Raw genomic sequence first — 115,343 nt, forward strand, 5'->3', positions numbered from 1 at the left:
AAATTTATAAAGGTTTGAGGAGGTTATCACAAATAAAATAGTATTAGATTTTTATTTTAGCACAAATAGTGCAATTGTTAATAACTAATGTGTGGTTATTTGGTTTTTCTATCTATCTTTGTAAGAAAAATAATAGATACATGATAGCTGAGATTAAATTCAAGAATATGTTCTCATTCAGAGATGAGACGGTTCTTAGCTTTGAGGCAGATAAAAGCAAGGATTTGGAGTCATATCACGTTGTTGAGCTGGTTCCGGATGTAAGACTACTAAAATTGGCTGTCATTTATGGAGCCAATGCTTCAGGAAAAAGTAATATTATTAAGGTTTGCGATTTTATAAAGTCTTTCATAACCAATACTCCGCTTAATAAAGTGGAACTGCTTAAGATTGTTCCGTTTTTACTAAATAGAACAAGCCAAGAACAAGCATCTGAGTTTTCTGTTTCATTTTATATCATGAATGGTGATAAGGCTACTAGGTATGTATATTCCGTGTTGTTGGACAATGCACACGTTGTTCAAGAGACCTTGATTTATTATCCCAGTCAACAGCCGGCTACTATTTTCGAACGTGGTACGGAAAATAATGTTTCTTCTATCAAATTTGGCCAAAAAGTTAAAGTCAGTACTGCTGCAAAAGAGGAGATTACCTTGAAGTGTTTACCTAATATGTCTGTTTTTGCAGCTTATATGCAGGTAAATATCCATATTATAGAAATGGAAACAGTCCTTCAGTATTTGACTAAACAGATGATGCCTGCGATAGTACCTACATCATCGTTAAACCGCTATGCTGAAGAAGCAATTAGAGAAGCAGCAGCAAAAGAATACATCCTAAGATATTTGCAGGAAGCAGACTTCAATATTTCGAATATATCTTCAAAAGAGCGAGAGACCAAAAAAGGTATAGTAAATTATACTATGTATCAACACAAAGTTTCTTCTGAACATGGTGGAAATGATTACTATGAATTCCCTGAATTATTTGAATCAGATGGTACCATACGAACATTCGGTTTAGCATCGCAGATACAAAAAATTATTGAAAGTAATGCTTTTCTAGCTGTGGATGAAATAGAATCATCTCTTCATCCTAAGTTGATTGAATATATTATTGAACGTTTCTTGAAAGAATCAGAGCAGGCTCAGTTACTGCTTACCACCCATTATGATGGTCTGTTGGGAGAAGAGGATTTGCTTAGAAAAGATAATATCTGGTTCACCGAGAAGAACGCAGATGGAGGCAGTGTGTTATATCCTTTGACTGATTTCAAGGGTTTAAATAGAATAAGCTCTCTACAAAAGGGCTACAAGTTTGGTAAGTTTGGGGCAATCCCTAATCTATAAATATCGGCCTTATGAGAAAAGTTAGGAAGAATACCGCCACTAGACAGGTCATTCATATTGTAGGTGAAGGACTGACTGAACTGTTTTATTTCAGTCATCTGAAAAAGTTGCTAGGCTACAGATACTCGATATCTCCACGTCTGTTTGAGAACAATAGTATCGAGAAGATAGAGAAAAAGATAAAGGAACTTTTAAGTGAAGATGTATTTGCAATCTGTGTCTTCGATGCAGATGTTAGCAGACGTTCGGATGCTGAAAACAAGAAGATGGCAGCCTTGAAAAAGAAATATGAAAAGAATAGTAATGTTATTCTGTGCGACAGTTTGCAATCAATCGAATATTGGTTCCTTTTGCACTTTGAGGATACTTGCCGTCATTTTCAAGATTCAGCAGCTACGGAAAGAGCTTTGAAACGTTATCTTCCAACATACAACAAGACACGTAAATATCTGGAAAAAGATAGCTGGGTGAGGGATATGAATGCAGACGCGAGAATGAAGAGGGCTTGTGAACTTGCCGAGAAATATCAAGGTCGAGATTCATATAGTGAGATTTATAAGGCTATCAAGAAGGTTCGTGAATGATTGAAAATCATGGGAATTTCTTCTAGTTTAATGTATTTGGTGAAAAGTCTGCGTTGCAATGTATAAGTCATCTTTATCGGGTTTGCATAAACATTTGGTGGATATCGGCAAAAATTCAAAAAAAAAATTGATTGTTTTGAAATATAGTTTGTCTTTGCCCCAATTGCCACAGAGAAGTATATTATGGAGAATTGAGCGGTAAATTAGAGAAAATAAAGATAATGTTTAAACAACAGGAGGATAAACTTAGAGGCATCGGACTAATTATATCAGAAGACAACTTATTAAGCCTCTATCAAAATAGCAAATTAAATAGATAATAATAACTTCGCTCCACCATCATTCTAAGTGTTTTCACCGTGTTCTTCCTATGTCGGGAAACCCAGTGAAAATACTTTCAAATCCAAGAATAAAACAACAAAAAATTTTTGGAAGCTAATTTCTCTTTATTCGGAACTGGCAACTTGTGAAGTGATACATACCACTGAAGTGAGCGATAATCCCACCGGGAAACTCTATCCGGATCTTACTTGATCCCATGGTTATCCCATCATGAACTGGGTGGGGTTGCTGGTGAGGTGGTGAAGCTGATTGGGAAAACTCTTCTAAAGAGGAAAAGAGCCTATTCGCATGATAAGGTCTGGAAAGTCCAAACTTCCCTTTCCAATAGTGAAAGCTTGATTCTGTATAGGCTTCGTTAGAACAGAAGTCTTTTATTGTTAAGCTACTACACTGTTGACGAGATAGTATTTCCATAAATTCTTCTTTGCTCATTTCAAAATTAAAGAAGTAAAGTTTGAGGTAGAAGAAGACCACCAAACAAAAATCATTGCCTCTAAATTATCATTTATTGCTTAATTATACCAGATAGGGTATATTAAAAAAAAGATTTCAGTTCCTTTAGTATATATGAATACGGAGGTAAAGTAAAGGTGGAGATTATAAGTTATGGGACTGAAGATTTTGCCTTCTGGTCTAGCAATAGTATAGGACGAAATGAACTTATGTGTTGTATATAGTCGTGTTTTTGGATTGTTTTTTATTCTGTCTCTACCTAAAAGACGGAATAAGTCTAAACATATTTTATTTTCCTCAATTGTATGTTATATTTTCAACAAATTATTCTATTTGTGGATGAAAATGTAACAAACGCATTGCGAAGTTAGGGAAATATTTGTTCAAAAGAAATTTATTTATCTATAAATTTTTAAATTTAACAATCTAAATCTGCTTAATAATTGAAAGTGAGGATTATGCGTAATTTCGAATATTATGCTATATGGCTGAATTTAAGTTGATATTGTGATTTGAACAAGATGTTTAGCAATTGTTTTACTATTGTTCGTTTGAGGCATGTTTATTTAAACATTGAATTAATGTATTTATAATCAATTAAATAGTATGTTAAGATATATGCTTTGAATCAACATTAATATCCTATATCGAAACTGTTGTTTATCATTTGTTTGTCATTATTAAAATAAGGTATTTGTTGTTGCTTGTATTTTGCTTATAATCAGTTGTTTGTGATTTTTATTTAGACTTATTCTGTCTTTTAGGTAGAGACAGAATATTACTGAATATATACTAATTAAAATTTGTAGTTCATTAATTTAAGTAAATGACGGTTGTATGATTAAAAACAAGAGAAACCAAGAAGGTTATCGTAATCTACTAAAATTTCACGGGAACGTTTTCGTGAAATTGTGGGTATTGGTGCCAAGTCCGTACGCTTGAGTTTTTGGTGGCGGACTCTATAATTTTTAAAATAAAGTGAATAAAAGACCGAATGTGTCTCCAGTAAAAAAATAAAGGGATTTACAGGGCTTAATATTAAAATGATTTTATGAAAAAAGTATTGTTTGTCTTTTCCTGTTTGTGTTTGTTGACATCTGCTATACAAGCACAAACGAGAGTGATAAAAGGAGTGGTTACCGCTCAAAGTGATAAGGCTTCTCTTCCGGGAGCGACTGTGCTAAATAAAACCACGAGTAGTGGTGTCGCTACAGATTTAGATGGGAGATTTTCAATAAAAGTAGCGAAAGGGGATACTTTGGTTTTTTCTTTTATCGGTTATTTGACGCAAAAGATCGTGATTAGTAACCAAAAAGAACTGAATGTTATTCTGGTGGAAGAATCAAAGCAAATAGATGATGTTATTGTTACCGGGTATTTAACTCGTAGAAAAGGGACATTGACCGGACCGGTTTCCGTTGTAGATGCCAAACAGCTGGAATTGCTTCCTGTGCCTAATTTTGATCAGGCTTTGCAGGGACAAACTCCCGGTATGTTAGTCATGTCTTCTTCCGGAGCCCCGGGTTCTTCCGCGAGTGTGGCGATACGGGGTATAAATTCGATCAGTGCGGGTACGGCACCTCTTTATATAATGGATGGTGTTGTGGTCGGGGCTGGTGATTTTCAGGCTTTGAATACCGCTGATATTGAATCGGTAACGGTTTTGAAAGATGCTGCATCAACGGCTATTTACGGTGCACGTGCCGCGAATGGTGTTATCTTGATTACCACGAAACGGGGTAAGTATGGCACTGAAGCCCGGGTGAATTTCCGAATGCAAATGGGATGGTCGGCTATCGCTAGCGGAAAGAGCGATATGATGAACACGAAAGAGCGTTTGGATTACGAGGAACTGGTTGGTATGCATGCTAATGATCTGGCTTATGAACGTTCCGATTACGAGGGAATCGATGTCGATTGGAAAAAAGTGATTTACAATGACAACGCACCGACGAGTAGTTATGATTTATCCATTAGCGGAGGATCGCAAAATATTGCTTATTATTTGTCGGCTAATTATATGACACAAGAAGGTATTGCTCCTTTGGCCGATTTCACGCGTTATAATTTCCGTTTGAATTGGGAAGGGAGGGTAAAACCGTGGATGAAAGCCGGGGGAAACTTGACTTTGGGACACGAGAAAAATGCCCAGACGAGCACGTTACAAAATTCAATCTTTAATCCGGCCAACGCGGCTTTGTTCATGTTGCCTTACGTGAGTCCTTATAAAGAGGATGGCTCTATCGCCAGCGTGGGTGACGGTTCATGGAAAGGGGACGCGATAAACCCGCTGGAGGCTTATGAGGCATTTGTCATGGATTTGGAACGAACCAAAGCGGTAGGATCATTATTCTTGGAGTTAACCCCGTGGAAAGGCCTTACCGTGAAGACTATGCTAGGATTGGACGGGGGGGTGAATCATGATGTTTCCGTGAGCAAACCCTCGTATCCTTACAATAACGGGGAAGGTTCCGTGAGCGGACGTTATCAACGGAACTACACGTTGACGATGACGAACACGGTGAACTATATGTTCGACTTGAAGGAGGATCACCATTTCAATATATTGTTGGGACAGGAAGCGATACAGAGCCAGACGGAACAGATGATTGCCGGGGCAAACGGGTTAAGCGACGACCGCTTGACCATGTTGAGTTCCGCGATCACACCGGTACAGGCGGATGGTTCCAAGACGGAATACTCTTTCTTGTCTTTCTTTGGTCAGGTTTCCTATTCTTTGAAGAACAAGTATTTTTTGGATTTGAGTTTGCGAACGGACGGTTCTTCCCGTTTCGGTAAGGATAATCGTTACGCGACATTCTGTTCGGCAGGTTTGATGTGGCGTATTATCGACGAACCGTTCATGGAAAAGTTCGGGGCTCTTTCCAATTTGCAGTTGTTGGCAAGTATTGGAACCTCGGGAAACTCTTCTATCGGTAATTATGACCATATGGCTCTTATCGTTGGTGGTGCTTCTTATGTCGGGACTCCGGCATGGGTTCCTACCGGTTTGGGAAATGAATCGTTGACATGGGAGAAGTTACGGGATATGAATGTCGGTATAAAAATCGGTTTGTGGAACCGTCTTAACCTAGACGTGGATTATTACCATAAGATTACAACGGATATGTTGATGAGTGTACCGATTTCTATCACCAACGGATTTGCATCTTGGTTGGATAATATCGGGAAAATGCGCAATCAAGGTATTGATGTGCAGTTGGATGCCCAAGTGTTAAAATTACATGATTTCGCTTGGAATTTTTCCGGTAACGTGTCATATAACCAGAACAAGATTTTGGAATTGTACGGGGGACAGGATTCATACGTGGTCGGGAACTCCGGAACTATATTGAAAGTCGGTGAGGGGATGGGTACGCTTCAAGCCGTACGTTACGCCGGGGTAAACCCGTCGAACGGCGATGCGCTATGGTATGATAAGGACGGAAAGTTGACGAATAAATACAGCACGGAAGACGAGGTGCTTTTGGGAAAAACCTCCATGGCACCGTGGTACGGAGGTTTCACGAACAGTTTTTCTTACAAGGGGATACAGTTGTCGGTATTTTTCACGTGGATAGCGGGGCGGTATATGATGAATAATACCCGGTACTTTACCGAGTCAAACGGTCGTTATCCTACTTACAACCAGTCGACGAAAATGATGGATGTCTGGCAAAAGCCGGGTCAGATCACGGAAGTACCCCGGTATGGCGTGGTGACAGAGATGGACGACCATTTGGTGGAAGATGCTTCCTTCATGCGTTTGAAGAATTTGAGCCTGTCATACAATTTTTCTCCTTCCCTGTTAAAGCATACAAAAGTGATCCAGAGTTTGAGGGTATTCGCTCAAGCGCAGAATTTATTGACGTTCACGAAGTGGTCCGGTTTTGACCCGGAGTCCCCGGCGAACTTGTCGATAGGGGAGTATCCGATGACAAAGCAGTTTATGTTTGGTTTAGATGTAACATTTTAAGTAAAAGAAGGATATGAAAAAAGTTTTACTATATTTTATCGGGTGGTGTTTGTGCACGGGAATCGTTTCCTGTAAAGATTTTCTGGAGAAGTATCCTTACGATTCGCTCCCGCAGGAGGAATCCTTTAAGACTGCCGATGATTTTTCATTCCATTATCTTGGAGTGTATTCATCCATGAAGGCTCCCGGCGGATTTACCGAGGGAAGTCGTATTTACGGCGATATCCAGTGTGATTTGTTCCAGTCCGTGGTAGCCTCGGCGGGAATGTTGTCGGGGATTTATAACTGGCAATTTAATGCCAATGACCCGGACGCGAATTCGATTTATGATGCCATGTGGGTGACTATCGGGCGTTTGAACCGGATTTTTGATAATTATCCCGCGATCAAGAACAATTCCACGGAAGATGAGATTGCCTCGATGGAGATGATGTTGGGGGATTTGTTTTTTATTCGGGCGTTTTGTTATTCCGAACTGGTAAAATATTATTGCGAGGCGTACGATCCCGCTCGTGCCGACGAGCAGTTGGGGATGCCTATCGTGAAGACCTTGAACCACGAGCGGAACCTGCCGAGAAATACATTGAAGGAGACTTACGATTTCATGTATAGCGATCTGGATTCTGCCGCTAACCGGGTGGTGCGTACGGTAAATATTACGGATGTCCAGAATGTAAGGAATTTGTTGGTAGGGACACAGGCTATCCATGCATTGAGGGCTCGGTTGGCGTTGTACCAACAGAATTATGCATTGGCTTCAACCGAAGCGTACACCGCTTACGAGGCCTGCGAGCAGAACGGGTTAACACTGGCACAAAGCCGGGAAGAATACGAGTATATGACTATCGGAGACGGGCTGGGAGCAGAAGTCATCATGCTATTGGGTATGACTCCCGATGACCTGCAGGGGAGTGTCGGTGCTTATTTCAGAAAGAGTTTCGGTACTTCTTTGCAACCGGAATTTATTCCGTCAAGAGCTTTTCTGCAAATGTTTGATGATCCGACGAATGACTATCGGTACGGTATTTTCGAGCGTCAGCGTTTGGGATATACTCACGGGTTGGAATGGGAAGTTTGTTATAAAGACGGTCACAGTAGTTTACTGGATAAATCCTCTACTAATCCGGCTTACCAGTCTATGCCTAAATTGTTCCGGATGTCCGAATTGGTGTTGATTGTAGCGGAGGCTCAGGCTTCTATGCCCGACGGTGATTTAAATATGGCAAACAAGTTTTTGAATGCGTTGAAGATGTGTAGAATTGAGGGTTGGAACGAGAAGACTTATTCCAAAGCCCAGATTCTGGATGAGGTGAAAAAAGAACGGGCGAAAGAGTTGTGTCTGGAAGGTTTCCGTCTGGCGGATCTCAAACGTTGGAAGATGGGATTTTTGCGTAAACCTCAACCTTACACGAACGCTCCCTTTAACGCGATAGAAGTTAAGTCTGATGATCCGAGATTCACTTGGCCGATCCCGAAACACGAGATGGACGTGAACCCGTTGATGAAAGGAAACGAAAGTAATTATTAATAATTAAACATTTCAATATGTGCATAGTAAGAAAATTCGGATGGCTCTTGGCTTTACTGTTTACGGTAACGGCTTGTGAGGAAAAAGAGTACTTGTATAGTGATCCGACGGATTTCGTGGCGTTCAACGAAACGAATGCGCTTTTTTCTGTCGTGGATGATAAGGAAAAAAACGAGATCGAGATCACTGTTTCTTCTCCTATTGTGAGTTCTGTCGAGAGAGAATATATTATCGGGATTACTTTAACGGGAGCGGATGGGGAAGCCGTGGAAAACAAGCATTATAAACTTCCTTCCAATACGGTTGTTATTCCTGCCGGGGAACGGATAGGTTCGTTTAAAGTTATCGGTATCCCGGATTATTTGAGTTCCGAGGAAGATATGTTTGTCAATTTCGCCTTGGTTTCCGCATCTGTAGGAGAGATTGCCAATTTTAATAATGTGTTCACGTTGTATCTGGCACGTGTTTGTGAATTTAAGATGGATGAGATGCCGGGAACCTATGAAATCGAGAGTTCCTCGGTGGTTGCTTCCGGGGAGAAGATTACGTTTGAGGTCGTGCGGGGACAGGGTTCTAATGAATTGTTATTACTCCAGCCTTATGCACCGGGTGTCGATTTGACTATAAAAATTGTTCAGGATATTACCGGGGCATACACCGTGGTGATGGACGATCAATTATTGGCAATAGGCAAGAACGGTTCCTCTGAACTGATTCGTATGTGGGCGCGCGGAACCGGAACATGGAACACCTGTACGAAAATCATGAAACTGGTGCTTAGCCCTCATCAGGAAGGTGATGGGGTGGAATATATGCCGGTGACGGAGATAATTAAAAAGGTAGAATAAAATCGGGAGGTTTCATATGAAGAAGATTTTATATTTTTTATTGAGTTTAAGTTGTTTATGTGTTTTGCAGGCATGTTCGGATGATGATGATCCGAATGATGAACCGGAGCTGCTACCCGGGGGAGGGAAGAAAGGTGACTTTGCGCTTGTCTTGACGGAAAAAGTTGTTCAAGGGTATAGCGCGGAGGAAGATACCGGGAGCGGAACGTATGCCGGTGTGTACTGGAATTCATTGGATTCGCTGGATATCTATCTGGTATCCAGAGGTCAGGAAGTGGTAGAAAAGGGACATCGTTTGCGTTTGGCGGGTGATGGAACCCTAGTGTCCGATACGATGAGTTTGAACGAGGGAGCTTATACGCTGTCAAAATTGGTTTTATTTGATTATTGGGGTGGGAAAGCGATGGAGTTTGTTCCGGCTTCCGACAACAGTTTCGTCATCGAGGAGAACGGGTTCGTGGAGAAAAGCTATAAAGTCAAAAATCAGGGAATATATTCCGTGACTCGCGACAGTTTGGCTTTGGCCGCCTTGATGAAAGCCAACTTCGGGAATGATCCTTCCGCTTGGCCGATAGATTTGACCAAGGCTCCCAGCACGTGGAAATACGTGTATTATAAAGAAGCTTTGGGAAGAATCACCGAATTGAGATTAAGTACTTTTCAGGAAACGGATAGAAATGATGGGCTTGAAGTTATTCCCGGGTGGGGTAGTACCGGATTGCGTATAAAAGTGCTTCCGCAAGAGATGGAGTTGATGGATGCTTTGCAGGATATAGACCTGTCTGGGAATGATATAGAGGAAATTCCTGCTTTTTTCAAGGATTTGAGAACGGTTTACGGAGTAAAATTAGCGGGCAATAAATTGAAAAAAGTACCTGCGGAGTTGTTTGCTATGTTACGGTTGTCAACCTTGGATTTAAGTAACAATCCGATCGAGGCTTTGCCCGTGTTAACATCTGTTTCTAACCTGAGGGATTTGGAGCTGGTAAATTGCAAATTGACGTCTTTAGGGAGTGAATTGGCTAATTACAAGAATTTGGAAAGTTTGGACGTGCGGGATAATCAGATCACGACAGTCGGGAATCTGGCAAGCTTTTTACCCAATTTGGTACATTTGGATTTAAGTAATAACCGGTTGACGGCTATTACCGCTGAAATGCTCCCGGGTGGATTGCAAGCTCTGTACGCGACCGATAATCAAATCGGTTCGTTACCTTCCGGATGGAACGGGCAGTCAATGACGAATTTGAATGTATCGAGAAATAAATTGACTGTCATCCCGGATAATATGATGAATCTGCCTTTGTTGTCAGATTTGTTCCTGTCCGGTAATGAATTGCGGACGATTCCTTCCATGTCGGGATTGAAGAACTTGTTCTTCGCGGATTTCAGTGACAATAAATTGGAGTCTTTGCCTGAAACAATTACGGATTGCAAGATGCTGAGATGCCTTTACTTGATGAATAATGAATCACTCGATTGGACGTTGCCTCAAGTGATGATAGATCGTTATTGTACATGTCTTACGGAAGGAGTCGATGCGGAAGGTAATCTTACAGGGGAATTAGGTATGGGACCCGATGGGTTGTTCGTGAAATATGACGGGTGTCCCGGGGTGAAGAACGTGCCTTCTCCCCCGAAATGTGAACAAGAGGATGGTCCTGGGATTTATTGAATATTTCGATAAATAAGTTGCAAGAATAAACATATGTGATTATGAAAAAATGGATTGGAATATGGGTATTGCTCGTTTGTATCTTATCGTGTGACGATGATGACGAGAAAGTAGACTCGATTGAGCTTTCGGCTTCCATGTTGAATTACGAGAGCGAAGGAGGGGAACAAGGTATCTTGATTCAAAGCTCAACGGATTGGGCGGTTACTTCCGATGCCGCGTGGTGCTTTGTACAAGACCATAAGGAGACCGGACAATTTTCAGTAATTGTCTCGGAGAATGATGACTTTAACCCGCGTATGACCGTGTTGAAGCTAGTAGCCGGCAATTGTGTGAAAGAGGTTGATATTCTGCAAAAAGGGCAGACCGGGGACTTATCGTTGTCGGAATACAAAGTTTCGGTTTATGATTTGAACGATAATTATGCCGTGATTGTTCACGCGAAGAAGCCTTGGACGGCTAAGGTATCCGGGAATTGGTTATCTGTCGAGCCTTCCGGTGGAGAAGCGGGGACTCATTTGGTTCGTTTGCGTTTCTCGGAAAACAAAATACTTGCAGACCGGATGGGAACCATATCTTTTGAATCCGCAGGCAGTGAGAATTGTTTGTTTGAATTTACCCAAGAGGCCGCATTGCCGGATAGCCGGAAGCAGGATAGTCTGGCTTTGTTGAAGCTTTACGATGCTATCGGGGGTGACCAGATGAAAGCAGCCGGGTATTTGAAGAATTGGAAAGTGGGACCGCTCGAAAATTGGGATTCCGATATGATGCGGGACGGACGTGTGGTAAAAGTGGCGTTGAGAGGGAATATCGGTAAGGACGGTTATATCCCGGAAGACGTGAAGTACTTGTCCCACTTGGAAGAATTTACAGCTTCCGCGACATTTATCGGGGGAGTGTTACCCGAGGGATTCGCGCGTTGTAAATTGTTGAAAATACTAAGAATTTCTAATGGCTTCGAGAGTAGTAACGGGAATCTTACCGGAGAATTACCTAAAAAATGGTGCGTTTTGCGAAATTTGTATGAAGTTGATTTTGAAAGGAATAAGTTGATTGGTCCTTTACCGTTGGAATATGGAAATTTATCGGGATTACACTTTTTCGTTGTATCCAACAACGAGATGTCCGGTACTTTACCCGCGGTGTGGTCGAATATTCCGCAAATATCCCGTTTAGAATTGGCTTCGAATAATTTCACCGGCGAAGTTCCTGAAGAATGGGCGGTATGGACGAATATAACGATACTGGATTTAGCTAAAAACAGTGGTTTATCCGGGGTTTTACCTGTTGAATTATTGACGACAGCCCAGAATAACGGCGGGGCTGTCCGTCTTAACGGAACTAATATTATAACGAAATGATTATGAGAAAAATGAATTTTAAAGGATGGAGTATTTTATTAAGTGTCATTTTAATAACGATACTGCCGTTCGGTTGTTCTGATAGTGATAATAAGACTGATGAACCTGTAGGACCTGTGAATGAGGTTTTTGAGGTGAAGGACCTCACGGAATTTTTATTCACTCAAGAAACGGGGACTGTTACCATGAGTCTTTCTGCCAATCTGAGTTGGACAGCCGTAACCACGGCAAACTGGTGTACTTTGTCAAAGATTTCGGGAAATGAGAACGAAGATATCGTGGTGTCGGTGACTGCCAATACTTCGACGGAAGAAAGACGTTGCCAGGTGATACTGAAGGGGGGAACCCGTAAATTGACATTTGATGTCGTGCAATTGGGAGAAAGTATTCAGACGATTGTTTATGTGAACGGTGTCGAGATTCCGGACGGAGAAGATGCCAATCGGGTCGTTGTTGATTTCGAACAGAATCAATATAGACTGCATATTCTGTCGAACGTGGATTATAACGTGACTTTTATGTCCAAGAACTGGTTCCAGTACCGGGAAGCGGATGCCGGCGGGTATAGTTCCGTGGAAGATTACGAGAGACTGTATGATTTTTTGGTAGCGGATAACGAGGGTGCGAAACGGGAAACGTCGTTCACAATTGCCCAGAAAATGGGGGATTACACCCGAACGGTCACGATAGAACAATCCCCGTGCGTGGATTTTGTACGCTTGTTCTGCGATACGGTGTACTTGGGTTCGCATTATAACGTGATGGAGATTCAGGCACGTACCAACATCTCTTGGGAGTATGAAGTTGTTGGAAACCCCGATTGGGTGAGCGAGTGGCGCACGAGGAATATTCCCGGCAATACCGGAACGTATGCATTGGGGGTTCGCAGTCATTTGTTGGCTGACGTGCAAAAGAATGACAAACATACTTCCCGTCAATTTGATTTGAAAATCAAGTATGTTTCAGGGGGAGAAAACAAAGAGCAAATTGTAAAAGTGATCCAATTACCGAATAATCCGGTAGCTTCGGACAGTTTGGTGCTGATGGATCTGGTGCGCTATAATTCTAACGAAAAAGTGGGTTTGCAGGTCGGTTGGGCCATGGGACAACCGGTGACAAGTTGGAGTAATGTCCGATTCACGACCATGCCTAACGGGGAACAACGTATGACAGGTTTGATTATAGCAGCAGGATTGGTGACGCATGAGCTTACGGCATCTATCGGGAACTTGACGGAATTGAAAGAATTGAACCTTTCAAAAAATTACTTGTATGGTCCTTTACCGGAAGAGATGTCCCGATTGACGAATCTGGAAATATTGAACCTTTCAACGAATCTGGAGGAGGAAGCGGATAATTCTCCTTCTCTGACGAAGACGGGTATCGAAGAAATTCCTGCTGTTATTTTTGAAAAATGTATTCTGTTGAAAGAGTTGGATATTAGTGTGAATCGTCTTCGAACGATCCCGGAAAGCATTAAAAATCTAGCGATATTAGAGAAGTTTACTTGTGGTATTCAACCTGAAATGAATGAATTCCCGGTTGAGGCGTTCCGTAAATTGACGCATATGCGCGAGTTGGAAATCAGTGATATCCGTTTGTGGGAAGGAGATTTCTTCGATTTCATTTTTGATATGCCCTATCTGGAGAAAATTTCATTTTTCAGGATGAATTTTAACGATAACGCTATAACGGACCGGTTTGAAACTTTGTCTGAATTACGTGATTTCACGTGCCAGTCGTCAAAGATTGGCGGGACGTTTCCGAAGAGTTTGCTACAGTGCCAGAATCTGGAAACGCTGGTTATAGGTGATAACCATTTATCCGGAGAATTACCCGTGAACTTGCCGGATTTGAAGAAGTTATATTCAGTAGATTTCAGCGATAATAATTTCACGGGTACGATACCTGATAGTTACGCTGTATTCGGGAATGATGTGGGGGCTTCTTCTTCACGGGGAACTTACACGAATTTGTTCTTGATGGGGAATCGGTTGAGCGGGAAAATACCGGAAGCCGTGAAGTCGTCTAAGATGTGGAGTCCGAAACACTGGAACCCGGAGACATTTATCTGTCCCCAGCAGAATACTTATGGTTTTGAGAATTGTTCTTCGCAAGAATAATTTTACTTTCTGAAATATGAATGACTCAAAAGAATGAAATATGAGAAAGAATGTGATTGCGAAATATGCATTCCTTGCTTTAGCGAGTTTGCTGCTGGGATGCGACGATAGTGACAGTGTAGAGACGGTTTTGCCCGAATCGGAATTGAGCGTCAACCCGGAGGAGATTGTTTTTCAAAAAGAGGGGGGAGAGACAGCCATGACTATTTCCACGAACCGGGGATGGTGTATCGGGAAAGACGAAGGCGTGTGGTTTAAAGTTGACGGGGAGAGTACGGGTGTCGGGGGAGAACATTCGGTGAATTTTTCCGCGACGGAAAATTTCGGGACGGAAAAGAGAGTTTCGAAAATAACCGTACAAGCCGGGACAAAAAGTCAGGAATTGAACGTGACTCAATTCGGTTCCGAACCGGATATGGTGATACCGGAAAAGGAAATTACGGTGGATTATAATGTCGGTGAAAGAGCCGTGGTGATACATAGTAACGCGGAGGTCGAATTGACTTCCAAGACGGAATGGATTACGCTTTCCGCGGGCTATGCTTTGAATTCGACCCAATTTATGATAAATGTTGAAGATAATCCCGGCGAAGAACGCCGGGGGATGCTGACGGCGAAAGTGGGAACGAAGGAGGAAACGATTACCGTTATCCAGAAGGCATGGGAGGCGAAGATTAGCCTGAGTTCTGAAATATTGGCAGTCGGAAGCCAGAAAAGAACGAGTTCGGTGATGTTGAACACAAGCGGAGATTGGACCTTGGAATTTGAAGGCGAAAATCAACCGGATTGGATCGTGGATGTGCCTGTGTCCGGGGGGAAAGGTGAATCCGAATTACTGTTTACTTTTAAGCCGAATGAAACGGATGCTGTTCATCAATGTCGGGTGATTATACATTGCGGAGACAAAAAGGCGGTTCTCGAGGTGATACAGAATAAACCGACTCTTCGGGAACGGGATAGTCTGACTCTCATCAGTATTTATAATCATGTTGTTTCTCATGGTTCTACTAGTTGGGATTTTTCCAAGCCTTTGACAGAGTGGGAGGGCGTGAAGTTAAATTATGATCATCCCGAATTACCCGTTGGCGGTTTACATTTCGGAAATTGGACATTTGACCAAGTTCCGGCGGAAATAGGAGATCTCGACGAGTTGCAGACATTGACATTTGCTTCCTGTACATACTCGAATTTGATGTTGCCCGCGGAGATCGGGAAATTGGTTCATCTTGTCGAGTTTACTTGTATAGGGGATAAAGCTTTGAAGTTACCTTCTGAAATAGTCCAATGTGTGAATTTGGAAAAAGTGGTTTTCATGGGCACCTTCCAGAGTGTTGGAGGGAATACGATTATGCAGGGAGTGGAGATGTCGAAAGTGCTGTGTAAAATTAAAAGCTTGAATTGGGTTTCTTTTGAATCGACGGATATCAGCGAGTTGCCGGAAGAGTTAAGTGAGACGAACGTGAGTTATTTGCGTGTAGAGACGGGAAAACTGACTCAAATCCCCTCCTTCTTGGGTAAGATGCAGAAATTGACTTACCTGACTATTCGGAATTGTGATATAGAGGGAACTATTCCTCCCGAGATTTTTGATGCCCCGCTACTGAAAAGTTGTATTTTGAGCAAGAGCCGTATTAAGGATGTGTTCCCGAAGGCTGCCTTTAAAGCCCCGAAATTGTATGAATTAATTTTGGGTGACAACTTGCTGACCGGCGATCTCCCGAAAGAATTGGTTGATTCGAAGATTACTGTATTGGACGTGAGCCAGAACATGCTGGGGGGAGTGGATGCAAAATTGGATTACACTATTCTTGAAGATAAACGTTTCGGAAATGATTATGCTTGGGCTGGTAAAACGAATATTTGTATGCAAAAGGACGGCTACGGCTGGATTAATTGTAAATAACAAACTAAAAATGAATTTTATGAAAAAAGGATTATTATTTACTGGTTTGTGTATGCTTGTAAGTTCAATGTTCATTTTCACGGCATGTGACGATGATGATGATGAAATCAAAATTGAATCGGCATTGAGTTTGGCAGAGACTTCTCATGTATTTGCCAACGAGGAAGGTGATTATGCGTTGGCTATTTTTGCCAATGGTGCATGGACGTTAACCCAAGAGGGCGATTGGTTCAAGGTGGATAAAACTTCCGGAAACGGTAATGCCGCCGTGAAGGTAACGGCCTCGAAAAACACGACTGACGGGGAGCGTAGCGGAAAGATCACGGTGAAGTCGGAAGGCTTGGCGGATCAAGTATTGCAGGTTTCTCAAAAGAAAGAAGACGTGGTGCTGAAGGTGTTGGGTGAAGACTCTTACCTGATTAAACCGGAAGGAGGAGCGATGAAGATTACCGTGGAGGCAAACGTGAGTTACACGTATGAAATGACGGAGTGGGTGAAGGTATCTCAAGGGTATGATGCGAGTCGTTCGGATATCACGTTGAATATCGAACCGAATTTTTGGGGTATTACGCGTGAAGCAACGGTAGTTATTAAGAATGCCAAGGACCAGAAGGTCGTGAAAGAGATCAAGTTGACGCAGGAGTCTGTGGTTGCTGAAATTACCGAGCGGATTTCATTTGACGGAAAAGGAGGAAAAACAGTTACGATTGCCTTGGATGGGGATATGAGCTGGACATTGGATGAAGGCTATATGACAAGTGCTCCTTGGTTGACTTGTAGTCAATTAGAAAATGAAATTATTGTAGTTGCAGAGCAGAACGATGATCCGCAACGCTATGTTCTCTTGTTGTTGGTGAACGAGGAAACCGGATTCAGAAAAACGATTCTCGTGGAACAAGAACCATATTCAGCTATCACGATGGATTTGTCAACGGATCCCGGGACGTCAGGGGCTTCCAATGTAGATATAGAAGCTACATCCGAGGAATATAAATATTATCGTTACGTGAAAAATTTATCCTCGCATATCGTGAATGTAGTTGTATCTGCCGAAGATGCGGAATGGATTCATCCTTCTTTGGATAAGAATACGATGACGATCAGCTTGGATAAAAATGAGGGAGAGGCAAGAGAAGGCGATGTTATCGTGAAGGGAACGGATGCTGACGGGCGTGAGTTGATCGTGAAAGAAATTCATGTTAAACAAGCTAAAGAGGTCGTGGAGCCGTATATCAGGCTGAGTGAAACAGAGCATGTGTTCACGTTTGGAAATAGCGGGGAAACATTTGTGGTTACTGTGGATGCTAATGTAGAGTGGGAAATATCAAAAGATGGTGATAATGGTCAGCTTTCCTATATGGTTGATGGTGATGTAATTACAATTACATATACACAATTAGGAGGACCTATTATGTATCCTTTTGAGTATAATGTTCATCGTAAAGGTATGACAGCCACAAGCGATAATTTGAACCAAAAGATAAGTGTAATGACAACTCGTCCTTAATTAAGTTGTTCGGGGATATCCCGAAGGAAATCCCCGAACAACTTGTTTTGTTATGAAGTTAAAGTATTCCTCAATACTATTAATTAGTGTGGTGTCGTTATGGATGCCGGTATCATGCTCATTCCTCTCGAAAAAGGGAGGAGTGAGCACCTTCCCTCACGAGATTAGCGGGGTCAGGTTTGACAAAGACCACTTTTCTTTTGGGGAAATGATACTCGGAGAAGAGAAGACGGATACATTGATTTTGTATAATCCTACCACGAAAACCATGGAGCCGGAATTTCGTTTTTCGGAGGACTGGATTCGTGTCATTCAGACCAAAAGGTATATAGAGCCGGGAGACACGGTGAAAGTGTATGTACGTCTTGTATCCGGGAATTGTGAAAAGTACGGAAGCTGTGTACAACGGATGGTGTTTATTCCGGATCGGGCGAGAGGCGAGTGTCAACAGCCTTTTTTGATTACCGCCGAGATCATGGAGGATTTCACGAGAATGACACCGGAAGAGAAGAGCATGGCACCGAAAATTTCGTGGGATATGACGGAGTTTGATTTTGGAGATGTGCAACAGGAACAGAAGGCAGTTCATTTTTTTAAATTGAAAAACCGGGGGAAACGTGATTTGATTATACGTCGGGTAGAGACAACTTGCGGTTGTACTGCGGTAATGCCGGAATCCCGAGTAGTGAGAGCGGGCGATTCCACGAGATTGAGGGTCGTTTTTCACACGGCGGGACGTCAAGGCAAACAATTGAAAACTATACGGGTGACAAGTAACGACTTCAGTCAACCGAATACAATTTTGAAAATACGAGCAAATGTAGTGTGCAAACAATAATGAAATAAAAAGGATGAGAAAGAGAATAATATTTATATTATGGGGAATCGCTTGTATGGCGTTTACAGTGATCTCCGGAAAAGATTTACCCAAAGCCGAGGTGGAGACTTTAAAAGGCGAACGAATGGATATCCGGGAGGTGATGAACGATTCACTTCCGGTGGTGCTTACTTTTTGGTCAACGACATGTAAGCCCTGTATCCAGGAGTTGGATGCCTTGACCGAGACATACGAGAGTTGGAAAAAGGAATTTGATTTTAAGGTGGTTGCCGTGTCCACGGATGACAGCCGTGCCTCTGCACGGGCCAAGATGATGGCGGCAGGAAGAGGATGGCCTTTTATGGTAATTTTGGATAAAAACCAGAATTTGAAACGGGCGATGGATGTTAATTCAATACCCACTTTGTTTATCGTGAACCGGGAGGGAAAAATCATATACACGCATACCGGGTACACGCCGGGGAGCGAGTTGGAGGTGTATGAAAAATTGAAGGCGTTGAAGGTTGCCGACGAACAAAAGCAGAAGACCGTTGAATAAGCTAAAAAATAGACGAATGAAAAAATATTGTTATTTTGGTGTGCTTTTGTTTGTGTTGGGAATAAATACGGTTGTTGCCCAACAGGTTTCTCGTGAAGGTTCTCTGTCGGGGAGTTTCGAGACGAATACAATTTATTATCTCCCGGATAGTAAAATCAAGGCGGAAGCCCCGGATGACCGTTTCGGGTCGAACAATTATTTGAAATTTGATTATAGGCTCGGGAAGTTTGCCGCGGGATTGATGTACGAGGCGTACTTGCCGGTTTTGCAGGGAATGCCCGGAGAATTGAAAGACGGGAAAATCGTATTCAAGTACGCGATGTTTGAAGATCGGGGATTGAACGTCCGGGTGGGTGATTTTTACGAACAATTCGGCAGCGGATTGTTGTTCCGGGCTTACGAGGATCGTGCTTTGGGATTGAATACCTCGATTGAAGGAGTCCGGTTGGTGTATCATTATGGGGATCTTGTAACCTTGAAGGGAATATACGGGCATCCCCGCAAATATATGGATCGGGCGGAAAGTCAAGTCCGGGGAATGGATTTAAGTTTGAATCTTTCTTCTTTATTTGACTTGCAACAATCGTTTCTGACGTTGGAGGGAAGTTTCCTAAGCAGGTATGAACGTTATACGGGGACTTCGGAAGACGTGGATGCCAGCGTGGACGGTTATTCTTTTCGATTGGGATGGGAATATAACGGTTTCACGTTGAAAGGCGAGTTGGTGAAAAAGACGGGGGATGCCGCTTCTTACAATGATTGGAAAAACAGGAAAGGAAGTGCCGGATTGGTGGAGATCGGGTATTCTGGCAATAACCTGGGAGTACTTTTATCCGGGAGACGATTGGAATTCATGGAATTCCGTTCTTCCCGCGATGCGATTGGTATCGGCGAGGGGGTTAACTATCTGCCGTCGCTGACAAGACAATACACGTACTCCCTTGCCAATCTGAATCCCTATGCCACGCAAGGAAATGGTGAGATCGGGGGACAGGTGGATTTTTACTATAATTTTCCCCGGGATTCGAAATTGGGAGGAAGAAGAGGTATGAAAATAGCATTGAATTTCTCCACGTATTATGATTTGAAAGCCAAGAAAGACGGGGATGGATTTGAAGTGTTGGATTTCGGGGACGAATTGCTATTCCGGGATTTGAGCGTGGATATCACAAAAACTTTAAGCCCGAGTTTCAAGTGTATTCTGATGTACGCCATGCAATCTTTTAATCCTCTGATAACCGGACATAAGCCTGCAGAGTGGAAATCCAATCTTGTCGTGTTGGACGTGACTTATAAGTTGAATGTAAAGAACTCTTTCCGTTTGGAGTTACAACATTTGTGGACGGAACAGGATCAGAAAGAGTGGATGGCTGGATTGTTGGAATATAATATGGCTCCCCGGTGGAGTGTCTTTGCTTCGGATATGTATAACTACGGGGACACGGATTTGCATTATTATTCCGCGGGAGTCAGTTACGTGGTATCCCGTACGCGGGTAGCATTGAATTACGGGCGTAATCGTGCCGGCTACAATTGTTCCGGTGGAGTGTGCCGGTTTGTTCCTGCCTACACGGGCTTTAACTTGTCATTAACAACATCTTTTTAGTTATGAAAAAATGGTATAGTATTATTATTTCTTTGGGCGTGTGTATCCTGTCGGTCGCATGTAGCAGCAGCAATGATGAAAAGGAGATGGATGAGTTGGTTCTGAAAACCGATAAAGAGGTATTATTGGCGGACGGGAAAGATCACGCTACTTTTTCTGTGTTTTATAATGGCGAGGATGTCTCGGCATCCAGCGTTATCGCCGTGAACGCGGAAGCAGGCTCTTTGAAAGGGAATGTCTTCTCTACCACAAAAGTCGGTTCCTATCTTTTTCAAGCCAACTATGAAGGAAAGAAATCAAATAACGTGACCGTGCAAGTGGGCGGGGAAACGCTATTCCGGAAGAATATACTTTTCCAGATGTTCACGAGCGTGGATTGTCCTAATTGTCCTGCCAAAAAAACGTTATTGAACTCTGTTTATTCTTCATTCCCGGAAAAAACATTTATCGTTTGCTATCATGGAAACTTGGGTGTGACCAATCCGTTTGCCACGACAGAATCCCTGAATGCCTTGAATTTCTTGTGGGATGAATTGGGAAGTAAAGGACATTTTGCTCCTGCCTATTATGACTATATCGATCAGATTAATGCCCATAACATGAAAGACGTGGTGAAAGAGCGGTTGACCGTGAAAGGTGAGCAAGGAATTGCTTTGTTTACTTCTCTGGAAGAGAATAAGGTTAAAGTGGAGGTCAAGGTTAAAACTCTGGTTCCGTTGGAAGGTGATTATCGTTTGGTCGTGTTGGTGACCGAAGATAATTGTATGTACACGACTACACGGCATGATAATGTTTTCCGGTATTGCCTCTCGGATTTAAAAGGAGACAAGCTCGCGAGTCTTGCCGGGAACGAGGAATGGGAGAAAACTTATGAAAAGGAGATTTCTTCGGATTACAAGAAGGACGAGATGACGGTTATCGCTTACCTAGTGCGCTACCGGGGAAACGAAAAAGAGGCGGTGAATTGCCAAGGGGTGAAACTTGGAAATGAGCGGGATTATCTGATGCAGGCTTATGACGCGAATAGAAATCCATGGAATGAAGTAGAATAGTTTAATTTTAAAAGAAATAAAAATGAAAAAAAGTGTTTTATGTTTATTAGCGTTCGCTCTGATTGTGCTAGTGAATGCCTGTGGCGGAGGAAGTGAAAGTGATGGACCGGAACCGGGTGAAAAAGGATTGGTATTCAGCGTGGATAAGGATACGATTTATAAATCCGGGGACGACAAGGCGGTATTTACGGTGAAATACGACGGGAAGGATGTAACCGATAAAAGCCGGATATTTGAACGGACATCGGAAAAATTTCTTGACGGGAATGAATTCGGAACTACAAAATTGGGTGAATTCGTATTCACGGCAGAATATCAGGGAGAAGTTTCTCAAGAGATAAAAATAGCCTCGGTTGAGGAGGAATATTATCAGGCGAATTTGTTGCTTTTTCATTTTACAAGTACCTATTGTATGAATTGTCCCCGGATGATTTACAGTATCAACGCGGCACGGGAAAAAGCCCCGGGAAGATTGATTAAAATTTCCTTCCACGGTCCTATGGAAGGGGATGATCCGATGCAATTAAAGCCGTACGCGGAACCCTTGATGAAGAAATTTAATTGTTATTTGACTTATCCGGTTGTCGTGTTGAATGGCGTGAGATGGTGGAGTGAAGCCAAGGGGTTCGAGGATATGCAATCTTTCTTACCGGACAAAACGGATATCGGGGTGGCATTAGCGACTCGGATTGAAGGCGATAAAGCATATATTGATATGAATGTGAAGACGATGCGTATATATGACAAGTCTTGTCGGGTGGCTGTGGTGCTTGTTGAAAATAGTTTGAATTACGAGCAATTACAGGATGACCTTTCTTGGGATAAAACTTATATTCATGATGATGTGGTGCGGCGTTATTTGACGGACGTGATGGGAGATCCTTTGGAAGAAGGTGAATTGAAGGCGGCTAAATTGCTCACGAAATCCTACACGTATGATATCTCTCCGCTGTTGGTACGCGATGAGGTGGACGTGGTCGCTTATATCATGAAAAGTGACGGGACCGTGTTGAATTGTACGAGGGTGAAACTGGGAAAGAGTGTGGATTTTCAGGAAATAGAATAATACCGGAGCAACCGCACAAATGCCTTTGCGCTAGTAGGCAGAAGTTTATAAGGTTTATAAAGTTCATAAGGTCTATAAGGTTCTTTTGACCCTGCGGGCGCTTTGTTTGAGGCAGCTTTCGCTGCCGTTATACATGCTCCGAAGGACTCCTTTAGTTTGATAGACTAGGTGAAGGTATTTAATGTGGGTAGCTTTGGAATAAGATTAAAACTATGGTAAAGTTTATCATTCTTGTTTTATTTATAGTGTTGTCAAGTGTTGTTTTTGGTCAGGAACAAGTGGTCGTATCGACCGCCGTTCCTTTCCTAAATATCACTCCTGATGCCCGTGGCGGGGGAGTGGCGGAAACCGGAGTGGCAGGTCGACCGGACGTGTATTCCATGTATTATAACGCTTCCCGCTATGCTTTCGTGAAGGGGCGAGGGGGTGTGGCGTTTAGTTATTTACCTTGGATGAGGCATTTGATTAAAGGACAGAATTTGTTTGCGATAAACGGGTGTTATCGGTTGGATGATTTACAGACGGTAGCGGCAGGAATCCGGTATTTGAAAGGAGATGATTTTGCCGGGACAGGAGCGGCAGGTGAATCGGCAGGTGATTTTTCTCCCTCGGATTACGTGTTGGAAGCTGCATATAGCCGGAGATTCGGGCAATGCTTTTCAGCTGCATTGACGTTTAAATATATCCACACGGGGTTGGGAGAACTGAAAATGCCGGATGCGGACGGGTGCGATCCTTCCGGTGCTGTCGCTTTTGATATCTCGTGTTTTTATCAGAAAGAAACGGACGGTATATGTCCGTCGGCTTGGCGTGTAGGGGTGAATATCTCGAATATCGGCTCCAAAATAGCTTATATGACCGTGGGGAAGGAGGCTTATTTGCCTGCCAATCTACGTTTAGGCGGTGCTTACGAGATAAACGTGAACCGTCTGCACCGGGTATCTGTTTCATTGGATATTAACAAGTTAATGGTGAGAACGTATGATCCGGACAAAAAGGATGAAAGCGTATTGAAAAACATAGCGGGTTCTTTCGGGAACGAAAAATTCTTGAAAAGTATCGTGTGGCAATTGGGGGCGGAATATCAATGGCGGGAGTTATTGGCGGTGAGGGCAGGATATTTCCATGAAAGCGAGATGTACGGTTACCGGCAATACCTGACTTTAGGAGGCGGGATTGCCCGGAAAGGTTTTATGCTGGATGCTTCCTATCTGTTCCCGACCGGAGAGAAAGATGCGCCTTACAAGAATACATTTAGGTTGTCATTAGGCTATTGTTTCAAGTGACCCGAGGTTTTACAATTCAAAAATAACTACATGGAAACACACAGGTTAATGAATTTGGCATGCGGGGGAATGTTTGGCATTGCATTCCTGTTTTGTATCGCTTGTCAGGATAAAAATATAATATTGGGAACGGAACCGGATTCGTCCGCGGATGGACTTGCAACAGGGGTTGTTTACGTTCAGTTTCAACGGGAGCAGGTTGCCGCCTACGCGAGCGATAACGGTGGCAATCGGACAGTCGGCAAATGGGAAAACATGAATATCAAGCGTGTCTTTCCGCCTGCCGGTAAGTTCGAGGAACGTCATAAAGCGTTCGGTTTGGATTTATGGTACAAGATTGAAGTACCGGAAGGTACACGGGCTCAGGATGTGGTGGATTATTTTTCCGTGCAGGACGCTGTTTTGGAAGTGGCGGAGGAGCGGGTTATACCGGAGCCTATGCCTTTACCCGTGACTGTATCGGCACTCGGTCGGGGAGAGGGGGAGAGATTGCCGTTCAATGATCCCTACTTGGGGAAGCAATGGCATTATGACCGCACCGGGAGCGTGGAAACCACGGATAACGCACATATCGGTTTATTCAAGGGATGGGAAGTAACCGGAGGAAACCGGGATGTGATTGTTGCGGTTCTGGATGTCGGCGGGGATTATCTTCATGAAGACTTGAAAGATAATATATGGATTAATGAAAAGGAATTGAATGGAGTAGCTGGAACAGACGATGATAACAACGGGTACACGGATGATATTTACGGGTACAATTTTGTCGCGGGTTCGGGAACGATCAGCCGCGAGGATCACGGTACTCATGTCGCGGGAACAATTGCGGCTGTGAATAATAACGGGATTGGCGTTTGCGGTATTGCCGGAGGAACGGGTAAAGGAGACGGCGTGAGGATTATGCTGAATCAAGTGGGTACTTACACGGGGGGAGTGACTCAAAATTGGGAAGCTTTGGCTAACGCATTTGTGTATGCCGCGGATAATGGTGCTGTTATTTGCCAGTGTAGCTGGACTTTTCCTTATTCCAACAGTCTTTTGAAGCAAGGCATCGAGTATTTCGTGGAAAACGCGGGTTCCCGCGAGGGGAGTCCTATGCGGGGAGGAATGGTTGTCGTGGCGTCAGGCAATGACGGTCGGCACACGGATGCTTACCCGGCAAGTTACGAGGTTTGTATCAGCGTCGCTGCCGTGACGAACCAAGGAAAAAAAGCTACTTATTCGAATTACGACGAATCCGTTGATATATCCGCACCCGGCGGAGAGAAATCTCCCTCGGAATCTGGTATTTTCAGTACGTTGGCGAACAATAAATACGGGTATATGAATGGGACTTCTATGGCGTGCCCTCACGTGAGCGGTATTGCGGCGTTGATTGTTTCAGCCCATGCCGGTAAAGATTTTACCGCTGCCCGGTTAAAGGAAATTTTATTGGAATCCGTAATGAGTATTGAAGATACAGAACCGGAATATGCACCCTTGATGGGGAAAGGGGGTGCTCGTGCCGATCTGGCTTTATGGAAGAATGACGGGGTGGCACCGGAAAAGGTGAGAGATCTGCAATTCAAACAGGAAAATGAAGGGTATTATCTGGTGTGGAGTAATGCCTCGGATCAGAATGACGGTTCTCCCCGAAAATGTAATTTGTATAGAAGTGATCAACCTTTGAATGCTGCTGATTTAGATCGGGCAGAAATGGAAGAAATAGATTTACGGGGCAAGGAAGCGGGAGAGAGGATTACAGTAGAACTTCCTAAACCCGCAAATAGAAATACGATAGATTATTATGCTTTGACAAGTGCGGATCCGTGGGGGAACGTTTCCGGTTTGTCGAACGTGGTAGAAATTCGTTGGGTTCAGGTATTACCGGAGGAAGAACCCGAGCCGGAAAAGCCTGAGACACCGGAAAAGAGCATCGTTGTTTACCCGAATCCTACAACCGGCATATTAAATGTGAAATGGGGAAGCGCACAAGGTGCGAAGAGTGTGAACGTGTATGATTTAATGGCTCGGCGCGTATTCACGAAGATATTGAATAATAATAAAAATTCCGGTGAAGAAACGGTGGATATATCCCGTTTACCTGTCGGACGTTACGTGTTGAAATTCAGCAGTGATGAAGGGGTTCAGGCTGTGAATGTCATTAAGATATGAGCTTGATTTGACGAGCTGAATGAGTGTGCTTTTTTTTCATAATTTGTTTGCCGGGGGAGAATGATCCGTTGGGTTGTTCTCCCCCTTTTTTACAAGCTTATTTTAGGAGGAATAAAAATAACAAGGTGTAGTTGGAAAGTAGGGTGTTTAATTAATAATTTAAAAATTTACAGTATGAAAAGAGTGAATTATTTTATCATGATTGTTTTTTGTGGATTGTCACTTTGTGGATGCGAAAAAGTAGAAGAGCAAAAAACAGAAAATGCAGTTGTTACTTATGAAACTTTGGAAAAAGAGTATGGGATTCATTTTACTGAAGTTGAAAATGATGGTACAGATGCTGTACCGATGTCATTGAATGAATTAAAAATGTTTTTGGAAAGTTTAGAAAAATTGAATGGGAAAAAAATTGAAGCAAACGTAACTAGAGAACCTGCTTTATCCCGAGGTGAAGCTTCATTTGTAGGTTCAATAGTTCGAATAGAAGAAGGGAATATAAATCTTGGTAGATTAGTTAAAATTAGGGTAGATTATTATCAGGAGGGGAAGTATTTCTATACCTATGTTTATGATCAAAGTAGTGGTACTACATTATATCGCGGTACAAGAAACACAAAAGTTCATAATTTGATGTATGGAGGTGTAATATATAAATCTTTTGAAGAAAGTAATTGTACTGTTAATATAATAAATGGTTCACAAACGACAACTATAAATTTTAGATTACAAGTAGATTGGGATTTAGATACTGATCACGCAGAGTTTACTTTGTTTACTTTATTTATGTCGTAGATTATGAAAAAGTATATTTTTTTGATTTTTACTCTTGTGTTTTTGGGATGTCAGGATGATAATGAGCAAACTTTAGATTTAGATGCTACAAGTTATTCCGACACTCAACTGGAGCTATCCCTTAACGGAATACAGCTTGAGGGACGAACCGTAAAGATAAATCCTGAAAAAGGAACAAAAGCAGAACTTTATTTGATGTCGTTATTACCCGGAGAAAAAGAAACCAAAATCTTTGTGGTGGGAGAAAAAAATGAGATGGGAGTGAGTATTTACGGAAGTGATGAAAACAAGGATCGTACTCTTTCAGTTGTAGGAGAAATCAAAGATGAAAAACTCTCGTTACAGGCAGATGTAAAGATACATTCCGAAATTGTAGGTAAGTGGAAATTGCCTTCCGGAAATCAAGTGCTGACAGATAGATTGAATAACTCTGCTGTCTATGTTGATTTGGTTAATAAGGAGATGAAGTCTATTCAATTACCGGTTTTTCTTTATAACGGAAATGTGGATACCAATAATAAACCTATTTATGATTATCCTCAGACAGCTTTCATAGAAGATCCGGGTGATGGGAACGGGCGTTGGTTTGCAGAATGTGTAATGAACGGAGCTCTCTCTAATTTCTATTCATCTTTGCTTCCTGGAATCGAGTTTAGGGCTAACGGTCATGTTCAATTTACAATCGTACCATGGAAGGGAGAAGAGCCAATAATATTACCTGATGGGTTTATTCGTTATGGTATTTATGATGGGAAAATTTGGTTCATGGTTGAAAATGCAGAAAAAAATGCGAATGTCGGAATTGCTTTTCTTTTGAAACAAAAGGACGGGAAAGCTAAAATTGCTATTGATAAATCATTATTGAATACATTTATTGAACTTTCTCCTTATTTGAAGGCTTTATTGAATTATCAGAATAAGGTAGATATGTTTCAGCACGGAAAAGCAACCGAAGAATCCGTACAGATTTTTGTAGATAAAGATATGGTTGATTTATTACGTTCTGCTGAATATTTTGAATTAGGGATCAATTTGTTACCGGTTCAATAGCGAATGTGTAAATTATAATCCGACACACTAAAATGTGTGTTTTTTTCATAATTTGTTTGTTGGGGAGAATTTTACATGTTATAAATTTTCCCCATTTTTATGTGTATTAGATAAATAGAAAATGTATTTTTTTAGCCTGTCGGGGAGGGCGTTTCATAAGACATAAAAATAAGAAGTCTTATGAATAAAATAGATAATAGTATAGATCATCATGATCCCTTTGGATTTTTCGTGCGTCAAGGGGATTTTCAGCGAAAATGTTATTACTCGGAGATATTGTGGGTGGAGGCTGACCGATGTTATAGTGATATTTACCGGAAGGGAAAATCCCGGATTTCCGTGGTGCACCCGATGGCGTCGGTAGAACAGATGTTGCCGAAAGAGTGGTTTATGCGGATACACCGCAGTTATATCGTGAATCTTCGTTTTGTGGACGGTTTTGTCGGAAACTCGGTATGTATCGGGGAGAAGATGTTACCGATCAGTGCGCCATACAAGGAGAATTTGTATGCTTATTTTCATTTTTTGGATTCATTGAGAAGGAAAAAATGAGGGAATAAGTCGTGATTATTTGAACAAATAAATAAACCTGTCTTGTGGGATGCCTTGCCGACAGGTGAGGCATGGGGATGCAATTTCGGATAATCGGGATAATAGTTGGCGAAGCCGGGTTAATAAAGTTGGTAAAGGGTGGGTGCGTGGTGTATCTTTGGGATATAATTAAAAAACATAGAGTATGGGAGTATTACAAAACGTGATTCGGGAACTGGGGGATATCGTGAATGGGTTGTCGGTTTCCTCGAAAGAAAAACAGAAGATACAAGAGGAGATTCAATCTCTGGTGTATCGTTACAAGAGTGAGCTGGTGCGTGAACAGTCGGCGGCGGTGGGTGACGAGACGCGGGGAAATTGGTTACAACGGTCGTGGCGCCCGATCGTGATGCTGGTGCTCACGTTGTTGGTCGTGCTGGGAGTATTCACGGGATCGCCCATGTTGTCCGACAGTTCCCGCTTTTGGGATTTACTGGAGATCGGGGTAGGCGGGTACGTGATCGGGAGAAGCGGGGAACAGATTACCGGTAGCTTGTTGTCCCGGAAACGGAAATGAAATGCCGGGCGGGAGTTGTTGTTTTATCTAAAATTTTATGTGTTATGGAAATTATTGACAATTTGTTGTTCGGGGATAACGTGAAGTATTTACGGTGTTCAAAATGTAATGTGAAGTTATCACGTGTAGACACGCTCGTGCTGCACGGGACGGGAGGTGCAAGCGCCGTTTCATCCGCCCTTTACTTGAGCAGACCGGACACGGGAGTATCGGCTCACGTGGTGATCGGTCGGGACGGGGAGATATTCCAGTTATTGCCTTTTGACCTGAAAGCGTGGCACGCGGGGAAGAGCTACCATGCCGGGAGAGTGAACTTGAATGATTGTTCAATCGGCATAGAACTGGATAATGCCGGGGAGTTGCAGCGGGTGGGCGACAGGTATTACTCGTATTTCGGGCGGGAATATTCTCCCGAGCAGGTGTACACGACCGAGATAGAAGGGAGAGCGAGGTACTGGCATCTGTTTACCGAGGGGCAGTTTAAAATTCTGGAAGAGGTTTGTCGCTTGCTGAAAGAGAGGTATAGGATTAAATATCTCGTGAGGCATTCGGATATCACTTCACGAAAAGTGGAGCCGGGACCGGCTTTCCCTTTTGGCGAGTTGAAAAAGAAATTAGGTTTTACAAATTAAAAAGGAGGTAGTTATGGCTCGTTATCAGTCAAAAGGATTCAATCGTTTCTCGGGACGGGTGGGGAACGTTATTTATTACAAGATGAGAGGGGAGTTTTACGCGAGAGCCTCCCCGGCGGAAGTAAAAGATTGTCGTTCGGAATTGCAATTATACTACCGGGAAAGAATGAGGGGAACTGCTACCTTTTACGGGGTTGTCCGGCAGACATTGCTGGCTCTCGTGTGGCAGGCAGTGGGGCAGAGAAAGAACCGATCGGCGTATAATCTTTTCGTGCAGGCAAATATCCGGGCGTTTAACGGGACTGCATTGTTGTATGATTTGGTGCGTTTCAGCTCGGGGAGTTTGGGTTTACCCTATGATTTACAAGCGTACCGGGAGGGGGATAAAGTTCGGTTGACGTGGAGGAATGAAAAGATATTGAGCGATGAGCGGCTGGCGGACGAATTGTGGTGCGTGGTGATGACAGAGGACAAGAATTTCCGGATTATCGGACCGGGAGAAACCGGGGCAATTCGAGGGGATGAACTTGTGGAGATAGAGCTCACGAACGAGGAGAGAGGGAAGGTACATTTTTATTGTTTCTTCGGGTCGGCAGAGCGAGATGATTTCTCGGAGAATTTACATTTCGTGTTATGAATATATGTTTTATTTTAAAATTTGAGATTATGGCATTATTTAAATCATTTTTGTTGGGAGACGTGAGAAAATCAGTGGCTAACGTGACGATGTACGCCGGTGCGAACGGGTACAGTATCGCGCGAGGCAAGAGAAACACGGTGCGCAACCCGCGGACGCCCGCTCAATTGACGCAACGGGCGAAGTTGAAGGCACTGGAGGAGGCTTCCCGGTATTTTGCCCCGGCGGCAGCTCTCGGTTTCCCGGGACGTAAGGGAGGTAACACGTTCTATAACGCGTTCGTGTCATCGAACATGGCGGCGGTGACGGTGGACGAGAATTACGAGCCCACGATTGATTTCGAAAAACTCAAGTGTGCCGCCGGTTCTTTGCAAAACGGTAAAGTGACTATCACGGTGGACGAGGAGAACGGCAAGGTGATGGTTTCACAGGAGGCTCAAACTCGGTGGAACACGGTAGCTAACCCGACGGACGTGTTGCACGTGGTGGTTTACGAGAAGACCAAAAAGGAGATGATCGTGGAAGCTTGCCGGAACCGTAAGGAAGCGGGTTCAACATCGATCGCGATGGACGAGGGATGGAGTAAAGAGAATCTCGTGTTTTACGCTTTCATGTTGTCGAAGGACAAGCGGAAGGCGTCGGATAGCATGGTGATTCGACCGGAATAGAGTTTTTTCCCGCGAGTCGAGAGGCTCGCGGGAATTTACGATTTATGATTCCGGGATTCTAAGATTTTGATATTTCGTTATTTTTCAGTGCATTTTGTTTGTCGGGGTTAATATTTATTTGTACTTTTGTGCCCGTATTAGAAAAATATAATGTCTAATTTATTAGAGGACAAGCATTTATTATTATGACAGAAGAACAAAAAGAAATGCAAGTGGAACTTGCACAAGAAGAAACCAAGAAAGCTGCTCCGGTAGCAACAACAAGTGCCGAGGCTGATGACAATTTTGATTGGGAAGCCTATGCAAATGATGATGTAATCCCCGCATCTGAAAAAGAAGAATTAGTAAACAGGTATGCTGAAACTCTTTCATCAGTAGTTGAGAAAGAAGTTGTTGAAGGTACTGTTATCTCGATGAACAAGAGAGAAGTCGTTGTAAACATCGGTTACAAGTCAGACGGTATCATTTCATTGAATGAATTCCGTTACGATCCGGAATTGAAAGTGGGAGATAAAGTAGAAGTTTACGTTGAGACTCAAGAAGACAAAAAAGGTCAGTTGACTCTTTCTCACAAGAAAGCAAGAGCTTTACGTAGCTGGGATCGTGTTAATGCTGCGTTGGAAAACGACGAGATTATCAAAGGATTTGTTAAATGTCGCACGAAGGGCGGTATGATCGTTGACGTATTCGGTATCGAGGCATTCTTACCGGGTTCTCAGATCGATGTTAAGCCGATTCGTGACTATGATATTTATGTTGGGAAGACGATGGAATTCAAGGTGGTTAAAATCAACCAAGAGTTCAAGAACGTTGTTGTATCTCACAAGGCTCTTATCGAGGCAGAGTTGGAACAGCAGAAGAAAGACATCATCTCCAAACTTGAAAAAGGACAGGTACTTGAAGGTACCGTTAAGAATATCACTTCTTACGGGGTATTCATCGATTTGGGTGGCGTAGACGGATTGATCCACATTACCGACCTTTCTTGGGGCCGCGTAAATCACCCGAACGAGATCGTGGAATTAGACCAGAAGTTGAATGTTGTTATTCTTGACTTCGATGACGAGAAGAAACGTATCGCTCTTGGTTTGAAACAATTGACTCCGCACCCGTGGGATGCTTTGAGCGCAGACTTGAAGGTAGGTGACCGCGTGAAAGGTAAAGTAGTTGTTATGGCTGATTACGGTGCTTTCGTTGAGATTGCCCCGGGCGTTGAAGGTTTAATTCACGTTTCAGAGATGTCATGGTCACAACATTTGCGTTCCGCTCAAGATTTCATGAAAGTAGGAGATGAGGTAGAGGCTGTAGTTCTTACTTTGGATCGTGACGAGAGAAAGATGTCTTTGGGTATCAAGCAATTGAAAAACGACCCGTGGCAAAATATCGAAGAGAAGTATGCTGTTGGTACGAAACATAAAGCTATCGTGCGTAACTTCACGAACTTCGGAGTATTCGTTGAGATCGAGGAAGGTGTTGACGGTTTGATCCACATCTCTGATTTGTCTTGGACGAAGAAAGTGAAACACCCGGCCGAGTTTACCCAGATTGGAGCCGATATTGATGTAGTTGTTCTTGAAATTGACAAGGATAACAGAAGATTGAGCTTAGGTCACAAGCAATTGGAAGAGAATCCTTGGGATGTATTCGAAACCATCTTCACGGTTGATTCTATCCACGAAGGTACGATTACCGAAATCTTCGATAAGGGTGCCGTTATCGCATTGCCTTACGGCGTAGAAGGATTCGCAACTCCTCGCCACTTGGTAAAAGAAGACGGTTCTCAGGCTAAGGTTGACGAGAAATTGCCGTTCAAGGTGATCGAATTCAACAAGGGTGCCAAGAGAATCATTCTTTCTCACTCTCGTATTTTCGAAGACGAGCAGAAAGCTACCGATAACGCGAAGAAGAAAGATGAGGCTAGCGCAACTAAAAAAGCAGTGAAGAAAGTGAAAGAGAAACTGGAGAAAACCACTTTGGGTGACATCACCGAGTTGGCTGCTTTGAAAGACCAAATGGAAGCTAGAGAAGAAGAAGAAAAGAATAATAACTAGTGAAGTTTGAGCTAACTATATTAGGGTGCGGTTCTGCTGTACCCACGCTTCAACGAAATGCTGCCGCTCAAGTGCTTAATGTACTTGAGCGGTACTTTCTTATTGACTGCGGGGAGGGAACCCAGCAGCAATTGCGGCGTTTCAAGGTGCCGTATAACAAGATCAATCATATTTTTATTTCCCATTTGCACGGGGATCATTTTTTCGGTTTGATCGGTTTGTTGTCCAGTCTTTCTTTGCAGGACAGGAAAGCCGAATTGCACGTTTACTCGGACAAGCGTTTGCAAGAGATTATCGAGTTTCAGTTGAAAGTGATGAATACCCGTTTGAATTTTCCCTTGATTTTTCATCATTTGGAACGGGAACCCGCTTTGATTTATGAAGACAAAGCGTTGACCGTGCGTACTTTTCCTTTGAAACATCGTTATGATGCTCCCGTGACAGGTTTTTTATTTACCGAGAAAGAACGGGAAAGAACGATTCGCCGGGATATGACGGATGCTTTCCAAGTGCCGGTGGCTTTCATGCACCGGCTGAAAAAGGGCGAGGATTTCGTGACTCCCGATGGAGAGGTGATCGCTAATTGCCGCTTGACGATGGCTCCTCCTGCTGTCCGATCCTACGCTTACATGACCGACACGTTGTTCCGGGAGTGTTTTGCCGAACACGTGAAAGGTGTGGATTTACTTTATCATGAATCCACTTACGGGAACGAGTTTGAAGATTTAGCTAAAGAAACATTCCACAGTACCGCGGGGCAAGCGGCGCGAATGGCTCTACTTGCCGAAGCAAAGCACCTCCTGCTGGGACATTTTTCATCCCGTTATCCCGATCCTACCCCTTTGTTGAAACAAGCCCGGGAGATTTTCCCGAACACGGATTTGTGTTATGACGGGGCTGTATTCGAGTTACCCGTGGCGAAACGAGGGTAAGGCTGGAAATGTTTTTCATGATAATTGATTTGTTCGGTTTGGATTTTGATGTTATTTCGTATATTTGTCCTAATGGTGTGAAATTTGGGCAGCATGATAGATGAAGAGTTGATTTTATCCGGAGTGAATCGTAAAAATGAAAAGGCTTGGGCAAGTCTTTATGAGCATTTTTATGCGGCATTGTGTGTGTACGTGAACCGGATATTGAAGGGATCGGAGAGTACAGAAGATTTAGTACAAGAAGTTTTTATCGCCATTTGGAGTTCGGATAAGAAATTCGAATCTTTGCAGGATTTGACCCGTTATTTGTACAGGGCATGTTATAATAACGCATTGGTGTTTGTACGGAATAATCAGATTCATGATACGATTTTGAATTCGATAGGAGCAACGGAAGAGTCGACCGTTGATGATGTATATGCTTTGACTGTTCGGGAAGAGGTTACAAGGCAATTATATATGTATATCGAACAGTTGCCGCCGGAACAGAAAAAAGTGATCCTAATGAGTATCGAGGGATATTCGTGGGATGAGATCGCGGAAAAATTAGGGATAAGTGTAAATACCGTGAAAACGCATAAAAGTCGTGGTTTCAAGTCGTTGCGTTCAAAACTTCAAGATTCTGTCTGTCTTTTTTTAATTTAATTGGAAAAAAATGGCTGGTCATGTCATCTGAAATCGAGAGTTATGTATTATAGAAATACATAACGAGATGATAACAGATGATGAAGAAAAATATATATGATGATGCTTCTTTGATTAGAAAATCTTTGCTGGAAGATTTGGAAGAAGGAGAGCAAAAGGAGTTGGGACAATTGCTGGATAATCCGGAAATACAAGAAGTGTACGGGCAATTAAGTGATCCCGTGTATCTGAAAAAGCAGTTTATCGAATACGAGAATTATTCCGGTAAGAAAGGGTATACTGTTTTTAAAGAGAAGATAAATCGAGCCAGAAGAGTCAGAATGATCCGTTGGGGAGCGGCTGTCGCTGCCGTGTGGGTGATTGCTTTAGGTATCATGTTGTGGATGATATCGGGTGAGAAGAATGGTGACGAGAAAGGATTGCCTGTTGCTTCGAATATTATCCCGGCCGGAGAGAAACGGGCTAGATTGACGTTGGCAGACGGGAGTACCGTAATGATAGCGGAAACAAGTACACGGGTGTTGAAAGAAAAAGGAGCCCGTATTGAATACAAGAACGGGGAGATTTTTTATAATACAGAAATAAAAACCACGGAGATCGTTTATAACGAGTTAGAGGTTCCAAGGGGCGGAGAGTGTATTATTACGTTGGATGACGGAACAAAGGTATGGGTTAACGCGGAAACCAAGCTTAAATATCCGGTGTCTTTTGCTGGCGAACAACGGGAGGTTATCTTGGAAGGGGAAGCTTTTTTTGAAGTAGTGAAAGACAAGAAACCTTTTATCGTGAAGACTTCTTTTGGGGACGTGAGGGTTTTAGGTACCGCATTCGGGATAAATGCCTATGTCGACCAGCCGGAAGGTTATACCACGTTGGTAAGAGGAAAGGTAAGTGTGACGGCAGGAGCAGGTGAACCGTTGGTTATTCAGCCCGGGGAGCAGGTGGTATCGTCTAAGGACGGGAAAACGCGGAAACAGGAGGTGAACGTGGACGAATTCGTAGGGTGGAAAGACGGGATATACGTGTTCCGGGATAAAAAACTGGTTGATATTATGAATACCTTGGAGAGATGGTATAATATATCCGTTCTTTTTGAAGATGAAAGTCTGAAAAGCCTGTTATTTACAGGTAATTTGAAACGTTATGATGATATTAATGTATTTTTCGACGCTTTATCCCGCACGGGGGATTTGAAGTATCGGGTGGAAAGAAATCACGTGATTTTATATAAATAAACTAAAACGAGATAACGGACGACAAATTTCTCAGGTTCGCAGCCCATTATCTCATCTTAACAAGTAATTTACAAATATATGAAAAAAAATCAATGTTTGAAGTGGAAATGGCTTTTTAAATGGAGAAGCTTTTTTCACGTGCTGGGTTTAACAATGGTACTGTCATTGGGAAGTTTCTCGGGATATGGGGCGAGAAACGTACAAGACACTATTTCCTTGGATTTGAAAGAGGTAAAATTGGAGAAATTCGTGGAGGTGATGAAAGAGAAGACCGGGTTGAATTTCTTGTATAATTCCTCTCTGTTTAAGGGTATGGAGCCGATTTCTGTCGTTGCTAAAGGAGAACCGTGGGAAACGGTGTTGCGGGGGGTGTTAGATAAAGTCGGTTTCATGTATGACGTGAAAGATGAAATTGTTGTTATCAAGCGAGTGCCAACGGAGGATAAAAATGGACAAGAGAAACGTTCCAGAATGATCAAAGGAAGGGTTACTGATGCAAATAAAGAGCCGCTCCCGGGAGTAACGGTGTTATTCAAGGGAACAACGGTCGGGACAGCAACAAACACGAATGGGGAATTTTCGTTGAATGTTGTAGAGGGAATTGATACGTTAGTAGTTACTTTCGTGGGGATGAAAACTCAGTATCTGCGTTTAGTGGAGGGAAAAACGGAATACCGAATTCAAATGCAGGAAGACGTCGAGACATTGGAAGATGTTGTGGTAACGGGATATGGTAACGTGTCAAAGGGGAATTACACGGGGGCGTCTACCAACGTGAAAGTTGCCGAGGTGATGATGGCCGGAGTTTCTTCTATTGACCAGATGTTGCAAGGTGTTGTACCCGGAATGTTGGTAAGGAATACAAGCGGACAGGTCGGGGCGACGTCTAAAATCCGAGTACGGGGTACTTCCACGTTGTTGGGGAGCCAAGAACCGGTCTGGGTGGTCGACGGGGTAGTACAACGGGATCCTCAGCCTTTCAATTCGGATGATAACACGAAGTTCACGATGGATGCCGATGACATCAGGCAATTGGCGGGGAACGCAATTTCTTGGTTGAATCCGTATGATATAGAGACGATCACGGTGCTGAAGGATGCTTCCGCTACTGCAATTTACGGTTCAAAGGCGGCGAATGGCGTGATAGTGATCACGACAAAGAAAGCGAAGCAAGGGCAACTTGCCGTGAATTATAACGGTAGTTTTTCTATCGGGCAACGTCCTCGTTACGGGTTGTATGACCGGATGAATTCAGCCGAGCATATGCAATTTTCGAAAGATATATATGGTGAACATCGTAAGTATACTTCCCGAATTTTGCCTATCGGTTACGCCGGGTTGGTACAGAAATTGACAAATAAGGAAATTACGGTGGAGGAGATGGATAAGGAATACCAGAAAATGGCACGCCAAAATACGGATTGGTTTAAGTTGTTATTCCGGAATTCATTTAATCATTCCCATGCAATCAGTATTAGCGGAGGATCTGAAAAATTGATGAATAGGACTTCTTTTAGTTTCACGGAAGAAAAAGGAGAGGCAAAAGGGAATGAGGTTACTTCGTTTACCGCCACTTCAAACACGACGGCTATTTTCGGGGAGAGTCTGATTGCTAATTTGTTGTTGAAAGGAACGATCCGGGAGGTCGACGGTTTTGCTTACGGGGTAGATCCTTTTAATTATGCCTACAATACGACCCGGGTTATTCCGGCATACAACGAGGATGGTTCATTGTATTATCACGGAAAAAGAGGGACCGCTAGTTATGCAATGCCGAATAAAGATGTATATGATTATAATATTATGAATGAGTTGGATAACACGGGGAGTTCAAACAGCACGAGAACTTGGGGAACAACGATCGATTTGAAGTGGAAACTTTTGCCCGGGTTGGAATATCAAGGATTGTTTTCCTATACTTCATCTTCTGCTAATTCAAAGAAGTATGCCAGTGAGCGTTCGTTTTATATCACACAGATGCGCGGCTACGAATTCGGGACAGTTCAAGCGAACAGCACGGAAATGAAATCGTCTCCACTGCCTTTTGGCGGGTTGCTGGAAATGGATTTGGTAAACACGACGACGATTACCGTTCGGAATAGTTTGGTGTATGACCGTTTATTTCAGGATAAACATCGGTTGACCTTACAACTTGGGATAGAAACGAATTCTGTAAAAACAAAAGGTGAAACAACGAAACGTTATGGTTATTTGCCGGAACGGGGAGAGACTTTTGCCGTGCCTCCCGCCACTTATTTAAACGGAAACCGCACAATGGATAACATGACGATTGCAACAGGAAGTGCTTCTGTAATCAATCGGCTCGAGAACGAGTTGAGCGAGTATGCTTCAGCTATTTACACGTATGATAATCGTTACGTGGTGAATCTGAATGCCCGTTTGGATGCATCGAACCGATTTTCCCAAGATAAAAATAAACGGGTGGAACCTACATGGTCTGCTGGGGTGAAATGGCGAGTGAAACAAGAGGTGTTCGCGGGTGATTGGTGGTGGTTGAATAATTTGGATTTATACGGTTCATACGGTTATCAAGGTAACGCGGTACCTTCGGTATCTCCTTATTTGATTGCCTCGACCGGGACACTGAATCATTTGTATCAATCGTATATTATGGAAGTGAAATCGTTGCCCTATCCGGAGCTTGGATGGGAAAAGACGAAAACGTACAATTTCGGAGTGGATGCTTCCTTGTTGAAAGGACGATTGAATTTCACGTTCAATTATTTTGATAAAAAGAGTTATGTACTCGCTTCGCGTAATGTTCCTTACGAGAATGGAATGGGAAATAGCGTGGTGTCCGGTTCTAATATGAAGAATTACGGGTATGATTTCGTGATTGAGGTTGTTCCCGTGCAAACGAAGGATTTTAGTTGGCATCTTTCATTGAATACTTCGGTTACCCGTAATAAAGTGGAAAAGAATCAGCGAGTGAATCAATTGAGTGATTATCTCAACGGGACAAGTATCGTGAACGGTAGACCGTTTTCGACGTTTTATTCTTATGAATTTGATAAATTGGATTCCGAGGATGGTCGACCGCTGTTCAAAAATATGGATATCGAGGGTGCTGACAGTGCTTTGGATTTTTTAGTCGAATCCGGGAAGTTTACGCCGGACTTTTCCGGTGGACTGAATACCATGTTCAAGTACAAAAGTTGGTCACTGTACGCTTTGTTCGCGGTACAATGGGGAGGGCATGGACGTTTGCCCGAGTTATATCCGGGAGCCTCTGTTCAGGTGAATGGTCTTCCGATGCCGGAACAGAATGTTTCCCGGAAATTGATAAATCGTTGGAAAACACAAGGAGACGAGGCACGGACGAGTATACCTTCCTTGCCGGGGCTTGGAAATGAGAAAATAGATATACCTGTAACTACAGAGTCAACGAGTACCTTGGAGAATCTTTATCATTTGTATAATTTATCGGATCAACTGGTGGCGAACACGGATTTTATCCGTTGTCGTTCGCTCTCATTGGCCTACGAGTTGAATCCCCAGTGGTTGAAACGGTTATATATCCAACGTATGCAGGTAAAAGCGAGTATGACGAATCCGTTTATATGGGTTTTCGACAAGAAATGGGACGGGTTGGACCCGGAAACAGGGAATTGGCCGGCTCGTCGGATTACCTCTTTGTCTATACAAATAGCATTTTAGTAGTTGGAAATTTAAAATGATAGGACATGAAGATATTTAGAATATTACAGATAATGAGTTTAATCGGGGTGTTGATCCCGATGGGGTGTTCCGATTTTTTGGAAAAGAAATCTCAAGACGAGGTGATCGTGACAACGGTATCGGATTTTGATGAATTTCTATTGGGCTCCGGGTATGTTACTTATGTACAGTATGCAAATCTTTATTTTTTGGATGATGATATTGAATATTATGAATCAGAGTATTATGATGAGTTGTCCGATGTGATGGCTTCTTATGGTTTTCAATCTTGGCAACCGGATATGTGGGAGAGTGAAGAAGTTATTCGGACTAATTGGGAAACTTACACTAGTACATATTCTCGTATCATGGGTGTTAATGCTGTTTTGGATGGAATTGACAAAGCAAGAGGGGAGATCGAGGCTCGTGATCAGGTGAAAGCGGAGGCTTTGGCTTTGCGGGGGTACTATTATTTTATGTTGGTGAATACCTTTGGTGAACCTTATAATTATAATAAAAAAGCATTGGGAGTTCCTCTTAAGCTTTCCGCTGATATAGAGGAGAATGGGATGCCCCGAAATACAGTAGAAGAGGTTTACATGCAGATCGTAGAAGATTTAAGAGAATCGTCAGCTTTGTTTGAAAAATACCCGAAACGAAGGGGAAATTACCGTATTAATTTACCGACGGTTAATATCTTGTTATCCCGGGTATATTTACATATGGAACGATGGGATAGCGTGATCGTGGCAGCGAATAAAGCTATTCAATATTCCGAAGGCTTGACCGACTACACGAAATTTAGCGGGAGTAACTTTTTCATGTGTTCTTACGATCATTCGGAAGTAGAATGGATTTATGGTGTCGGAGTGAATATCCAGTTTTTTGGTCCCTCGGCTGATCTTCTTTCAAGGTATGATAAAAATGATTGTCGACCCGGGATGTGGTTTGATATGGGCGAATATTCGACCAATCGTTTATTAAAAAAGGATTATGATTGGATGAGTGGATCCGCTACTCCCGTGAATACGGTTCGGATTTCCGAAGCTTATTTGAATCGTGCGGAAGCTTACGTGCAAAAGGGGATGACGGGTGAGGCTTTGGCGGATTTGAACGAGGTGCGCTGTAACCGGATTACGGGATACACGAATATAGAGAATGTCCCGGCAAATTTGTTGGAGGAAGTACGTTTGGAACGACGTTTGGAATTGTGTTTTGACGAGCAACGGTGGTTTGATTTACGTCGTTATGGGATGCCTTCTATTACACATAGATATCGTTATCGAAAAAGCGATCCGTGGGTAATATACACGTTGCGTGAGAAAGACCCGTTGTACACGCTTCCTCTACCCAATGAGGCAATACGAAATAACGTTAGACTGGAGCAAAATGCTTCGGCTTACGAACCCAAGAGATCGGGGGTTGAAGAATGACAAGATTAAAAAAATGATGTAGTATGAAAAAGATATATTGGTTGATGTTTGTGGCACTGGGAATGTTGGCTTGTGCCGAGGATAGCAAGTTGGGGGAAATACCTTCGTTGACACAGGAATATACTTTACCGCAAGGAAATTCTCCCGCGGATGACCGTATCGTGGATTTGCATGATAAATACGGGACGTTTGTTTTGTACGAGTATATAGAAGCGGATTTGAAATGGTTGCAGGTGGACGTGAATAATACTTGGGGCGATTACGAGTATACTCAGCCGAATCCGCTATACGCGGGAAATGTTTTGGATCTATTGGGAGAATGTTGGTTTAGATTTTATCCGGCAGAATTTCATGAGAAATTTATGCCTTACAAGATATTTCTGACCTCAACCTTGAAATATGTGTCTTTCACGGGAGCTGAAACGATGATGAATAGCCGTGTTGTTCAGACTCAAATGGTTGTCAGTCATTGTTCGGAGGAGGTGAAGAATATGACTCAAGCGGATAAGGTTGCTTTTAAAAATGATTTACAATCCAAACTTTGGGGAAGTTGGCTTTCAAAATTTGATATTCCCGGGGAGTTTTATGGTGTAAGTAATTATTACGGTAAGGCTAGTTCTGATCCAACGAATTGGAATTATGCCCGAGAGAGAGGTTTTGTTGCTGATAGCAAAGGTACGGAATGGAGTACGCAAGACCCATGGCCTTCTTCAACTCTAAGTGAAAGTGCCGATCTGGATGCTTTTTTAAGTGGAATGCGCAACCGGACTTCGGAGGAGTGGGCTGAAGATTTGACGTATCCTCTGGTAAAAAAGAAATATGATATTCTGAGGAATTATTTTTTAGAGAAGTTCAATTTTGATATACAGAAGATAGGGGATGCAAATGCGGTAACCGAATAGTAATGTGTTTCTATGATATATTGGAAATAAATCATTGTATGTTTAAATCTTAAATTTTAGGAAATGAGAAAATTTTATGTGCTATTGCTAATACTAGCAATAATGGCTCCTTGTATGCTTACATTTGGGGCAGATAGAAAGAGGAAAAAAGACAAAACAGAACAAAAAAGTGAAGAGGTAGTTAAAAAGAAAAGTAAGTATGATGAGTTGTTAAAAAAGCCTAATGTGGTGACTGCTAAAGGCGATTTTGTAACCGTACATAAGATTGGAGGTAAGATTTATTTCGAATATCCGTTAAAATACATGGGACGGGATGTATTGTTGGGAGGTACAGTATCGGCAACTTCCGAACCGATGTTCGTGAATTTGGGATTCAAGTATCAGAACCCGATGTTGCTGGAAGTCGTGATACAGGACTCTACTGTTTTCTTTAATAAGAAGAATGTTGCTTATTCACGAGGCACGGATGAGGCTTGGGCTCGTAAAGCTGTGGAAAGAAATTTCATCCCGCGTTTATACAAGCGTTTCCCTGTTGCGGCTTATAATATCGATAGCACGGCGGTGGTAATTGACGTGACGGAACTTTTAAATAATAACCCGGAACTTTCTCCTGAAGGATATACCGGTATGTTTAAAAATACCCTTATGAAAGAATCCTCGTTCTTCGGGAAAGTAAAAGCTTTCGAGGATAATGTTTCCGTGGAGATAAACCAAGAGGTGCAGATCGGTATGGAGTTCGCTATTTTTAAAGCGTCTTTGGGAAAAGTTTCAACCCGTTCGGTTATCTCAATGCTTTTATTACCGGAAAAGAAAATGAATCCTCGTGTTCAAGATTCTCGTGTAGGAATATTTCCGACTTATAACGGTAGTCACGAAAACGGGACTCTTCCCTTTCGAGAAATTTCGCAGACAGAGGATGGATTACGTTTATATAATCTAGCTAATCGTTGGCGTTTAGAACCGAAAGACATCAAGGCGTGGGAGCGTGGTGAGTTGGTGGAACCCGTGAAGCCGATCGTGTGGTACGTGGATGACGCTTTTCCCGATGAGTGGAGAGAACCGATCAAAGCGGGTGTTTTGATCTGGAATCAAGCTTTCGAGAAGATCGGTTTCAAGAATGCGATTCAAGTTCGTGATTTCCCCGTGAATGACCCGAGTTTTGATCCGGATAACCTGAAATATTCTTGCTTGCGTTATTTGCCTACTCCGGACGCTAATGCTATGGGGCCTTCTTGGGTGGATCCGACAACCGGAGAGATTGTTAACGCTTCGGTTATCGTCTATAATAATATTATACAGTTGATTAATAATTGGCGTTTCGTGCAGACCGCACAGGTAGATTCCAGAGTTCGGGCGAAAAAGATGCCGAAGGATGTTATGGACGAATCGATAGCTTACGTGATCGCCCACGAGATCGGGCACACGTTAGGATTGATGCACAATATGGCAGGGTCGGCAGCTATACCGGTGGATTCTTTACGTTCGGCAAGTTTCACTCGTGAATACGGGACGACGGCTTCCATTATGGACTACGCTCGTTTTAATTACGTGGCGCAACCCGGTGACAAAGGGGTGAAATTGACACCCCCGGGGCTGGGCGTGTATGACGAGTATGTTATCAAGTGGTTGTATAGTCCGATTCCTCAAGCCAAGGATATGTGGGAAGAAGCCGCTATCGCTGAAAAATGGATTGACGAGAAAGCGGGAGATCCTTACTATCGTTATGGACGGCAACAGATAAGTAATCGTTACGACCCCAGTGCTTTTGAGGAGGATTTGGGTGACGATCCCGTAAAGGCAGGAACGTACGGTATTAAGAATTTAAAGTATATTCTTGAAAATATGAATGAATGGATCAAGGACGACGAGGATTTGAGATATCGTTCCGGGATTTATTTGCAGATTCAGCAACAATATTTCCGTTATTTGATGAACGTATTGTATCAGGTAGGAGGTATATACCTGACACAAGTGAAAGACGGGACGGACGGGGAGCCGGTAAGGGCATTGGATCGCAAAAAACAAAAAGAATCATTAGCTTGGGTAATAAACGAGTTACTTCACAGTGAATGGATTAATGCCCCGCAATTATCCGATAAATTTGATTTGGATATAAGTGCATCAGCTAATATAATTAATCGGGTTTCATATTCCTTTTTGTCGACATTGGCAACGAACGTAACCCTCTCTTCGCACGTTTCAAAAGAAAAAGTGCCTTACTCGGTTCGGGAATATTACGATGATTTATACTTGAAGATATTTGCCCCTACAATACAAGGGCGGAAATTAACAACAACCGAAAAAGCTTTACAGAATGCATTTCTGCTTTCCGGATTTAGTGCCGGTGGTGGAGGGTGTATGGCTGCTTTGACGAACGATTCGCGTTTCGTCCCGTCGGAAATGTCGCCATTACCTTCTTTGGATGAGATACGAGCTTATGGTTTGGATGAATCCGGAGTATCAAAAATATGGTATGAACAGTTGCAGCAAATTGAAGCACGTTACGGGAAGGGTTCCGTAGCACGTGCCTTGTTTGATAATAATTTTGGACGTTATGTATCACCGTTTCAAAATACGGTTTTCGTGGACGCTATCAGTGAACTCGGGTACTATAATATCGTGATGCTACGAAAAGTGCGTGATTTGGTAAAAGGAAAAGTTGCCACGGCTCACCGTGATGATAAGGCGTATTACGAGGGATTATTGATTAAATTGAATAAGTTTTTCAAATAGATATAAAATGTTTTTGTGTTTGAAAGGTCGTGTCTGTCTGGCACGACCTTTGTCTATCGACTATATGGTAACGAGGGGTGTTGTATTGTGAAAATGAATTCAGATTTGAGATAAATAAATTGCTCCCGGTTTTGATTTAATACCGATATTGATAGTACCATTTTTGTTTTCGGGTATTCTATACGTGTGGAAAAAAGTGTGATAATTTTTTACTCAAAACAATATTGTATGGAAAAATCAATCGTAAAAGTAGAACATCTGTCTCATCGATACAGTGTTCAATGGGCTATCCGGGATATTAATTTCGAGATAACGGAAAATGGAATTTATGGTTTGCTCGGTTCTAACGGGGCGGGGAAATCAACCACGATGAATATCATGTGCGGGGTGTTGAAGCAGACAGAGGGGGACGTTTACATCAAGGGCGTGAGCATGCGTGACAATCCGGTAGAAGCAAAAAAGCATATCGGTTTCCTGCCGCAGAAACCCCCGTTGTATGGTGATTTGACAGTGGAGGAGTTTCTGGCGTTCACGGCGAATATCCGTCGTATTCCGGAAGACGAAGTCGCGGGAGCGGTGAAAAGTGTAATGGAACGTTGTGGGGTAGGCCATTTCCGGAAGCGGTTGATTCGTAACTTGTCGGGCGGTTACCAGCAGCGGGTGGGGATTGCGCAGGCGATTATTCACAATCCGGCATTCGTGGTGCTGGACGAGCCGACGAACGGTTTGGATCCGAACCAGATCATAGAGATACGCCACTTGATAAAAGAGATCGGTGAGGATAGAACGGTGATTCTATCGACGCATATTCTGTCGGAGGTACAGGCGACGTGTGATTATATACGGATGATCGAGGAAGGACAGGTAGTCTTTTCCGGCACGGTGGAGGAGTTTGACAATTATATTGTTCCCAGCACGATATTCGTGACTTTGGCGTCAATGCCTTCGGCGGAGGAACTAAAGGTATTGCCCGGGGTGGTGGATGCCGAGAACACGGGTGGCATGAATTACCGGGTAAATTTCTCGGACTCCCGCGAGGCGATCACCAAGATCGTGGAAACAAGCGTGGCTCGCAACTGGCAATTGCTGGAGATTCGTGCCGAGAAGAGTTCTATGGATAACGTGTTCGCCGAGTTGTCCGCCAAGAGTAAGAAACATTAAAATCGAGAATTTATGAAGATGGAATTTAAAATAGCAAAGATGGAATTGCAATCTTTGTTCTTCTCGCCCGTGGCGTGGTTGTTGCTGGTCGTGTTCTCTTATCAGGTCGGAATGACTATTTCTGATTCGTTGGAGGGAATCGTGGTACGCCAAGCGATGGGATACGAGATGTGGAGAGTGACGGGCAGCGTGTTCGCGGGATTAATGGAGTCGATACAAGGCTCTCTTTATTTGTATATTCCCTTGTTGACGATGAATATGATCAGTCGCGACTTGAACGGGGGGACAATAAAGTTGTTGCAGTCGGCGCCTTTACGCAATATTCAGGTGGTAGCCGGTAAATACATGGCTTTGATGGTATTCGGGCTGGCGATGATGGGCGTGATATTGTTTTACGTGATATTCGGTTTGTTCACGATCGAGAATATAGATATTCCTTACGTGTTGACGGGTATTCTGGGACTTTACCTTTTGTTGTGCGCTTATGCCGCTATCGGGTTGTTTGTTTCCAGTCTGACTTCTTATCAAGTGGTGGCGGTGTTCGGTACTTTGATGATTCTCATCCTGTTCAATTACGTGGGCGACGTGGGTCAGAACTACGAGTTCGTGCGGGATATCACTTATTGGCTTTCAATCCGGGGCAGGGTGTTCGAGTTTATTCACGGGTTAATATGCAGCGAAGACGTGCTTTATTTCCTGATCGTGATCGCTATATTCTTGACATGGACAACGCTCCGGTTGATCAACCGGGTGCAGAAGCGGGGATGGACAGTCCGCTGGGGCGCCTACCTTGGTGTATTCGTGTTGGCGATGGGATTGGGGTATCTGAGTTCCCGCCCGATGCTGATGTCGTATTACGATGCCACGAGAACGAAGGGAAATACGCTGAGCGAGGGAAGCCAGAATATCGTGAAGTTACTTGACGGAAAGGTGAAGATCACGACTTACACGAATGTGCTTGACAAGGAGTTTTGGAGCACGCTGCCCGATCATATTAATCATGACATGGGCAATTTCCGTGATTACGTGCGTTTTAAACCGGATATGAAGTTGCGTTACGTTTATTTCTATGACAACGCGGGTAACGAGGAACTGGACGAGCAATATCCCGACTTGAACGACAGAGAACGGGCAGAACGGATATGTGATAATTACGGGATTCCTTTCTCTATTTTCCTGTTGCCGGAGGAGATGAAGAAAATAGAGGATTTGAGCGCGGAGGGCAACAAGACAATACGCGTAATCGAACGGGAGAACGGGCAAAAGTCTTATTTACGTTTCTATTATCACGGGGGATGGAAAGAGTCCCCGATGGAAGGCGAGATTTCCGCCGCATTCAAACGTCTGGTGATGGACGTACCGACGATAGGCTTCCTTACCGGGCATGGTGAACGCGATATCAACCGGGAAGCCGACCGGGAATATAAGCGTATTTCCAGTGACAGGAATATTCGAAGCTCTATGGTGAATCAGGGGTTCGATATAGAGGAAGTGCGAGCGGATCAGGCTATCCCGGACAGTATCAATATACTGGTGATTTCCGAGTTAAGGTCGCCTTTGAGCGAGCGTGAAAAAGTGCATCTGGACGCCTTCGTTGATCGGGGCGGCAATCTCTTTATACTCGGCGGGCCGGGAAGACAGGAACTGATGAACCCGCTTGTCGAGCGGTTCGGTGTCCGCTTTATGCCGGGGCAGCTGGTGCAACCGACAAAAGATCTTCAGGCTGACCTGATACAGGCTTTACCGACGAAAGAAGGAATAAAATTATGGCCGGGGTTGGATATAATCCGGATATACGAGGGCTGTGTTGCCATGCCGGGCTGCGTCGGTTTGGAATACACTCCCGTCGAGGGGGTGACGGTCACGCCGTTGTTTACCACCGACACGGTGGGATGCTGGAACAGGACACGGGGCGCGGACTTCATGCGTGATTCGATTGTTTATGAATCGGAAGCGAGTGACCGTGCCGGAGTTTTCGCCACGGTAATAGCTTTGAGCCGCGACGTGAACGGCAAGCAACAACGTGTAGTTATCTCCGGCAACACGGATTGCTTGAGTAACGGGGAATTTGCCACGGGCAGGCGGGAAGTTCGCAATTTTAATTACGAGTTGGCTCGTTCCGGTTTCTACTGGTTGTCACACGAGGAATTGCCCGTGAATACTTCCCGTGCGGAGCCGATAGACAGGAAATTGAATGTTAGCGAGTCTGCCATGGAGGTATGGAAGATCGTGTTCATGGTAGTTATTCCCGTTATACTCGCGTTTGCCGGAATCTTGATATGGCTTCGGCGCCGGGGACGTTGATACTTAAAATTTAGATTATGAGAATGATATATAAAATAGCGAAAACCGAGTTACAGATGTTGTTTTACTCGCCTATAGCTTGGTTGGTGTTGATCATATTTACTTTTCAATGTGGTTTGATTTTCACGGGTTCCGTCACGATGATCGAGAAACAGCAAGCGATGGGGTACGATCCCATGTTTATCAGTTCCAGTATTTTCGGTCGCCTTTTTTACGAGGTACAGAACTATCTTTTCTTGTACATCCCTTTACTGACGATGGGATTGGTAAGCAAAGATCTTGCCGGGGGAACAATGAAACTTTTGTACTCGTCGCCGATGACGAACGCGCAGATTATCTTGGGTAAATACTTGTCCATGGTGATTTTTGCGCTCGTGTTGGTATCTATTTTTATCGTGTACGTGATATTCAGTCTGTTCGCGGTAGAGAACTTTGATGTATTGCAGATTCTTACCGGGATACTCGGTCTTTTCCTTTTGATATGTACTTATGCAGCCGTCGGGTTGTTTTTCTCGACGCTGACTTCTTACCAGATTATTGCGGCAGTGGCGACTTTAGTATTCCTGACTTTCTTGAACTTCATAGACCGTATCTGGCAGGATATTGATTTCGTTCGCGACGTCACTTTTTGGTTGTCACTTCCGCGGCATGCCGGAACGTTTATAGGCGGGATGATTTGCAGCGAGGAGATCGCTTACTTCATCATGTTCCCCGCCATGTGCGTGTGGTTCTCTATCGTGCGCCTGTCTTCCCGCGTGCAGAAGAGTTCATGGGTGCGGAATTTCGCGAAGTATGCGGGTGTTTTCCTTATCATGGCGATGGTGGCTTACGTGAGTTCCCGTCCCGCCTTGATGGGGTATATCGACACGACACGGGAGAATAGTTTGACGTTGACGCCTAACAGTCAGGAAATAGTGAAGAAGCTGAAGGGCGGACTCACGATCACCACGTACAGTAATTTGCTGGATGAGGACTTCATGAAGGCACTCCCTCGTTACCAGAATAATGACGCGTACCAATTTCGTGAATACCTGCGGTTCAAGCCGGAGATCAAGATGAAATACGTGTATTATTACGATTCGGTTCAGAACACGAAACAGAGAGGTTTTTTGTCTGAATTGCCGATGGAGAGAAGGGCAAAACAGATTGCCGCGTCGTTCAAGATCAAGTTGTCGAGATACTTGACCCCAGAGCAGATCAAGCAGGTGATTGACCTGTCGCCGGAGGACAACCGGTTCGTGCGGCAGGTGGAACGGGAAAGCGGGGAGAAGATGTTCCTGCGGCAGTTCGACGATATGATGAGAGATCCGTCGGAGGCGGAGATTTCTGCCGCGTTCAAACGTATGGTGATGGAGTTGCCTACCGTGGGTTTTCTCACCGGACACGGCGAGAGAAGTATCAGCCGCTACCGGGATCGGGATTATGCCAGCTTTGCTCGAAACAAGCGTTTCCGCTATGCCTTGCTGAATCAAGGTTTTAATGTTCAAGAAGTAACATTGGACGGGAATATTTCCGAGCGGATCAATATTCTGGTGATAGCCGACATGCAACAACCCTTGAGCGAGCCGGAGATGGAACGTCTACAACAATATATCGACCGGGGAGGCAATTTGTTTATCGCGGGAGAGGCGGGCGGACAAGCACGGATGAATCCTCTGGTGCGGCAGTTTGGTGTGGAGTTCACGGATGGAGTACTCGTGAAACCAACAGAGGATTATCAGCCCGATCTAGTGCTGGCGTGGCCGACAGAGGAGGCACGGGAATTATCGTATTTCTTCGGGACGATGATCGAGTGGCGCATGTGTGCCATGATGCCGGGTGCTACCGGGTTGAGATACACGATGGATAAAGGGTTTAAAGTTACGCCGATGTTATTGACGGATTCCACGGGAGTGTGGAATGAACTGGAAACCGTGAATTTCATTGACGATACGGTGCGTTATAATCCGGCGGCAGGGGAGAAGGAACAACAATACACGACACTTTTGGGATTATCCCGTCCGCTGGGAGATCGCGAACAGAAGATCGTGATTCTCGGTGACGCCGATTGTATCGGTAACGCGGAATTATTCAAGTCCCGCGAGGGAATGGAGAACGGCAATTTCTATATCATTCTCGGTTCCTTCCAGTGGCTGTCCGACGGTGAAGCTCCGGTAGACGTGCGTCGCCCGAAAGCAATAGATAATAAACTGTTCCTCGGTAAAACCGGGGTGAAAGTGACGGAGATCGCATTCAAGTGGATTGTACCTGCCGGGTTATTGCTATTGGCTATTTTCGTGTGGATCAGGAGGAGAGGGAGGTAAGTCGAGTCCGGAGGAGTTGATTAATTTTAGATTTTAAATTTTAGATTTTAGATTGAAGGACTTGCTAATTTTAGATTGACGAATGAAAAGTTTCCCGGAGCAAGGTGGTATTCTAGCTCCTCCTCTGTTTATAGAGGAGGTGGATGCGAAGCAGACGGAGGAGTTCAATCTAAAATCTAAAATCGTAAATCTCTAATACGGAGGTGGAATCAACGAGTTATGACATGTGTCTTTCTTTTGAATGGTGAACGTGAGATACGTGTTGTTCATGATATCGATGGCGAGTAGTTTGCCGGAAAGGACACCGGGTTTTTCCAGAATGACTTTTATTACTTCGTTGGCTTGGAGAGAACCGATGATGCCGGGAAGGGCGCCGATCACCCCTAGGGGTTGCGAGAAGTCCTTCACGGCATCATGGTACTCGAACAGATCCCGGTAAGTCGGACCGTCGTGATAATTAAAAACAGAGAGTTGTCCCTCGAACTCGCGAATGCTACCGTAAACGAACGGTTTATGCAGTTGCACGCAGGCGTCGTTTATGACGTAGCGGGCGTAAAGATTATCGGTGGCATCGACCACGACATCGTAACCGGTGATGATTTCGAGCGCGTTATCGGGAGTTAATCGGGTGATATATGGTGTAATCCTGCAAAAAGGATTTAATTGAATTAATTTAGCGGCTGCAACGGTTGCCTTGGCTGTCCCCACGTGTGTCGTGTCGTATAATATCTGTCGTTGCAGGTTGGATTCCGATACCGTATCGTCGTCCATGATTCCGATGTGCCCGATGCCGGCGGCGGCAAGGTAGTATAACACGGGAGAACCGAGTCCCCCGGCACCGACTACCAGTACACGGGAATCTTTAATTTTTTCTTGTCCTTGAATTCCAATGTCTTGAAGAATTATATGTCGGTTATAACGTTCCGTTTCTCTAGAGGTTAATGACATATTCTATCGCTTTAATTCTAAATTTGTTCTATTTGTCTTTTAATTATTTCTCTCGTTAATGTGTTGCTTCACGAAACGATTGACGGTACAGATGGAAACCTTGTACTTTTTGGCTATTTTCTTGTAAGGTACGCTGTTATCCATAAGCTCAATGATTTTGTCCTTGTTCTGGATTAACACGTTTAACTGCGGGCAACTCCCGTACGGACGTCCCAGTTTAACGCCTTCCGCTTTCCTGACTGCCAAAGCTTCTCTCGTGCGAATGGAGATCAAATTACGCTCGATTTCAGCCACGAGACCAAAAGCAAACCCTAATATCTTGCTATTCAAGTTGTTCTCGAAGGTGTATCCCTCTTTCGTGCTGTGAAGAACAATTTTGCGCTGGATGCAGGTATTGATGATATTCATGATATCGATCAATGTCCTGCTCAAGCGCGATACTTCCGTGACGATAAGGCAATCACCATCTTGCAGAGATTCAAGAAGATCACCGAGTTTTCGGTCATTACTGCTAACTTTACCACTGACTACGTCATGGTACCATTTATCAATATTGAGACCCCGGCTGGCTGCAAATTTCTTAATCTCCTCCTCCTGATTTTCCAGGTGTTGTTTGTTAGTACTGACTCGTAAATACGCAACTACCATAATTGATTTAGTTTTTGACGTTTAAAAAGACAAACGTAACAAAAGGAGGAGAATAAACGTGATACTATAAATGTTAAAATTAGTTATGAAATTCAAGAGAGTGTCCCTCTCTCGACTACATCCATGCATCCCAATCTTTCCACACCGGTTCATAGCCTTGTGCCTTAATGGCTTCCACCATTTCTTGTGGGCTACGGTCATCGTTAATGGCAAATTGTTCTAGTTCCTTGTGGGGAACGACATACCCGCCGGGCTCCGTGCTTGATCCCGCGCTCATCGAGGTAGCCCCCAAGTGCATCACGTGATCTCTGAATTCCCGGCTTTCCCGCGTGGAGATGGAAATTTCTGCCTGTTGATCCAGTAAGCGGTACGCACAGATCAGTTGCACCATTTGGCGATCGTTGATCGGGTCTTTCGGCATAAAAGCTCCCGCGTGCGGGCGCAGACGGGGCAGGGAGATCGAGAACTTGGATTTCCAATAGTTCTTTTCCAAGTATTTTAGATGCAAGGCGGTGAAGAATGCATCCGTGCGCCAGTCTTCCAACCCGAGTAACGCCCCGATTCCCATTTTTTGTACACCTGCCGAGCAAGCTCGATCGGGAGTTTCCAAACGGTAACGATAGTTTGCTTTTCTTCCTTTCGGGTGGTAAAGCGGGTATTGTTTCTCGTTATACGTTTCTTGATACACGCAGACAAAGCTAAGTCCGGCTTCATGCAGGCGGGCGTAGTCTGCCGTGTCGAGGGGTTGTACTTCTATGGCTATTTGTGAGAATTTGTCGCGTACGGTACGGATTACTTCCTCGTAATAATCCACGGTCGTAACGGCGGGTGCTTCTCCCGATACGAGTAATAAATGCTTGAAACCCCAATCGGCGATAACGTCTATTTCAGCCTTAACCTCGTCCAAGGTAAGCATTTTGCGATGAATTTCGTTATCATGGTTAAATCCGCAATACACGCAAAAGTTCGTGCAATAATTGGAAACGTAAAGGGGAATGTATAATTGGATGGTATTCCCGAATCTTTCCAGAGTAAGGCGTTGCGCTTCGATTGCCATATCTTCCAATAAAGGAGTGGCGGAGGGTGCAATGAGTGCCATAAAATCGTCTAACGTGCGACGCGGGTTGTTTATGGCGGCGATCGCATCGTTTTTCGACTTATCCATGATGCTTTGTTTTACATCATCCCAGTCGTAAGTTTTAATTGTATCGTAAAATGTATTCATTTTTTTTATGTTCGCCTTTGGCGAGTTACAGGTTAAATTTGCTTTTGGCAAGTTGCATTTGTCTTCGACAAGTTACATTCGCCTTTGGCGAGTTACATTTACCTTTGGTAAGTTACAAGTTGTAATTGATGTCACTGGCAAAGTGAATTTGCAACTTGCTGAAAGCAAATGCAACCTGTAACCTGCAACTTGCTGAAGGCAATTATAACCCGCCACAGGCGGTTTAGTCCAAGAATGCCGTTAGTGGAGAACTGGCTTGTGCGTGGCGGTATTGCTTGGCTAATTTTGCCTCGAATGCCATGCGTCCGGCTTCAACAGCCAGTTTGAAAGCTCGTCCCATTTCTACCGGGTTGGGGGATACGGCAATAGCGGTGTTCACCAACACGGCAGAGGCTCCCATTTCCATGGCAGCGGCAGCATGTGAAGGTGCCCCGATTCCCGCATCCACGATAACGGGTATCCGGCTTTGCTCGATAATGATTTCAAGCAGATCACGGGTAACCAAACCTTTGTTTGTCCCGATAGGAGCGCCCAAGGGCATTACTGTTGCGGCTCCGGCGTTCTCCAAATGCTTGCATAACACGGGATCGGCTTGAATGTAGGGTAGAACGATGAATCCTAATTTAGCCAATTCTTCCGTGGCTTTCAAGGTTTCAATCGGGTCGGGGAGAAGGTATTTCGGATCGGGATGTATTTCCAGTTTCAACCAATTGGTACCGAGAGCTTCTCTTGCCAGCTGTGCGGCGAACACGGCCTCTTTGGCGGTGCGCACACCGGACGTGTTGGGCAACAACGTGATATGGGGTGCTTTAAGGTGGGCGATTATATCGTCTTCTTTGCTTTCCATGTCTACTCGTTTCAGTGCGACTGTCACGAGTTGCGATTCGGACGCCAGTATGGCATCTTCCATGATCTGATTTGACGCGAATTTACCGGTTCCGGTGAACAGGCGTGAAGTGAATACCTTGTCTGCAATCTTTAATGGTTCCATGGGCTATCGTATTAATTTTAGATTTTAAATTTTAGATTTTAGATTGAACTCCCTCCCCTGTTTATAGTCGCCTTCGGCGAGTTGCAGGTGGCTTTCCCCGCGTTAGGGATTGTATTCTAACTCTTCCTCTGTTTATAGAGGAGGTGTCAGCGTAGCTGACGGAGGTGTTTATTTTCAACTTTCAACTTTCAATTTTCAATTGTAACAAAACTTCTTTTGTCTTTTCCGTGATATCGTCGCTGTCTTTCAGTAAAGAGGAGAGGGCGATACCTGTTACTCCCGTGTCTAAAATCGGGCGGATATCTGTTTCCCGGATGCCGCCGATAGCGTGTATCGGGAGATGAATACTTGCTTCCCGGCATTTATCCGTGATTTGTTGATAACCTTCCAACCCCAGTATCGGGCTCAGACGCTTTTTCGTGGAAGTAAACCGGAACGGTCCCAGACCGATATAGTCTACTTGTTGACGATAGCGCTCCGCCACGTCATCAAACGTGTTGCATGTTCCCCCGATAATCTTTGAATAACCTAGTATTTTACGGGCTTCCAGTGGGTTCATATCTTCCTTACCGAGGTGTACCCCGTCCGCATCCAGTTCGATGGCGATATCCACGTGATCATTGATCAGGAATAAAGTATTGTAACGTCGGCAAATTTCTTTCACGGCGTTCCCGGTTCGGATAAATTCTTCTCTCGACACTTCTTTCATCCGCAATTGTATCCAACGGCAACCGCCTTTGCACACGGCTTCCACTTGTTCGGGAATAGGCGTTCCCTCCTTGTGATCCGTGATGTACTGCAACGGAATTTCGTGTAGGTTCGCTGTAGCAGTTGCGTGTATCCGGCTGTGTATACCCAAATTCGTGTCATTTCCCCGAATAAAATCGGATACATAGCGTTGTCCCAGACGACAGGCTTCAGGTAAAGAATACCCGAGAGTCAAGTAGGAGGTAACGGCGGAGGAAAGGACACAACCCGTGCCGTGTTTGCCGTGCTTTCCCCGTGCGACGGAGAAAGTATATATCTCTTCTCCCGTGATCAGACGATCGGACGCCAACGCTTCCGTGTTGTGTCCGCCTTTCCAGAGAATATTGGTATGCAATTGTTTGGCAATTCTTTGCAATCCTTCTGCTTCCAAGTTATTGCCGAAAAGAATCTCCAGTTCGTTTCTATTCGGGGTAAGTAAATATATCTTGCCGAGGATATTTTGTATCGTTTCCATGTTTTCCCCGTTATGAAATTGGAATCCGGCACTTGCTTTCAGAATCGGGTCCCAGATGATTTTCACTTTTGGCAAAGCGGTTGTGAGGTAATCCACTACTTGTGCCAAAGAATCAAAGTTTTCGATCAACCCGATTTTGACGTATGCCGGGGTAAATTCACGGAACAATACTTCACACTGGCGGATAATCTCCCCCGGGGACATCCATTTTGTCCCAAGGTACTCGTTCTGATTTTGGAACGTGATCGCGCTTGCAACTCCTAATCCATATACCCGGCAACATTCAAAGGTCTTGATGTCGGCAGTTACTCCCGCACCGGAACTTTGGTCGAATCCGGCGATGCTTAACGTTTCGTCGGGAAAGATTTTCAGAAAGCGGGAGAGAGCTTCCGAAGGGGTATCCCAAAGGTATCCCAACAGAGCGACTCCCCGGAATCCTAATTTCCGGCAAGCGGTTACATTATCCGCGCTAATTCCTCCCAAGGCAATCACGGGGGTAGAGGTCTTTTTTAATCCTTCCTTCAGCATGTCAGGTGTAAACACAGATTTGTACCCCTGTTTGGAAATACTGTCAAACACGGGGCTTAAAAACACGTAATCGGGAGTGAATGGCAATGTCGCGATCTCTTCAAAGGAGTGGCACGATACGCTGACATGTGCGTACCGTTTCCTGTCTCCGAAATGCTTCGCTTGCTTTGACTTGAGATGAATCCCTCTCAGTCCGTATGCTTCTACCAGATCAAAATGATCGTGTACAACGATGCGTTCCCGGAAACAAGGTTCTATCTTCTGGATAAATCGCTCGTAAACAACCCGTTCTGCATCCGGCTTTCGTAAATGCAACAGGTGCAAACCGTTCTTGAAGAGGCTATTCACGATAACTTCTTCATCCGGAATCCGGTAAGGGGGGGTAATGACGACTATCATGTAGTTAGTTCATAAAGTTTATAAGGTTCATAAAGTTTATAAGGTTTTGGATGTCCTTCGGACAAAGTTTTCCGACTGTTTAATAAGTCTTAGAGTATTCCCCGTGAAGGGAATAACTTTATGAACTTTACAAACCTTATAAACTTTATAAACTCATTTATTCTTTCATTTTCTTTCTCAATTTCTCGCTTGCACGCATGGAGCAGAAGTGTTCACCGCACATGGAACAGAAATGTGCTTCCTTGTGTCCTTCCGCGGGTAAGGTTTCGTCGTGGAAACGGAGAGCTTTTTCAGAATCCAGTGCAAGGTGGAACTGGTCTTTCCAGCGGAATTCGAAGCGGGCTTTACTCATGGCGTAATCACGATAATAGGCAGCCGGATGTCCCTTTGCCAGATCGGCGGCATGAGCGGCGAGTTTAAAGGTGATCACTCCTTCTTTCACGTCGTCCCGGTTGGGAAGTCCTAGATGTTCTTTCTGCGTGACATAGCATAACATAGAGGTACCGTACCAGCCGATCATGGCTCCGCCAATGGCAGAGGTGATATGGTCGTAGCCGGGAGCGATATCCGTAACAAGCGGTCCGAGCGTGTAGAACGGCGCTTCATTACAATATTCAAGTTCGAGATCCATGTTTTCCCTGATTTTCTGCATCGGCACGTGACCGGGACCCTCGATAATAACCTGCACGTCGTGTTTCCATGCAATCTGAGCGAGTTCGCCCAAGGTTTTCAATTCGGATATCTGTGCCTCGTCGTTCGAATCGGCGATACATCCCGGGCGTAACCCGTCACCGATAGATACCCCGACATCGTATTTTGCCAGTATTTCGCAAATATCTTCAAAGTGATCGTACAAGAAACTCTCCTGCTTGTGCGTGGTACACCAGTGTGCCATGATAGCCCCTCCGCGGGACACGATACCCGTGAGGCGTTTCAGCGTCAAGGGTACATGATGCCAGCGCAATCCGGCATGAATGGTAAAATAGTCAACGCCCTGTTCTGCCTGCTCGATTAGCGTATCGCGGTAGATTTCCCATGTCAGGTCTTCTACTTTGCCCCGTACTTTTTCCAATGCTTGGTACAAAGGTACTGTTCCCACGGGCACGGGGGAATTGCGGATGATCCATTCCCGCGTTTCGTGAATATTCTTTCCGGTAGAAAGATCCATGATCGTATCGGCACCCCAGCGGAAAGCCCACGCGGCTTTTTCCACTTCTTCCGATATGGAAGAGGTAATCGGGGAATTACCGATATTGGCATTGATCTTCACGAGAAAATTACGTCCGATGATCATAGGTTCGCTCTCCGGGTGATTGATGTTTGCCGGGATAATGGCACGTCCGGCAGCCACTTCTTGGCGCACGAATTCGGGCGTGATATATTCCGGGAAGTTAGCACCTAAAGGTTCCCCCTTTTCCTTTTTATAGTTTTCCCTAATTTTATCGACCAGTTGATTCTCGCGGATAGCAATAAACTCCATTTCCGGGGTGATGATACCCTGTCTAGCGTAATACATTTGTGATACGCGATGCCCCGGTTTTGCCACTCTGGGGGTCGTGTTCACGTGCTCGAAACGAAGAGCGTCCAACGATTTGTCGTTCTGGCGCATCCGCCCGTACTCGGAACTTAAACCGTCTAATTTTATGGTATCATTCCGGTCGGCAATCCATTGTTCCCTGATTTTGGGCAATCCCTTGTGCAGATCCACTTTATAGTCCGGATCGGTATAAGGACCCGATGTGTCGTAAACAACAACGGGTTCGTTTTCAACTTTTTTCCCGTCAATATCAATCGTCGGGGAGAGGGCGATACGACGCATCGGTACTTTGATATCGAACATCTCGCCTTTCACGTAAATTTTCTCGGAACCCGGTAGCGGGCCGCTTGAGATTTTAAATTGTTCCATGTTTATATTTTATATTTATGATTTCAGATTTATAATTTCAGATTTATAATTTACGATTTAATGATATTTGGAATCTAAAATCGTAAATCATAAATCTAAAATCAAATCATCCTCCCTGTACCGCCTTAATGATAATGATTTTGTTTCCGTCCTGTAAAACGGTTTTATTCCAATCCGAGCGGGGAATAACGGAGAAATCCACGGCAATGGCGATGTTTTCCGTTTTGATGTTGTTGGCTTCCAATACTTCGGGAAGTGTAGCCCCGGCGGGGCATTCAAATACTTTGTCGTTTATAAATATCTGCATCGTTTTAATTTTTAAATTTAGAATGAAAGAATTGAATTAAACTTTAATTCCCGAAATGGGTTGTCATTTTCAATTTTTCATTTTCAATTTTCCATTTCTTCAGGGGATTCTATAAAACGGCATTCAACTTGTATTATAACTCTTTCCCTACGCCGGCATTACCCGGATCAGGTTCATGGGTATAATCTCAGCCCGTTGTTTTCATCTGCTAATGGTCTTAGTCAGACAGAAGTGTCGGGAAATTTCCCTTGCTTCTTAGGCACCCCTTCAGAATATTTCACGACAAAGCTACAATAATATTTTAATACGCGGAATATTTTGGAAAGAAAATAAACGTTTCTTTACAGGATGGCTAGTTGAAGACCGTTGAAATCAATCAATTGTACCTGTTTACCCTCCATGGCAATCATTCCCTCCTTGATCATTTTGTTGATTTCTTTAGAGAGGGCGGGACGAGTGACGCACAGGTATTCGGCGAGTTGCATGATATTATGTTCGATCAGGACTTTATTATTATCATCTTTGGCGTGTTCAAAAAGATAGGTGATAAAACGTCCCCGCACGCTTTTCTGGGAGAGAGCCCGAAGACGGGAAACGGTACAACGGTTGCAATTACCCGTTATCTGGAGAAATTTCTTCAAGATGCTCGGTTCTTTGCTGATTAATTCAAACAGCGAGGCTTTGGTAACCGTGAAATAAATACCTTCTTCCACGACCGTGAAGGTGGCGGGCAACAGGCTGTCGGCACTGAATAAATGTGGTGTGGCAAACGCACGGGGAGCAATGATATTCTCGATCATTACTTCATTACCCAAAGCGTCGAATATGTCTACCCGCAAACGCCCTTTCAGCAGTACCATAAGGTTCTTGCAGATCGTGTTCTGTTTGGCAATCTGTTCGTTTTTGCTGATATTGTAAACGGAATAATCCAATTGTTCCAGTAATGAATCTTTTATGTGAGAAGGCAAATCCCGGAAGAGAGGGATTTGGAATAATAATTCTTCGTGTTCCTTTGTGAAAGTGATTAAATTCATTGCCATTGAATTACTGGTTTACCGTGCAAATATAAATAAAAGTTTGCCTTCGGCAAGTTACAAGTTGCCGAAGGCAAACTCCCCGTGAGTGAACTAATCCAAATTGTACGTGTGAACGCTCACCCCTTGCGCGGATGGAAGGTAATTGATGCCGTACCAGCACATTTGCAAAAGAACGAACGAAACGAGTAATATACTCAATGCCATTCTGTGTTTCCGGTTCCGGTGGAGTCTGAAGTGGATATATACCAGATAGGACACCCATGTCGTGGCTGCCCATGTTTCTTTCGGGTCCCAGCTCCAGTAGTGTCCCCATGCTTCTTTTGCCCACACCGCCCCGAATAACATTCCCAAGGTCATAAAAGAAAGTCCCACGTAAACCAAATTGTCACAGAGATCCATTTCCTGTTGTGTGGCTTTTTTCTCTTTCTTGAACCATAACAAGTAAATTGCCATGATCGCGGCAGCACCCAGCATGGCATAGGCGAACATATAAACGATCACGTGAGGGGCAAACCACGGGCTCTGCAAGGCGGGCATTAACGTCTTGTTATGTATTTCCGGTTTGAATATATTGATACAGATGAACACGATGGACAGGACGGTACTGAAAGTGAGTATCCATTTATATTTCCAACGGGCATACGTGATGATTCCCGCCAAGGGCAAAAAGAACGAATACCACAGGCGGGTTTCTCCCATGGTACGCATGGGCGGACGTTCCAGTGAAATCCACATGCTTACGATAAAAGCGAAGAACACCAGCAATCCCGTGATTGTACACCCGAATGTCAATCCCGGGTGCCTGCCTTTCCATGCACTGATCGCTCCCGCTCCCCAGAAGCATAAAGCTATAACGGCAAATATTGGAAATTGATCCCACGTCATACGTTTTCCTCCTTTCTTTTTCCGGCTATCGTGAACATGCACACGGCTCCCGCTATCATCATCCATATACCCGTGTAAACCAAGGGTAACCATGGGTCTTTGACTATTTCCAAAATACTGATTTCACTCCATTTGCCCTTACTCTCGTCGTAGCTTAGCTGGTATATCTTCCAACCTTCTATTTGATAGGGCTTGTTTACCTCGATCGTTGCCGAGTCTTTACGTCCGTTCCGCGTGTACACGGTCACTCGCGAAGCGAAACGACGGGGTTCCCGGTCGGGCATCACCAGACTCATTTTTTCGTTCAGGCGTATGGCTTTGTAAGGGAACAGGAAGCTGCCGCAACTCACCCAACCTTCCTGCCGTTCTCCGGTTTGCCGATTCTCTGCTTTCGCGTACAAGGCGTAGGCGGCTCCCATGGAATGAAATTCCACGTACTTTACCGTGTCTTCCGTGGCGACTCTTGCCGCCGAGGGCAAACGTTGTTCAATGGTTATATGCCAATCCTCTAAATCTCCCGATAAAACAGAATCTTCCACGAGTATATTTTCGGCTTTTCCTTCGGGGATCACCTTACCCGTTTCATTATCGATGAGCATCAGTTTCGGGGGATACTCGTCAATCGTGAAATCGTGAAGTTCTATGGCAAGCGGTAATTCCATCAGTTTTCGGTCTTCATCGAAAGCCCGCCATTCGGCTTTGCCGATGCTGGTTTGCATTTTCAACCGCTGCATATCGGCACTTCCAAGGATGGCTCCCGTGAGAGCTAGAAAGAGTCCCATATGATTAAGTATAAACGGAATATTTCTTGGCTTGAAATGCCGGATACGACGCAATGTTACCATACCCAACAGCGTGATGAACCATACCAGCAACAAGGAAAATGACCACGCCGACAGCATTTGATGAAAACCGAGCCAACCGGCAATTCCCGTGACGTGTACTTTCTCGTTGACCTGCAACGTGAGCCCCATGATAACAGTGATGATCACGACGGCTATCATGGAAGTCACTGCCGCCTGATAACCGCTCATCCACCGGAAAAGATATACTTTCCGGGACAAAAGAGAAGCCGCGATAATTAAAACGAGATAGACCAATCCAAGAATTAAATTCACCGGATAGGCTAAAAGATCCAAATGTACTTTACCTAAAACAATTTGCAGGAGAGTTCCCACGAGGAACAATCCCCCGCAAATCGCGAATCCTTCTTTATATCCCCAAGGTTTCTGCCACATACATATTTTACATGCTTACTCTCCCGTTTTCCTTCGCTTTTGCGAGCCACTGGGGGACAATCGTGTTCATGAACTTTTCTTTCGCTTCTTTTTCTTTCTTGATATCTAACCCGATATATGCCTGTGCTTTTTCTTTTGTAGAGATATCCGGCATGGGAACATTTTCCAAATGACCGTTCTTGGCCAATACTTTAGAGATAGCCAACCGGGCTTGCATCGCTTTGTCAACTCCATTACCCAGTATACGTTGTATTTCTTGCGGCGCGTGGAATGAACCGCCATGAGAGGCTACACCGAAATCCCATCTCCATTGAGCCTGACGCAATAATTTCAGACTTTCTTTCATTTGTTCATCGGTAGCGCCGTTGTCCCAAGCGTATTTTGCCTCGATGTGTGCTTTTGCCAGTTCCTGTTCCAGACGGTTACGGGTTTCATTGGCTTTGTGTTGGCGTTCGTACACGTTATTACGCAGGGTTTCCTCGCTTTCGCGGTGACAAACCTGACACGTGCGGTCTATCATTGCCAATGGGCTTTGGATATGGTGGTCGCTGAATTTCATGCCGCCTTCACTCTTGTACGGCATATGGCAATCGGCGCAAGATACTCCCCGTTGCCCGTGAATACCCATTTGGGCGATCTCATAATCCGGGTGCTGTGCTTTCAGGATCGGGGTTTTACTGAGCGCGTGTATGTAATCATAGAATTCCGCTTCGTCATAGTAAGTTTCCATGTCTTCTACCGTGAAACCTTTATCCCACGGGAAAGTCAGGTATTTGCCGTCGCCTTTGAAATAATATTCCACGTGGCATTGTGCGCATACCAGAGAACGCATTTCCTGTGGGGTGGCTTTATCAATATCTTTGCCTTGGCGGGCAAATGCTTCCCGCAGAGCCGGACGACTGATATGCAGGTTCATGTTTTCCGGTTCGTGGCAATCGGCACACCCTATCGGGTTCACGATCTCGCTTCCCATGGCAGCCCATTTATTGCTGTAAAAGTTTTCAACCCCGATAGCCTCCATCATGCGGGGCACGTCCGGGCTCTTGCATGTCCAGCAGGTAGCGGGTTGCGGTCCTTCCTCGGCAGTCATGGGGCTGCCCACGCGGAGGGTATGACGCATATCGTCGATAGCGTGCATGTGTCCCCGGGGAGTGGAATAATCTTTGGAGAACGCGTATCCCGCCCAGAGTATCACCATTTCGGGACGTTGTTCCAATACATCCACTGCCTCGTTCCCGTTAAATTCGCTCTTGAAATCCGTCTTGATTGTTTCCGTCCACGTGTTGTATTCACGGGGATAGTTTTCCCCGAAAATCTCGTTACGTGCTTCAATACCTTTTATCTCGACTTTCTTGTTATTGAAAACGCTCACGATTTCAGCCTGACGATCCATAAGTGCTGAAACGAGCAATCCCAATACGAAAACGACAACCATTGTTCCCCCGAACAACAGCCATCCTTGCCATGATTTTAGTTTCTTTTCCATATATAATTAGTTTGTTATTGTTTCATTAATTTCTTTAGCCAAGCCGGGGCAGGGGATTCCGGGTAAGGAACCAGAGCCGCCGGGGTAGAGGAAAGACTGTTTTTCCCGCCGTGAGGAACATCCCGGTGACAGTCCCAGCACGCTTTGCCTTCACCGACTTGTGCCATCATGTAGTCAACGCGCCCTGTCTTCACGAACTCCGTGTTTAATTGCGTGTGACAACGGATGCAATTGTTCATGATCACTTTTGAACTCTCCGGAATGGCTTGCAATACTTGCGGTTCACCTTTCGCCAGATAGACCGCCACGTGGCGCATCCCGTCCATTCCTTTGAATACCCATTTCTTCACGAAGTTGTCATGTGGTACGTGACAATCGTTACAGGTAGCGTCGCGGCTGTGCGAACTATGGAACCACGTGGCGTAATAGGGTGCCATGATATGACAATTCACGCAGGCTGACGGATCGTCACCCAGATAGGTGTGTGCCCGCAGCACGTAAAGGAATAGCATACCGCTTCCGCTGATCACTCCCAGTAAAACGATAGATACTATCTTCCACCTGCGGGAAGGTAATACTCGATTAATTATGGCTTTCAGTTTCATCTGCTATATGGTATAATTTTAGACAAAAATACGGAATTAATTAATACGTGTGTGTAATCAAAATTACACTTTGATAAATTTCTTGTGAAGAGTCGCCTTCGGCGAGTTGCAAGTTGCTTCACTAGCGTTTATGACAGTATTCCAACTCCTCCTCTGTTTATAGAGGAGGTGGCTGCGAAGCAGACGGAGGAGTTTGTTGATTAGGAGATTCAATGATTTTAGATTGAATGATTTTAGATTGAATGATTCCAGCCGCACTAGCAACGCTTCGTAAATCACGGAATCGACAATTATTGAATCACTGAATCAAAAAACTCCCTCCCCCCTTCGGGGTACTCCCTCTATAAACAGAGGGAGAGCTAAGATACAGTCTTGCACGCTAGAGAAGCAACCTGTAACTTGCCGAAGGCAAATGCAACCTGTAACCTGCAACTCGCCGAAGGCGAACAATGTTCACTCCAGTAACAGCTCCGTGTTCCATCGGTGTTTCTTCATGTCCACGCACCCGTTTTTCTTGAAGGTTACTCCTTCTTCAATCAACAATTCCTTTTGTTCCGGCCAGTTCGGGGCTATTCCCCCTTTGTGATTTACAACCCGGTGGCAGGGAAGATGCAGGTCAGCCGGGGCGTTGAACATGGCTTGCCCGACCATTCGGGAGTATTGAGGTCTGCCCGCTAACCGGGCGACACCGCCGTAGGTAAGCACTTTTCCAAAAGGGATTTGTTTCACGATTTCGTAAACTTCCGGGAAGAATTCTTCGCGTGTACTCTTGTCAGGCATATTATTCAATTCATGTTCACGGGGTGAAGATAGTAAATATATTCAATACTAGCCAATTAATGGGGCTTCTCGAATATTATTTAACGAAGGTTTTATGCGATAGCTTTTATCCATGATAACCGGACAGTACTTTGATTCCGCGTGTATCATTCTATGTTTTGGAAATGAAGTAATTAAATACTTTTGATGACTGTTTGTTTTTTTAAATAGAAATCTTATATTTGCAGTATCAATAAACGTTCTTTTTTTAGTATTTATTTGAATTGGTGTTTTACTGGCGAGAGGGAGTAAGATGAATGTATTTGCACTATAAATAAGCGTGTTATTTTAAATGAAATGTGTATGATTATATTAAAAGTGTTTAGATCAAAGAATAAGCTGGTTTACTTCAGTTTGGCCAAGAAGTACAATACCACCCCGTGGTACGTGTATAAATTGGCACATGGTAAACGAGTTCGAATTACCGGAGTTACGCATGAAATATTAAACGAGCTGAGAGACCTGAATATTATCGAGAATATCCGGGTATGAGAGCTGGTTGCACGGGGCTGGCTATATTCTCATTAAGCCAGCCCTTTTTTACTGTCTCATCAATTTACGGGTAAGTACCTCCGGATCATGGATGTATTCGGGCAGGTACTCTACTTTGTTCGCCCTTGACGGGCAAATATCTATACCGCCCCGGCGGGTGTAAATACACGTTATCGAGAGTATTTCCGGGTTGAATTTATCCCATAAGCGTTTGTACGTCATTTCGCAGATTTCCTCGTGGAAATGGTTCTCGTTCCGCAGGGAAACGATGTATTTTAGCAGGGAAGCGTTGTTCGGCAGGCGGGAACCTTTCATTCGAATATAGATGCTTCCCCAATCCGGTTGCTTCGTGATCTTGCAATTACTGCGCAATAAATGGCTGCAAACCTTTATTTCACCTTCACCGGGCGTGTTTTCTTCCAGAAGAGCCGGGGTTTCGTCGTATTCCGTGAATGACAGGTCTTCCGCGTTTTTATCGTTTTCCAGCAGGGCATAGCCGTTGAAATCGAAAAACAATTCTTCCGGTTCCTGTTGGAAGAAAGAAATATCTACCCGTGTATCCAGAATTTGCTCCAAGTCGGATTTCACGATTCGGGTAAACAAGTCAATCCCTTCCGCCACGTTTTCCCCGAGGCGGGTCATGTTGAGCGAATTGAGGTAAAGTTTTAAGGACTTGCTCTCCACTATATTCGGGCTGCCCGCCGAATACACGATCTTTAGCACCCCGCACACGGGAAGTCCTTTTTGGGTTAAGAATCCTGCCTCGTAAGCATGCCATGTGTCATATCCCCGGAAAAGTTCTTCCGGGAGATGAATATCGTATATCACCCGGTTCAGACTACGGGGAACCGGAACGAGAATCAACGGGCAATAATCCGTGGGGTAGGCAACTTGCTGCCCGAGTACCTTGGCTTCTATTCCCATGACTAAAAGTTTTGCATGTTATACAATTTCGTGTATATACCGTTTTGTGCCAATAATTCCTCGTGGCGTCCCTGCTCGACGATTTCTCCTTCGTGGAACACGCAGATCAGGTCTGCATTCCGGATCGTCGACAGGCGGTGGGCCACGACAATGGATGTACGATTCTTCATCAGGTTATCCAATGCTTCCTGCACGAGTTTTTCCGATTCGGTATCCAGAGCCGAGGTTGCCTCGTCAAGAATCATGATCGGGGGATTCTTCAGTACGGCACGCGCGATGCTTAAACGCTGCCGTTGTCCGCCGCTTAATTTCCCGCCGCGGTCACCGATATTAGTCTGGTAACCTTTTTCCGTCTGCATGATGAAGTCGTGGGCGTTGGCAATCTTGGCGGCTCTTTCCACTTCTTCCGGAGTGGCGGTTTCCACGCCGAATGCGATGTTGTTGAATATCGTGTCGTTGAACAGGATCGGGTCTTGGTTCACGTTCCCCATCAATGCCCGCAGGTTTTGAGTAGAGGTATCTTTGATATTTATACCGTCAATCGTTATTTCTCCTTTCACGACGTCGTAGAAACGGGGGAGAAGATCGACAAACGTGCTCTTGCCCGAACCGGATTGCCCCACGAGCGCGATAGTCTTGCCTTTCGGGATGGTTAAGGTCACGTCTTTCAGTACCAGATGATCCTGACGGTAAGCAAAGTTCACGTGTTTGTATTCAATCTGCCGGTTAAAATCTTTCAGCGGCTTCGGGTTCTCCGGCTCTTTTATCGTGGATTCGGCGTTAAGTATCTGGTCGATACGATCCATGGCTGCCTGTCCTTTCTGTATACTGTACAATGCCGTGGAGAATTGTTTTGCCGGGTTGATGATAGAGTAGAATAGCGCGATGTACGCGATAAAATCCTGAGCCTCCATGATCGGGGAATCTCTCAAGATAAGGTACCCCCCGAACCAAACCACGATAACCACGACGATCGTTCCGAGAAATTCACTCATCGGGTGAGCGAGTGAACGCCGACGCATCAATTTGTTCATGATCCGGCGGTAGTCCTCGTTCAAGTTAGAGAATGACCGATCTACCTTTTTCTCCGCGTTAAAAGCCTTGATAATACGTAAACCGGAGAGTGTTTCCTCGATATTGGACAGGATTTCTCCCATTTTATCCTGTCCCTCTTTCGATCTCTTTTTCAGTGATTTACCTACTTTCCCGATCAGGAGTCCCATGACAGGCAACAGTACCAGTACGAATAAGGTCAATTGCCAACTCATGAAAATCATCGTGCTCAAGTAAATCAATATCAATATAGGGTTCTGGAAAAACATTTCCAGCGAGTTCATGATCGAGTTTTCCACTTCCTGCACGTCACCCGTCATGCGCGAAATGATATCCCCTTTGCGTTCTTCCGAGAAGAAGGGGAGCGGGAGCGATAAAATCTTCCGGTAAATCATGCGGCGAATATCCCGGACAACCCCGTTCCTGATAAAGATAATCTCGTAAGAAGCCATGTAAGAAAACCCGGTTTTGAAGAGAGCCGCCAACGCGAAGAAACCTCCCGCGACCAGCAGCGTGGTGACTGGTCCGATCGTATCCCGTCCTAACGTGACGTAGTAGTACAGGATATTTTTCAGCGTGGTCATATTCATCGCGAATTCAGGCAATTCCTTCACGTCGGATTCCGTCCGGAAAAGGATGCCCAAAACGGGTATCAATATCACGAATGACATCGAACCGAATATGGCGTGCAATATATTATATAGTATATTCTTGGTTAACCTTGCCTTGTAAGGAGGAATAAATCTTTTCAGTATCTGGATAAAATCGCGCATGTATTCCGTTTATAATCTCCCCGTGTAGTTGGAGGGAGTGATTTGTTTTAATGCTTTCTTCAACTCGGGGGACACGTCCAATGTATCGATAAATTCGGCAATGGATTGTTGTGTCACTTTACTGTTGGTGCGGGTGAGTGCTTTCAACGCCTCGTACGGGTTCGGGTAAGCCTCTCGCCGCAGGATGGTCTGGATGGCTTCCGCCACGACAGCCCAGTTTTCCTCCAAGTCTGCCTCTATCGCCGGTTTGTTGATAATCAATTTATTCAATCCTTTCAGTGTTGATTTGAACGCGATTACCGTGTGAGCCAAAGGCACCCCGATATTACGCAACACGGTAGAGTCCGTCAAATCTCTTTGCAGGCGGGATATCGGCAATTTATTGCTCAGGTGATCCAGTATAGCGTTTGCCATACCGAGATTGCCTTCCGAGTTCTCGAAATCGATCGGGTTCACCTTGTGGGGCATGGCGGACGAACCGACTTCCCCCGCTTTGATTTTCTGTTTGAAATAAGTCATGGAGATATACGTCCAGAAATCACGATCCAAATCAACCACTATCGTGTTGATACGGCGCAGGTTGTCGAACACGGCGGCAAAGTTGTCGTAGTTCGAGATTTGCGTGGTGTATTGTTCCCGCTCTATTTTCAGCTTTCGCGTCAGGAAGTTATTGGCAAACTCCGTCCAGTCGATCGCCGGGTAAGCCACGGTATGGGCGTTAAAGTTTCCGGTAGCCCCGCCGAATTTCCCGGAGCAGGCTACTTTCTTCAACAATTCCAGTTGTTTGCTCAGGCGATACACGAATACCTTTATCTCTTTCCCCAAGCGGGTGGGTGATGCCGGTTGCCCGTGAGTCTTTGCCAGCATGGGCACGTCTTTCCATTCTTCGGCAAGTTCTTCCAGTTTCGCTATCAGTTCGTCGATGAGCGGGTAATACACGTCATGGATAGCATCCCGGAAAGAGCAGGGCACAGAGGTATTGTTTATATCCTGTGAGGTCAGTCCGAAATGGATAAATTCTTTGTACTCGTGCAGGTTCAATTGATCGAATTTCTCTTTGATGAAGTATTCCACGGCTTTCACGTCGTGGTTCGTGACTTTCTCGATGTCCTTCACCTTTTGTGCGTCTTCCACGGAGAAATCGAGGTAAATATCTTTCAAGCTATCGAACAGCGCGTGATCGAATCCTTTTAATTGCGGCAATGGAAGCTCGCAGAGAGCGATAAAATATTCAACTTCAACCATCACCCTGTAACGAATCAAGGCACTCTCGGAAAAGTAGTTCGCCAACCCTTCGACTTTATCTCTGTATCGTCCGTCGATAGGGGAAATTGCTGTTAATGCTTGCATAATATACTTTAATTTTTAATTGTTTCTCTCGCGAAAGTACAAAAAAGTTCGTAAAGTTTATAAGGTTCATAAGGTTTATAAGGTTCATTGATTCCTGTGGGGCGCTTTGTCTTCGGCAGCTGCCGTTAAACACTGTCCGAAGGACACCCCTCACCTTATGAACTTTATGAACCTTATAAACTTTATAAACGAATAAGCCTAAGGCTTATTCCACCCTTAGGAAAAATCAAAAAAATCCCTTAAATTTACACGAATTTTAAAGGTAATCGGAACATGAACTTCTTCCAAGGATTTTCTAAAGGAATAAAGGCATACCGTGAAGCCGTGAAACTATTGTTTTCCGGGCGTTTCTGTTATTTCCTTTTATTTCCGGTCGTGATAATTATCGTGCTGTTCGCGGCGGGGAATTACGCTGTTTCCTGTATCGGGGGCGGACTTTCCGAGACGGTGGAACAGCAGGTTATGGATTGGGTTTCCGGCATTTCGTGGTTGAGTTGGGTTTCCGGTACGGTAGGTTTTATCGTGCGGTTGCTCGTGCGTGCCGTGTACTACATCCTGTTTATTTCTTTCGGGGGGTACGTGGTGATGGTCGTGATGTCGCCCGTCTACTCGTGGCTTTCCGAGCGCACGGAAGCGCGTCTTTCCGGGCGGGAATACCCGTTCAGTTTCGGGCAGTTGATGTGGGAAATCGGGCGGGGCATCGTGATCTCCTTGCGTTGTATGATATTTCAATTTATATTGACCGTTCTCTTGTTTTTCCTCTCTTTTATCCCGCTGGTCGGGTTGGTCACCCCGGTGCTGACGTTCGGGGTAAGTGCCTACTTCTACGGTTTCGCCTTCATGGATTACGCCGTGGAGAGGAAGCGTTTCCGGGTGCGGGAGAGTGTCCGCTATATGCGGCGCAATTCGGGAATGGTCGTCGCGATAGGGGCGGTATTTACCTTATCGTTGATGCTCCCGTTTATACGGGTAGTGGCGTGTAGTTTTGTATCTTTATTATCGGTAATCGCCGGGACGGTTGTCGTGAATGAAACATTAAATAAAAAGGTCGAGAAATGAAAAGATTGTTGCTTTGCATCGGTTTGTTGTTTTGTCTTCTCTCCGCGAGCGCGACGGGGAATAAGGCTATCGTGTACAAGGTGGATATAAAAGACGAAATCGGTCCGGGCATCTGGCGGCTGGTCAAGAAATCGTTCGACCGTGCCACGGAGGAGCGTGCCGATTACGTGTTGATTCACATGAATACCTACGGGGGAATGGTGGTATACGCCGATTCCCTGCGCAGCCTGATCCTGAATTACCCGAAACCCGTGTGGGTATTTATTGATAATAATGCGGCTTCTGCCGGGGCTTTGATTTCCATCGCCTGTGACAAGATATACATGCGGGAGGGGGCGAATATCGGTGCGGCTACTGTGGTCAACCAGACGGGAGAGGCTATGCCGGACAAGTACCAGTCGTACATGCGTTCCATGATCCGCGCCACGGCACAGGCGCACGGCAAAGATACGGTGACGGAGAACGGCAAGACGGTTGTCCGCTGGCATCGCGACCCGCGCATTGCCGAGGCGATGGTGGACGAGCGTGTGGCGGTGGAAGGTGTTTCGGACAGCGGCAAGATATTGACTTTCACGCCACACGAGGCGATACAGCACGGGTATTGTGAAGGAATCGCCGAGAGCGTGCCGGAAGTGATACGGGAAGCGGGCGTCACGGATTACGAGTTGCGGGAATATCGCCCCACGACGATGGATCGGTTGATCGGTTTCCTGATCCGCCCGATTATACAGGGACTCCTGATCATGGTTATCATCGGCGGCATTTACTTTGAATTGCAGACTCCCGGGGTAGGTTTCCCGTTGGTTGCCGCCGTCACGGCATGTTTGCTTTACTTCGCGCCGTTGTACTTGGAAGGGTTTGCCAATTACGTGGAAATCATCTTGTTCGTCGTGGGACTTGTCTTGCTCTTGCTGGAAATATTTGTCATACCGGGATTCGGCGTGGCGGGAATACTCGGCATTCTTTGCATCGTGGGTTCCTTGGCGTTATCCGGCATTGACAACTTTACCTTTGAATTTCTGCCCGATTTCGCGGGGGCAATCATCCGTTCACTGTTCTTCGTTATCAGTTGTTCTCTGATTTCCGTCGTCGGCAGTATTTGGTTAAGCCGCAAGTTATTCGGTTCCAGTCGGTTGAACTTTGCCCTTCACGCGGAACAGCGGGTAGAGGAGGGATTCGTGGGCGTGGATATGACCGTGAAGGAAGAAGTCGGGAAAGAGGGCGTAACATTCACGGACTTGCGCCCGGCGGGTAAGGTGGAAATCGGTAACGACATTTATGATGCCGTTTCCAACACGGGAGTGTTTATACAAAAAGGGGAGAAAGTAAAGATCATAAAGTATCAGGCGGGACAGGTTTACGTGGAAAAGCTCGTGCCATGAATCCAATCAGATGCTTGAAGAAAGTCGTTTACGTCGTTCTGGCGTTTATGATAGGGTGGTACGCGTATCCCTTGTTCAAGGATGCCGGTGCGGCAAAAACTTTTAATCGAGCCGCACGCTATTACAATAAAGGGAAATATGCCGATGCTGAGAAGTATTTCCTGATCGCGGCGAAGGACAGCATTCCGGAGGCGTATGTCAACTTGGGCATGATGTACTTCCGCGGCACGGGAGTGGAAAAGGATTACAAGAAAGCGGAATCTTGGTTGCGTTTGGCTGCCGAACACGGGTTTGCCGAAGCCCAATTCTGTTTGGGCGTGATATATCTCAAAGACGAAAGCAAATGTAGCATGCCGAAAGCCTTGCGTTGGTTTCTCGCCGCGGCGGTAAAGGGTGTACGGGAAGCCTCTAACAATCTGGGGGTGATGTACGAATACGGTTTGGGCGTACAGCGTGATACCGTGCTTGCCCGGATGTGGTACGACGTGTCGAACGAGTAATTCAATGATTTCTTGATTTATGATTGTTTTGGGAATCACTCAATCATAAATCAAGAAATCGTAAATCATAAATCAAATAAATTCCAACAACACCGCGCCGCACGAGTACCCGCCGCCGAAAACGGTCAGTCCCACGAGGTCGCCTCGCTCCACCCGGTCGAGGTTTTGCGAGAGGGCGATGCCGCAACTGGGACAACCCGTGTTGCCCACTTCCCCGATGTTCGACAGGATACGATCTTCCGGGAAGTCGATTTGCCGGGCGATCGTTGCCATGATTCGTTTGTTTGCCTGATGGGGGGCGATATATTTCAGGTCTGCCAATGTCTTGCCGTTGCTTTCCGTCACTACTTGCAAACCCTCGATCATGTAGTGGCAGGCATTGATAAACACGTCGCGTCCCTCCGGCATGCCGATGCCCCCGTGGCGCGGGCGCAGGTACACGGCGGTGTCCGCCTTGCCGATATGTCCCAGTCCCCGCGTGAAGATATCTAGTATCTTCGCCGCTTTTTCACCTTCCGGCGAAGCGGATATAGCGATGGCGATAGCACCGTCACCCCACAGGTGACCGCTCTGGGGACAACTCTCGTTGCTGTATTCCGTGTTATGCTCGGAGGCGACCACGATAGCTTTCGTCGCCTTGCCCATGGCGAAATACCCTTGCACGATCTCGATGGCGTTGATGAATGACGAACAAGCCGAGGAAACACTCAGGCATTTTGCCGCCCGCGTCGTGTACGCCCGCTGGATGGCGTGAGCCGCCGTGGCAACGGTGTCATGCGGGGAATACGTGGCAGCCACCACCAGATCGGTGTCCTCGATGGCGAAAGGCAGCTTGTCTTTCAGCCTTGCCACGGCTTCGAGAGCCATGGTATTCGTGTTTTCGCCTTCTCCCGCTTTGCTTCTGGTTTTGATTCCCGTTCTGCTGAATATCCATTCATCGTCCAGACCGTTCACGTCCTTGAAATAGGAATTGGGAACTCTCGCTTCCGGTATGTAATGTGCTATGGCGTTGATATATAGATCCATTTTTATAATGTGTTGTGATTACTTTTTGATAATCCCGTGAAATAATATATTAATATACTCGTTGATAATTTGAGGGTTTGGTCGATGATCATATTCCCGGATAAAACCAAATTCAAGGCTTTTAAAAACGGATTGCAGCGAGTTTGCCAGACGTCTGGGTTGTTTGATCGAGAATATCCCTTTATCCGCCCCGTCCTTTAAGATGGCGTACAAAAGTTCAATCTCCTGTTTGTCTATATTCTTTCTCAAGATATCGATTTTACTGTTGTTGTGTAAAAAAGTTTCCTTGATCGGCAGGCTTCCACCCATGAGTTCCGCGATTAAATTGAACCGTTCCTTTATATATAACTTCAACCGTTTGTCGGCGGGCAAGGCCGTGCGTACTGCCTGTTCCAGTTTTTGGTTTATCAATACTATTCTTTGATCCACGATGTGGTTAAAAATCTCTTCCTTGCTGTTAAAATGCGTGTACAAGGTACGCCTGCTAATCTTGGCGGCGTTGGCGATATCTTTCATCGTGGTCCCGTAGAAACTCATCTCGATGAACAATTTTTGTGCCACGTTGAGTATTTTATCTTTCGTTATTCGTAGGCTTGTTCTCATTTTAATTTCACAAATTGGAAAAAGTGTGCAATTATAATCAATAATTCGGGATATGCAAAATTAAGGGAAAACAAGTTTTCCCGGTTTATAAGGTTCATAAGGTTTATAAAGTTCATAAAGTGACGGGTGTCCTTTGAACAAGATTAAAACGGCAGCTCATGCTGCCGTTAGTATAGCGCCCTGTGGGGGGCAATAACTTTATAAACCTTATAAACTTTATGAACTTTATAACTTCCAAAGTGTTAAATTATGTTTTTACCAGAAGATATGACAAATGTCATGTTTTCATCCCCCGCCGGGGGGTATATTCGCGCCCGAAATTAAAATCAAAATCAATGGTAAATATATTATTAAAAGAAAAGCCGTTTACCCGCGAGTGGTTCAAGACATACGCCTTGTTGGTCGGCGGGGCTTTCGTGTTAGCGCTGGGGTATAGTTGTTTCATGGCACCGTACAAGATTGTTCCGGGAGGAATATACGGTATCACGATCGTGTTGCAGCACATGTGGGGATTTCCGATAGGTATGGCAGCACTCTGCTTCAATTTGCCGTTGAGTTTAATCGGTTTACGGGTATTGGGTTCCGATTTCGGGGTGAAGACATTTATTTGTTTCATTCTGGTTGCCGTGTTCTCCGACAGTCTTCCCGCCTTGTTGCTGACTTTGATGGGTGAACCTATCCCGGTGAGCGGCACGTTGGACCCGTTCAAATTGGGTGATGAAGTGTTGCTTGCTTGTATCTTCGGTGGGGTGGTCATGGGTATCGGCGTGGGCATGATACTGAAAACCCGCGCGTCCAGCGGCGGTACCGACGTGCTGTCGAACATCCTGCACAAGTGGACGCGTCGCCCGCTGGGGCAGTTGCAGATGTCCGTCGATTCCTGCATCGTGGTTTTCGGTTTCCTCATGTTTCAGGATTGGAAAGTGCCGATGTATTCTTGGTTGTCCATATTCCTGATGGGAAAGACGATCGATATGATTCTGCAAGGTTTCGACAACGAGAAGAGTTTCTTTATTATCTCCGACAAAGTGGAGGAAATCCGCACCTATATATTGAACGACCTGCACCGCGGCGGTTCAATCGTGCCGCTTCAAGGGATGTACAATCGTGCCGAGAAGGAGATGATCATGACCATGATAAACCGTCGTCAGATGGCTGTTTTACAACAAGCTATCTATAAGATTGACCCGAATGCTTTCGTGACAATCTTTGATGCACATCAGATACTGGGTGAGGGGTTCAAGAGGTTGGATTCATAGAACTATACCTTGTCAGTTGATCAATCTTTTCGCTATAATTGGTACCTCCATTCCCGCCATCATGAACGTATCATGAACCAATCATGAACGTAGCATGAACGTAAATTTGCGTTTATGATACGTTCATGAAATGTAAATGCTTGATACGTGTGAGTGGGTAACGGGGAGGTGATGGTTGTTCAATGGCTTGCAAGAAGTTGATATCGCTTTTTTAATCTTGTAACTTATAAATTGCTATAGGAAAATATTTTTATTAACTTGCGGCGTTTTTAACATGAACGTGAAAGATGATGAATAAACGTGACGTCGGTTACCGGGCTAAATTACGCTTTTCCCGTTGGAACAGGAAAGGGTATGCCATTTTCGCCTCGCTGGGGCGGGAGGTGTGCATCGGGCGGTTAGCGATACATATTTGTGAAATGGCGTTGCGGAAATCATCGAGAAAAGGCGTGATCGTGAATCTCGCGGAGGCGTTCGAACGAATGGTGACGACATTCGAGGAATACGCGGAAAAGGTGACGCGGGCGTGTTGCCCGGTGGTTCCCGCGCGTGTCGATGCTATTAATACCGGGAGTTACGGGAATTATGATACGAGAATGAAGGTACGTCCGGCTGTAAAGGTGGACGTACCTTTTTTATTGAAAACAAATTAATTTATGATTTATGAATTACGATTCGCGATTAGAAAAGCGTTAGCAGACGGGAGGGAATCATAAATCATAAATCCAAAATCTTAAATAGATCGGATGATAGAGAAATTGAAACAGGAGGTCTTCGAGGGAGGACAGATCACGAGGGAGGAAGCGCTGGCACTGGTTGCCGCGGGGGATAAGGCGGCGTTGTATGCTGCCGCGGGGGAGATACGCGATCGGTTTGCCGGGCGTTATTTCGACACTTGTTCCATCGTGAACGCGCGGTCGGGACGGTGCTCGGAAAATTGCAAGTGGTGCGCGCAGTCGGCAGTTTTCAAAACACACGTGCAGGAGTACGAGCTGATTGACGAGGAGAGTTGCGTGGAGTTGGCTCGATTGAACGCGAAATACAAGGTGAACAAGTTTTCGTTTGTCACGAGCGGGCGTGCGCTGTCGGACAAGAATATCGATCGCCTGCGCGGGTACGCCGAGAGGATAAAACGAGAGATGAATATCAACCTGTGTGCCTCGATGGGGTTGTTGAGCAAGGAACAGTTACGCCGACTGAAAGAGTCCGGTATAACCCGCTACCATTGTAATCTGGAATCGTCGCCGAGGTTTTTCGCCACGTTGTGCTCGTCACACACGCTAGAGGAGAAGATACAAACGATTCGTGCCGCGCAGGAGGTGGGGATGGAGGTTTGTTCCGGCGGGATTATCGGCATGGGTGAAACGATGGAGGATCGCGTGGATCTTGCCTTGACGGTGCGGGAATTGGGCGTGAAGTCAATACCGATGAACGTGTTGAATCCCATACCGGGTACCCCGCTGGAGGGTATGTCGCCGCTCGCGGACGACGAGGTGCTGACCACCGTCGCGGTGTTCCGCTTTATCAACCCGGACGCTTTCCTGCGCTTCGCGGGGGGACGCGTGCTGATCGCCCATATCGAGGAAGAAGCCATAAAAGCGGGTATTAACTCCGCCATTCTCGGCGATATGTTGACCACCGTAGGCTCGAAGGTGATGGAGGACATGGAGAAGGTGCAAAGACTAGGGTTTACAATTGAAAATGAATGAATGCAAGAGTTTATAAGGTTCATAAGGTTTATAAAGTTATAGACCGTCGTGGGGCGCTTTGTTCACGGCAGCTTGAGTTGCCGATAAGCCTTGTCCGAAGGACACCCGTCACTTTATGAACCTTATGAACTTTATAAACCTTATAAACTTTTAGTTATAATGAATACGGCAGAATTATTGAAGTTTGACAGGGAGCACGTGTGGCACCCGTACACGTCGACGATAGATCCGCTCCCGGTGTACCCGGTGAAAAGGGCGGAGGGTGTTTATATCGAACTGGAGGACGGTACGCGGCTGATTGACGGTATGTCGTCATGGTGGTGCGCGGTGCACGGGTACAATCACCCGGCGTTGAACGCGGCGGTCGAGGAACAGTTGAAGAGCATGTCACACGTCATGTTCGGCGGGTTGACGCACCGTCCGGCGGTGGAACTGGCGGAAAAGCTGCTGGAAATGGCCCCGCGGGGGATGGATAAGGTGTTTTACAGCGATTCCGGTTCGGTTGCCGTGGAGGTTGCCATGAAAATGGCTCTGCAATACTGGTACGCTGCCGGGAGAGAGGAGAAACGCTATTTCCTGACGATCATGAAAGGGTACCACGGCGACACGTGGAATGCCATGTCGGTATGCGATCCCGTGACGGGGATGCACGGTATTTTCCGGGGGACGCTGCCGATGCAGTATTTCGTGCATCGACCGGAAGTGCGTTATGGGGAAGTGTGCCTGCCGGAACATATCGAGGAGTTGAAGCAATGCCTGCGCAATAATCACAACCGTATCGCTGCCGTGATACTGGAGCCGATCGTGCAAGGTGCCGGGGGGATGTGGTTCTACTCGGCGGACTACCTGCGGCAGGTGCGGGAGTTGTGTGACGATTACGGCGTGTTGCTCGTGTGCGACGAGATCGCTACCGGGTTCGGTCGCACGGGGAAGATGTGGGGGGTGGATCACGCGGGAATCGTGCCGGATATCATGTGTGTCGGCAAGGCACTCACGGGCGGGTACATGAGTTTTGCCGCCACGATGGCAACGGAGAAGGTGGCAACGTGGATATGCACGGGAAACCCGGGTGTCTTCATGCATGGTCCCACGTTCATGGGTAACCCGATGGCGTGTGCCGTGGCGAATGCCTCGCTGGACTTGATACGGGGGTATGACCTTACCGAAATGATCGGGCGGATAGAGAGCCAGTTGCGGGTGGATTTGCTACCCGCGCTCGAGTATCCCAACGTGGCGGACGTGCGCGTGTTGGGGGCTATCGGCGTGGTGGAGATGAAAGATGCCGTGAACATGGGTGTTCTGCAAGCGGCTTTCGTCAGAGAGGGGGTATGGATACGTCCTTTCGGGCGGCTCGTGTACGTTATGCCGCCGTATATTATTCGGGCGGAGGAACTGAGGCGGTTGACGTCGGCGTTGTTGCGGGTGATCAAGTATTTCAGGTGAGGCGGCAGTTTAATTCGCCTTCGGCGAGTTGCATTTGCCCGCGGGCAAGTTGCAGGTTACATTCGCCTGCGGCGAGTTGAAGGGAATTACCGGTGTTAGAGTTGAATGATGAAAGAATATAATAAGGTGAAGTTATTGGAAGCGGAAGCAACTTGCAACCTGCAACTTGCCGAAGGCAAATTTAACCTGTAACTTCGCCGAAGGCGAAAAACAATGAATAAGGAAAGGTATATTAATAAACTGGAGAAAATCAAGGAATTCGGGAATTACCGGATGTTGCGGGACGTGCAGCACAACGGTTTTCTGATTCATTATAACGGGCGGGAGATGCTGAATCTCTCGTCGAACGATTATCTGGGATTGTCTTCCAACCCGGTTTTATACGAGGATTTCAGGAAAGAAACCGACGTGAAACTGTTGAGTTACAGTGCCGTGTCGTCCAGACTACTGTCCGGGAACCACGAGTATTACGGGTTGCTGGAGGACGATTTACGGGATTTGTACGGCAAGGAGGCGGCTTTGGTGCTGAACTCCGGGTATCACGCGAATATCGGTATTTTGCCGTCATTGGCGGGGAAGCGGGATTTGATCGTGGCGGACAAGCTGGTGCACGCGAGTATCATCGACGGTCTGCGGTTGAGTGACGCGCAGATGTTGCGTTACCGTCATCTGGATTACGACCACCTGCGGGAACTTCTGTTCAATCACCGGGAGGAGTACGAGAACGTGTTTATCGTGACGGAATCGATATTCAGCATGGACGGTGACACGGCGGATTTGCAGGAGTTGTGCGACTTGAAGAAGGAGTATGACGCGTTCCTGTACGTTGACGAGGCGCATGCCGTGGGGGTGCGGGGTACGAACGGGTTGGGATGTAGCGAAGAGCAGGGATGTATCGACGATATCGACTTTATCGTGGGCACTTTCGGCAAGGCGTTTGCCTCGTACGGGGCTTTCGTGGTGTGTGACGAGTTGTTCAAGGATTACCTTGTCAACACGCAGCGGAGTCTGATTTTCACGACGGCGTTGCCCCCGGTGGTGGTGGCGTGGACGCGGTTCGTGCTGAACCGGATGCCGGACTTTTTCCCGTATCGGCTGAAACTTACGGAGATTGCCGAACAATTGCGGACAACATTGTCCGAACGGGGATTCGAGACACGGGGCGATTCGCATATCGTGCCTTTCCTGTGCGGGAGCAACGAGAATAGCGTTTACATGTCCGAACTGTTTCAAGATAACGGCTTTTTCGTGTTGCCCGTGAGGTACCCGACCGTGCCGAAAAACGAGGCTCGTATCCGCTTCTCGCTGAATGCGGCGATACCGGAGGAGGATTACGAGTGTTTGAGGGAGTTTGTGGAAGTAAGTTTATGAAGTTTGTAAAGTTCATAAAGTTTATAAGGTTTATAGACCCCTGCGGGGCGCTTTGTCCACGGCAGCTTGAGCTGCCGATAAACGCTGTCCGAAGGACACCCGGCACTTTATGAACTTTATAAACCTTATAAACTTTATGAACTAAAAAAAAGTGCGAAGCTCGGTGGGTGGGAAAACAACTTGTAACTTGTAACCTGCCAATCTGTAACTTCGCCGAAGGCGAAAAAACTATGCGAAGACAGTGGATAACCAAAAAAGGGGGACGGTGCTTGACTTTGTTCTTTTGCGGATGGGGGATGGACGAACGTGCCGTGCAACATCTGACGGGAACGGGGGACGTGCTCGCGTTCTATGATTACCGGGATATAGCGGGGGAAGAAGCTCCCGTGACGGACGGGTACGATGAGATTCGTGCGGTGGCGTGGTCTATGGGCGTGTGGGCGGCGGCGGTGTTGCTGGAGCGGTGGAAGTTGCCCGTGACAAGACGGGTAGCGATCAACGGCACGGAGCGTCCCGTGGACGAGCGTTACGGGATTCTCCCGAAGGTTTACCTGTTGACGGAGCGGGGCATGGACGAGCGGGGACGGGACAAGTTCTTTGCCCGGATGCTGGCGGGACGGGAAGAGATGGCGAGATTCGGGGCAAATAAGCCTCTCCGGGAGTTGCATGAGCAGGTGGAGGAGTTGCGGGCTATCCGGGAGCAAGCGATGCTGATACGGCCGGAAACGCGGTGGGACAAGGCGTACGTGTCCGCGGGCGACGTGATCTTTCCGCCGGAAAGCCAGCGGAACTGGTGGGACGGACGATGCGAAACAGTGAGCATAGAGGGAGGACATTACCCGTTTTACGTGTTGGATAATTGGGATGAGATATGATGGAAAGGGGGTTAAAAGTTTATAAGGTTTATAAGGTTCATAAAGTGACGGGTGTCCTTCGGACAATGTTTATCGGCAGCTCAAGCTGCCGTGGACAAAGCGCCCCGCGGGGGTCTATAAACCTTATGAACTTTATAAACTTTATAAACCTTATAAACTTTATGAATTTCATGAAATTTGAACATGATGGAAATAAATAAAGAAAAAGTGCGGAAACATTTCCGGCGCAGTATGGGGAGTTATGACGAGAACGCGCGGGTACAGCGGGCAGTGGTCGGACGGCTGTGTCCTATGGCTGTGGCAGCGGTGGAACGGATGCCCCGGAAGATACTGGAAGTGGGATGCGGGACGGGATTGTTGACCGTTTTGTTGAGGCAGGCTTTTCCGGGGAGCGAGTTGCACGTGAACGATCTCGTGGAGGATTTGTGCCGCGGGACGGCTGTCGCTAACGGGATTCCGGAGGGATGTTGCATACCGGGTGATATCGAGCGGGCGGAACTACCCGGCGGGTATGACCTTATTGTTTCGGCTTCCACGTTCCAGTGGTTCACCGACCCGGAGGCTACTTTTTGCGAGTTGGCGGAGAATCTGAATGATGGCGGTTGCATGATATTCAGTTCGTTCGGTAAGCATAACTTGCGCGAGATACGGCAAACCACGGGCGGCGGTTTGGCATACCGCACGAAGGAGGAGTTGCGGGATTTGTTGAGTCCCTGTTTCACGGTGGAACGGATGGAGGAAGAGTTTCATGTTCTTGAATTTGATAATCCCCTGTCGGTTTTGCAGCATCTGAAACGAACGGGCGTGAACGTTTCTTCCGACCGTTCCGTGTGGACGAAAGGACGGGTGAATGCCTTTATCGACGAGTATAATACCCGCTTCACGGTGGAAGGAAAGGTGATATTGACTTATCACCCGCTTTACTTCGTGTGCAGGAGGAAACAATTGAAAATTGAAAGTTGAAAATTGAAAATGAAAAATGAACTCCTCCGTCTGCTTCGAAGCCGGGAGGGAGTTCAATCTAAAATCATAAATCATAAATGGGAACAGTTTATTTTGTCAGTGGAATAGATACGGATGCCGGGAAGTCGGTGGTGACCGGGTTGTTGGCTCGTTCTTTGAGAAGGAAAGGGGTAAACGTGATTACCCAGAAGTTTATTCAGACGGGATGCCGGGGGATATCGGAAGATATTCTGAAACATCGCGAGATTATGGGGATGGAGCCGCAACCCGAGGACGAGGACGGTACGACCTGTCCCTACGTGATGACCTATCCCGCCTCGCCGCATTTGGCAGCCGAGATTGATCGAGTGACACTCGACATGGGGCGCATTGCCGGGGCAACCGGGAAGTTGCGGGCTATGTACGACACGATATTGCTGGAAGGAGCCGGGGGACTGTACGTGCCGGTGACGAGGGAGTATTTCACGATAGACTACGTGTGTGAACAAAAGCTTCCGTTGATTTTAGTAACATCCTCTAAACTAGGAAGTATTAACCACACGTTGATGAGCCTTGAGTTGTGCCGTGCGCGGGGAATTGAGTTGGCTTGTCTGGTGTATAACCGTTTCCCGAACGACAGCGAGTGGATCACGAATGATTCGATCACGATATTCCGGCAATACTTGAAAGAACATTTCCCGACGACGGCATTGATCGAGGTGCCCGTGGTACACGGGACGGATTACCCGGACGTGGACGTTAGCGCCTTGGAGGGACGGAAATGAGGAAACTGGAATTGTTATCCCCGGCAAAGAATGTCGAGGTGGCGATAGCCGCTATCAACAACGGGGCGGATGCCGTGTACATCGGCGGACCCGCTTTCGGGGCGCGTCAGGCGGTAGGCAACACGGTGGAAGAGATCGCGCGGGTGGCGGAGTACGCTCATCGCTTTTATTGCAGGGTGTTCGTGACTTTGAACACGATACTTTATGATGATGAACTGGCGGAGGTGGAACGGTTGATTCACGCGCTGTATCGGGTTGGCGCGGATGCTATTATCGTGCAAGACCCGGCTATATTGAAACTGGATATACCGCCTATTGCCCTGCATGCCAGTACGCAGATGCATAATTACGATCTGAAACGCGTGAAGTTTCTCGATCGGTTGGGATTTCAGCGTATCGTGTTGGCGAGGGAATTATCCCTAGAGCAATTGCGGGCAATCCGGCGGGAGGTGAAAGCGGAGTTGGAGTATTTCGTGCATGGGGCTTTGTGTGTCAGTTTAAGCGGGCAGTGTTATATCTCTCATTATCTGACAGGAAGGTCTGCCAACAGGGGCGAGTGCGCGCAGGCTTGCCGGATGCGGTGGACGGTGGCGGACAGTGACGGGCAGGTGCTGGTGAAGGACAAACACGTGCTTTCACTTAAAGATTTAAATTTATCCGCTTACTTGCGTGATTTGGTGGATATTGGAATTGATTCGTTCAAGATAGAGGGGCGGTTGAAAGAAGTGGATTACGTGGCGAACGTCACGAGGTATTATTCTGCCCGGTTGGACGGGATTATCGCTGGAAGCGAGGGATTGTCCCGCGTGGGAAACGGGCACGTGAACGCAGGATTCGATGCCGATCCGGAACGAAGTTTCAACCGGGGGTACACGGATTATTTTATTGCCGGGCGGAAACAGGGCATCGTGAACATGGATACCCCGAAGTCCACGGGGAAGAAAGTGGCGGTGGTGAAACAGGCGAAAGGAAATTTGTTGGTCGTGGAGGCGCTGGAAACGATACATAATGCCGACGGCTTGTGCTATTTTGACGGGCAAGAGTTGCGGGGGATCAAGGTGAACACGGCGGAAGGCAATCGACTGACGTGCAACGAGCGGGTGACCGTGATGCCGGGGACGGTGTTGTACAGGAATTACGATCACGAGTTTGTAAGTCGTTTGTCCAAAGCGGTTTCAGTGCGTAAGATTCAAGTAAGAGTTGACGTGTACACGGAGGAGGATCATCTCGTGCTGGTTGCCGAGGACGAGGCAGGCGTGGCGGTGACACTGCGTAGTGACGAGGTGTTCGAGAGGGCGACAAACGCGGCTCAGGCGGAACGAATTGTCGGGCAGTTGGGCAAAAGCGGTAATACGCGCTATGATTGTTGCCCGGTAGAGTATCATGGTGATACGGTACTTTTTATCCCGTCGGCGGTGGTGAACGGTTACCGGGGGCGGTTGCTGGACTTGTTGACCGAGGAACGGGAGAAGCAACGGGAACGTTGGGTACAGGCGCCGTTGAACCGGGATGCGGTGTACGCGGGAGAGGCGGATTGGCGGTTGAACGTGGTGAACAGGTTGTCGGGGACATTCTACCGCGAACACGGGACGGCAGAGCCGGAAGCGGGTTTCGAGGTCGCCCGGAACCGTTCGGGACGTGCCGTGATGACCACGCGCTATTGCCTGTTGTTTGAACTGGGAATGTGCCGCAAGTCGGGCAAGGATAAGGCGTTGAAGTATCCCCTTTACCTTTCCAATAACTTGGGCAGATTCCGGCTTGAGTTCGATTGCGAACGTTGCTTTATGAAGGTGGTTTCGCCGTGAGGGGTTAGTGGACTAATTTCAGTCCCACGACACCCGCCAGTATGAGCGTGACGAATAATAGGCGAAGGACGCTTGCCGAGTCGTGAAAGAATAATATCCCTAGCAAGACGGTTCCCACGGCACCGATACCCGTCCATACCACGTACGCGGTGCCTATCGGGATGCTTTTTTGGGCAAGGTACAGGAGATAGCCGCTGCATCCCATGGAAACGATGGAAAGCGCGATGAAAAGGTAAAAGTGTTTCTCGTGAACACCCGCTAATTTGAACCCGAGAGGCCAGCCTATTTCCAGTAGTCCGGCACAAACCAATAAAATCCAAGGCATAGTTGTTTTCGTTAATGTTACAGGGCAAAGGTAGGGCGTCGACGCGGGGAATTACTTGATATTTATCAATTAATCGACACGGGCTTGCGATTCAATTGTAAAAGTATAATTTTGTGGAAAACTTGAAACAGATATGAGCGTGATGGCAGGAATGGAGAACTTTCTCCCGGGGAACGTGGGGAAACGGTTGGCATCTCTCGTGACGGAGGTGTGTTACCCGAGGGGACACGTGTTGTTCAGTCGGGATAAGCCGGAGAGGAATATCTATATCATCGGGCAAGGGATCGCGCGGGCGTACACGGAGGGCGACGGGAAGGACGTGACTATCTGGTTCGGGCTGGAAGGGGACGTTATTATCTCTGCCCGCGGGTATGTGTACGGGGAAAAGGGATACGAAACGATGGAGTTGTTGGAGGATGCAGTTTTGTACCGGATTGAATGGCAGGGACTTTTCGAACTTTATCATCACGATATAGAGGTGTGCAACTGGGCACGGCAGTTGCTGGAACGGGAGTTCGTGAAGACGGAACAACGGCTGATATCGCATTTGTCCGAAACGGCTTCGGAACGATACCTGCGCTTGACACGGGAGAAACCGGGGATTGTCCGACGGGTGCAGTTGCAGTATATCGCTTCTTATCTTGGGATTACTTCCGAGCATTTGAGTCGAATTAGGGGGAAGAAAAAGTGACGGGCGGGTTAAAAGTTATTTTAAACTCCCTCCCGGCTTCGCTGTACTCCCTCTATAAACAGAGGGAGAGCTGAGTTACTCACTGTCTTTTGGAAGAAGTACCAGCTCCTCCTCTGTTTATAGAGGAGGTGGATGCGAAGCAGACGGAGGAGTTTTTAGAAGAAAAAGACTTTCGACACGCCCTCATTATTTGCATTATTAATAGATTTTGATTATCTTGCAGAGTTTTATATAGGGTATAATTTGTTATGAGATTAAAGAGTCGATATTTTATTCAATATATTTTGTGTGTCGCTTTCTTTTTCATGGTGTCTTGCGAGAAGGATGAGAATGAACCGGAGAAGGTGAGGACGTTGATGGTGTATCTGGTGGGACAAGGAGATGATAAAATTTCTTATTATCTGAAAAATAATATCAAGGATATGGCGGGAGCATGGAAGAAGGGCTATAAGGGAGATATTGTTATTTACTATGATGCTGATGGGGCTGCGCCTCAATTATTGACTTTCAAGATAAAGAATGGTGTTGCGGAACAAGAAATACTTAGGACGTATGATGATGATTTGAATTCTGCTGACCCTGCAACGTTGCAAAAAGTAATAGGGGATATGCAGTCTTTGTACCCGTCTGATTCTTATGGAATAATTTTCGGTGGTCATGCTTCCGGGTGGTTATTGTTATCGGCGGAGGCACGTTCAATACAATCAGATTCTTTTTGGGATAACCCGATTTCTCGGAGTTTTGCAGATAAGAAATTTGGCAAAGGTATGGATATACGTGAAATGGCTAAAATTATACCAGCTGAAGGAGTGGATTTTATCTTGTTCGATGCTTGTATGATGTCTTCTGTTGAAGCTTTGTACGAGTTTCGCTACAAAACAAAGTATATTATTGCTTGTCCGACAGAAACACAAATCCAAGGATTCCCTTACAGTGATGTTATGTCTTATTTCTGGGGTAAAGGAGCAGATTTAGAACGAGATTTGAAAAATGTATGTGAAACTTATTATGAATATTATAATACGTATAATGATAAATTGCATTTCGGTTCAATCGCTTTAATTAATACTGCTGAATTAGATAATTTGTATAATTTGACTCGGCAATTATTGTGTGGACGAGCTTCAGAAGCGGCTAAAATAGGAAGTTCTGAAGTAATTTGTATACCATGGACGGTTAATCGATATGACATGTTTTTTGATTTAAGGGATTATGTGAGGTATATGTCGCCCGATCAATCTTTTAGAAATATTTACGATAAGCAATTAGCGAAAGTTGTATTATACCACGCTTTTACGGAAAGTTTTTATAATAATCCGATATCGGCTGATAAGTACTGTGGTATTACGACATATATCCCTTTGGAACGTTATGATTGGCGAGAGAGAACTGCTGCTTATTGGAACTTCCCGTGGGCGGGGGTTTACGATAAGGATGCCACGGAATAGAATACCCGGGCTCCGGTTTCGATGAGTTCGTCCGGGAAGTCGTAGTGCGGGGAGTGAAGCGGGGGACAGTTTTCGCCGGCTCCCAAACCGAACATGGCTCCTTTGTACCGTTGAGTGAATAGCCCGAAGTCTTCGCCCCAGCTAAAGGGGTTTTCCACTTCCACGTAATTGAAACCTTCGCGAAGGGCGGCACTTTTGATTGTTGCCACTGCCTGCTTGTCGTTTTCGTTGGCGGAGAAAGGTTCAAGCCATGTGATTTCGTGTTGCAGACCGGGAGTGTTTTCACAGTCGGCAGTAACCAGATGTTTTAGTTTTTCCGTGTATTCGTTTAACCGATGGTCGGTTTTGGCACGGAGTGTAGCCCGGATAACGCTGTTCCCGGCGGATACGCCGTATGCTTCTTCACCGACATGTATTTCCACGATCGTGGCGAGGAAATAGTCGTCGGATTGTATGTTCGTGTTATTCCAGCGTTGCAGTTCCTTGACGATGTGGAGGGTGGCGGGAATCGGGCTGATGCCATTCCGGGGTTCGGCGGCGTGGGAGGTCTTTCCGGCGAGAGCAATGGAAACACTGACGACGGCACAGGTGAAACTGCCTTCTTTGCAGAGTACGGCAGAGGTCGGTGCTCCCGGTATGTTGTGGAGGGCGAATACCCGGTTTATGGTATAGTAATCAAGTATTTTCGTGTCGAGTACGGCCTTGGAACCGCTGCCGTTTTCTTCGGCGGGTTGGAAGAGCAGTAGTACGCGGCCTTGTTGCAGGGGGTGGTCGTGCAACATGCGCGCGAAACGCAAGAGGATTGTCGTGTGTCCGTCGTGTCCGCATTTGTGGGCTACGTCGGGGGTCAGGGAATGGTACGGGAGTTCGTTAGGTTCCTGTACCGCCACGGCGTCCATGTCCGCACGGAAAAGGAGCGTCTGACCGTTTTCGGAGAAGAAATATTCCGCCAGTAGCCCGTGTCCGCCAACGTGGCGGATGATCTTGGTCGGGGCGAAAGGTTGTAGTTGTTCCTCGATGAAACGGGCGGTGTTGCTCTCCCGTCCGGACAGTTCCGGGTGTTGGTGGAGATGGTGGCGTATGTCGTAAAACGTGTTTTCCTGCATAACGTGTTTTTTTGATTGGACAAAGGTAAGGGTTAAAGTTTAAATTTGAACCCCGAACAGTTACCAATTGAGTTCTTTTAGAGAGGTTGCTTTGATGAATTATCGTTTTGTATTTGTTCTGTAACCGTTTCGAAACGGTTGAACAACGGTTAAACACTGAATGAACAACGAGGCGACGGGATGATGTGGATAGAAATCTGCCTGAAACGCGGTTAGTATTGAAAAATTATTACCTTTACGACGAATTATAAAACAGAATAGCGATGAAGTTGAATAAAACTCAGGGTGATTTTCTGCGGGGAGTGATAGAGCGTTGGGAAGCGGAAGGAACAATCACGACAGATACTGCTAATCGGTTGAAAACAAGTTACACGGTGCGTCCGTTCGAGTGGAAAGAGTTGGCAAAGTACTCGTTTTGGATAGCGGTTGTATGTGGCGTTATTGCCGTGGGATCGGTGCTTGCCGATCATTTTATCATGAATTTTCTGGAAAAGCTGTTCCTTTCTTCTTACGGGTTGGCGAGCGGGGTGTTTGCCGTGCTTGCGGCGTTGACGTATTACTGGGGGTGGAAGAGGCGGCAGCGGTTGCCATACAAGATATTCAGTAATGAAACGATTCTTTTTATCGGCGTGGTGTTTACTGCCGTGTCGATAGGGTATTTGGGAGCTGCTATTGATAACGGGAGCGGGCATTTTTCGTTGTTACTGTTGCTGGCGGCGTTGGTCTACGGGTTTCTGGGACTCCGGTTCTCGTCTTCCATGGTATGGGTGTTTGCCTTGCTTTCACTGGGAGGCTGGTTTGGTGCGGAAACAGGTTACTTGACGGATTGGGGACATTACTTTTTGGGGATGAATTATCCTACCCGTTTCGCGGCTTTCGGGGCGGCAATCCTGTTGTGCCGTTTCGCGGTGCGGGGGAAACGCTGGTTTACCGATGTAGACCACGCGACTTACGTGGTAGGGATGCTTTACTTGTTTATTTCCCTGTGGTTGCTGTCCATATTCGGGGATACGCGTAGTTTTGCTCGTTGGTATAGCACGCGGCAGATTGAGCTTTGGTACTGGAACGGCTTGACGTTGGCAGCTTCGGCGATTGCGGCGTATATCGGTCTTAGACGGGACGATGCGGTGGCACGGGGATTCGGGATATCTTTCTTTCTTCTGGGGATATACACGTTGTATTTCACGTTGTTGTGGGACGTGATGCACGTGGCGTTATTCTTTTTTGTTCTGGCTGTATCTTTCTGGCTGTTGGGACGTAAAGCCGAGAAAATATGGAGTCTTGAGTTTTTCGCCCGGGATGCCCGTAAAGTAAAAGAAGACATGAATTGAAAGAAGTATGGATACACTCGTAAGCTTGGGATACTGGGGACTTTTTATCGGCTCGTTTCTTGCCTCGACGGTTATACCTATGAGCGCGGACGTGTTGCTGGTAGGCGTGTTGGCGTTGGGAGGAAACGTGTGGTGGTGTCTGGCGATTGCCACGGCAGGCAATTGGTTGGGCGGGCTTACCTCGTACTGGATCGGCTGGCTGGGGCGTTGGGATTGGATGGAACGGTGGTTCAAGGTGAAGCGCGAGCAGTTGGAAAAGCAAAAAGGATATATAGACCGCTACGGCGTGTGGCTGGCGTTGTTCACGTGGTTGCCTCTGGTGGGAGATTTGTTCGCTATCGCTCTGGGGTTTTATCGTATCCGTCCGAAAATGTCCGCTTTCTATATGCTGGTGGGACGGTTTGCCCGGTTCGTGGTGTGGGTACTTCTTTACTTGAAATACGCTGATCGCTTTGTCGAGTGGATTAGTAAAAATTAGCACAAGGCAACAGAATGTTGAGTTTTTTGGGTGGAATGTGTCTTACTTTTTAAAGGATTGTCTTATTATTTTATGTGATTTGTCTTACTTTGTTCGAAAATAATCTGTTTTCAAAAAAGATACATCAAGTGTATTTGATTCTTCCAGTGTATTTGTTTGCTGGTATATAGCTACTTGTTATGGGTTGTTTTGATTATTTTGTCCGAATAAAATTATTCGGACAAAAACGAGCGCAATCCGCTTTTCTGTGAAATTGTATTCCCGTAATTTTACAAATGTGAATAAACAACATAACAAATCTAAAATTGAAGTACTATGAAAAATCAAATGAAAAAAGTTATTTTATTATTGGTAATGATGGTGTCTGTTTTATGCGTGAACGCGCAAAAGAAAGGCGATATGGCGGCAGGTGCGCATTTCGTTTACGGAACCAGCAGTGATATAAGTAATTTCGGGCTGGGGTTGAAATTCCAGTGGAATGTCACGGATGTTATCCGGTTGGAGCCCAGTTTTAATTATTTTTTCCCGAAAGACGAAGGTTTGGGCTTTAAGTATAACATGACCGATTTCAACGCGAACGTGCATTATCTTTTCCCGTTGAAGAACGAGAAGTTCCTGTTTTATCCTTTGGCAGGGTTGAGTTACATGAACGTGAGCGTGAAAGTACTCGGAGTGAAGGCGTCGGATGGTAAATTCGGTTTTAATATCGGTGGTGGCGGCGAGTACCGCTTGTCGGATGTACTTTCTTTGAACTTGGAAATCAAGTACCAGATTATCGCGGACTTTAACCGCCCGGTATTCGGGTTGGGTGTGAAGTATAGATTCTAACGACTATGAACAGAATGATTATGAAACGCGTACTTTTTTGTTTACTGGCGATTTTTGTCATGGGCTCCTTCGGGAGTCTCATGACAGGATGTAGCGATGATGATGAGAAACCGGGGATACTGGAAGAAAAGTATTTCATGGTACTCGATGCTACTTATGTACGGGGAGGTTTCCCGGCGGCAACGTCGGAGCTTTCCGTGGGACAGGTGAATATTAACAAGAATGTTTTGGCAGGCGGTTCTTCCGTGGTAACGATCAATTCGGAAGAGGAGGTTTCGGAAATTTACGTGGCGGTGTCCGGCGAGACAGAGGGGTATTATCGTTTTGATCCGACGATATCTCGCGCGGGGACGAACATGTATAACGTGATTCTGCTTGTGAGCCAGAATCTGGAGGGTGATTTTACGATACGGATTGCCACAAAAACAGTAAATGGGGAGATCACGAAGGAGTTCACGACAAACGTGAAATATATAACCGCGGGGACGGGAGCGTTGCAGGTGAGTCTTTCTTTTGACAACGAGAAGGATGTTGATTTGTATTTGGTAAAACCGGATGGTGCGGTGATTTATTACGGTAACCGGGATAATTACCGGGAGGGTGACGATGAAACCGAAGGGACAGAAGAGGTGATTTACGGGTTAGACGTGGATTCGAATGCCGGATGTGGTATTGACGGGATTAATAACGAGAATATTTTTTACCCGGACGGATACGTGCAATCGGGTAAATACGAGGTATGGGTGAATATGTACCAGAATTGCGACAGGTCGATAGCCACGAATTGGGTGGTGACGGTTATTTATAAGGGTGCATTGCTGTCGCCGACATGGGGACAAAATCCTGTCACGGGTGTATTCCCTGTGAATACGCCGAGCAATAGTATCGGTTCTGACTTGAACGATTTGGCTGTAAAGGTTATGGAATTTTCGATTTCCGATGGTTTGCGGGCTGTAATGAGTTTGAACGGAAAGAAACTGAAACCGTTACCCGAATCGGCGAAGTTGAAATTGCAGCAAGCTAAACAAAGATAACAAAGGAGGGTGTCATGAAAAGACTATTTATACTAACCCTATTCGCGCTTCTTTTCTTTGGATTCGTTTCATGCGGGGGAAGCGCCACGAACAAGTCTTTGAAAGCGATTGACGAGATAACGACGAAGGCGGAAAAAGAGAAAGACAAGTTGACCGACGAGGATTGGAAGAAGTTGGGGAAGGAGATGGAAACTCATCTTGAAACGTTGAACAAGGCGATTGATGATGACGAGTTGGGCATGATGGATAGGTTGAAGTGCGTGGGGATCGTGGCACGGTGGACGAAAATCGCGGTGGAGAAGGGATTGGAGAAGGTGGAGAAAGAAACAGGTATGTCTGCCGAGGAGTTGGGAAAAGAATTGGAAAAAGCCGCTTCCGAACTGGAGAAGGCAACAGGGGAGATGAATGACTAATGTTTAAAATTTGAAATTATGAATCTGATAGACAGGGCTAAGAATATCTTGTTTTCCCCGAAGACGGAATGGGAGAAGATTCAAGGAGAAACGATACCTCATGTTAAAATGTTGACTACTTATTTGTTGTGGTTGGCGCTGATACCCGCGGTTGCCGCTTTTATCGGCTGGGGGGTGATCGGGCATAAGGTGTTGTTCGTGCGGGTGGCAGGTTTCGGGTTGGGCATCCGCTATGCCTTGATGCAGTTTGTTTCGGTGATCGGGGGTGCATACCTGACGGCGTTGGCGTTCTACTTGGTGGCTCCTCATTTCGGCGCGAAGAAGGATTTTGATAAGGCTTTCCAGCTGGCTGCATATTGTTACACGGCGGTTTGCGCAGGTGGTGTTTTCTATATAATGTGGAGTTTGAGTTTTCTCGCGGGGATTGCCGGGCTTTACGGTTTGTATATCCTTTGGTTGGGTGTGAAACCTATGCTGGAGGTGCCCGAAGAAAAAGTGACGAACTATTTTATAGTGGCTCTTTTGTGTATGGTGGTGATCTCCATTGTACTGGGGGCTATATTGGGTGCGGTGATAGGTGTGGGAACAACGCTAGTGTAACTGGTTAAGGAAAGAAGATGTGTCACGGTTTCGCGACACGTGGCACAGGCTTCTTTCATGAGGTATCTAAAAATATGAACGATGAAGAATTATTCTGAACAAGAGGAGCATTCCGGGGTACCTAAAGGTTGTTGGGGACGTGTATTGCGTTACTTGATGATTCCGTTTAAGGTTTTTGGAAAAAAGAGGGATGTTACGGGACAGGGAGAGAAGCAATCCTGTCGGGGGGAGGCGGATAAGTGTGTAAATGCTCGTTCATCTTTAAGCCGGACGGATATGGAAGGGTATTGCGAGAAAGTGGTGGCTTATTTGCAAGAGAGTGAGATATACAAGGAACCGGATATTTCGGTGGCATACGTGGCGAAGGCTACCGGTATTTCAAGTACAATCATATCTCAATCGATAAACACACTTTTAGGAAAGAATTTTTTTAATCTGATAAACGGAATGAGAGTGGAAAAGATCAAGCGGATGTTGCTGGACGGGTGTCAGAATAAATATTCCATCGAACAGATAGCCCGCATGTGCGGTTTCCGTTCCCGATCTTCTTTCTATCTTGCTTTTAATAAGATAGAGGGGATGACACCCACGGAATGGTTGAAGAAAAATAAAAAATAAACTTAAATGAAGTGATGAGAAAGATATGGATATTCCTCACGTGTTTTATGTTGGCGGTGAATCTCGCTTACGGTCAGTCGTGGGGTGAAAAGATAATAAAAAAGGCTGGTAAGCGGGCAGAAGAGAGAGCGAAGCAGAAAGTGGAGGACAAGGTGAACAAGAAAGTGGATAAGACCGTGGATGACGCTTTTGATGAGGCGGGGAATGCCGTGAAAGGAAATAAAGATAAAAAAGACAAAACGGAGAAGAAGGAAGAGGTGAAGGTAAAACCTGTTGCAACAAAAGCGGAGAGTGGTCAGCGAGTGAAGCAAGGTCCGCGGGGACCGGTAAAAAGGACGGAGATAGGTAAAATATTGCCTTCCGAAAGTATAGACGTTGCGGAGAGTAGTGGTGGTGTATTATCGGGGGGAGGAGAAATTTCGATTGCCGTGTATAACGCTGCCGACAGGTCGTTCTATATTTACAAGGACGGTAAACGAACGGGACCTTACACGAAGTCCGAGATGAAGGCTCAATTGCCTGCCGATAGAGTCAAGTACATGAATGCCAACGTGACGAGGAAGGTGCGGGCTTCCCAAAAGCCGTTGCAGGACGGTTATGTTGTCGAGGGAGGCAAGAAATACGGCCCGCTCGAGGGAGAGCTTTATTATCTTTACGAGAACGAGGATAAAAGTGCTTTTATCGCTGTGGTGTATAACATGAATGCCCCGTTGGCGTTTGTTACCCCGTTAGCCGGGGTGGTGAAGACCGACAAGTATATGCAATATGACTTGGAAGTGCTCACGAACGAGGGTGGCAAAGTCCTTTTGTTGAGTATACCGCTTACAAGCACGAACCCGCAAAAACAGATGGAGAAGCAGATGGAATATAATCAAATACAGATGGAGAAGATGAAACCTATCATTGATTTGACGAAGAAGATGCAGGGGGCCAGCACGGAGGAACAGATGAAAGTGGTCGCGGAGATAAAACGAAAGAAAGAGGAGATCGAAAAGGAACTCAAGGAGATCGCTCCCGATCAGCTTGTTTTCGAGAAATATATCTATACTCTTGATGGTAAAGGGTACGGGCCTTACGCGAAGGATGCCATGATATGTTTTTCCCGCTCCGGGGGAGAGCATTGGGCAGCGATGTTTAACGGCACGTTGCGAATAGACGGGGTGGAGATGCAAGTGCCGGGAGGAATTTACCCGACGAGTGATATACTTTGGATTTCCCCGGACGGGCAGCGGTTTGCCTTGAAAGAATATGATAAGATCGCCTTTTCCGACGGGAAGGAGTATCCCTACCCGATGCACGTGACGTACGAGAACGGTGAATTGATCTGGTTATGCATGGAAAACAAGGAAAGTATAGTAAGGTATTCTTTGGACTTTTAACGGGATGCGGAGTCGCTATCCTGCTATCTTTCGCGTGTGATTGCCGAAGTCGCAGGGAAGGGAATGAAGAACGCTACGATGAGCTGTTTCGGGCGGAGTATTCGGATGCATTGACTTTTCTTGACTGTAACCTTTGGATAGCGGACTCCGCCACCTGTTGGGGTGTCGATCCGGATGTGGTTCGTGCCACGGTGTTTCCCGAATTGTTGCGTTACTCCGCGCTTCGAGACCAGATAGAGACCTCTTGTCTGAAAACGCTTTACGTGCAGTTCGGGGAGAAGTATGCTAATTTCTCAATCGGGCGTTTCCAGATAAAGCCTTCTTTCGCCGAGAAGCTGGAACGATTGTGGATGCACGACACGGTGAAACGCAGTCCGGATGTTCGTTTTGACACGACGACTTCCGCGCGTGCCCGCAAGGAACGGATCAACCGGTTGGAAACCTTGGAAGGTCAGGTCAGGTATATCTGTTTGTTCATGCGCTTGTTGCCTGAACTGCATCCGGGGATAGACCGTTTGGACGCCGAGGCACGATTACGGTTTTATGCTACGGCATACAACTATTCTTTCACGGCGGAATATGATGCCATACAGGTGGAAGCGTATAGAAAGCGTTTCTTTATATCTATGTTTGCTTATCCCGGAATGAAGTATTATAATTATTCGGATATTGTTCTTTTTTATTATTCGAATTTGAATAACCATGTTCCATAGGAATTTTTGAAAAAAATTGTATATTAGCAAAATTAGTGTATGGATTGGATGACAAATGAAGATTTATTGATTATAATTGTGAATTCCGGCTGTATCACCTTGTTGGTGGTTATGGCTATCGTGTTGGGCGCCGCTACTCGAATGAAAAGCGGCGGGGGGGGCGCAGTGCTGATCGTGGCGACGACAGTTCCGGTCTATATTTATAATTTGTCCCGTTCCGTGGAGTTTTACGGTGTAGCGGAGATAGCCGTTTATCCCGCTTGTTTCATGAATGCCTTGTTGTTGCCCGTGTTGTGGTTGTTCGTCCGGGGACAATTGGATAAGACATTCAAGTTTACCGCCGGATATTGGTGGCATTTTATTCCGGCTTGTATTTCTTTATTGGCTATGTTGATCTATTACCTGCCGATGTCGAGAGAGGAATTTATCGAGGATATGCTCGAACAGGCTAACGGTGTGGAGAATTTCGTGGCTCTAGTGAATGACTTTATCGTATTATTTCAGCTTGTGTTTTATTTCATTCTTATTTTCCGATTCCTGCGTCGGGTAAAGCGGGTGTTGCAGGATAATTATTCCGATAGTGATTACTTGACGATCGGGTGGCTTCCCCGTACGGTAACTTTATTCGGGATTTTGTTCGTTATCGTGTTCGTTACTTATCTGATTTCGCCTCGGACTGATGTATGGCTGATCCCGATACTGAATGTTATAGCGATGAGTTATTTGACGTATAATTATATCGTTTATCCGGTTGCGGGGTATATCTGTCGTCTGGATTCTTCTGTTTCGGAGGTGAAAAGGGCTTCTAAAACATTGTGGCAAACCGTTGATTTGGATATCGGTCAAATGAAATTGAATTGCGATCGGGTAATTGATATATTGAATTCTACCCATATTTACAGGAATCCCGATCTCTCGCTGGATATGTTGTCGAGAGAGACTGGGATAGGGAAAGGTGCTATTTCCCGTTCGATAAACGGTTATTTGCAGAAGAACTTCTTTGAATTGATTAACGAGATGCGGGTACGAGAGGCAAAGCGAATGCTATTGCTATTGAAGTCGAACAATTACACGATAGACAGTATCTACCGGGAATGCGGTTTTCATTCCCGGTCTACCTTTTTCCTCGCGTTCAAGAAAGTGGAGGGTACATCTCCAGCCCGTTGGTTGAATGAAAAAGAAAAATATTGAGTTGGTTTTACCAGCTACCGCTGGAACCGCCACCACCGAACGAGCCGCCGCCAAATCCCCCGAACGAGCCGCCGCCGCTGCTAAAGCCGCCGAAGCCACCACTGCTGCTGCCGCCGCCAAAACCGCCCATGGGGAAGATAAAGAAGCCGCCGGAGGAATGCCCCGGTGAATATCCGCCGCCACCCCGGCGACGGAAAATGAAGGATAGTAATACCGCTAAAAAGAAAAAGCCGATGACGAAGTCAATCCACCCGCTGCGTTCGCTTTTCTTCCGGTATTCGTCCGCCGTGTATTCTCCTTTCGTGAGATCCGTGATCACGTCGAGAGCCTTGTTTACTCCCCTGTAATATTCTCCTTGCTGAAAAGAGGGGATGATTTCGTTACGTATGATACGGGATGCGATGACGTCCGGAATGACTCCTTCTAACCCGTAACCGACGGAGATGGCTACTTCGCCTCGTTCTCTGCCGCTCTTGGGTTTTATCAGGAGCACGATACCGTTGTCCTTGCCTTTTTGTCCCACGCCCCATTGCTCACCCAAGCGGGCGGCGTAATCGTTGATATCATAACCGTTTAGCGTGGGAACGGTGACTACCGCTATCTGCGTGGATGTGCTGTCGTTGAAATTCCTTAGCTTTCTTTCCAGTGTGTTTTGTTCCTGTTTGCTGAATAGTCCGGTGAAATCGTTCACGATACGCCGGGGTTTCATGGGGTCGGGAATGTTCTGTGCTCCGGTGATATAGCTTATGCCCGCGATAAGGGTAAGTAATATGAATAGTCTTTTTATCATTGTTGTTCTAGTTACTGAATGAAATATCATCGGGAAGTTCGTTCACGTCATCCTCTTGGTAGGGGAAATACGCTTTTAATTGTTCCCCGGCAGTAATCACGGCTTCGCAAATACCTTCGGTGATCGCTCCCTGTTTGAATTTCTCGACCATGTTTGTTTTGATCGAGTCCCAGAATCCGGTGGGTACTTTGGAATTAATCCCGGCATCGCCGAGAATGGCCAATTTGTGGTCGAGTAGAGCAACGTAAATCAATACCCCGTTGCGAAGTGCCGTTTTGTGCATCTTCAATTCGGCGAACACGTCCGCCGCCCGGTCGAGTACTTCTATCTTGCTGCGATTCTCGATATGCACCCGGATTTCTCCGGAAGTATCTTTCTCCGCCTTTTGTATGGCAGCTACCATGGCTTCTTTTTGTTCTTTGGTGAATGCTTTCTCGGGAGACATGAGTTGATTTTAAATTTTAGATTTTAGATTTTGGATTCCAACTGCACGGGATTTCGCTTTTTTAGAATTTTACTTCCGGTGCTTTTTCCGCCCCGGCGGTAGCCTCGAAGTAAGGTTTCACGGTGAAGCCGAACATGTTGGCGAGGATGTTTTTCGGGAATGAACGGATGTAAGCGTTATAGCTTTTCACGTCCTCGTTGAATTTCCGTCTTTCCACGGCAATACGGTTCTCGGTACCTTCCAGTTGAGCTTGCAAATCCCGGAAGTTTTCGTTTGCCTTGAGGTTGGGGTATTGTTCCGATATAGCCATCAAGCGGGAGAGGGCAGAGGAGAGTTCGCCCTGCATGCTGTTGAATTGTCGGATGGTCTTCTCGTCAAGTTGATCAAAATTAATTCTCATTTGGGTTGCTTTCGCGCGGGCTTCCACAACTTGGGTCAGCGTGTTTTGCTCGTGTTCGGCGTATCCTTTCACCGTGTTCACGAGGTTAGGGATTAAGTCCAAACGGCGTTGGTATTGGTTTTCCACGTTCGACCATTGTGATGATACTCCCTCGCTACGAGTTACCATTTGATTGTAACTTCCTTTAAACCACATGAAAATACCAATCAGGATAATGACAATTATTCCGATTACAATATAACTCTTCTTCATTTTTTTGCTTTTATTTTAGTAATACAATTAATGTGACAAATATAATATTTTTCAATTTCTTCTATCAGAAACCATGCCGTTTTAGCAGGGCTTCAAGTTCTTTTCCGGTAATATTTTCCTTTTCGGCTTTGTCGTAGATATAGAGAAGATTGATAACTCCTTCCTCGACGTTTAGAATAATAGTATAAGTAATTACCCGTGCCCCGTGGCTTTTTCCTTTCCCTTTCGAACGAATAGCCATACGAACTTTGCGCAGACCTTTTCCTAAATCTATGCCGGAGTCCGGGTGCTCAAGTAATTCTTGCTGTAAGGCAATAAGATCGTTTCTTAAAGAATGGTATCGTTTACTTAATCGTTTGAACTCTCGATCGAAATCTTCAAATGTTCGGATTTTATAATTCATCGAGAAGTTCATTTATGTCCCTGAATCTACTCTTTTTGCCTTCACGTTCTTCTTTGAGGGCGATCAAACCTCTCTCTATTCCCGCTAAAATCTCTTCTTTACCGATAGTTTCTTTCTCGACCGCTTTCTTTTGGCGGCGGATATATTTCACCAAACGTTTGAGTGCTATCATATCGTTAAGTTGTTTGATATCATCTATTAACTCCTGTTTCAAGATATTCATTTCCCCGTAAGCGATAGCGGGTTCGCTGACTTCATTTTCCGCCGGAGGGGGCATTTTGTATGTTTTCTTTTTTGCCATAGTAATGATCCTAGTGGTCTTAATAATCACAAAGATACGAAATATATCCGAAAAGTGTTATGCTTTTTCCCGTATTACCCGGTCATAGATGTAAAGTAACACGGTTGTGCCTAATCCTATGGCTAGAATTACCATCCAAATATTAGAGGGAGAGTATTGTTGCCAAAGGAGATCGGTCAATTCCTTGTGTCCCATGTGGAGTTGTTGCGCCACGTTGTCAAAATAGGCGTTACTGGATAACCCTTCGGGGATAGCCAAGCCTTTGGCTTCGGCGAATTGGCGGGTGATAACCACTTTGTCGGACATATTCTGGTACACCATACCGGAGATAATCCCCGCGAAAACACTACCGATAAACACGGGAATAAAGGAGTATCCCATGTAAAGGGCTTTCTTGTCATGCGGGGCGATACGTCCGATGTATTCCGTGATCTTGGGTGAGCCTGCCATTTCTCCCAGCGAGAAGACGAGTATCGCCACGAGCGTGAAGAGTACGTTTTGGGAAAATAATGTTAATGCCATACCAATGGAACACACGAGAAAGCCTGACATCATTGATTTCAACGGTTTCATGCGCATCACGATGCTTGATACCGCGATTTGGAAAATGATGATATACAAGGCATCGAAGTTTGTCACGAATTCGGCGTCCAATACTCCCGGCGCGGGACTGTAATTATTACTGATAAATGGAATATACTCGTGGAAAAAGTTGTAAAGTACGCTGGTATCCACCCACTGAGAGATAAACACGGGCAGCGTGAAGAATAACTGGTAATACATAGTCCAAAAACCTGCCACGATAAGCAGGAACACGAGAAATTTGACATCCCGTACGATGCTGAACATATTACGGAATATATCCCCGAAAGTCTTTGCCAGAGAGGTTTGTTCCACTTTTCCACGGTGAGGTTCCTTGTAAAAGAGCAGCAGAATGAAATTCAACGCGATCATCCCTGCCGAAACGTAGAACACGAGATGCGATGATCCTTTAAATAGTAATGTTACCATAGGACCGAAGAAAGCACCGATGTTCACCATCATGTAGTAAACGCCGAATCCTATTGATGCCGTTTCATCAGTGGTTGTTTTGGCTATGGTTGCCGATATTACCGGTTTGAATAACGCGGCACCCACGGCAAGATAAAGATACATGAGAAATACTCCCGTGAATGTTGAGAACAAGGGTAAGAGGATAAATGCCGAGGTGTAAATCACGAAAGCAAGTGCCAGTATTTTTTTGTACCCGTAACGGTCAGCAATTGCCCCGGTCAACACGGGTAGGAAGTAGAGTATTCCAGTGCCCACGCCCATGAGGATACCTTTCTGGCTCTGCGTGAATTCCAGACCGCCCGCGTCGGAGGAACTGGTGAGGTAATTGGCAAATAGCATGAAAAATCCATACCATGCCCAACGTTCGAATAACTCAATAGTGTTTGCCACCCAGAAGGTGCGGGGAAATTTACTGAAAAAACTCATTATTTTAGGTTTTGCCTTCGGCAAGTTACAAGTTGCATTGGCCTTCGGCAGTTACAGGTTACAAGTTCGAAGAGATTGTCTAAACCTGTAACTGCGAAAGCAATGTAACTCGCCGTAGGCGAATTATTTAACCAAATTCATCGTATCTGTCGCAATAACTAATTCTTCATCGGTAGTGATGCTCATCACGATCACTTTAGAGTCAGACATGGATAACATTTTGTCTTTTCCGCGAGTGCCTTTGTTGGCAGCCGTGTCGAAATGAATACCCATGTATTCCATGTTACGGCATACTTGTTCGCGTACTTCATCGTCGTTCTCTCCGATGCCACCCGTGAATACGATCAAGTCTACGCCGTTCAGTATGGCCGCGTAACTACCCACGTATTTTTTCACGTCGTAAGAAAGAATGTCAAGAGCCAAACGGGCTTTCTCGTTACCTTCGCTTGCGGCAGTTTGCAGGTCACGACAGTCTGAAGATACCTCGGACACTCCTTGTAATCCGGATTTTTTGTTTACCAAGTCGTTTGCTTGAGCTGTGGTTAGTCCTTCTTTGTCGCAGATATACAACAATGCACCGAGGTCGAGATCACCCGTACGGGTACCCATGATCACCCCCGCGTTGGGAGTGAAGCCCATAGAGGTGTCGACGGATTTGCCTTTGTTGATAGCGGTAATGGATGAGCCGTTACCGAGGTGGCAGGTGATAATCTTTTTCTCTTCGATGTTCCAGCCTAGAATGTTGCATGCCTTTTGAGCCACGAATTTGTGAGATGTCCCGTGGAAGCCGTAACGACGTACCCGGTATTGCTCGTAATATTTGTAGGGCAGACCGTAAATGAATGCCTCTTTCGGTAGTGTCTGGTGGAACGAGGTATCGAATACGGCTACTTGCGGAACGCCCGGCAGTAGTTTTTCCATTGTCTCGATTCCGGTCAGGTTTGCCGGGTTATGCAACGGAGCCAACTCGCAGCAAGCGGCGATTTTATCTTTAGCATCTTTGTCCACGATAACGCTTTTGGCAAAGAATTCTCCCCCGTGTGCCACGCGGTGTCCCACGGCATTAATATCGGTCAGTGCCTTGATTACCCCGTGTTTCGGGTCAACAAGTGCTTTCAGAATCAAGTCAATACCGACGGTGTGATCCTTGATCGGTTCTTCCACCACGTATTTATCTTTTCCTTCCGGTTTGTGTGTGAAGCTTCCTACCGGTAGACCGATTTTTTCTACCAATCCTTTTGCCAGTAACGTCGGCTCTCCTTCCATGTCTAACAACTGGTATTTTATGGAGGAACTACCGCAGTTTAATACTAATATGTTCATTATATTTGAATTTATAAAGTTTTTAAAGTCCGTGAAATATTTAGTTCGTAAAGTTTATAAGGTTTATAAAGTTCATAAAGTAAACTTGCTTTATGAACCTTATGAACTTTATACTTTATAGACTGATTTATTTTGCTGCAGCTTGATTTACCGTGATAGCCACTAGGTTTACGATATCACTAACCGAACAACCTCTTGACAGGTCGTTGATTGGGGCTGCCATACCTTGTAGCACGGGTCCAACAGCTTCGATGCCTGCGATGCGTTGCACGAGTTTATAGCTGATGTTACCTACTTCGAGGCTGGGGAAGATAAGCACGTTGGCTTTTCCGGCCACGGGACTGCCCGGGGCTTTGCTTGCACCCACGGAAGCTACCAGTGCGGCGTCTGCCTGCATTTCGCCGTCGATCATTACGTCGGGAGCCATTGCTTTTGCCAGTTCGGTTGCTTTTACTACTTTATCTACCAGTTCGTTCTTTGCCGATCCTTTGGTGGAGAAGCTCAACATGGCCACTCTCGGCTCGATTTTAGCGATAGCTCTTGCGGTTCCGGCAGTAGCCACGGCTATTTGAGCCAATTCTTCAGCGGTGGGGTTAGGCAACACGGCACAGTCGGCGCACACGATTAACCCGTTTTCCCCGTATTCCGGTTTGTTGGTCAACAGGAGGAAAGCCCCTGATACGACAGACATTCCCGGTAGCGTCTTCACGATTTGTAACGCCGGGCGCAATACGTCTCCGGTAGCGTTCTTCGCTCCGGCGACTTCACCGTCTGCGTCGCCGCTTTTGATCATCAAAGTTGCCAGATAAAGCGGATCAACAACAAGTTTCAATGCTTGTTCCTTTGTCATCCCTTTACTCTTGCGGAGTTCAACCAACAAGTCGGCATAAGCCTCTTTTTTTTCGTGGTTCTCGGGATCGATGATTGTTGCTTTACCGATATTTTTTAACTCGAATTTCTCCGCCAAAGCCTTGATTTCCTCCGGTTTCCCGATTAGGATAATTTGCGCGATACCTTCACCCAAAAGGATATCGGCAGCTTGTAACGTACGTTCTTCGGTTCCTTCCGGAAGTACAATTCTTTTATTGCACTTCTTGGCGTTTTCTTTGATTTGTTCAAGGAGATTCATTGTCTTTATCTGTTTTGTAATTGTTATTCGCAATCGTTGCCGCAAAAGTATGAATAATTCATCAAATTACACGTGTTTTGCTATTTATTGTTTGCAATTTTCAATGATTTTGCAAGATTGAGATTACAAAATTCATGAACTCACTTTAAAGCGTACTCGTAATACTCCTTCGTTGAAATCGTGTGATATTATACGGAATGTACCGATTTCCGCCGTGTTCGTCACGTGTTCGCCGATACAGGCACATTGATCGTAATCACCGATACGGATAACGCGTACTGTATCTACGCTTGGGTCGGGCAGGCGTTCGATGCTGATACTTGAAGGTACTTTGTCTTTCGGGTAGAAAATTTCTTCCACGTTGATGTTCTGTTGAATAATGTCGTTCACCGCTTGTTCTACCGTGGCTATATCCTCGGGAGTGGGAGAGGTGGTGAAATAATAGTCACACTTGGACTTCTTTTTCTCGATATGCGCCGAGAAAGCCCGTTCGCAATGGAAGTATTTTACCATTTGCGAGTTTAGTATGTGTTCCGCCGTGTGCATGGCAGGCGAGGAGTATACCTTGTTCGGTTCGTTGATGTTCATGCTTTTAATATTGCAAATTTTGTAGTTTGTGATGTTCCATCGCGAATATAATTAAATAATTTACGATACGCGAATTATTTGATTACAAGTTAATAGGTCACAAGTCGGTAAAAAAATAACTGTTTCTTTTGGATTTATCAAAAAGATACTTACCTTTACAGCGAGAATCAAATGTTACAACCGTTCACGGTAAAAATACATAATGAATACCGGGGATAAGCGCGAGACACACTTAGGAAGTTTTACTTTCATAACATGATCGAATCGATACGCCTTAGACCTTATATCGGCCCTTGATATACTTCCAAACCCTCCACTCGCCATTCCCCGGTTTCTTTTTTTTAGTCTAAATCACATGTTATAATAGAATTTATTGCCTATCTTTGCACCTTGAGCGGGTAAAAATACCCGTGGGGAAGAATCCCTTTTGGGTGTGTCCCCTTTAATTTAGGTTTAAATAAAACTGTAATTATGAAGTTATTAGAAGGAAAAACAGCCATTGTAACCGGGGCATCAAGAGGTATCGGTAAAGCTGTGGCAATGGAGTTTGCCAGACAAGGCGCTAATATTGCTTTTACCGACTTAAGGTATGACGAAATCGCACAAGAGACAGAGAAAGAGATTGCTGCCTTGGGCGTGAAAGCGAAAATGTACGCTTCCAACGCTGCCGATTTTGCTGCTACAAGTGCTACCGTGGACGAGATTGTTAAAGAATTCGGACGAATTGACATACTTGTAAATAATGCCGGAATCACGAAAGATACTTTGTTAATGCGCATGAGCGAAGAACAATGGGATGCCGTGATTAACGTGAACCTCAAATCCGTGTTCAATTTCACGAAAGCCGTTTCTGCCGTCATGTTACGCCAGAAATCGGGTTCTATTATCAGCATGAGTTCCGTGGTGGGAGTAAGCGGTAACGCCGGACAGGCTAACTATGCCGCTTCCAAGGCAGGTATCATCGGCTTCACCAAGAGCGTGGCGAAAGAATTAGGTTCTCGCAACATCCGTGCTAACGCCGTGGCTCCGGGATTTATCATCACGGACATGACCGCTCAATTGTCCGAGGACGTGCGGAAAGAATGGGCTGCTAAAATTCCATTGAAAAGAGGCGGAACGCCGGAAGATATCGCTAAAGTATGCGTGTTCCTCGCTTCCGATTTGTCCTCTTACGTGACAGGACAGACCATCCACGTTTGCGGTGGAATGAATATGTAGACATCGCCGAAGGCGAGTTACAAGTTGCAGGTTATCAGGTTACAAGTTGTACCTGTAGCCTGCAACTTTTTTATGACAGGAATGTATGTGGCAAAATCACCGAATCACTCCACGTACATGTACCAACTACCGGAAAAATCAACTTGATTTTCCCCGGCGAAAAAGATATACACGTGGATTATGTGGTATATTAGAACTCGGACAGAATTCGAAGGTGATTCTATAGTGATACAGTTGTGTGTACTGATTATGTCGGATTCCGTACGGGACATCGGTTACCTGAAGGTGTGTTTATGTCTTAAATAGATGTGTTTGTGAAAACACGTGTGCTCTTTATGAAATATGGTTGGAAAAGGGTAAAGCGGAAAGTATCTTTGTATTGAATAATAAGAAATGGGACGGGAACGTCCCATTTCTCACTTTGTGTGATTATTATTGTGCTTTTTTCATGTGGATGGAAAGGTTCGGGGCGGTTTTGATTTTTACTTTTTTCATACCGGGAGCGGTAACGGTAAGTTTATCGTTTTTCCCGGTGACAAGTAAAAATTTACCGTCCTTGTCTGTATTTGTTTGAACTCCTTGAGTCGAAACAGTTGCTCCTGCAATCGGGTTACCGTCTTGGTCCAGAATTGTACCTGATGCTTCTATTACGGAGGGGCTGGTTACAACTTTAACCTCAGACATTCTGAGACGAAAATGAGGATGTTCGTCTTGCTTTGTAACGCTAAAATAACTTTCTCCCTGTAACTGAATCTCTCTTCCGTTTGGTTGAATTTCTTGAGAAACAAGATCCGTTTGTGATGATAGTTTCACCTTTGTTCCGTCTGCAAGAGTAATTATTGAGTCTTGAGCAGATAAAACATATATCGGGGAAAATGTGATAAAATCTTTTACTAACTCGACGTTGACAACTCCGTGCCTGCCTTTCTCGCCATAAACGGAAGTGGCAGCTTTATCTTTGAGAATGGTTATTGATTTGACTATTTGGGGAGGAAGCGAGCGGAATGCTTTCTGATCTACTTCTTGTCCCTCTACAATAAATAAAGGTGTGTCAAGGGATTCGTCACTGATACGGCTTGATATGATATACGTCCCCCCATCGATAACGGTATCCCTAATTAACACGCGTGAAGAGCGGGAGAGGGTATCCTTGCGAATCGTGAGTGTAACCAAGGAGTCGTTGGAGGAGGTGGTGGTAATGTAAATCACACCATCTTTTGCAGAGGTCTTCACGGTCGTCTTGGTTGTCAGAGAGTCTTGTTCCGGAACGGGATTATTTGCCGCTTTTGTTTCCAGAATTGAAGTAAAATCATTAACTTTGATTGCTGAAATCTCGTTTAGTTCACCGGAGATTTCGGGACGGGCGAAAGCGGTTAAGGCGATTACCGCCAATGGAAGTACATACAGGTACTTTGCACGAGCCCACGGACTGGATTTTTCTTTTAACATCATAGTGATTCGTTTTTTAAGTTTACTGTGATTAAAGCTGTTGGCCATAGAGTAGAGCCTTGTGCCGACAGCTTTTTTTATTAATAATAATTGATATTGTTTCGCGTTGATGCCTTGGCGGATAACCGAGTCGTCAGCCTCGTATTCGTGAATGGTCTGCAATTCCTGTTTAAGCAGCCAAGAGGCGGGGTTGAACCATTGGAAACAGATACAAAGGTCTGAAATCAACAAGTCAACGGAATGGCGGTTACGTATATGCGCCATTTCGTGAGCGAGGATTTCCTTGCTATTCTCTGTCAGATCTTTTTCCGAGATCACGATGTATTTCATCCAGCTGAAGGGGGCGATATCTTTGTCGTGTACAGCCAATATAGTCCCTTTTTCCAACTTTTCTTTCCGTCCGCGGCGTACCAGACAGAGCATGTGTGCGAGCGAGTATGCGGTACGTCCGAAAAAGAAAAGAATCCCGAGAAAGTAAACCAGCAGAGCGAGCAGTATCCACACGGGGATGGATGGTGTTACCACAGCGGCTGACGTGGTCTGTATAACATCGTCAACCTGCATGATGTATTGCTCGAAGTTTACAAGAGTTTGCTGAATCTCGGTATTATCGTGAATGGTTATTTCACAGAAGGGGATAACAAGGGATAAAACCAGTATGCCGCATAGAGCGAGCCGGTTGAAACGGTGAAATGTTTCTTTGCTGAGCAGCAACCTGTAAAACAGATAAAATGCTGTCAAACAAACGGATGCTTTCAGTATGTAGACGAAAAAAGTTCCCATAAGTTATTCGTTTTGGTGTGCTTTTTCTACTTCGGCTATAAGTTGTTTCAGTTCTTCCAGAGAGATGTCTTCTTCTTGTACCAGTGAAGAAACAGCATTGAGGTACGAGTTGTTGAAATACTTGTTGATCACGTTCTTTAAAGTACCTTTTCTAAATTCTTCTTCACTGATGACGGCATGGTATTGATAGGTGTTACCAAAAGCCTCGTGCCCGAGAAATCCTTTTTCTTCCAGACCCCGCACGATGGTGGAGAGGGTATTGAAATGCGGTTTGGGATCTTCGTAATAGGCGAGTAATTGTCTCACGAATAGAGAACCTTCCTTCCAGAAAAATCCCATGATTTCTTCTTCTTTTGCTGTTAGTCCTTTCATAGTTTTTATCTTTTACGCAAAGTAACTAAAAGTTTTAGTTATTCAACTAATTCTTGTAGTTAATAATTTACTAATATTCTATAAAATAATATATATAACTGATAATTAACAAGTAAGTGTGTATGCCCGTGTACGAGCATGCGACTTCTTCGGACTTTATGGACTGATTTTATTGGAATGCTTGTAAAAATGTTTATATTTGTCTAGTTGTGCGTGAGTGAGGATATTAAGGAATGTATGTAGTGTAATTTAAAATTATTGTCATGGAAGAATGGTGGAATGCTTTAGGTTTATTTATGCAGTCGGTGTGGTGTATCACGTTGTTTGCCAGTTTGGTATTTGTTATACAAACCATAATGACTTTCGTGGGAATGGATGCCGACGGGGGGATGGATGTTGATTTGGATGTCGATTCGTCGGGTGACGGGGACGGACCTTTTCAATTATTCACGTTCCGTAATTTTATTAATTTCCTGTTGGGATTCGGTTGGTCGATCATCTCTTTTCAAGGAGCGATAGAGAATCAGTTTTTGTTGATTCTTCTGGCTGCCGTGATCGGGGTATTGCTGGTTATGGCCGTGATGGCTATTTTCCGGTTTATGAGCAAGATGGAGCAGAGTGGAACGATTCAGATTGCAAATGCTGTCGGGTGCAAGGGAAACGTGTATTTAAAGATTCCGGCAGAAAAGCGGGGAGAAGGCAAAGTGCAAATCTCTGTTCAAGGGGCTATCCGGGAATTTGACGCTATTACTCTGGGTGAGGAGTTGGAAACGGGAGCCCCGATTAAAGTGGTGGAGGTGGTGAATGACAGCACCTTGCTGGTGGAGCGTTTTTAAAGAATACTATTTAATTATTTAACAGCTATAATATGGAATCTATGGAAGGTAGTTTGTATTTAATCGTCGCGATAGCGGCGGTCTTGTTCGTGACGTTCGCGGCAATATTGTCCCGTTACAAACGTTGTCCGTCGGACAAGGTACTGGTCGTGTACGGTAAGACCGGGAAAAATGCGGCGGGAGGTGTGAGTTCGGCCCGTTGTATTCATGGTGGTGCGGCATTTATATGGCCGGTGTTCCAGAGTTACGCTTTTCTGGACTTGACGCCTATTTCTATCGAGTGCAATTTGACAAACGCGTTGAGTAAACAAAATATCCGTGTGGATGTACCGTGTCGGTTCACCGTGGGTATTTCTACCGAATCGGACAGTATGACGAACGCTGCCGAACGTTTGCTGGGGCAACGGTTGGAGAATATTCAGGATTTGGCGAAAGATATTCTTTTCGGTCAATTGCGTCTGGTGATTGCCACCATGGATATCGAGGAAATCAATTCCGACCGGGACAAGTTTCTGGCTAACGTGAGTGCCAACGTCGAGGCGGAGTTGCGTAAGATCGGTTTGAAACTGATAAACGTGAACGTGACGGATATTCGCGACGAATCGGGTTATATCGAGGCTCTCGGAAAAGAAGCGGCGGCGAAGGCTATCAATGATGCCAAGAAGAGCGTGGCGGAGCAGAACCGTTTCGGTGAGATCGGTAAAGCCGAGGCAGACCGGGATAAAGATATACGTATCGCGGAAACCGTGCGGGATACCCGTATCCGGACGGCGGAAGCTAACGCCACTGCCGTGGATGGTGAGAATAATGCCAAGATTTTGATAGCGGATTCGGATGCTATCCGCCGGGAACGGGAGGCAGAGGCTGCTCGTAAGGCGATTGCCGCCGAGAAAGTGCAAGCCGCTAGAGCTTTGGAAGAGGCTTACATGGCTGAGAAGGAAGCCGAGATAGCCCGCGCCGAAAGGGAGAAAGCTACACAAGCCGCCAATATCGTGGTTCCCGCGCAGATTGACAAGGAGAAAGCGATTATCGACGCCGAGGCAGAAGCCGAACGTTTGCGCAGGTTGGCAAAAGGGGAGGCTGACGCAATCTTTGCCAAGATGGACGCCGAGGCACGGGGTATATACGAGGTATTGACCAAGCAAGCCGAGGGATACGCCCGGATCGTGAAAGCCGCTGCCGGCGATCCGGACAAGGCGGTGATGATGTTGATTACCGATAAGTTGCCGGAACTCGTGAAAACGCAGGTGGAAGCGGTTAAGAATATCAAGATTGACAAGGTTACCGTTTGGGACGGGAATAATGCTGGAAACGGTAATACTTCCACCGCTAATTTTATCTCCGGAATGATGAAATCCGTGCCCCCGTTAAACGATTTATTTAACATGGCGGGATTGAATTTACCCACTTATTTGAAAGGGACTCCGACGGAAGACGTGAAAGTTGAAGAGAAGCCACTGGAAGATGTTTCAAGTGAAAGCTAACTTTTAGCTTCGTTTTTCGTTAACTAATATTATCTTTGTGGTATACTTTAAAGAGGTATATCACAAAGATAATGTACTTTTAAATAAAATAGATTATGCGTTGGATAATTGACGGCGTGGACGACTTGAAGAGAGTGGCAAAGGAATTTCTGGAATTTACCGGGAAAGACACGATATATGCATTATACGGTCCCATGGGAGTGGGAAAAACGACTTTCGTGAAGGCTGTTGCCGAGCAGCTTGGGATAGAGGATGATGTAAATTCACCCACTTTTGCTATCGTGAACGAATATCTGACGGCACGGGGGAATTCGGTTTTCCATTTTGACTTCTATCGTGTGAAGAACGTGGAGGAGGCGATGGATTTCGGGTACGAGGAGTATTTTTATAGCGGGAACCGTTGTTTTATCGAGTGGCCGGAGATGATTGAATCGTTATTGCCGGAGAACACGTTAATTTGCCGTTTTACCGAACTGGAAGATGGGCGAAGAGAATTGACGATAGATTAAAATTATAAATACTAAATCAGAATCGCATGGATAATTCGGGTAAAATGTTAGGCGCACAGATAAACAGGGAATGGTTTTTGTACCAAGAGAAGGAAGTCTTCGGGGAACGCCGTCATAAGCGAATGACTATCGGGTTGCCGGATGAAACGGGGCGTCGGGAGAACCGGATTTGCCTGACACCCGAAGCCGTGGGAGTCTTGGTAGACTTCGGGCATTCTATTCTTATCCAGCGGGGTGCGGGGGAGCAGGCGCATTATCATGATAGGGACTATGCGGATGCCGGGGCGCAAATGGTGGATACCCGCGAGGAGGTTTACACGTCTGATGTTATTTTGAAACCGACACCCGTGATGCAAGAGGATGTGGAGGTGATGCGTGACCGTCAGGTGATTCTGTCCCCGATAGAACTGTTCGAGTTACGGAAAGAAGCTATCGTGGAGATGATGCAGAAGAAAGTGACCGCTATCGGTTTTGATATATTGAAAGGGGAGAACGGGACTTATCCGGTGGTGGAGATGATGAGCGAGATTTCGGGAAACTCGGCGATCATGATTGCCAGCGAGTACCTAAGTAATTCCCGCGAGGGGAAAGGTATCCTGTTGGGAGGGATTACCGGGGTGACGCCTGCCGAGGTGGTTATTCTCGGAGCCGGAACTCTTGGCGAGTACGCTGCTCGGACGGCTTTGGCTCTGGGGGCGGAGGTGAAAGTGTTCGATCATTCTCTGGATAGGTTGCGACGTCTGAATCATTGCTTGGGACAACGGGTGTACACCTCCGTGTTCCATAAACCGGTGTTGGAACGGGCATTATTGTCTGCCGACGTGTTGATTGGGGCTTTGCGTTTCTTTGACGATGATTTGGGAATCACGGTTTCCGAGGAACAGGTAAAGTTGATGAAACAGGGGGCAGTGATCGTGGATATGTCCATCGAACATGGCGGATGTATAGAAACTTCCGGTCCCACGACTCACGATAATCCCACGTACATGTACAACGGCGTGATTCATTATTGTGTGCCGAACGTGCCTTCACGGGTTGCTCGGACGGCATCTATCGCTTACAGTAACTTGTTTATCCCGCTATTCGAGAAGATTGCCCGCGGTGGGGGATTCAATCCCGCTATCAAGAGTGATGCCGGGTTACGACACGGGGTATATATATATAACGGTGTACTGACCAAAAAGATTATTGCCGATAAATACGGTTTGGTTTCCAGAGATATAGATCTGTTGCTGGCGGCATTTTAGAGTGATTCTTTTAAAATATGATCGATTACGGGGGTTAAATCACTGTTTCTCTTGATCTTGATACCTCGTATTCCGGCAGCTTCCGCGGCTTCGATATCTCGTCCGCCATCGCCGATCAACAGGGAAGCGGATTTGTCGATATCAAATTCCCGTATGGCTTGCTCGATCATGCCGGGGGCGGGTTTTCGGCAGGAGCAGGGAGCCACGCTGTCATGGTGAGGGCAATAGTATATTTTGTCGATACGTGCCCCGTGCTTTTCAAGTTCTGCGCACATGTAGGCGTGTACCGCCTCGACGTCTTCAATGGTATATTCTCCTTTGGCCACGCCGCCTTGGTTGGTTACTACGATAACCAGATAACCCGCTTCGTTCAATCGGCGGATGCCGTCGATGACACCGGGGTTGAAAACGAAATCTTCTTTTTTATAAATGTAGTAGTGACCTTCATCGGAGTTTATCGTACCGTCTCGGTCTAGGAATATGGCCCGTGATTTATGTTCGCCTTTGGCGGGTTGCAGGGTTGTAATCTTTTCCATTCTCAATGCATTATTTTGAATATCAATTCTCTTAATAATTGACCGTCGGAGATGTTAGCGTTACCGACACCTTTGGATTTGAGGTCATATTCTCTTAGCCATGATATAATGTTGGCACATTTCATGGCGTTGTATCTTTTGGCGCCTTCCGTGTAATCTTTCATGAAGTAGGGGTTTATTCCCAGAATCTTTGCCATTTCCTGTGGGCTTGGAGTACTCTTCTTCTGGTAATGGTACGTGAGCAGGTTCAGAAAATAGCGGAACAGCATGGTGATCGTGAGAACCAAGGGATTGTTCTTGGGGTTTGCCTCGAAGTAGTTCACGATACGGTTGGCTTTCAGGTGATCCATGGCAACGATAGCCGCGGTGAGTTCGAACGTATTGAACTCTTTGCTGATACCCGTGTGTTCTTCGACAAGGTTTTCCTTGATCTCTCCGCCGCCGGGAAGTAGCAGCATGAGTTTATCCAGTTCATTCGCTACTTTGCTAAGGTCATTGCCCAGACTATCCGCCAATATATTCGCGGCTTTCGGGGAGATCATGCATTTCTTCTCTTTGCAATATGACACGATCCAGTCGGGAATCTTGTTGTCGTAAAGTTTTGCCGAGTCAAAATAGACACAGTTGGGAGAAGAAGCCAATTTCTTGAACACCCCTTTGCGTTTGTCCGGCTTTTTGTTTTTATATAAAAATACCAGTATCGTGGTCGGTTGGAAATGGTCGACATAAGGAAGCAGATTCTCGAAATCCCGGATATTCTGGGCTTCCTTTACGATAACGACTTGTCTTTGTGCCATCATCGGGAAACGTCGGGCAGTATCGGTCACGGCGGTCATAGATACGTCATTCCCGTATAAAATAGTTTGGTTGAACGCCTTTTCATCTTCCGTGAGCGCACTCTTCTCTATTTTATTCGCTATTTCATCCAAGAAATAGGGCTCTTCGCCTGATAAAAAGTAAATTGGGAAATATTTCCCTTTCTTTATATCCGCAATAATCTCTTCGTATTTCATAAAGGCAAAGATACTATTTTAGTTTATAAAGTTTGTAAGGTTTATAAAGTTTATAAGGTTCATGTACTCTTGCGAGGCACTTTGTCCACGGTAGCATAGCTGCCGATAAATCTTGTCCGAAAGCCTCCCGTGACCTTATAGACTTTACAAACTTTATAAACCTTATGAACTTTATAAACTTTACAAACCCTTTTCTATCTGTCGTACCACCTCCTCTATCTCCTTGTCCCTTCCTTCCGGTTCGTAATCGGCTTTGAGGTTATTGCCGAAGAGGAGGGCAAGAGATTGCCAGAAATAGGCGTTCACGCTTCCCTTGTATTCCTTGATATGATGAAACGAAGAGTTATTTGTTTCCCGGTAGATCAGACGCACGAGTATTTTCCCTTGCGTGACGGTCAGGCTCATGAGAGGTTTTTTGAATGTCTTCATGAGTTGCTTGTATTCTTCTTTGATAATTCGCTCTTTTTCCCGTTTCGAGTGCGCTTGCGCGAGCAGTGCTTCAATCTCGTTAATCTTTGCGGCGGCTATTTTCGCGTAAGGGAGAGCCTTGCGGACGTTGTGTGCCAGTCGATGATTGCGTTTTTGCTGGCGGGCGTATTTGCGTGCGTTGATCCTTTTCGCGAGCACATTGACCTCATCCAGAGTGACATGGGGCAACGTATCCCTGCCGATAACGATGGAGGGTACGATACTTTGTGCCTTCGCGAAGGTGTTAATAAATAAAGATAGGAGTAATATGATGAATGTTTTGTACATTTTTTTATCTTTGCATTAACGCTTTATTGATACAAATTTAGTGATATATTTGACTTGTAAAAACGAAAACCAGTGGAAAAGGAATTTCAGGATCTGTTTCAGATACGTCATAATAATGACCGTGTTGAAGTTGGAAAGGTATTGATTGCCGAACCTTTTCTGGAGGGGAAGTATTTTAACCGTTCCGTGGTCTATATAGTGGAGCATGATGATTCGGGAAGCGTGGGGTTTGTTTTGAACAAGCCGTTACCTTACACGGCGTCCGAATTGGTGAAGGAATTGGATGGGGTGTATTTCCCGGTGTATATCGGGGGACCGGTAGAACGTAACCAATTGTATTACATTCACCGGAGAAACGATATCCCCGATTCGGTACGGATAGCGGATGGGATATACTGGGGCGGAGATTTTAAGGCAGTGACGGAGATGTTACAAGCCGGAAAGATATTGCAAGAGGAAATTCGTTTCTTTGCCGGCTATAGCGGCTGGACGGAAACGCAATTGGACAATGAACTGAAAGAAAACTCGTGGATGGTGGGTACGATTTCCGCGGACGTGTTGTTTACCGTTCCGAATAGCGGACTATGGGAACAGGTCATGAGTTCTTTGGGTGGCAAGCACAAATTGTGGGCGAATTTCCCGGAAGACCCGATTCTTAACTAATTGAAAATGGAGAATTGAAAATTGAAAATTGAAAATAAAAAAGGTTTGATGGTTAGATTTTTCGAGAGGGAGAGCATGAGCGGGGGAATCATAAATCTAAAATCATAAATCATAAATATAAAAGGCAGTTCGTTCTATCGCTGTCCCGCGAGGGAGAGAGGAAAGTCCGGGCAACGCAGGGCATCGTGCTTCCTAACGGGAAGGTATTCGAAAGGATACAGTAGTGTAACAGAAAACAACCGTTCCGTTCGCGGAACAAGGGTGAAAAGGTGGGGTAAGAGCCCACCGGTATCCCGGGCGACCGGGGTAGCCGTACGCCTCACGAGTTGCAAGACCATGTATACCGGCAATTAAGGTTTGCCCGATCGATGCCGGGGGGTAGGTCGCTAGAGCCGCGAAGTGATTCGCGGAGTAGATAAATGATAGAAACCGAAAGGTACAGAACCCGGCTTATAGAACTGCCTTTTTTTATTTAAAACTTATTAATTTACGATTTATGAATTACGATTTACGATTAAAAAAGCATAGGCATTTCGGTTAAATCATAAGTCATAAATCAAGAAATCATAAATCAAGAAATTAAAATAGAGGACGTGAAATCAATCAGAGAAATATTTAGAATAGGGTATGGACCTTCATCCAGCCATACAATGGGACCGGGACGTGCGGCACTTTTCTTCAAGGAGAGAAATCCCGACGCGGAGCGTTATCGGGTGACTTTATTCGGCAGTTTGGCTCTCACGGGCGTGGGGCATGGTACGGACGTGGCAATCCAGAAAATGATAGCTCGTCCCGACGACACGGAAATCGTGTGGGAATCCGATAAATCCTTGCCGCATCATCCGAACGGGATGCTGTTCGAGGCGTTGAACAACGGGGAGGTTGCGGATCGTTGGGAAGTATATAGTGTCGGGGGCGGAGCCTTATGGGATGAACAGGGGACTTTCAACTCGGACGACATATACCCGGACACGAAGATGACCGATATCTTGGATTGGTGCAAGTCCGAGGGGCGTTCTTTTGTGGAATACGTGGAATTGCACGAGGGACAGGAAATATTCGATTACCTCGAGGAAGTGTGGCGGGTAATGGTGGACAGTATCCACAACGGGTTGGAGAACGAGGGCGTGTTGCCCGGCAATTTGCGGTTAGCCCGCAAGGCTT

The 115,343-nt window shown here is 45.6% G+C and carries 102 protein-coding genes and 1 other RNA gene (1 of these 103 only partly in view); 68 read left to right on the top strand and 35 right to left on the bottom strand.

Going from position 1 to position 115,343, the window contains the following annotated elements; translation table 11 throughout:
• Positions 1-140: 140 nt before the first annotated feature.
• On the top strand, positions 141-1,349 hold the full coding sequence (locus ACK8P8_RS07180; RefSeq protein ID WP_410025672.1) for an AAA family ATPase: 1,209 nt from the start codon (positions 141-143) through the stop codon (positions 1,347-1,349).
• An 11-nt stretch (positions 1,350-1,360) separates the two neighbouring features.
• Positions 1,361-1,933 carry an RloB family protein gene (locus ACK8P8_RS07185; RefSeq protein ID WP_369860619.1) on the top strand — a complete coding sequence of 191 codons (573 nt, stop codon included), beginning with the start codon at positions 1,361-1,363 and terminating at the stop codon, positions 1,931-1,933.
• Positions 1,934-2,368: 435 nt separating this feature from the next.
• On the opposite strand, the gene tnpA is transcribed toward ACK8P8_RS07185, so the two are convergent.
• Positions 2,369-2,707, bottom strand: a complete 339-nt coding sequence (gene tnpA / locus ACK8P8_RS07190) for an IS66 family insertion sequence element accessory protein TnpA (protein WP_410025673.1) — start codon at positions 2,705-2,707, stop codon at positions 2,369-2,371.
• 1,072 nt (positions 2,708-3,779) lie between these two features.
• Between tnpA and ACK8P8_RS07195 the strand changes: the two genes are divergently transcribed.
• The 33 genes from ACK8P8_RS07195 (at position 3,780) to ACK8P8_RS07355 (ending at position 50,453) form a co-directional block, all read left to right on the top strand.
• The gene (locus ACK8P8_RS07195) at positions 3,780-6,704 is read left to right on the top strand and encodes a SusC/RagA family TonB-linked outer membrane protein (protein WP_410025674.1); all 2,925 of its coding nucleotides are present in this window, start codon (positions 3,780-3,782) and stop codon (positions 6,702-6,704) included.
• Positions 6,705-6,717: 13 nt separating this feature from the next.
• Positions 6,718-8,232 (top strand): RagB/SusD family nutrient uptake outer membrane protein, encoded by a 1,515-nt coding sequence (locus ACK8P8_RS07200; protein ID WP_410025675.1) that lies wholly within the window; start codon positions 6,718-6,720, stop codon positions 8,230-8,232.
• Positions 8,233-8,249: 17 nt separating this feature from the next.
• Positions 8,250-9,080: a hypothetical protein gene (locus tag ACK8P8_RS07205; RefSeq protein WP_410025676.1), complete on the top strand. Its 831-nt coding sequence runs from the start codon at positions 8,250-8,252 to the stop codon at positions 9,078-9,080.
• Positions 9,081-9,096: 16 nt separating this feature from the next.
• Entirely contained in the window at positions 9,097-10,755 is a 1,659-nt protein-coding gene (locus ACK8P8_RS07210; RefSeq protein WP_410025677.1) for a leucine-rich repeat domain-containing protein, read from the top strand.
• Positions 10,756-10,796: 41 nt separating this feature from the next.
• Complete coding sequence (locus tag ACK8P8_RS07215) at positions 10,797-12,116, top strand: BACON domain-containing protein (RefSeq protein WP_410025678.1); 1,320 nt, start codon at positions 10,797-10,799, stop codon at positions 12,114-12,116.
• A 2-nt stretch (positions 12,117-12,118) separates the two neighbouring features.
• Positions 12,119-14,239 (top strand): BACON domain-containing protein, encoded by a 2,121-nt coding sequence (locus ACK8P8_RS07220; protein WP_410025680.1) that lies wholly within the window; start codon positions 12,119-12,121, stop codon positions 14,237-14,239.
• 40 nt (positions 14,240-14,279) lie between these two features.
• Complete coding sequence (locus ACK8P8_RS07225; RefSeq protein WP_410025681.1) at positions 14,280-16,142, top strand: BACON domain-containing protein; 1,863 nt, start codon at positions 14,280-14,282, stop codon at positions 16,140-16,142.
• 19 nt (positions 16,143-16,161) lie between these two features.
• Entirely contained in the window at positions 16,162-17,649 is a 1,488-nt protein-coding gene (locus tag ACK8P8_RS07230; RefSeq protein WP_410025682.1) for a BACON domain-containing protein, read from the top strand.
• A 52-nt stretch (positions 17,650-17,701) separates the two neighbouring features.
• On the top strand, positions 17,702-18,487 hold the full coding sequence (locus ACK8P8_RS07235) for a DUF1573 domain-containing protein (RefSeq protein WP_410025683.1): 786 nt from the start codon (positions 17,702-17,704) through the stop codon (positions 18,485-18,487).
• A 13-nt stretch (positions 18,488-18,500) separates the two neighbouring features.
• The gene (locus tag ACK8P8_RS07240; protein WP_410025684.1) at positions 18,501-19,025 is read left to right on the top strand and encodes a TlpA family protein disulfide reductase; all 525 of its coding nucleotides are present in this window, start codon (positions 18,501-18,503) and stop codon (positions 19,023-19,025) included.
• Between the two features lie 16 nt (positions 19,026-19,041).
• Positions 19,042-20,631, top strand: a complete 1,590-nt coding sequence (locus ACK8P8_RS07245; RefSeq protein WP_410025685.1) for a DUF6029 family protein — start codon at positions 19,042-19,044, stop codon at positions 20,629-20,631.
• A gap of 2 nt (positions 20,632-20,633) precedes the next feature.
• The gene (locus ACK8P8_RS07250; RefSeq protein ID WP_410025686.1) at positions 20,634-21,683 is read left to right on the top strand and encodes an Omp28-related outer membrane protein; all 1,050 of its coding nucleotides are present in this window, start codon (positions 20,634-20,636) and stop codon (positions 21,681-21,683) included.
• Between the two features lie 22 nt (positions 21,684-21,705).
• Positions 21,706-22,749, top strand: coding sequence for an Omp28-related outer membrane protein (locus tag ACK8P8_RS07255; RefSeq protein WP_410025687.1), 1,044 nt, complete (start codon positions 21,706-21,708; stop codon positions 22,747-22,749).
• A 212-nt stretch (positions 22,750-22,961) separates the two neighbouring features.
• Positions 22,962-24,035 (top strand): type IX secretion system outer membrane channel protein PorV, encoded by a 1,074-nt coding sequence (gene porV, locus ACK8P8_RS07260; RefSeq protein WP_410025688.1) that lies wholly within the window; start codon positions 22,962-22,964, stop codon positions 24,033-24,035.
• A gap of 30 nt (positions 24,036-24,065) precedes the next feature.
• Positions 24,066-26,189, top strand: a complete 2,124-nt coding sequence (locus ACK8P8_RS07265; protein ID WP_410025689.1) for a S8 family peptidase — start codon at positions 24,066-24,068, stop codon at positions 26,187-26,189.
• Positions 26,190-26,363: 174 nt separating this feature from the next.
• Positions 26,364-26,981, top strand: a complete 618-nt coding sequence (locus ACK8P8_RS07270) for a hypothetical protein (RefSeq protein ID WP_410025690.1) — start codon at positions 26,364-26,366, stop codon at positions 26,979-26,981.
• A gap of 3 nt (positions 26,982-26,984) precedes the next feature.
• On the top strand, positions 26,985-28,031 hold the full coding sequence (locus ACK8P8_RS07275; RefSeq protein ID WP_410025692.1) for a DUF4925 domain-containing protein: 1,047 nt from the start codon (positions 26,985-26,987) through the stop codon (positions 28,029-28,031).
• A gap of 180 nt (positions 28,032-28,211) precedes the next feature.
• The gene (locus ACK8P8_RS07280; protein WP_292267397.1) at positions 28,212-28,583 is read left to right on the top strand and encodes a LytR/AlgR family response regulator transcription factor; all 372 of its coding nucleotides are present in this window, start codon (positions 28,212-28,214) and stop codon (positions 28,581-28,583) included.
• Between the two features lie 184 nt (positions 28,584-28,767).
• Positions 28,768-29,139, top strand: coding sequence for a hypothetical protein (locus ACK8P8_RS07285; RefSeq protein ID WP_410025693.1), 372 nt, complete (start codon positions 28,768-28,770; stop codon positions 29,137-29,139).
• Positions 29,140-29,183: 44 nt separating this feature from the next.
• Complete coding sequence (locus ACK8P8_RS07290; RefSeq protein WP_410025694.1) at positions 29,184-29,771, top strand: N-acetylmuramoyl-L-alanine amidase; 588 nt, start codon at positions 29,184-29,186, stop codon at positions 29,769-29,771.
• Positions 29,772-29,784: 13 nt separating this feature from the next.
• On the top strand, positions 29,785-30,408 hold the full coding sequence (locus ACK8P8_RS07295) for a hypothetical protein (RefSeq protein WP_410025695.1): 624 nt from the start codon (positions 29,785-29,787) through the stop codon (positions 30,406-30,408).
• Positions 30,409-30,437: 29 nt separating this feature from the next.
• The gene (locus tag ACK8P8_RS07300; protein WP_410025696.1) at positions 30,438-31,076 is read left to right on the top strand and encodes a DUF6266 family protein; all 639 of its coding nucleotides are present in this window, start codon (positions 30,438-30,440) and stop codon (positions 31,074-31,076) included.
• 185 nt (positions 31,077-31,261) lie between these two features.
• Positions 31,262-33,127, top strand: coding sequence for a 30S ribosomal protein S1 (gene rpsA / locus ACK8P8_RS07305; RefSeq protein ID WP_176555063.1), 1,866 nt, complete (start codon positions 31,262-31,264; stop codon positions 33,125-33,127).
• Entirely contained in the window at positions 33,127-34,059 is a 933-nt protein-coding gene (locus ACK8P8_RS07310) for a ribonuclease Z (protein ID WP_099292321.1), read from the top strand. The genes rpsA and ACK8P8_RS07310 overlap by 1 nt, the downstream gene beginning before the upstream one ends.
• A gap of 93 nt (positions 34,060-34,152) precedes the next feature.
• On the top strand, positions 34,153-34,704 hold the full coding sequence (locus tag ACK8P8_RS07315; RefSeq protein WP_099292322.1) for an RNA polymerase sigma factor: 552 nt from the start codon (positions 34,153-34,155) through the stop codon (positions 34,702-34,704).
• A 77-nt stretch (positions 34,705-34,781) separates the two neighbouring features.
• A complete protein-coding gene (locus ACK8P8_RS07320) occupies positions 34,782-35,939 on the top strand; it encodes a FecR family protein (protein WP_410025697.1) in 1,158 nt (385 codons plus the stop codon).
• Positions 35,940-36,017: 78 nt separating this feature from the next.
• Positions 36,018-39,617: a SusC/RagA family TonB-linked outer membrane protein gene (locus tag ACK8P8_RS07325; RefSeq protein ID WP_410025698.1), complete on the top strand. Its 3,600-nt coding sequence runs from the start codon at positions 36,018-36,020 to the stop codon at positions 39,615-39,617.
• Positions 39,618-39,643: 26 nt separating this feature from the next.
• The gene (locus tag ACK8P8_RS07330) at positions 39,644-41,050 is read left to right on the top strand and encodes a RagB/SusD family nutrient uptake outer membrane protein (RefSeq protein ID WP_099292324.1); all 1,407 of its coding nucleotides are present in this window, start codon (positions 39,644-39,646) and stop codon (positions 41,048-41,050) included.
• Between the two features lie 23 nt (positions 41,051-41,073).
• On the top strand, positions 41,074-41,952 hold the full coding sequence (locus tag ACK8P8_RS07335) for a hypothetical protein (protein ID WP_303180499.1): 879 nt from the start codon (positions 41,074-41,076) through the stop codon (positions 41,950-41,952).
• 114 nt (positions 41,953-42,066) lie between these two features.
• Positions 42,067-44,685 carry a zinc-dependent metalloprotease gene (locus tag ACK8P8_RS07340; protein ID WP_410025699.1) on the top strand — a complete coding sequence of 873 codons (2,619 nt, stop codon included), beginning with the start codon at positions 42,067-42,069 and terminating at the stop codon, positions 44,683-44,685.
• A 228-nt stretch (positions 44,686-44,913) separates the two neighbouring features.
• Entirely contained in the window at positions 44,914-45,846 is a 933-nt protein-coding gene (locus ACK8P8_RS07345) for an ABC transporter ATP-binding protein (protein WP_099292327.1), read from the top strand.
• A 12-nt stretch (positions 45,847-45,858) separates the two neighbouring features.
• Positions 45,859-48,150 (top strand): Gldg family protein, encoded by a 2,292-nt coding sequence (locus ACK8P8_RS07350; protein ID WP_410025701.1) that lies wholly within the window; start codon positions 45,859-45,861, stop codon positions 48,148-48,150.
• 17 nt (positions 48,151-48,167) lie between these two features.
• Positions 48,168-50,453, top strand: a complete 2,286-nt coding sequence (locus ACK8P8_RS07355) for a Gldg family protein (protein ID WP_369860979.1) — start codon at positions 48,168-48,170, stop codon at positions 50,451-50,453.
• A gap of 192 nt (positions 50,454-50,645) precedes the next feature.
• On the opposite strand, the gene ACK8P8_RS07360 is transcribed toward ACK8P8_RS07355, so the two are convergent.
• The 13 genes from ACK8P8_RS07360 to ACK8P8_RS07420 all read right to left on the bottom strand — a co-directional run bounded on the left by ACK8P8_RS07360 (position 50,646) and on the right by ACK8P8_RS07420 (position 64,658).
• Positions 50,646-51,401 carry a HesA/MoeB/ThiF family protein gene (locus tag ACK8P8_RS07360; protein WP_369860980.1) on the bottom strand — a complete coding sequence of 252 codons (756 nt, stop codon included), beginning with the start codon at positions 51,399-51,401 and terminating at the stop codon, positions 50,646-50,648.
• A gap of 39 nt (positions 51,402-51,440) precedes the next feature.
• Positions 51,441-52,049, bottom strand: coding sequence for a recombinase family protein (locus ACK8P8_RS07365; protein ID WP_227214620.1), 609 nt, complete (start codon positions 52,047-52,049; stop codon positions 51,441-51,443).
• A gap of 115 nt (positions 52,050-52,164) precedes the next feature.
• Positions 52,165-53,274: a 2-iminoacetate synthase ThiH gene (thiH, locus tag ACK8P8_RS07370; RefSeq protein ID WP_227214621.1), complete on the bottom strand. Its 1,110-nt coding sequence runs from the start codon at positions 53,272-53,274 to the stop codon at positions 52,165-52,167.
• Positions 53,275-53,497: 223 nt separating this feature from the next.
• The gene (locus ACK8P8_RS07375; RefSeq protein ID WP_227214622.1) at positions 53,498-54,265 is read right to left on the bottom strand and encodes a thiazole synthase; all 768 of its coding nucleotides are present in this window, start codon (positions 54,263-54,265) and stop codon (positions 53,498-53,500) included.
• A gap of 181 nt (positions 54,266-54,446) precedes the next feature.
• Positions 54,447-56,414: a thiamine phosphate synthase gene (locus ACK8P8_RS07380; protein WP_369860981.1), complete on the bottom strand. Its 1,968-nt coding sequence runs from the start codon at positions 56,412-56,414 to the stop codon at positions 54,447-54,449.
• Positions 56,415-56,571: 157 nt separating this feature from the next.
• Positions 56,572-58,320: a phosphomethylpyrimidine synthase ThiC gene (gene thiC / locus ACK8P8_RS07385; protein ID WP_227214624.1), complete on the bottom strand. Its 1,749-nt coding sequence runs from the start codon at positions 58,318-58,320 to the stop codon at positions 56,572-56,574.
• 106 nt (positions 58,321-58,426) lie between these two features.
• Positions 58,427-58,627 carry a sulfur carrier protein ThiS gene (gene thiS / locus ACK8P8_RS07390; RefSeq protein WP_369860982.1) on the bottom strand — a complete coding sequence of 67 codons (201 nt, stop codon included), beginning with the start codon at positions 58,625-58,627 and terminating at the stop codon, positions 58,427-58,429.
• 341 nt (positions 58,628-58,968) lie between these two features.
• On the bottom strand, positions 58,969-59,661 hold the full coding sequence (locus ACK8P8_RS07395) for a Crp/Fnr family transcriptional regulator (RefSeq protein ID WP_099294529.1): 693 nt from the start codon (positions 59,659-59,661) through the stop codon (positions 58,969-58,971).
• Between the two features lie 93 nt (positions 59,662-59,754).
• On the bottom strand, positions 59,755-60,549 hold the full coding sequence (locus ACK8P8_RS07400; protein ID WP_099292337.1) for a cytochrome c biogenesis protein: 795 nt from the start codon (positions 60,547-60,549) through the stop codon (positions 59,755-59,757).
• Entirely contained in the window at positions 60,546-61,787 is a 1,242-nt protein-coding gene (locus ACK8P8_RS07405; protein WP_369860983.1) for a cytochrome c biogenesis ResB family protein, read from the bottom strand. Before ACK8P8_RS07405 ends, ACK8P8_RS07400 begins: the two co-directional genes overlap by 4 nt.
• 7 nt (positions 61,788-61,794) lie before the next feature.
• Positions 61,795-63,273 carry an ammonia-forming cytochrome c nitrite reductase gene (nrfA, locus tag ACK8P8_RS07410; protein WP_369860984.1) on the bottom strand — a complete coding sequence of 493 codons (1,479 nt, stop codon included), beginning with the start codon at positions 63,271-63,273 and terminating at the stop codon, positions 61,795-61,797.
• 14 nt (positions 63,274-63,287) lie between these two features.
• Positions 63,288-63,878, bottom strand: coding sequence for a cytochrome c nitrite reductase small subunit (nrfH, locus tag ACK8P8_RS07415; protein ID WP_186975296.1), 591 nt, complete (start codon positions 63,876-63,878; stop codon positions 63,288-63,290).
• A gap of 453 nt (positions 63,879-64,331) precedes the next feature.
• Positions 64,332-64,658, bottom strand: a complete 327-nt coding sequence (locus tag ACK8P8_RS07420; protein WP_099292341.1) for an MGMT family protein — start codon at positions 64,656-64,658, stop codon at positions 64,332-64,334.
• Positions 64,659-65,000: 342 nt separating this feature from the next.
• Here ACK8P8_RS07420 and ACK8P8_RS07425 point away from each other — a divergent pair, with 342 nt between their 5' ends.
• Positions 65,001-65,189 carry a hypothetical protein gene (locus ACK8P8_RS07425; RefSeq protein WP_099292342.1) on the top strand — a complete coding sequence of 63 codons (189 nt, stop codon included), beginning with the start codon at positions 65,001-65,003 and terminating at the stop codon, positions 65,187-65,189.
• Positions 65,190-65,237: 48 nt separating this feature from the next.
• Here the strand turns inward: ACK8P8_RS07425 and ACK8P8_RS07430 are convergent, their stop codons facing one another.
• The 3 genes from ACK8P8_RS07430 to purB are packed head-to-tail and all read right to left on the bottom strand — an operon-like array spanning position 65,238 to position 69,289.
• The gene (locus tag ACK8P8_RS07430) at positions 65,238-66,113 is read right to left on the bottom strand and encodes an NADPH-dependent 7-cyano-7-deazaguanine reductase QueF (RefSeq protein ID WP_303180517.1); all 876 of its coding nucleotides are present in this window, start codon (positions 66,111-66,113) and stop codon (positions 65,238-65,240) included.
• A gap of 2 nt (positions 66,114-66,115) precedes the next feature.
• Positions 66,116-67,939 carry an ABC transporter ATP-binding protein gene (locus tag ACK8P8_RS07435; RefSeq protein WP_099292344.1) on the bottom strand — a complete coding sequence of 608 codons (1,824 nt, stop codon included), beginning with the start codon at positions 67,937-67,939 and terminating at the stop codon, positions 66,116-66,118.
• A gap of 9 nt (positions 67,940-67,948) precedes the next feature.
• Complete coding sequence (purB, locus tag ACK8P8_RS07440) at positions 67,949-69,289, bottom strand: adenylosuccinate lyase (protein ID WP_369860985.1); 1,341 nt, start codon at positions 69,287-69,289, stop codon at positions 67,949-67,951.
• A 273-nt stretch (positions 69,290-69,562) separates the two neighbouring features.
• Between purB and ACK8P8_RS07445 the strand changes: the two genes are divergently transcribed.
• From ACK8P8_RS07445 to ACK8P8_RS07455, 3 genes are read left to right on the top strand one after another with little or no spacing between them, the layout of a single operon-like run.
• Positions 69,563-70,348 (top strand): EI24 domain-containing protein, encoded by a 786-nt coding sequence (locus ACK8P8_RS07445; RefSeq protein WP_099292346.1) that lies wholly within the window; start codon positions 69,563-69,565, stop codon positions 70,346-70,348.
• Positions 70,345-71,730 (top strand): NfeD family protein, encoded by a 1,386-nt coding sequence (locus tag ACK8P8_RS07450; protein ID WP_410025702.1) that lies wholly within the window; start codon positions 70,345-70,347, stop codon positions 71,728-71,730. Before ACK8P8_RS07445 ends, ACK8P8_RS07450 begins: the two co-directional genes overlap by 4 nt.
• Positions 71,727-72,230: a tetratricopeptide repeat protein gene (locus ACK8P8_RS07455; RefSeq protein ID WP_099292348.1), complete on the top strand. Its 504-nt coding sequence runs from the start codon at positions 71,727-71,729 to the stop codon at positions 72,228-72,230. Before ACK8P8_RS07450 ends, ACK8P8_RS07455 begins: the two co-directional genes overlap by 4 nt.
• 72 nt (positions 72,231-72,302) lie before the next feature.
• Here the strand turns inward: ACK8P8_RS07455 and ACK8P8_RS07460 are convergent, their stop codons facing one another.
• Together ACK8P8_RS07460 and ACK8P8_RS07465 are read right to left on the bottom strand one after the other, a co-directional pair.
• On the bottom strand, positions 72,303-73,256 hold the full coding sequence (locus ACK8P8_RS07460; protein ID WP_292267451.1) for a 3-oxoacyl-ACP synthase III family protein: 954 nt from the start codon (positions 73,254-73,256) through the stop codon (positions 72,303-72,305).
• An 18-nt stretch (positions 73,257-73,274) separates the two neighbouring features.
• Positions 73,275-73,817: a TetR/AcrR family transcriptional regulator gene (locus ACK8P8_RS07465; RefSeq protein ID WP_176555065.1), complete on the bottom strand. Its 543-nt coding sequence runs from the start codon at positions 73,815-73,817 to the stop codon at positions 73,275-73,277.
• A gap of 377 nt (positions 73,818-74,194) precedes the next feature.
• Between ACK8P8_RS07465 and ACK8P8_RS07470 the strand changes: the two genes are divergently transcribed.
• The 9 genes from ACK8P8_RS07470 to ACK8P8_RS07510 all read left to right on the top strand — a co-directional run bounded on the left by ACK8P8_RS07470 (position 74,195) and on the right by ACK8P8_RS07510 (position 84,048).
• A complete protein-coding gene (locus ACK8P8_RS07470) occupies positions 74,195-75,118 on the top strand; it encodes a YitT family protein (protein ID WP_410025703.1) in 924 nt (307 codons plus the stop codon).
• Positions 75,119-75,405: 287 nt separating this feature from the next.
• On the top strand, positions 75,406-75,771 hold the full coding sequence (locus ACK8P8_RS07475; RefSeq protein ID WP_099292352.1) for a hypothetical protein: 366 nt from the start codon (positions 75,406-75,408) through the stop codon (positions 75,769-75,771).
• Between the two features lie 93 nt (positions 75,772-75,864).
• On the top strand, positions 75,865-76,827 hold the full coding sequence (bioB, locus tag ACK8P8_RS07480) for a biotin synthase BioB (protein WP_369860987.1): 963 nt from the start codon (positions 75,865-75,867) through the stop codon (positions 76,825-76,827).
• A 159-nt stretch (positions 76,828-76,986) separates the two neighbouring features.
• On the top strand, positions 76,987-78,270 hold the full coding sequence (gene bioA, locus ACK8P8_RS07485; protein ID WP_099292354.1) for an adenosylmethionine--8-amino-7-oxononanoate transaminase: 1,284 nt from the start codon (positions 76,987-76,989) through the stop codon (positions 78,268-78,270).
• A gap of 213 nt (positions 78,271-78,483) precedes the next feature.
• Positions 78,484-79,641, top strand: a complete 1,158-nt coding sequence (locus tag ACK8P8_RS07490) for an aminotransferase class I/II-fold pyridoxal phosphate-dependent enzyme (protein ID WP_292267734.1) — start codon at positions 78,484-78,486, stop codon at positions 79,639-79,641.
• A 230-nt stretch (positions 79,642-79,871) separates the two neighbouring features.
• On the top strand, positions 79,872-80,516 hold the full coding sequence (locus ACK8P8_RS07495) for a DUF452 family protein (protein WP_227214637.1): 645 nt from the start codon (positions 79,872-79,874) through the stop codon (positions 80,514-80,516).
• Positions 80,517-80,699: 183 nt separating this feature from the next.
• Positions 80,700-81,479: a malonyl-ACP O-methyltransferase BioC gene (gene bioC, locus ACK8P8_RS07500; protein WP_099292358.1), complete on the top strand. Its 780-nt coding sequence runs from the start codon at positions 80,700-80,702 to the stop codon at positions 81,477-81,479.
• A gap of 77 nt (positions 81,480-81,556) precedes the next feature.
• Entirely contained in the window at positions 81,557-82,243 is a 687-nt protein-coding gene (gene bioD / locus ACK8P8_RS07505) for a dethiobiotin synthase (RefSeq protein WP_227214639.1), read from the top strand.
• Positions 82,240-84,048: a peptidase U32 family protein gene (locus ACK8P8_RS07510; RefSeq protein WP_369860988.1), complete on the top strand. Its 1,809-nt coding sequence runs from the start codon at positions 82,240-82,242 to the stop codon at positions 84,046-84,048. Before bioD ends, ACK8P8_RS07510 begins: the two co-directional genes overlap by 4 nt.
• A 4-nt stretch (positions 84,049-84,052) precedes the next feature.
• Here the strand turns inward: ACK8P8_RS07510 and ACK8P8_RS07515 are convergent, their stop codons facing one another.
• Positions 84,053-84,373 (bottom strand): DMT family transporter, encoded by a 321-nt coding sequence (locus tag ACK8P8_RS07515; protein WP_099292361.1) that lies wholly within the window; start codon positions 84,371-84,373, stop codon positions 84,053-84,055.
• Between the two features lie 133 nt (positions 84,374-84,506).
• Between ACK8P8_RS07515 and ACK8P8_RS07520 the strand changes: the two genes are divergently transcribed.
• Positions 84,507-85,064: a Crp/Fnr family transcriptional regulator gene (locus tag ACK8P8_RS07520; RefSeq protein ID WP_369860989.1), complete on the top strand. Its 558-nt coding sequence runs from the start codon at positions 84,507-84,509 to the stop codon at positions 85,062-85,064.
• A gap of 248 nt (positions 85,065-85,312) precedes the next feature.
• Positions 85,313-86,512 carry a clostripain-related cysteine peptidase gene (locus tag ACK8P8_RS07525; protein WP_369860990.1) on the top strand — a complete coding sequence of 400 codons (1,200 nt, stop codon included), beginning with the start codon at positions 85,313-85,315 and terminating at the stop codon, positions 86,510-86,512.
• Here ACK8P8_RS07525 and ACK8P8_RS07530 read toward each other — a convergent pair.
• The gene (locus ACK8P8_RS07530) at positions 86,488-87,618 is read right to left on the bottom strand and encodes a M20 metallopeptidase family protein (protein WP_369860991.1); all 1,131 of its coding nucleotides are present in this window, start codon (positions 87,616-87,618) and stop codon (positions 86,488-86,490) included. The genes ACK8P8_RS07525 and ACK8P8_RS07530 overlap by 25 nt on opposite strands.
• A 263-nt stretch (positions 87,619-87,881) precedes the next feature.
• Here ACK8P8_RS07530 and ACK8P8_RS07535 point away from each other — a divergent pair, with 263 nt between their 5' ends.
• The 10 genes from ACK8P8_RS07535 to ACK8P8_RS07580 all read left to right on the top strand — a co-directional run bounded on the left by ACK8P8_RS07535 (position 87,882) and on the right by ACK8P8_RS07580 (position 96,203).
• Positions 87,882-88,949 (top strand): DUF2157 domain-containing protein, encoded by a 1,068-nt coding sequence (locus ACK8P8_RS07535; protein WP_369860992.1) that lies wholly within the window; start codon positions 87,882-87,884, stop codon positions 88,947-88,949.
• Positions 88,950-88,956: 7 nt separating this feature from the next.
• Positions 88,957-89,427, top strand: a complete 471-nt coding sequence (locus ACK8P8_RS07540; protein WP_369860993.1) for a YqaA family protein — start codon at positions 88,957-88,959, stop codon at positions 89,425-89,427.
• A gap of 315 nt (positions 89,428-89,742) precedes the next feature.
• Entirely contained in the window at positions 89,743-90,255 is a 513-nt protein-coding gene (locus ACK8P8_RS07545) for an outer membrane protein (protein ID WP_366482428.1), read from the top strand.
• Between the two features lie 5 nt (positions 90,256-90,260).
• On the top strand, positions 90,261-91,289 hold the full coding sequence (locus ACK8P8_RS07550) for a DUF2135 domain-containing protein (protein WP_369860994.1): 1,029 nt from the start codon (positions 90,261-90,263) through the stop codon (positions 91,287-91,289).
• Between the two features lie 14 nt (positions 91,290-91,303).
• Positions 91,304-91,702 (top strand): hypothetical protein, encoded by a 399-nt coding sequence (locus ACK8P8_RS07555; RefSeq protein WP_369860995.1) that lies wholly within the window; start codon positions 91,304-91,306, stop codon positions 91,700-91,702.
• 18 nt (positions 91,703-91,720) lie between these two features.
• On the top strand, positions 91,721-92,302 hold the full coding sequence (locus ACK8P8_RS07560; protein WP_369860996.1) for a Yip1 family protein: 582 nt from the start codon (positions 91,721-91,723) through the stop codon (positions 92,300-92,302).
• A gap of 81 nt (positions 92,303-92,383) precedes the next feature.
• Positions 92,384-92,920, top strand: a complete 537-nt coding sequence (locus ACK8P8_RS07565) for a helix-turn-helix domain-containing protein (protein ID WP_369860997.1) — start codon at positions 92,384-92,386, stop codon at positions 92,918-92,920.
• A gap of 14 nt (positions 92,921-92,934) precedes the next feature.
• Positions 92,935-94,299: a hypothetical protein gene (locus ACK8P8_RS07570; RefSeq protein ID WP_369860998.1), complete on the top strand. Its 1,365-nt coding sequence runs from the start codon at positions 92,935-92,937 to the stop codon at positions 94,297-94,299.
• Complete coding sequence (locus ACK8P8_RS07575; RefSeq protein WP_303180547.1) at positions 94,251-95,012, top strand: hypothetical protein; 762 nt, start codon at positions 94,251-94,253, stop codon at positions 95,010-95,012. The genes ACK8P8_RS07570 and ACK8P8_RS07575 overlap by 49 nt, the downstream gene beginning before the upstream one ends.
• A gap of 39 nt (positions 95,013-95,051) precedes the next feature.
• Positions 95,052-96,203, top strand: a complete 1,152-nt coding sequence (locus ACK8P8_RS07580) for a helix-turn-helix domain-containing protein (protein ID WP_369860999.1) — start codon at positions 95,052-95,054, stop codon at positions 96,201-96,203.
• A gap of 7 nt (positions 96,204-96,210) precedes the next feature.
• Here the strand turns inward: ACK8P8_RS07580 and ACK8P8_RS07585 are convergent, their stop codons facing one another.
• From ACK8P8_RS07585 to ACK8P8_RS07625, 9 genes are all read right to left on the bottom strand, one after another.
• Positions 96,211-96,993 carry a TPM domain-containing protein gene (locus ACK8P8_RS07585; RefSeq protein WP_369861000.1) on the bottom strand — a complete coding sequence of 261 codons (783 nt, stop codon included), beginning with the start codon at positions 96,991-96,993 and terminating at the stop codon, positions 96,211-96,213.
• Between the two features lie 7 nt (positions 96,994-97,000).
• Positions 97,001-97,438 carry a TPM domain-containing protein gene (locus ACK8P8_RS07590; protein ID WP_099292374.1) on the bottom strand — a complete coding sequence of 146 codons (438 nt, stop codon included), beginning with the start codon at positions 97,436-97,438 and terminating at the stop codon, positions 97,001-97,003.
• A 61-nt stretch (positions 97,439-97,499) separates the two neighbouring features.
• Entirely contained in the window at positions 97,500-98,090 is a 591-nt protein-coding gene (locus tag ACK8P8_RS07595) for a LemA family protein (RefSeq protein WP_099292375.1), read from the bottom strand.
• A 64-nt stretch (positions 98,091-98,154) separates the two neighbouring features.
• The gene (locus ACK8P8_RS07600) at positions 98,155-98,493 is read right to left on the bottom strand and encodes a type II toxin-antitoxin system RelE/ParE family toxin (RefSeq protein WP_099292376.1); all 339 of its coding nucleotides are present in this window, start codon (positions 98,491-98,493) and stop codon (positions 98,155-98,157) included.
• Positions 98,483-98,794 carry a hypothetical protein gene (locus ACK8P8_RS07605; protein ID WP_141560958.1) on the bottom strand — a complete coding sequence of 104 codons (312 nt, stop codon included), beginning with the start codon at positions 98,792-98,794 and terminating at the stop codon, positions 98,483-98,485. The genes ACK8P8_RS07600 and ACK8P8_RS07605 overlap by 11 nt, the downstream gene beginning before the upstream one ends.
• A 57-nt stretch (positions 98,795-98,851) precedes the next feature.
• A complete protein-coding gene (locus ACK8P8_RS07610) occupies positions 98,852-100,273 on the bottom strand; it encodes an MFS transporter (RefSeq protein ID WP_303180553.1) in 1,422 nt (473 codons plus the stop codon).
• A gap of 123 nt (positions 100,274-100,396) precedes the next feature.
• The gene (locus tag ACK8P8_RS07615; RefSeq protein WP_410025705.1) at positions 100,397-101,596 is read right to left on the bottom strand and encodes an acetate/propionate family kinase; all 1,200 of its coding nucleotides are present in this window, start codon (positions 101,594-101,596) and stop codon (positions 100,397-100,399) included.
• Positions 101,597-101,723: 127 nt separating this feature from the next.
• A complete protein-coding gene (gene pta, locus ACK8P8_RS07620; RefSeq protein WP_410025707.1) occupies positions 101,724-102,725 on the bottom strand; it encodes a phosphate acetyltransferase in 1,002 nt (333 codons plus the stop codon).
• A gap of 132 nt (positions 102,726-102,857) precedes the next feature.
• Positions 102,858-103,313 (bottom strand): alanyl-tRNA editing protein, encoded by a 456-nt coding sequence (locus ACK8P8_RS07625; RefSeq protein WP_186975326.1) that lies wholly within the window; start codon positions 103,311-103,313, stop codon positions 102,858-102,860.
• Positions 103,314-103,784: 471 nt separating this feature from the next.
• Here ACK8P8_RS07625 and fabG point away from each other — a divergent pair, with 471 nt between their 5' ends.
• Complete coding sequence (fabG, locus tag ACK8P8_RS07630; protein WP_099292382.1) at positions 103,785-104,531, top strand: 3-oxoacyl-[acyl-carrier-protein] reductase; 747 nt, start codon at positions 103,785-103,787, stop codon at positions 104,529-104,531.
• Between the two features lie 432 nt (positions 104,532-104,963).
• On the opposite strand, the gene ACK8P8_RS07635 is transcribed toward fabG, so the two are convergent.
• Complete coding sequence (locus ACK8P8_RS07635) at positions 104,964-106,763, bottom strand: M56 family metallopeptidase (RefSeq protein WP_410025708.1); 1,800 nt, start codon at positions 106,761-106,763, stop codon at positions 104,964-104,966.
• A gap of 3 nt (positions 106,764-106,766) precedes the next feature.
• The gene (locus tag ACK8P8_RS07640; protein ID WP_099292384.1) at positions 106,767-107,135 is read right to left on the bottom strand and encodes a BlaI/MecI/CopY family transcriptional regulator; all 369 of its coding nucleotides are present in this window, start codon (positions 107,133-107,135) and stop codon (positions 106,767-106,769) included.
• Between the two features lie 263 nt (positions 107,136-107,398).
• Here ACK8P8_RS07640 and ACK8P8_RS07645 point away from each other — a divergent pair, with 263 nt between their 5' ends.
• The 4 genes from ACK8P8_RS07645 to ACK8P8_RS07660 all read left to right on the top strand — a co-directional run bounded on the left by ACK8P8_RS07645 (position 107,399) and on the right by ACK8P8_RS07660 (position 111,211).
• The gene (locus ACK8P8_RS07645; RefSeq protein WP_410025709.1) at positions 107,399-107,971 is read left to right on the top strand and encodes a hypothetical protein; all 573 of its coding nucleotides are present in this window, start codon (positions 107,399-107,401) and stop codon (positions 107,969-107,971) included.
• Between the two features lie 41 nt (positions 107,972-108,012).
• Positions 108,013-109,455, top strand: a complete 1,443-nt coding sequence (locus ACK8P8_RS07650; protein WP_099294535.1) for a flotillin family protein — start codon at positions 108,013-108,015, stop codon at positions 109,453-109,455.
• Between the two features lie 95 nt (positions 109,456-109,550).
• Positions 109,551-109,964: a tRNA (adenosine(37)-N6)-threonylcarbamoyltransferase complex ATPase subunit type 1 TsaE gene (gene tsaE, locus ACK8P8_RS07655; protein WP_410025710.1), complete on the top strand. Its 414-nt coding sequence runs from the start codon at positions 109,551-109,553 to the stop codon at positions 109,962-109,964.
• Between the two features lie 26 nt (positions 109,965-109,990).
• On the top strand, positions 109,991-111,211 hold the full coding sequence (locus ACK8P8_RS07660) for an alanine dehydrogenase (protein WP_410025712.1): 1,221 nt from the start codon (positions 109,991-109,993) through the stop codon (positions 111,209-111,211).
• Here ACK8P8_RS07660 and ACK8P8_RS07665 read toward each other — a convergent pair.
• From ACK8P8_RS07665 to ACK8P8_RS07675, 3 genes are all read right to left on the bottom strand, one after another.
• Positions 111,208-111,747, bottom strand: a complete 540-nt coding sequence (locus ACK8P8_RS07665) for a D-glycero-alpha-D-manno-heptose-1,7-bisphosphate 7-phosphatase (RefSeq protein WP_410025713.1) — start codon at positions 111,745-111,747, stop codon at positions 111,208-111,210. The two genes, ACK8P8_RS07660 and ACK8P8_RS07665, sit on opposite strands and share 4 nt — an antisense overlap.
• Positions 111,748-111,749: 2 nt before the next feature.
• Positions 111,750-112,760: a DNA polymerase III subunit delta gene (holA, locus tag ACK8P8_RS07670; protein ID WP_410025714.1), complete on the bottom strand. Its 1,011-nt coding sequence runs from the start codon at positions 112,758-112,760 to the stop codon at positions 111,750-111,752.
• 180 nt (positions 112,761-112,940) lie between these two features.
• The gene (locus ACK8P8_RS07675; RefSeq protein WP_410025715.1) at positions 112,941-113,516 is read right to left on the bottom strand and encodes a DUF4294 domain-containing protein; all 576 of its coding nucleotides are present in this window, start codon (positions 113,514-113,516) and stop codon (positions 112,941-112,943) included.
• A 72-nt stretch (positions 113,517-113,588) separates the two neighbouring features.
• On the opposite strand from ACK8P8_RS07675, the gene ACK8P8_RS07680 reads away from it, so the two are divergent.
• The 3 genes from ACK8P8_RS07680 to ACK8P8_RS07690 all read left to right on the top strand — a co-directional run.
• Entirely contained in the window at positions 113,589-114,179 is a 591-nt protein-coding gene (locus ACK8P8_RS07680) for a YqgE/AlgH family protein (RefSeq protein ID WP_099292391.1), read from the top strand.
• Between the two features lie 121 nt (positions 114,180-114,300).
• Positions 114,301-114,648, top strand: an RNA gene (gene rnpB / locus ACK8P8_RS07685) — RNase P RNA component class A.
• A 124-nt stretch (positions 114,649-114,772) separates the two neighbouring features.
• A protein-coding gene (locus tag ACK8P8_RS07690; RefSeq protein WP_227214664.1) for an L-serine ammonia-lyase crosses the window boundary here: on the top strand, positions 114,773-115,343 show its beginning. 638 nt of this gene lie beyond the right edge of the window; only the first 571 of its 1,209 coding nucleotides appear in the window; it begins with the start codon at positions 114,773-114,775; the stop codon falls past the right edge of the window.

It is taken from the genome of Butyricimonas muris (assembly GCF_046365375.1).
GTDB classification, from domain to species: domain Bacteria; phylum Bacteroidota; class Bacteroidia; order Bacteroidales; family Marinifilaceae; genus Butyricimonas; species Butyricimonas muris.

Coding starts and splice junctions, on each gene's coding strand:
- ACK8P8_RS07180 (WP_410025672.1), top strand. CDS start 141: ATGATAGCTGAGATTAAATTCAAGAATATGTTCTCATTCAGAGATGAG.
- ACK8P8_RS07185 (WP_369860619.1), top strand. CDS start 1,361: ATGAGAAAAGTTAGGAAGAATACCGCCACTAGACAGGTCATTCATATT.
- tnpA (WP_410025673.1), bottom strand. CDS start 2,707: ATGAGCAAAGAAGAATTTATGGAAATACTATCTCGTCAACAGTGTAGT.
- ACK8P8_RS07195 (WP_410025674.1), top strand. CDS start 3,780: ATGAAAAAAGTATTGTTTGTCTTTTCCTGTTTGTGTTTGTTGACATCT.
- ACK8P8_RS07200 (WP_410025675.1), top strand. CDS start 6,718: ATGAAAAAAGTTTTACTATATTTTATCGGGTGGTGTTTGTGCACGGGA.
- ACK8P8_RS07205 (WP_410025676.1), top strand. CDS start 8,250: ATGTGCATAGTAAGAAAATTCGGATGGCTCTTGGCTTTACTGTTTACG.
- ACK8P8_RS07210 (WP_410025677.1), top strand. CDS start 9,097: ATGAAGAAGATTTTATATTTTTTATTGAGTTTAAGTTGTTTATGTGTT.
- ACK8P8_RS07215 (WP_410025678.1), top strand. CDS start 10,797: ATGAAAAAATGGATTGGAATATGGGTATTGCTCGTTTGTATCTTATCG.
- ACK8P8_RS07220 (WP_410025680.1), top strand. CDS start 12,119: ATGAGAAAAATGAATTTTAAAGGATGGAGTATTTTATTAAGTGTCATT.
- ACK8P8_RS07225 (WP_410025681.1), top strand. CDS start 14,280: ATGAGAAAGAATGTGATTGCGAAATATGCATTCCTTGCTTTAGCGAGT.
- ACK8P8_RS07230 (WP_410025682.1), top strand. CDS start 16,162: ATGAAAAAAGGATTATTATTTACTGGTTTGTGTATGCTTGTAAGTTCA.
- ACK8P8_RS07235 (WP_410025683.1), top strand. CDS start 17,702: ATGAAGTTAAAGTATTCCTCAATACTATTAATTAGTGTGGTGTCGTTA.
- ACK8P8_RS07240 (WP_410025684.1), top strand. CDS start 18,501: ATGAGAAAGAGAATAATATTTATATTATGGGGAATCGCTTGTATGGCG.
- ACK8P8_RS07245 (WP_410025685.1), top strand. CDS start 19,042: ATGAAAAAATATTGTTATTTTGGTGTGCTTTTGTTTGTGTTGGGAATA.
- ACK8P8_RS07250 (WP_410025686.1), top strand. CDS start 20,634: ATGAAAAAATGGTATAGTATTATTATTTCTTTGGGCGTGTGTATCCTG.
- ACK8P8_RS07255 (WP_410025687.1), top strand. CDS start 21,706: ATGAAAAAAAGTGTTTTATGTTTATTAGCGTTCGCTCTGATTGTGCTA.
- porV (WP_410025688.1), top strand. CDS start 22,962: ATGGTAAAGTTTATCATTCTTGTTTTATTTATAGTGTTGTCAAGTGTT.
- ACK8P8_RS07265 (WP_410025689.1), top strand. CDS start 24,066: ATGGAAACACACAGGTTAATGAATTTGGCATGCGGGGGAATGTTTGGC.
- ACK8P8_RS07270 (WP_410025690.1), top strand. CDS start 26,364: ATGAAAAGAGTGAATTATTTTATCATGATTGTTTTTTGTGGATTGTCA.
- ACK8P8_RS07275 (WP_410025692.1), top strand. CDS start 26,985: ATGAAAAAGTATATTTTTTTGATTTTTACTCTTGTGTTTTTGGGATGT.
- ACK8P8_RS07280 (WP_292267397.1), top strand. CDS start 28,212: ATGAATAAAATAGATAATAGTATAGATCATCATGATCCCTTTGGATTT.
- ACK8P8_RS07285 (WP_410025693.1), top strand. CDS start 28,768: ATGGGAGTATTACAAAACGTGATTCGGGAACTGGGGGATATCGTGAAT.
- ACK8P8_RS07290 (WP_410025694.1), top strand. CDS start 29,184: ATGGAAATTATTGACAATTTGTTGTTCGGGGATAACGTGAAGTATTTA.
- ACK8P8_RS07295 (WP_410025695.1), top strand. CDS start 29,785: ATGGCTCGTTATCAGTCAAAAGGATTCAATCGTTTCTCGGGACGGGTG.
- ACK8P8_RS07300 (WP_410025696.1), top strand. CDS start 30,438: ATGGCATTATTTAAATCATTTTTGTTGGGAGACGTGAGAAAATCAGTG.
- rpsA (WP_176555063.1), top strand. CDS start 31,262: ATGACAGAAGAACAAAAAGAAATGCAAGTGGAACTTGCACAAGAAGAA.
- ACK8P8_RS07315 (WP_099292322.1), top strand. CDS start 34,153: ATGATAGATGAAGAGTTGATTTTATCCGGAGTGAATCGTAAAAATGAA.
- ACK8P8_RS07320 (WP_410025697.1), top strand. CDS start 34,782: ATGATGAAGAAAAATATATATGATGATGCTTCTTTGATTAGAAAATCT.
- ACK8P8_RS07325 (WP_410025698.1), top strand. CDS start 36,018: ATGAAAAAAAATCAATGTTTGAAGTGGAAATGGCTTTTTAAATGGAGA.
- ACK8P8_RS07330 (WP_099292324.1), top strand. CDS start 39,644: ATGAAGATATTTAGAATATTACAGATAATGAGTTTAATCGGGGTGTTG.
- ACK8P8_RS07335 (WP_303180499.1), top strand. CDS start 41,074: ATGAAAAAGATATATTGGTTGATGTTTGTGGCACTGGGAATGTTGGCT.
- ACK8P8_RS07340 (WP_410025699.1), top strand. CDS start 42,067: ATGCTTACATTTGGGGCAGATAGAAAGAGGAAAAAAGACAAAACAGAA.
- ACK8P8_RS07345 (WP_099292327.1), top strand. CDS start 44,914: ATGGAAAAATCAATCGTAAAAGTAGAACATCTGTCTCATCGATACAGT.
- ACK8P8_RS07350 (WP_410025701.1), top strand. CDS start 45,859: ATGAAGATGGAATTTAAAATAGCAAAGATGGAATTGCAATCTTTGTTC.
- ACK8P8_RS07355 (WP_369860979.1), top strand. CDS start 48,168: ATGAGAATGATATATAAAATAGCGAAAACCGAGTTACAGATGTTGTTT.
- ACK8P8_RS07360 (WP_369860980.1), bottom strand. CDS start 51,401: ATGTCATTAACCTCTAGAGAAACGGAACGTTATAACCGACATATAATT.
- ACK8P8_RS07365 (WP_227214620.1), bottom strand. CDS start 52,049: ATGGTAGTTGCGTATTTACGAGTCAGTACTAACAAACAACACCTGGAA.
- thiH (WP_227214621.1), bottom strand. CDS start 53,274: ATGAATACATTTTACGATACAATTAAAACTTACGACTGGGATGATGTA.
- ACK8P8_RS07375 (WP_227214622.1), bottom strand. CDS start 54,265: ATGGAACCATTAAAGATTGCAGACAAGGTATTCACTTCACGCCTGTTC.
- ACK8P8_RS07380 (WP_369860981.1), bottom strand. CDS start 56,414: ATGATAGTCGTCATTACCCCCCCTTACCGGATTCCGGATGAAGAAGTT.
- thiC (WP_227214624.1), bottom strand. CDS start 58,320: ATGGAACAATTTAAAATCTCAAGCGGCCCGCTACCGGGTTCCGAGAAA.
- thiS (WP_369860982.1), bottom strand. CDS start 58,627: ATGCAGATATTTATAAACGACAAAGTATTTGAATGCCCCGCCGGGGCT.
- ACK8P8_RS07395 (WP_099294529.1), bottom strand. CDS start 59,661: ATGAATTTAATCACTTTCACAAAGGAACACGAAGAATTATTATTCCAA.
- ACK8P8_RS07400 (WP_099292337.1), bottom strand. CDS start 60,549: ATGACGTGGGATCAATTTCCAATATTTGCCGTTATAGCTTTATGCTTC.
- ACK8P8_RS07405 (WP_369860983.1), bottom strand. CDS start 61,787: ATGTGGCAGAAACCTTGGGGATATAAAGAAGGATTCGCGATTTGCGGG.
- nrfA (WP_369860984.1), bottom strand. CDS start 63,273: ATGGAAAAGAAACTAAAATCATGGCAAGGATGGCTGTTGTTCGGGGGA.
- nrfH (WP_186975296.1), bottom strand. CDS start 63,878: ATGAAACTGAAAGCCATAATTAATCGAGTATTACCTTCCCGCAGGTGG.
- ACK8P8_RS07420 (WP_099292341.1), bottom strand. CDS start 64,658: ATGCCTGACAAGAGTACACGCGAAGAATTCTTCCCGGAAGTTTACGAA.
- ACK8P8_RS07425 (WP_099292342.1), top strand. CDS start 65,001: ATGATTATATTAAAAGTGTTTAGATCAAAGAATAAGCTGGTTTACTTC.
- ACK8P8_RS07430 (WP_303180517.1), bottom strand. CDS start 66,113: ATGGGAATAGAAGCCAAGGTACTCGGGCAGCAAGTTGCCTACCCCACG.
- ACK8P8_RS07435 (WP_099292344.1), bottom strand. CDS start 67,939: ATGCGCGATTTTATCCAGATACTGAAAAGATTTATTCCTCCTTACAAG.
- purB (WP_369860985.1), bottom strand. CDS start 69,289: ATGCAAGCATTAACAGCAATTTCCCCTATCGACGGACGATACAGAGAT.
- ACK8P8_RS07445 (WP_099292346.1), top strand. CDS start 69,563: ATGAACTTCTTCCAAGGATTTTCTAAAGGAATAAAGGCATACCGTGAA.
- ACK8P8_RS07450 (WP_410025702.1), top strand. CDS start 70,345: ATGAAAAGATTGTTGCTTTGCATCGGTTTGTTGTTTTGTCTTCTCTCC.
- ACK8P8_RS07455 (WP_099292348.1), top strand. CDS start 71,727: ATGAATCCAATCAGATGCTTGAAGAAAGTCGTTTACGTCGTTCTGGCG.
- ACK8P8_RS07460 (WP_292267451.1), bottom strand. CDS start 73,256: ATGGATCTATATATCAACGCCATAGCACATTACATACCGGAAGCGAGA.
- ACK8P8_RS07470 (WP_410025703.1), top strand. CDS start 74,195: ATGGTAAATATATTATTAAAAGAAAAGCCGTTTACCCGCGAGTGGTTC.
- ACK8P8_RS07475 (WP_099292352.1), top strand. CDS start 75,406: ATGATGAATAAACGTGACGTCGGTTACCGGGCTAAATTACGCTTTTCC.
- bioB (WP_369860987.1), top strand. CDS start 75,865: ATGATAGAGAAATTGAAACAGGAGGTCTTCGAGGGAGGACAGATCACG.
- bioA (WP_099292354.1), top strand. CDS start 76,987: ATGAATACGGCAGAATTATTGAAGTTTGACAGGGAGCACGTGTGGCAC.
- ACK8P8_RS07490 (WP_292267734.1), top strand. CDS start 78,484: ATGAATAAGGAAAGGTATATTAATAAACTGGAGAAAATCAAGGAATTC.
- ACK8P8_RS07495 (WP_227214637.1), top strand. CDS start 79,872: ATGCGAAGACAGTGGATAACCAAAAAAGGGGGACGGTGCTTGACTTTG.
- bioC (WP_099292358.1), top strand. CDS start 80,700: ATGATGGAAATAAATAAAGAAAAAGTGCGGAAACATTTCCGGCGCAGT.
- bioD (WP_227214639.1), top strand. CDS start 81,557: ATGGGAACAGTTTATTTTGTCAGTGGAATAGATACGGATGCCGGGAAG.
- ACK8P8_RS07510 (WP_369860988.1), top strand. CDS start 82,240: ATGAGGAAACTGGAATTGTTATCCCCGGCAAAGAATGTCGAGGTGGCG.
- ACK8P8_RS07515 (WP_099292361.1), bottom strand. CDS start 84,373: ATGCCTTGGATTTTATTGGTTTGTGCCGGACTACTGGAAATAGGCTGG.
- ACK8P8_RS07520 (WP_369860989.1), top strand. CDS start 84,507: ATGAGCGTGATGGCAGGAATGGAGAACTTTCTCCCGGGGAACGTGGGG.
- ACK8P8_RS07525 (WP_369860990.1), top strand. CDS start 85,313: ATGAGATTAAAGAGTCGATATTTTATTCAATATATTTTGTGTGTCGCT.
- ACK8P8_RS07530 (WP_369860991.1), bottom strand. CDS start 87,618: ATGCAGGAAAACACGTTTTACGACATACGCCACCATCTCCACCAACAC.
- ACK8P8_RS07535 (WP_369860992.1), top strand. CDS start 87,882: ATGAAGTTGAATAAAACTCAGGGTGATTTTCTGCGGGGAGTGATAGAG.
- ACK8P8_RS07540 (WP_369860993.1), top strand. CDS start 88,957: ATGGATACACTCGTAAGCTTGGGATACTGGGGACTTTTTATCGGCTCG.
- ACK8P8_RS07545 (WP_366482428.1), top strand. CDS start 89,743: ATGAAAAATCAAATGAAAAAAGTTATTTTATTATTGGTAATGATGGTG.
- ACK8P8_RS07550 (WP_369860994.1), top strand. CDS start 90,261: ATGAACAGAATGATTATGAAACGCGTACTTTTTTGTTTACTGGCGATT.
- ACK8P8_RS07555 (WP_369860995.1), top strand. CDS start 91,304: ATGAAAAGACTATTTATACTAACCCTATTCGCGCTTCTTTTCTTTGGA.
- ACK8P8_RS07560 (WP_369860996.1), top strand. CDS start 91,721: ATGAATCTGATAGACAGGGCTAAGAATATCTTGTTTTCCCCGAAGACG.
- ACK8P8_RS07565 (WP_369860997.1), top strand. CDS start 92,384: ATGAAGAATTATTCTGAACAAGAGGAGCATTCCGGGGTACCTAAAGGT.
- ACK8P8_RS07570 (WP_369860998.1), top strand. CDS start 92,935: ATGAGAAAGATATGGATATTCCTCACGTGTTTTATGTTGGCGGTGAAT.
- ACK8P8_RS07575 (WP_303180547.1), top strand. CDS start 94,251: ATGCATGGAAAACAAGGAAAGTATAGTAAGGTATTCTTTGGACTTTTA.
- ACK8P8_RS07580 (WP_369860999.1), top strand. CDS start 95,052: ATGGATTGGATGACAAATGAAGATTTATTGATTATAATTGTGAATTCC.
- ACK8P8_RS07585 (WP_369861000.1), bottom strand. CDS start 96,993: ATGATAAAAAGACTATTCATATTACTTACCCTTATCGCGGGCATAAGC.
- ACK8P8_RS07590 (WP_099292374.1), bottom strand. CDS start 97,438: ATGTCTCCCGAGAAAGCATTCACCAAAGAACAAAAAGAAGCCATGGTA.
- ACK8P8_RS07595 (WP_099292375.1), bottom strand. CDS start 98,090: ATGAAGAAGAGTTATATTGTAATCGGAATAATTGTCATTATCCTGATT.
- ACK8P8_RS07600 (WP_099292376.1), bottom strand. CDS start 98,493: ATGAATTATAAAATCCGAACATTTGAAGATTTCGATCGAGAGTTCAAA.
- ACK8P8_RS07605 (WP_141560958.1), bottom strand. CDS start 98,794: ATGGCAAAAAAGAAAACATACAAAATGCCCCCTCCGGCGGAAAATGAA.
- ACK8P8_RS07610 (WP_303180553.1), bottom strand. CDS start 100,273: ATGAGTTTTTTCAGTAAATTTCCCCGCACCTTCTGGGTGGCAAACACT.
- ACK8P8_RS07615 (WP_410025705.1), bottom strand. CDS start 101,596: ATGAACATATTAGTATTAAACTGCGGTAGTTCCTCCATAAAATACCAG.
- pta (WP_410025707.1), bottom strand. CDS start 102,725: ATGAATCTCCTTGAACAAATCAAAGAAAACGCCAAGAAGTGCAATAAA.
- ACK8P8_RS07625 (WP_186975326.1), bottom strand. CDS start 103,313: ATGAACATCAACGAACCGAACAAGGTATACTCCTCGCCTGCCATGCAC.
- fabG (WP_099292382.1), top strand. CDS start 103,785: ATGAAGTTATTAGAAGGAAAAACAGCCATTGTAACCGGGGCATCAAGA.
- ACK8P8_RS07635 (WP_410025708.1), bottom strand. CDS start 106,763: ATGGGAACTTTTTTCGTCTACATACTGAAAGCATCCGTTTGTTTGACA.
- ACK8P8_RS07640 (WP_099292384.1), bottom strand. CDS start 107,135: ATGAAAGGACTAACAGCAAAAGAAGAAGAAATCATGGGATTTTTCTGG.
- ACK8P8_RS07645 (WP_410025709.1), top strand. CDS start 107,399: ATGGAAGAATGGTGGAATGCTTTAGGTTTATTTATGCAGTCGGTGTGG.
- ACK8P8_RS07650 (WP_099294535.1), top strand. CDS start 108,013: ATGGAAGGTAGTTTGTATTTAATCGTCGCGATAGCGGCGGTCTTGTTC.
- tsaE (WP_410025710.1), top strand. CDS start 109,551: ATGCGTTGGATAATTGACGGCGTGGACGACTTGAAGAGAGTGGCAAAG.
- ACK8P8_RS07660 (WP_410025712.1), top strand. CDS start 109,991: ATGGATAATTCGGGTAAAATGTTAGGCGCACAGATAAACAGGGAATGG.
- ACK8P8_RS07665 (WP_410025713.1), bottom strand. CDS start 111,747: ATGGAAAAGATTACAACCCTGCAACCCGCCAAAGGCGAACATAAATCA.
- holA (WP_410025714.1), bottom strand. CDS start 112,760: ATGAAATACGAAGAGATTATTGCGGATATAAAGAAAGGGAAATATTTC.
- ACK8P8_RS07675 (WP_410025715.1), bottom strand. CDS start 113,516: ATGTACAAAACATTCATCATATTACTCCTATCTTTATTTATTAACACC.